The sequence below is a fragment of the Elusimicrobiota bacterium genome (assembly GCA_016180815.1).
Classification (GTDB): domain Bacteria; phylum Elusimicrobiota; class Elusimicrobia; order JACQPE01; family JACQPE01; genus JACPAN01.
Map to the genome: position 1 here is coordinate 1 of JACPAN010000009.1, position 105,504 is coordinate 105,504.

80 protein-coding genes, 2 tRNA genes and 1 other RNA gene are annotated in these 105,504 nt (G+C 55.5%); 58 read left to right on the plus strand and 25 right to left on the minus strand.

The window, feature by feature from the left end:
* Nucleotides 1–427, minus strand: a 427-nt coding sequence (locus HYT79_04580) for a PDZ domain-containing protein (protein MBI2069859.1), incomplete at its 3' end; no start/stop codon positions are given.
* Between HYT79_04580 and HYT79_04585 the strand changes: the two genes are divergently transcribed.
* Both HYT79_04585 and HYT79_04590 read left to right on the plus strand, forming a co-directional pair.
* Nucleotides 402–2,285, plus strand: a complete 1,884-nt coding sequence (locus tag HYT79_04585) for an amino acid permease (protein MBI2069860.1) — start codon at nucleotides 402–404, stop codon at nucleotides 2,283–2,285. The two genes, HYT79_04580 and HYT79_04585, sit on opposite strands and share 26 nt — an antisense overlap.
* A gap of 1 nt (nucleotide 2,286) precedes the next feature.
* Nucleotides 2,287–3,705, plus strand: a complete 1,419-nt coding sequence (locus HYT79_04590; protein MBI2069861.1) for an AAA family ATPase — start codon at nucleotides 2,287–2,289, stop codon at nucleotides 3,703–3,705.
* Nucleotides 3,706–3,710: 5 nt separating this feature from the next.
* Here the strand turns inward: HYT79_04590 and HYT79_04595 are convergent, their stop codons facing one another.
* From HYT79_04595 to HYT79_04620, 6 genes are read right to left on the minus strand one after another with little or no spacing between them, the layout of a single operon-like run.
* Nucleotides 3,711–4,472 (minus strand): ABC transporter permease, encoded by a 762-nt coding sequence (locus tag HYT79_04595; GenBank protein MBI2069862.1) that lies wholly within the window; start codon nucleotides 4,470–4,472, stop codon nucleotides 3,711–3,713.
* On the minus strand, nucleotides 4,469–5,413 hold the full coding sequence (locus HYT79_04600) for an ABC transporter ATP-binding protein (protein ID MBI2069863.1): 945 nt from the start codon (nucleotides 5,411–5,413) through the stop codon (nucleotides 4,469–4,471). Before HYT79_04600 ends, HYT79_04595 begins: the two co-directional genes overlap by 4 nt.
* The gene (locus HYT79_04605) at nucleotides 5,400–5,579 is read right to left on the minus strand and encodes a hypothetical protein (protein ID MBI2069864.1); all 180 of its coding nucleotides are present in this window, start codon (nucleotides 5,577–5,579) and stop codon (nucleotides 5,400–5,402) included. The genes HYT79_04600 and HYT79_04605 overlap by 14 nt, the downstream gene beginning before the upstream one ends.
* A 26-nt stretch (nucleotides 5,580–5,605) precedes the next feature.
* On the minus strand, nucleotides 5,606–5,836 hold the full coding sequence (locus HYT79_04610) for a type II toxin-antitoxin system HicA family toxin (protein MBI2069865.1): 231 nt from the start codon (nucleotides 5,834–5,836) through the stop codon (nucleotides 5,606–5,608).
* Nucleotides 5,833–6,066 carry a type II toxin-antitoxin system HicB family antitoxin gene (locus tag HYT79_04615; GenBank protein MBI2069866.1) on the minus strand — a complete coding sequence of 78 codons (234 nt, stop codon included), beginning with the start codon at nucleotides 6,064–6,066 and terminating at the stop codon, nucleotides 5,833–5,835. The genes HYT79_04610 and HYT79_04615 overlap by 4 nt, the downstream gene beginning before the upstream one ends.
* Before the next feature lie 58 nt (nucleotides 6,067–6,124).
* Nucleotides 6,125–7,528 carry an MBL fold metallo-hydrolase gene (locus tag HYT79_04620; protein ID MBI2069867.1) on the minus strand — a complete coding sequence of 468 codons (1,404 nt, stop codon included), beginning with the start codon at nucleotides 7,526–7,528 and terminating at the stop codon, nucleotides 6,125–6,127.
* A 100-nt stretch (nucleotides 7,529–7,628) separates the two neighbouring features.
* On the opposite strand from HYT79_04620, the gene HYT79_04625 reads away from it, so the two are divergent.
* A complete protein-coding gene (locus tag HYT79_04625) occupies nucleotides 7,629–8,171 on the plus strand; it encodes a DUF502 domain-containing protein (protein ID MBI2069868.1) in 543 nt (180 codons plus the stop codon).
* 23 nt (nucleotides 8,172–8,194) lie between these two features.
* On the opposite strand, the gene pruA is transcribed toward HYT79_04625, so the two are convergent.
* Nucleotides 8,195–9,826 (minus strand): L-glutamate gamma-semialdehyde dehydrogenase, encoded by a 1,632-nt coding sequence (gene pruA, locus HYT79_04630; GenBank protein ID MBI2069869.1) that lies wholly within the window; start codon nucleotides 9,824–9,826, stop codon nucleotides 8,195–8,197.
* Between the two features lie 54 nt (nucleotides 9,827–9,880).
* Between pruA and HYT79_04635 the strand changes: the two genes are divergently transcribed.
* The 4 genes from HYT79_04635 to HYT79_04650 all read left to right on the plus strand — a co-directional run bounded on the left by HYT79_04635 (nucleotide 9,881) and on the right by HYT79_04650 (nucleotide 12,759).
* The gene (locus HYT79_04635; GenBank protein ID MBI2069870.1) at nucleotides 9,881–10,441 is read left to right on the plus strand and encodes a hypothetical protein; all 561 of its coding nucleotides are present in this window, start codon (nucleotides 9,881–9,883) and stop codon (nucleotides 10,439–10,441) included.
* Nucleotides 10,431–11,144 carry a c-type cytochrome gene (locus HYT79_04640; protein MBI2069871.1) on the plus strand — a complete coding sequence of 238 codons (714 nt, stop codon included), beginning with the start codon at nucleotides 10,431–10,433 and terminating at the stop codon, nucleotides 11,142–11,144. The genes HYT79_04635 and HYT79_04640 overlap by 11 nt, the downstream gene beginning before the upstream one ends.
* 112 nt (nucleotides 11,145–11,256) lie before the next feature.
* A complete protein-coding gene (locus HYT79_04645) occupies nucleotides 11,257–11,883 on the plus strand; it encodes a urate hydroxylase PuuD (GenBank protein MBI2069872.1) in 627 nt (208 codons plus the stop codon).
* A 51-nt stretch (nucleotides 11,884–11,934) separates the two neighbouring features.
* Nucleotides 11,935–12,759 carry a hypothetical protein gene (locus HYT79_04650; protein ID MBI2069873.1) on the plus strand — a complete coding sequence of 275 codons (825 nt, stop codon included), beginning with the start codon at nucleotides 11,935–11,937 and terminating at the stop codon, nucleotides 12,757–12,759.
* Between the two features lie 22 nt (nucleotides 12,760–12,781).
* Here HYT79_04650 and HYT79_04655 read toward each other — a convergent pair whose 3' ends face one another.
* The 4 genes from HYT79_04655 to HYT79_04670 all read right to left on the minus strand — a co-directional run bounded on the left by HYT79_04655 (nucleotide 12,782) and on the right by HYT79_04670 (nucleotide 41,328).
* Entirely contained in the window at nucleotides 12,782–14,377 is a 1,596-nt protein-coding gene (locus HYT79_04655; protein MBI2069874.1) for a tetratricopeptide repeat protein, read from the minus strand.
* A 77-nt stretch (nucleotides 14,378–14,454) separates the two neighbouring features.
* Complete coding sequence (locus tag HYT79_04660; GenBank protein ID MBI2069875.1) at nucleotides 14,455–15,450, minus strand: hypothetical protein; 996 nt, start codon at nucleotides 15,448–15,450, stop codon at nucleotides 14,455–14,457.
* On the minus strand, nucleotides 15,368–40,696 hold the full coding sequence (locus tag HYT79_04665) for a hypothetical protein (protein ID MBI2069876.1): 25,329 nt from the start codon (nucleotides 40,694–40,696) through the stop codon (nucleotides 15,368–15,370). The genes HYT79_04660 and HYT79_04665 overlap by 83 nt, the downstream gene beginning before the upstream one ends.
* 134 nt (nucleotides 40,697–40,830) lie before the next feature.
* On the minus strand, nucleotides 40,831–41,328 hold the full coding sequence (locus tag HYT79_04670) for a hypothetical protein (protein MBI2069877.1): 498 nt from the start codon (nucleotides 41,326–41,328) through the stop codon (nucleotides 40,831–40,833).
* Between the two features lie 110 nt (nucleotides 41,329–41,438).
* Here HYT79_04670 and HYT79_04675 point away from each other — a divergent pair, with 110 nt between their 5' ends.
* Nucleotides 41,439–42,242, plus strand: a complete 804-nt coding sequence (locus tag HYT79_04675) for an ABC-2 family transporter protein (GenBank protein ID MBI2069878.1) — start codon at nucleotides 41,439–41,441, stop codon at nucleotides 42,240–42,242.
* A gap of 7 nt (nucleotides 42,243–42,249) precedes the next feature.
* Here the strand turns inward: HYT79_04675 and HYT79_04680 are convergent, their stop codons facing one another.
* Nucleotides 42,250–43,155: an EamA family transporter gene (locus tag HYT79_04680; protein ID MBI2069879.1), complete on the minus strand. Its 906-nt coding sequence runs from the start codon at nucleotides 43,153–43,155 to the stop codon at nucleotides 42,250–42,252.
* Between HYT79_04680 and HYT79_04685 the strand changes: the two genes are divergently transcribed.
* The 4 genes from HYT79_04685 to HYT79_04700 all read left to right on the plus strand — a co-directional run bounded on the left by HYT79_04685 (nucleotide 43,154) and on the right by HYT79_04700 (nucleotide 46,113).
* Nucleotides 43,154–43,951, plus strand: coding sequence for an ABC-2 family transporter protein (locus HYT79_04685; GenBank protein MBI2069880.1), 798 nt, complete (start codon nucleotides 43,154–43,156; stop codon nucleotides 43,949–43,951). The genes HYT79_04680 and HYT79_04685 overlap by 2 nt on opposite strands.
* A 21-nt stretch (nucleotides 43,952–43,972) precedes the next feature.
* On the plus strand, nucleotides 43,973–44,908 hold the full coding sequence (locus HYT79_04690) for a response regulator (protein MBI2069881.1): 936 nt from the start codon (nucleotides 43,973–43,975) through the stop codon (nucleotides 44,906–44,908).
* Between the two features lie 90 nt (nucleotides 44,909–44,998).
* Complete coding sequence (locus HYT79_04695) at nucleotides 44,999–45,697, plus strand: hypothetical protein (GenBank protein MBI2069882.1); 699 nt, start codon at nucleotides 44,999–45,001, stop codon at nucleotides 45,695–45,697.
* Between the two features lie 29 nt (nucleotides 45,698–45,726).
* The gene (locus HYT79_04700; protein MBI2069883.1) at nucleotides 45,727–46,113 is read left to right on the plus strand and encodes a response regulator; all 387 of its coding nucleotides are present in this window, start codon (nucleotides 45,727–45,729) and stop codon (nucleotides 46,111–46,113) included.
* 11 nt (nucleotides 46,114–46,124) lie between these two features.
* Here the strand turns inward: HYT79_04700 and HYT79_04705 are convergent, their stop codons facing one another.
* A complete protein-coding gene (locus tag HYT79_04705) occupies nucleotides 46,125–47,792 on the minus strand; it encodes an FAD-dependent oxidoreductase (GenBank protein MBI2069884.1) in 1,668 nt (555 codons plus the stop codon).
* A 107-nt stretch (nucleotides 47,793–47,899) separates the two neighbouring features.
* On the opposite strand from HYT79_04705, the gene HYT79_04710 reads away from it, so the two are divergent.
* Nucleotides 47,900–48,904 carry a hypothetical protein gene (locus HYT79_04710; protein MBI2069885.1) on the plus strand — a complete coding sequence of 335 codons (1,005 nt, stop codon included), beginning with the start codon at nucleotides 47,900–47,902 and terminating at the stop codon, nucleotides 48,902–48,904.
* Between the two features lie 7 nt (nucleotides 48,905–48,911).
* Here the strand turns inward: HYT79_04710 and HYT79_04715 are convergent, their stop codons facing one another.
* On the minus strand, nucleotides 48,912–50,159 hold the full coding sequence (locus HYT79_04715; protein MBI2069886.1) for a NupC/NupG family nucleoside CNT transporter: 1,248 nt from the start codon (nucleotides 50,157–50,159) through the stop codon (nucleotides 48,912–48,914).
* A gap of 362 nt (nucleotides 50,160–50,521) precedes the next feature.
* Between HYT79_04715 and HYT79_04720 the strand changes: the two genes are divergently transcribed.
* The 12 genes from HYT79_04720 (at nucleotide 50,522) to HYT79_04775 (ending at nucleotide 61,562) form a co-directional block, all read left to right on the plus strand.
* Nucleotides 50,522–52,039: an aldehyde dehydrogenase family protein gene (locus tag HYT79_04720; GenBank protein ID MBI2069887.1), complete on the plus strand. Its 1,518-nt coding sequence runs from the start codon at nucleotides 50,522–50,524 to the stop codon at nucleotides 52,037–52,039.
* 15 nt (nucleotides 52,040–52,054) lie between these two features.
* Complete coding sequence (locus HYT79_04725; protein ID MBI2069888.1) at nucleotides 52,055–52,876, plus strand: phenylacetate-CoA oxygenase subunit PaaI; 822 nt, start codon at nucleotides 52,055–52,057, stop codon at nucleotides 52,874–52,876.
* Nucleotides 52,877–53,040: 164 nt separating this feature from the next.
* Nucleotides 53,041–54,126 (plus strand): 3-hydroxybutyryl-CoA dehydrogenase, encoded by a 1,086-nt coding sequence (locus HYT79_04730; protein ID MBI2069889.1) that lies wholly within the window; start codon nucleotides 53,041–53,043, stop codon nucleotides 54,124–54,126.
* Nucleotides 54,113–54,376 carry a hypothetical protein gene (locus tag HYT79_04735; protein ID MBI2069890.1) on the plus strand — a complete coding sequence of 88 codons (264 nt, stop codon included), beginning with the start codon at nucleotides 54,113–54,115 and terminating at the stop codon, nucleotides 54,374–54,376. Before HYT79_04730 ends, HYT79_04735 begins: the two co-directional genes overlap by 14 nt.
* A 1-nt stretch (nucleotide 54,377) precedes the next feature.
* Complete coding sequence (locus HYT79_04740; GenBank protein ID MBI2069891.1) at nucleotides 54,378–55,577, plus strand: thiolase family protein; 1,200 nt, start codon at nucleotides 54,378–54,380, stop codon at nucleotides 55,575–55,577.
* On the plus strand, nucleotides 55,574–55,972 hold the full coding sequence (locus tag HYT79_04745) for a thioesterase family protein (GenBank protein ID MBI2069892.1): 399 nt from the start codon (nucleotides 55,574–55,576) through the stop codon (nucleotides 55,970–55,972). The genes HYT79_04740 and HYT79_04745 overlap by 4 nt, the downstream gene beginning before the upstream one ends.
* On the plus strand, nucleotides 55,969–56,775 hold the full coding sequence (locus HYT79_04750; protein ID MBI2069893.1) for an enoyl-CoA hydratase/isomerase family protein: 807 nt from the start codon (nucleotides 55,969–55,971) through the stop codon (nucleotides 56,773–56,775). The genes HYT79_04745 and HYT79_04750 overlap by 4 nt, the downstream gene beginning before the upstream one ends.
* Entirely contained in the window at nucleotides 56,772–57,575 is an 804-nt protein-coding gene (locus HYT79_04755; protein ID MBI2069894.1) for an enoyl-CoA hydratase/isomerase family protein, read from the plus strand. Before HYT79_04750 ends, HYT79_04755 begins: the two co-directional genes overlap by 4 nt.
* A 266-nt stretch (nucleotides 57,576–57,841) precedes the next feature.
* Nucleotides 57,842–58,462 carry a lytic transglycosylase domain-containing protein gene (locus HYT79_04760; protein MBI2069895.1) on the plus strand — a complete coding sequence of 207 codons (621 nt, stop codon included), beginning with the start codon at nucleotides 57,842–57,844 and terminating at the stop codon, nucleotides 58,460–58,462.
* A 141-nt stretch (nucleotides 58,463–58,603) separates the two neighbouring features.
* Entirely contained in the window at nucleotides 58,604–60,193 is a 1,590-nt protein-coding gene (locus tag HYT79_04765) for a hypothetical protein (GenBank protein MBI2069896.1), read from the plus strand.
* A 21-nt stretch (nucleotides 60,194–60,214) separates the two neighbouring features.
* Nucleotides 60,215–60,934: a hypothetical protein gene (locus HYT79_04770; protein MBI2069897.1), complete on the plus strand. Its 720-nt coding sequence runs from the start codon at nucleotides 60,215–60,217 to the stop codon at nucleotides 60,932–60,934.
* Between the two features lie 73 nt (nucleotides 60,935–61,007).
* Nucleotides 61,008–61,562 (plus strand): hypothetical protein, encoded by a 555-nt coding sequence (locus HYT79_04775; GenBank protein ID MBI2069898.1) that lies wholly within the window; start codon nucleotides 61,008–61,010, stop codon nucleotides 61,560–61,562.
* Here the strand turns inward: HYT79_04775 and HYT79_04780 are convergent.
* The 3 genes from HYT79_04780 to HYT79_04790 are packed head-to-tail and all read right to left on the minus strand — an operon-like array spanning nucleotide 61,536 to nucleotide 64,764.
* On the minus strand, nucleotides 61,536–62,993 hold the full coding sequence (locus tag HYT79_04780; protein ID MBI2069899.1) for a hypothetical protein: 1,458 nt from the start codon (nucleotides 62,991–62,993) through the stop codon (nucleotides 61,536–61,538). The genes HYT79_04775 and HYT79_04780 overlap by 27 nt on opposite strands.
* On the minus strand, nucleotides 62,990–63,931 hold the full coding sequence (locus HYT79_04785; GenBank protein MBI2069900.1) for a PD-(D/E)XK nuclease family protein: 942 nt from the start codon (nucleotides 63,929–63,931) through the stop codon (nucleotides 62,990–62,992). The genes HYT79_04780 and HYT79_04785 overlap by 4 nt, the downstream gene beginning before the upstream one ends.
* Nucleotides 63,928–64,764 (minus strand): hypothetical protein, encoded by an 837-nt coding sequence (locus HYT79_04790; protein ID MBI2069901.1) that lies wholly within the window; start codon nucleotides 64,762–64,764, stop codon nucleotides 63,928–63,930. Before HYT79_04790 ends, HYT79_04785 begins: the two co-directional genes overlap by 4 nt.
* A 65-nt stretch (nucleotides 64,765–64,829) precedes the next feature.
* Between HYT79_04790 and HYT79_04795 the strand changes: the two genes are divergently transcribed.
* The 3 genes from HYT79_04795 (at nucleotide 64,830) to HYT79_04805 (ending at nucleotide 66,432) form a co-directional block, all read left to right on the plus strand.
* Nucleotides 64,830–64,902, plus strand: a tRNA-Val gene (locus HYT79_04795).
* Entirely contained in the window at nucleotides 64,896–65,372 is a 477-nt protein-coding gene (locus HYT79_04800) for a cyclic nucleotide-binding domain-containing protein (protein ID MBI2069902.1), read from the plus strand. Before HYT79_04795 ends, HYT79_04800 begins: the two co-directional genes overlap by 7 nt.
* Before the next feature lie 16 nt (nucleotides 65,373–65,388).
* Nucleotides 65,389–66,432: a type III polyketide synthase gene (locus HYT79_04805; GenBank protein MBI2069903.1), complete on the plus strand. Its 1,044-nt coding sequence runs from the start codon at nucleotides 65,389–65,391 to the stop codon at nucleotides 66,430–66,432.
* A gap of 13 nt (nucleotides 66,433–66,445) precedes the next feature.
* On the opposite strand, the gene HYT79_04810 is transcribed toward HYT79_04805, so the two are convergent.
* A complete protein-coding gene (locus tag HYT79_04810) occupies nucleotides 66,446–67,309 on the minus strand; it encodes a hypothetical protein (GenBank protein ID MBI2069904.1) in 864 nt (287 codons plus the stop codon).
* An 86-nt stretch (nucleotides 67,310–67,395) separates the two neighbouring features.
* Nucleotides 67,396–67,469: transfer RNA gene (locus HYT79_04815), tRNA-Ile, on the minus strand.
* 43 nt (nucleotides 67,470–67,512) lie between these two features.
* Here HYT79_04815 and HYT79_04820 point away from each other — a divergent pair.
* Nucleotides 67,513–67,674: a DUF1427 family protein gene (locus HYT79_04820; protein ID MBI2069905.1), complete on the plus strand. Its 162-nt coding sequence runs from the start codon at nucleotides 67,513–67,515 to the stop codon at nucleotides 67,672–67,674.
* 37 nt (nucleotides 67,675–67,711) lie between these two features.
* Here HYT79_04820 and HYT79_04825 read toward each other — a convergent pair whose 3' ends face one another.
* Nucleotides 67,712–68,599 carry an alpha/beta hydrolase gene (locus HYT79_04825; GenBank protein ID MBI2069906.1) on the minus strand — a complete coding sequence of 296 codons (888 nt, stop codon included), beginning with the start codon at nucleotides 68,597–68,599 and terminating at the stop codon, nucleotides 67,712–67,714.
* Nucleotides 68,600–68,631: 32 nt separating this feature from the next.
* Between HYT79_04825 and HYT79_04830 the strand changes: the two genes are divergently transcribed.
* The 3 genes from HYT79_04830 to HYT79_04840 are packed head-to-tail and all read left to right on the plus strand — an operon-like array spanning nucleotide 68,632 to nucleotide 70,613.
* Nucleotides 68,632–69,372 (plus strand): nucleotidyltransferase family protein, encoded by a 741-nt coding sequence (locus tag HYT79_04830; GenBank protein ID MBI2069907.1) that lies wholly within the window; start codon nucleotides 68,632–68,634, stop codon nucleotides 69,370–69,372.
* A 13-nt stretch (nucleotides 69,373–69,385) separates the two neighbouring features.
* Complete coding sequence (locus HYT79_04835; GenBank protein ID MBI2069908.1) at nucleotides 69,386–70,168, plus strand: hypothetical protein; 783 nt, start codon at nucleotides 69,386–69,388, stop codon at nucleotides 70,166–70,168.
* Between the two features lie 10 nt (nucleotides 70,169–70,178).
* Complete coding sequence (locus HYT79_04840; protein MBI2069909.1) at nucleotides 70,179–70,613, plus strand: ribonuclease HI family protein; 435 nt, start codon at nucleotides 70,179–70,181, stop codon at nucleotides 70,611–70,613.
* Here the strand turns inward: HYT79_04840 and rnpB are convergent.
* An RNA gene (gene rnpB / locus HYT79_04845) (RNase P RNA component class A) lies at nucleotides 70,608–70,993 on the minus strand. The genes HYT79_04840 and rnpB overlap by 6 nt on opposite strands.
* 51 nt (nucleotides 70,994–71,044) lie before the next feature.
* Between rnpB and rsmH the strand changes: the two genes are divergently transcribed.
* The 5 genes from rsmH (at nucleotide 71,045) to HYT79_04870 (ending at nucleotide 76,417) form a co-directional block, all read left to right on the plus strand.
* Nucleotides 71,045–71,938, plus strand: a complete 894-nt coding sequence (gene rsmH / locus HYT79_04850; protein MBI2069910.1) for a 16S rRNA (cytosine(1402)-N(4))-methyltransferase RsmH — start codon at nucleotides 71,045–71,047, stop codon at nucleotides 71,936–71,938.
* Nucleotides 71,939–71,961: 23 nt separating this feature from the next.
* Nucleotides 71,962–72,213 (plus strand): hypothetical protein, encoded by a 252-nt coding sequence (locus HYT79_04855; GenBank protein ID MBI2069911.1) that lies wholly within the window; start codon nucleotides 71,962–71,964, stop codon nucleotides 72,211–72,213.
* Nucleotides 72,210–73,931, plus strand: a complete 1,722-nt coding sequence (locus HYT79_04860) for a penicillin-binding protein 2 (GenBank protein ID MBI2069912.1) — start codon at nucleotides 72,210–72,212, stop codon at nucleotides 73,929–73,931. Before HYT79_04855 ends, HYT79_04860 begins: the two co-directional genes overlap by 4 nt.
* Nucleotides 73,928–75,469 carry a UDP-N-acetylmuramoyl-L-alanyl-D-glutamate--2,6-diaminopimelate ligase gene (locus HYT79_04865; GenBank protein MBI2069913.1) on the plus strand — a complete coding sequence of 514 codons (1,542 nt, stop codon included), beginning with the start codon at nucleotides 73,928–73,930 and terminating at the stop codon, nucleotides 75,467–75,469. The genes HYT79_04860 and HYT79_04865 overlap by 4 nt, the downstream gene beginning before the upstream one ends.
* A 63-nt stretch (nucleotides 75,470–75,532) precedes the next feature.
* On the plus strand, nucleotides 75,533–76,417 hold the full coding sequence (locus tag HYT79_04870) for a hypothetical protein (protein MBI2069914.1): 885 nt from the start codon (nucleotides 75,533–75,535) through the stop codon (nucleotides 76,415–76,417).
* A 4-nt stretch (nucleotides 76,418–76,421) separates the two neighbouring features.
* Here the strand turns inward: HYT79_04870 and HYT79_04875 are convergent, their stop codons facing one another.
* A complete protein-coding gene (locus HYT79_04875) occupies nucleotides 76,422–78,803 on the minus strand; it encodes an aldehyde dehydrogenase family protein (GenBank protein MBI2069915.1) in 2,382 nt (793 codons plus the stop codon).
* 3 nt (nucleotides 78,804–78,806) lie between these two features.
* The gene (deoC, locus tag HYT79_04880; GenBank protein MBI2069916.1) at nucleotides 78,807–79,760 is read right to left on the minus strand and encodes a deoxyribose-phosphate aldolase; all 954 of its coding nucleotides are present in this window, start codon (nucleotides 79,758–79,760) and stop codon (nucleotides 78,807–78,809) included.
* A 19-nt stretch (nucleotides 79,761–79,779) separates the two neighbouring features.
* Here deoC and HYT79_04885 point away from each other — a divergent pair, with 19 nt between their 5' ends.
* From HYT79_04885 to HYT79_04965, 17 genes are all read left to right on the plus strand, one after another.
* Nucleotides 79,780–81,234: a UDP-N-acetylmuramoyl-tripeptide--D-alanyl-D-alanine ligase gene (locus tag HYT79_04885; GenBank protein ID MBI2069917.1), complete on the plus strand. Its 1,455-nt coding sequence runs from the start codon at nucleotides 79,780–79,782 to the stop codon at nucleotides 81,232–81,234.
* Nucleotides 81,235–81,242: 8 nt separating this feature from the next.
* Nucleotides 81,243–82,340, plus strand: coding sequence for a phospho-N-acetylmuramoyl-pentapeptide-transferase (locus HYT79_04890; protein MBI2069918.1), 1,098 nt, complete (start codon nucleotides 81,243–81,245; stop codon nucleotides 82,338–82,340).
* A 10-nt stretch (nucleotides 82,341–82,350) separates the two neighbouring features.
* Nucleotides 82,351–83,736 carry a UDP-N-acetylmuramoyl-L-alanine--D-glutamate ligase gene (gene murD, locus HYT79_04895; GenBank protein MBI2069919.1) on the plus strand — a complete coding sequence of 462 codons (1,386 nt, stop codon included), beginning with the start codon at nucleotides 82,351–82,353 and terminating at the stop codon, nucleotides 83,734–83,736.
* Entirely contained in the window at nucleotides 83,733–84,845 is a 1,113-nt protein-coding gene (ftsW, locus tag HYT79_04900) for a putative lipid II flippase FtsW (GenBank protein ID MBI2069920.1), read from the plus strand. The genes murD and ftsW overlap by 4 nt, the downstream gene beginning before the upstream one ends.
* 59 nt (nucleotides 84,846–84,904) lie before the next feature.
* Nucleotides 84,905–86,479, plus strand: coding sequence for a YifB family Mg chelatase-like AAA ATPase (locus HYT79_04905; protein MBI2069921.1), 1,575 nt, complete (start codon nucleotides 84,905–84,907; stop codon nucleotides 86,477–86,479).
* A 27-nt stretch (nucleotides 86,480–86,506) separates the two neighbouring features.
* On the plus strand, nucleotides 86,507–87,271 hold the full coding sequence (locus HYT79_04910; GenBank protein MBI2069922.1) for a LysM peptidoglycan-binding domain-containing protein: 765 nt from the start codon (nucleotides 86,507–86,509) through the stop codon (nucleotides 87,269–87,271).
* 11 nt (nucleotides 87,272–87,282) lie between these two features.
* Nucleotides 87,283–87,681 (plus strand): hypothetical protein, encoded by a 399-nt coding sequence (locus HYT79_04915; GenBank protein ID MBI2069923.1) that lies wholly within the window; start codon nucleotides 87,283–87,285, stop codon nucleotides 87,679–87,681.
* 1 nt (nucleotide 87,682) lies between these two features.
* Entirely contained in the window at nucleotides 87,683–88,840 is a 1,158-nt protein-coding gene (gene dprA, locus HYT79_04920) for a DNA-protecting protein DprA (GenBank protein ID MBI2069924.1), read from the plus strand.
* Nucleotides 88,833–91,061, plus strand: coding sequence for a type I DNA topoisomerase (gene topA, locus HYT79_04925; GenBank protein MBI2069925.1), 2,229 nt, complete (start codon nucleotides 88,833–88,835; stop codon nucleotides 91,059–91,061). The genes dprA and topA overlap by 8 nt, the downstream gene beginning before the upstream one ends.
* 15 nt (nucleotides 91,062–91,076) lie before the next feature.
* Nucleotides 91,077–92,024, plus strand: a complete 948-nt coding sequence (locus HYT79_04930; protein ID MBI2069926.1) for a tyrosine-type recombinase/integrase — start codon at nucleotides 91,077–91,079, stop codon at nucleotides 92,022–92,024.
* 12 nt (nucleotides 92,025–92,036) lie between these two features.
* Nucleotides 92,037–93,047: a hypothetical protein gene (locus HYT79_04935; protein MBI2069927.1), complete on the plus strand. Its 1,011-nt coding sequence runs from the start codon at nucleotides 92,037–92,039 to the stop codon at nucleotides 93,045–93,047.
* Nucleotides 93,048–93,127: 80 nt separating this feature from the next.
* A complete protein-coding gene (gene lexA / locus HYT79_04940; protein ID MBI2069928.1) occupies nucleotides 93,128–93,703 on the plus strand; it encodes a transcriptional repressor LexA in 576 nt (191 codons plus the stop codon).
* Nucleotides 93,704–93,705: 2 nt separating this feature from the next.
* Nucleotides 93,706–94,602, plus strand: a complete 897-nt coding sequence (locus tag HYT79_04945) for a hypothetical protein (protein ID MBI2069929.1) — start codon at nucleotides 93,706–93,708, stop codon at nucleotides 94,600–94,602.
* Nucleotides 94,603–94,615: 13 nt separating this feature from the next.
* The gene (locus HYT79_04950) at nucleotides 94,616–96,457 is read left to right on the plus strand and encodes a site-specific DNA-methyltransferase (GenBank protein MBI2069930.1); all 1,842 of its coding nucleotides are present in this window, start codon (nucleotides 94,616–94,618) and stop codon (nucleotides 96,455–96,457) included.
* Nucleotides 96,454–97,044 (plus strand): hypothetical protein, encoded by a 591-nt coding sequence (locus tag HYT79_04955; protein MBI2069931.1) that lies wholly within the window; start codon nucleotides 96,454–96,456, stop codon nucleotides 97,042–97,044. Before HYT79_04950 ends, HYT79_04955 begins: the two co-directional genes overlap by 4 nt.
* Nucleotides 97,034–99,058 carry a DEAD/DEAH box helicase family protein gene (locus tag HYT79_04960; protein MBI2069932.1) on the plus strand — a complete coding sequence of 675 codons (2,025 nt, stop codon included), beginning with the start codon at nucleotides 97,034–97,036 and terminating at the stop codon, nucleotides 99,056–99,058. Before HYT79_04955 ends, HYT79_04960 begins: the two co-directional genes overlap by 11 nt.
* On the plus strand, nucleotides 99,042–99,431 hold the full coding sequence (locus HYT79_04965; GenBank protein ID MBI2069933.1) for a hypothetical protein: 390 nt from the start codon (nucleotides 99,042–99,044) through the stop codon (nucleotides 99,429–99,431). The genes HYT79_04960 and HYT79_04965 overlap by 17 nt, the downstream gene beginning before the upstream one ends.
* Before the next feature lie 63 nt (nucleotides 99,432–99,494).
* On the opposite strand, the gene HYT79_04970 is transcribed toward HYT79_04965, so the two are convergent.
* Nucleotides 99,495–101,618, minus strand: coding sequence for a glycosyltransferase family 39 protein (locus HYT79_04970; GenBank protein MBI2069934.1), 2,124 nt, complete (start codon nucleotides 101,616–101,618; stop codon nucleotides 99,495–99,497).
* A gap of 57 nt (nucleotides 101,619–101,675) precedes the next feature.
* On the opposite strand from HYT79_04970, the gene HYT79_04975 reads away from it, so the two are divergent.
* The 4 genes from HYT79_04975 to HYT79_04990 form a co-directional block, all read left to right on the plus strand.
* Entirely contained in the window at nucleotides 101,676–102,971 is a 1,296-nt protein-coding gene (locus HYT79_04975; protein ID MBI2069935.1) for an adenylosuccinate synthase, read from the plus strand.
* Nucleotides 102,968–104,119, plus strand: coding sequence for a glutamine-hydrolyzing carbamoyl-phosphate synthase small subunit (carA, locus tag HYT79_04980; GenBank protein MBI2069936.1), 1,152 nt, complete (start codon nucleotides 102,968–102,970; stop codon nucleotides 104,117–104,119). Before HYT79_04975 ends, carA begins: the two co-directional genes overlap by 4 nt.
* Complete coding sequence (locus HYT79_04985; protein ID MBI2069937.1) at nucleotides 104,109–104,774, plus strand: hypothetical protein; 666 nt, start codon at nucleotides 104,109–104,111, stop codon at nucleotides 104,772–104,774. The genes carA and HYT79_04985 overlap by 11 nt, the downstream gene beginning before the upstream one ends.
* A 10-nt stretch (nucleotides 104,775–104,784) precedes the next feature.
* The coding region (locus HYT79_04990) for an ATP-grasp domain-containing protein (protein ID MBI2069938.1) at nucleotides 104,785–105,504 on the plus strand (720 nt) is incomplete at its 3' end.

Below are 105,504 nucleotides of genomic sequence, written 5' to 3' on the forward strand. Positions count from 1 at the left end.
CCATTTGCTGGACATATTCGTCACGAAGGCCCAATACTTCTTCCTGCGTCCCGCGCAGCACATCCGGCTCATCGTGCGGTTTAATTTCTCTTATGCGTTCTCTAAGATCGGTCAGCTCATCGCCGGAAATCCCCAGCCGGGGGCCCCGGCCGAATATCTGGATCTCCGGAATCTCGATGTGCGGGACCACCACCTCGGGCACGCGGATGGTGCGGCCCAGGATGCGGGCCTGCCGCTCCTCCAGCGTCACCTCCACCGAGCGGGTCTGGCCGTTCCGGCTCACTTGCAAGCTCACCTTGCGTCCGACCGGGGTCTCGCCCACCAGCCGGCGCAACTGGGCGGCGCTCCGCACGCGCTCGTCGGCAAACCCCAGGATGACGTCGTTCGCCTGCAAGCCGCCCTTGGCCGCCGGGCTGTCTTCCTCCACCTATGGACCGGAAGAAACCTTCAGGATGCTGGGGTCGCACCCTCATCTGGCCGTTATCCTGGCGTTAGCCATGGTCATTACCATTACCGTCATCTCTTATGCTTATTCCCGCATCATCGAACACTTTCCCTTGGGCGGGGGCGGCTATGTGATCGCCACCTCTCTTTTAGGCAGGCACGCGGGGTTGCTTTCCGGCTCTGCCTTGGTGGTGGACTATATTCTGACCATTTCCGTATCCATTGCCGCGGCCACCGACGCTTTTTTCAGCTTCCTGCCCATCGAATACCAGATTTTTAAATTCCCGGTCGGCCTGGTTGCCATCGCGGGTCTGGCTTTGCTTAATTCGCGGGGCGTTAAAGAGTCCATTAAAATCCTTGTGCCTGTTTTTTTGGCGTTTTTGGTCACGCATGCGATTGTCATCGGCGGGGCCATTCTCCTCAATATCGGGCAATTCCCTCAGGTCGGCCGGGAAATTCAATTAGGCTTTAAAAATGATTTAGCGGCCATCGGCTGGGCCGGCATTCTGGCGATTTGCCTGCGCGCCTATGCCTTCGGCTGCGGCACATACACCGGCATCGAGGCGGTTTCCAACGGTTTGGCCATCATGCGGGAGCCCAAAGTGGAAACCGGCAAAAAGACCATGTTCTACATGGCGACTTCCCTGGCGATCACAGCTTCAGGGTTAATCCTGGCTTATCTTTTGCTGAATATTCGCCCGCTGGAGGGGAAAACCATGAATGCGGCGTTAACCCAGGGTTTTGTTGATGCCGTTTTGGGGCCGGGCAGCAATCTGGGTTCGTGGTTTTTGATGGCGACATTAATCGCTGAAGCCGCGCTCCTTGTGGTGGCGGCTCAGGCCGGGTTTATCGACGGTCCTCGCGTGATGGCCAATATGGCCCTGGATTCTTGGCTGCCTCGCCGCTTGGCCAGCCTTTCCGACCGGCTGACCATTCAAGACGGCGTTCTTTTTATGTTTGTGGCTTCGGCCGCAACCATGCTTTATGCCCACGGGCATACGGTAACCCTGGTGATCATGTATTCCATCAATGTGTTCATCACGTTTACGTTGAGCCAAATGTCCATGATCCGGTTTTGGCTCGCGAAACGAAAGCTTTACAAGGACTGGCACCGCAAAATAACGATTCACGTGATTGGTTTTATCATGTGCTTGACCATTTTGGCGATCAACTTATATGAGAAATTTTTCGAGGGCGGATGGGTCACCATCGCGATTACGGCCAGCCTGATTGCCGTCTGCGTGCTGATTAAGCGCCATTACAATGCGGTGCGAAAAAACCTTTCCCGGCTTGACGAGATTCTTACAAATTTGCCCGGCGCTCCCGAGGCAGCCGCGCCGGCCTTAAACCCTAAGGCGCCGACGGCCATCCTTATGGTCGGCGGCTACGGCGGGCTGGGCATGCACTCGCTGTTGACCATCCAGCGGCTGTTCCCCAATTACTTCAAGAATTTTATTTTCGTTTCCATCGGGGTCGTGGATTCCGCCGTTTTCCAAGATGTCGGGGTGGTTGACGAGGTCCGTGAAACAACCAAAGAGTTGCTTGATCGCTACATGGAGACCGCCAAGCGTTTGGGCTTGGCGGCTGATTCCAGGATGGCGGTCAGCACGGATGTTTACGACGAAGCGGAACGCGTTTGCCTGGAGATCGCCAAAGAATACCCAAGGTCCATTGTCTTCAGCGGCAAGTTGATTTTCCAGAAGGAGACTTTTTTCGACAGAATCCTTCATAACGACACGGCCTACGGCCTGCAGCGCCAACTGCAGTTTGCCGGTTTAAATACCATGGTCCTGCCGGTGCGTGTTTTGGCGCCCGCAGCCCCGGCCGCCGCCCCCTCTTAACATGGAAGCCCAAAAAATTTATACCCTGGAGCAGTTGCGCCTGCGCCATCCCAACGCCTATAAGTCCTGGACTCCGGAGGAAGACGCCGAGCTTCTGAAGCAGCGTCAAAATGGGCTGGCCGTAAGAGAACTGGCCGAGCTCTTCGGCAGGAAGCGAGGGGCTATCTCCAGTCGCTTAAAGAAGCTATTGGAAACGCCGGAAGAGTCGCTCGAACAGGAACCTTCCGGCCATCAGCCGGTGGATGAGCGGCCGAAAAAGACAACGGTGATGACCCGTCTAAGTCCGACTCCCATTTTTCTTCTGACCCAGGATCAAGAAAAAGCGCGTGAGGCGATTGACGCCTGGAGGCGGTCCGCTTCAAAACAGGTGCTGACCCTGGGCGGCTATGCCGGCACCGGCAAAACAACGGTGATCGCCGAAACCGTCAAGCGCTGGTCCAAGCGGCCGCGCGTCGCTTTCTGCTGCTACACGGGAAAAGCCGCGGATATTTTACGGGACAAGCTCGTTAAAACCGGCGCGATTAAAACCGGGGATTATTGCGGGACCATTCACGGCTTGATTTATGAAGCGGCGGGCGAGGACGCGGATGAGAAGGGAAAAATCGAGATTTGTTGGGAGAGAAAAGATTCGATTGAGGCCGATCTTCTTGTCGTGGACGAGGCGTCCATGGTATCCCGTGAGATTTGGGAGGACCTGTGTTTCTTCGGCGTGCCGATTTTAGCGGTCGGCGATCATGGTCAATTGCCGCCGATCGGCGGTAAGGGCAATTTGATGGAAAATCCGGACATTCGTCTGGAAACCATTCATCGCCAAGCCAAGGAAAGCCCGATTATCAAACTCTCCATTATGGCCCGGGAAGAGGGGAAGATTCCGATCGGCGAATATGGGCCGTCGATTGTAAAAACCGACGACGATGCCGCTTGTTGGCGTTATCCGTCGTTGGATAAAGTGATGTTTTTATGCGGCAGGAATAAAACCAGGGTGGCTTTAAACGCTCAAATCAGAGAGAGGCTCGGCCTGCATTCCCTCGAACCCGTGGCCGGTGATCGCGTGATTTGCTTGAGGAACGCCCGGCGCTTTAAGGTATTCAACGGCATGCTGGGCATCGTTCAATCAATCAAAGCTTCGGGAGAAAATTTTTACCGGACCAAAATCCGGATGGATTCCGACGTTGTCTTTAAGGGCCGGATTTCCCGCTCTCAATTCGGCCAAGAGCGCACCTTGGAATACACGGAGAACCAGGGCTGCCTTTTTGACTGGGGCTATGCGCTCACCGTGCATAAAGCTCAGGGCAGCGAAGCGGCCCAAGTCGTTCTTTTCGAGGAGCGCTTCTCCCAAATGAGCGAAGATGAATGGCGCCGCTGGCTCTACACGGCCGTGACCCGGGCTTCCCAAGAGCTGGTGATTATCGGGAATTGACTTCGTTACCCGGCGCGGTCGATGGCTTTGACCGCGAATGAAAGGCCGACGAGCGCAAATGCCCCGAAACAGATGAGTTCGATGAGCGCGACGGCCGGAGTTCCGACCCCAAGCAGGCTAAAACGCAGCACATCCACTTGCCAGGTCATGGGATTAATCCGGGCGATGACCTGAAACCAAGCCGGAAGATCCTCGATGGGATAAAACATGGAGGATAAAAACATGAGGATGATATAAGCGGCGCTGGTGAATGTGTTGAACGAGTCCATGCGCGTCATGCGGATGGCCACAATCGCGAAGAGAAAAAACCATCCGGCCGTGGTCAAGGCCACGACGCCCAGCGTTGCCGGCAGCCAGGCCCAGCGCACGTTAATGCCCAAAAAAAGGGCGCCTAATGTGATGGCCGCAAGAGAGCCGATCAAACTTAAGAGAACGTTGAAGCAGATTTTGCCCAAAAGAAATTGCCGCCGGGTGATGGGGTAAGTCAGCAGTTCATAGAAGATGCCGGAATCCTTGTCCATGAAAAAGCCCCATGAGGTGTTCATGGCGATGCCGAACGAGCTCATGGCTAAAACGCCCGCCAAAAAGAAATCCGTGTAGGAGGCGCTGATGCCCCCGATGGCCAAATCGCCGCCCATCATGCGTTCGAATCCCAGGCCGAACAGCGTCAAATAAGCCACGGGAACGAACAGGTCCCAAAATACGAAGCCGATATTGGTTCTTCGGTGCCGGTAATCCCGGTAGAATACGGCCGCGACCGCGCTCATGATTTTTGCTCCCCCACCAAATCCACGAAAATATCCTCCAAACTGGCCCCGCGTACCTCGAAATTTTTGATCGGCGCCTTGCGCGAAACAGCGGCCAGATGATCGAGCAGAGAGGTTTCCTCTTCGCCTTTAAACAGCAAATCCGCGTTTTCGCCTTCAATATTGAGCTCGGCTGGTTTAAGGTTTTGAAGAAGGCCGTTGAGATTTCCGTCCGCTTGGGCGAAGGTAATGCGCACGCGAAAGGTTTGCTTGGATAAGCGGCGCAATTCCCGCAAATTGCCCGAAGCCAGGGTTTTACCCTGATGGATGATCATGATGTGATCGCAAAGCTCCTCGGCTTCGCTTAAAACCTGAGTGGTCAGGAGAACCGTTTTGCCGTTTTTGGCTTCCCGGCGCACGCGTTCTAGAACCCGGCGCCGCATGAAGGGGTCCATGCCGGTCGTGCATTCATCGAGGAAGACGACCGGCGCATCCGTCAGGAAGATTTTGGCCACTTGCAGGCGCCGTTTTGTGCCTTGGCTTAAATCCTGAGCCATTTCCCTGGTCTTATAGCCGAGCTCGAATTCCTCCAGGATGGCGGCGATGCGTTTGCCGGCTTCCTGTTTTGGCAGTCCGTGAAGATAAGCGTAAGTTTTTAGGTTATCTTCAACCGTCAGCATGCCGTCCACTGCAGTTTGCTGTAAAACGACCGCGATATGCCGGCGCACATCGAGCGGCTGCCGGGCAACGTCGAAGCCGTGAACCAGCGCGCGCCCCGAACTCGGCTGAGTGATGGTGGTCAAAATTTTGACCATGGTGCTTTTGCCTGCGCCGTTGGGCCCCAACAGCCCGTAAATTTTCCCCCGGGGAACCGCGAAGGAAATGCCGTCCGCGGCCCGCACCGGTTCTTTTCCGGCTCCTATGTAAACCTTTTGGATATGTTCCGCTTCAATGGCGTTCATGGGGTTCATTATTGAAAATAGCCGGGGGCCCCCGAAGGCCGGAATTGCCGGCTTTCGTTAAAGCCAGGACATCGCGGCGCAGGCGTTCGATCGCTCCTTTTTCAGTGGAGAGATAATCACCTTGGTGGGGTATCCAGCACTTTTTGAGCTCAGTTAAGCTCAACACGGGTCGAGCGTTCTTTAACCCTTTGTCTATAGGAGTTCAATAAATTCCTCCAAGGTGATTTTGGCGCCCTTGAGGATTGCGTGCAATGTTCCCGGTTTGACGGGTCTTGAGCCATGGATGACAACGGTGCAGCGGCGTGATAAATCGTCGGCGTGCCTCATGTTGACATGGGAGCCGCGTTGAACCAGAACAATAAAATGGGCTTTCTTAAGAGCGCGGATGACGCGCTCGCCGGATATTTGAGGGAGCTTGCTCAAGCGCGGGCGACTTCGACTTCTTTGGTGGTTACTTCACGATCACGGGGAATGGGTATTCCGTCTTTTTTCAAACCCTCCAAGTGAACCACGATAGCTTCTTTGATGTTTTCCAGGGCTTCCGTTTCGGATTCTCCCTGGCTGGCGCATCCGGGCAAAGCAGGAACATAGACCGAAAAACCGCCCATTTCAGGGTCCGCTTCTAAGACGACATGGTATCGATTGAGTTCCATATTCATTTAAGATTACCCCTCAAAACCGCTCTTGTCAACGAGAGTCGGGACATTAAAATTATAGATCAAACGCTTCACCGTAGCGTGGTAAACGAACGTTATCGTACCCCTTCTTTTTGAGATCATCGGCCAGGGCTTGGCGGTTTTTTTGATCCCCATGGACTAAAAAAATGTTTTTCGGTTTGGGGTTGATTTGCCGGATGAACCGGAGAAGATCATTCTTATCCGCGTGAGCGGAAAAGGCTTGTATTGACTTGATTTGGGCCACCACCTCGTGCCAGAGCCCGAAAATTCGAACTTTGTGTTGGCCTTCCGACAGGCGCCGGCCGAGCGTTCCTTCGGCCTGGTAGCCGACCATGACGACGACGGTGTTGGGATCGTTGATATTGTTGCGCAGATGGTGGAGGATGCGGCCTCCTTCGCACATGCCGGAAGCCGAGATGATGATATAGGGACCCTCCAATTCGTTCAATTTTTTGGAATCCTCAACGGAGCGGGCGTATCGGACCAATTCGGCCGGGATGGCTTGTTCCGCCGGCCGGGCCGATCCCCAATTAAATTTGATGTCCTTGGCGTAGCGTTTGAAAAGTTCGGTGATATTGATGGCCATAGGGCTGTCCAAGTAAACGGGGATGGAGCCGATGCGGCCCGTGATGCGCAGCTTGGTCAAAACAAAGAGAATTTCCTGAGTGCGTTCCAAAGCGAAGCTGGGGATCAGGACTTTGCTTTTATCCCGGATGGCTTGTTCGATCGTGGCCGCGAACCGGTTTTCGCCCTCGGATAAATCCTCATGGCCGCGTCCGCCGTAAGTGCTTTCGATTAACAGATCATCGACGCGAGCCGGCGGTTTGGGCGGGTGCATGAGTTGGCTTTCCTGACGGCCTAAATCGCCCGTGAACAAAAGAACGCGTTTTTGGGCGCCTAAAGCCGCTGTTAATTTGATCATGGCCGAGCCCAGCACATGCCCGGCATCCAATAATTGGGCCTCAACGCCGTTTCCTGCGGCGAATGTTTCGCCGTATCCGTAAGTTTTAAAAAGCCGCAATGTTTTTTGCGCGTCCTCGATTTCATAGAGGGGGTCGATGCGTTCGCCGTCGTCTTTATGGATTTTATTGAAGAAGCGCGCATCTTCCGTTTGTAAATAGGCGGAATCCTCAAGCATGATTTCGCAAAGATCGCGGGTGGCCGGCGTCGAATAAATGGGGCCCGAGTAACCCAATTTGGCCAAAACCGGCAGGCCGCCGCTGTGATCGATATGCGCGTGGCTTAACAGGACGCGATGAACCGATGAAAGGGGAAAGGGCAATTCCCTGTTTTTGAGCAGCGCTTCTTTGCGATGGCCTTGGAAAAGCCCGCAGTCGAGCAAAATGCCGGCCTGAGGCGTTTCAACGAGGTGGCGCGAACCGGTCACCTCGTCAACACCGCCGAAAAAACTCAGTTTCAGCGCAGGAGGATTGGGCACAACCCCCTTGTTATAGAAATAAAAACAACGGTCCGTCGATTATTCGTCCGACGAATCAGCCGGCGTAACTCGATATTTAATTCATGCTACGATTGAGGGCATGAGAAAATTGGCCGGTTATTTTTTTCAGGGGCTGTTACTAGTCGGTCCTTTTGCGGCGACCGTTTACATTCTTTATGTGACGGTTTCCTTCTTGGACGGTTTATTGCCCGTCGGCTTGCCGGGATTGGGACTGCTGATCATTATCGGCCTGATCACTCTGTTGGGTTATTTGGGTTCTTTGTTTATCGCCAGGCCGTTTATCACCCTTTTTGAAAAAATTGTGGAAAAGACGCCGTTGGTCAAAATTATTTACACCGCGGTCAAGGATTTGATGACCGCTTTTGTGGGTGAAAAAAAGCGTTTCAGCGAACCTGTTTTAGTCACGGTCGGCAAAGACAGCGGTTTGCAAAAACTGGGTTTTATCACGCAAAAGGATTTGTCTGATTTGGGCATCAAGGGCAAAGTCGCGGTTTACCTGCCCCATTCCTATAACTTTTCCGGCAATCTCTTCATTGTGCCCAAGGAGAACGTGATGCCTTTGGATATTTCAGGCGCTGAAATCATGAAATTTATCGTTTCCGGCGGCGTCACCCGGCTCTAGAGCCGGATCGGTCTAGGCCGGGGTTATTTTTCAGCCAGGAAGGGATATCGGTAATCGGTGGGGGGGACGAAGGTTTCTTTGATCGTGCGCGGGGACACCCAGCGCAGGAGATTGAGCGCGCTGCCCGCCTTGTCGTTGGTGCCCGAGGCCCTGGCCCCGCCGAAGGGCTGCTGCCCGACGACCGCGCCGGTTGGTTTGTCGTTGATGTAAAAATTACCGGCGGCATGGGTCAATGTTGCGGCGGCTTTCAAAATGGCTGCCCGGTCCGCCGCGAAAATGGAGCCGGTCAGGGCATAAGGCGAGGTCCGGTCGCAGAGCTTCAGCGCGGCGTCGAATCCGTTATCCGGGTACACATGAATGGTTAGCACCGGGCCGAAAATTTCTTCCACCATGGTTTTAAATTTTGGGTCTTGGGCTTCGATGACCGTGGGTTGGATGAAATAACCGGAGGACTCGTCCGTTTTGCCGCCGTAAATAATTTTGGCGTCTTTTTTGGCGGCACGGACAAAATCAATATAGGCTTTGATGCTGTCGTAAGCGGGTTTGTCGATGACCGCATTGATGAAATTCGTGGAATCTTCAACCGGACCCATTTTCATGCCGGCCAGCTGTCCCAGAAGATTGGATTTTATTTTAGGCCACAAGGATTTGGGGATATAGGCGCGGCTGGCCGCCGAACATTTTTGGCCTTGGTATTCGAAGGCGCCCCTGGCCAGGGCCGTAGCCACGGCTTCGGGCTGGGCGCTCGGATGAACCATGACAAAATCTTTGCCCCCGGTTTCGCCTACGATGCGCGGGTAGCTTCTGTAGTTGCGGATATTGGCGCCGATAGTGGACCACATATCCTGGAAGGTGCCGGTTGAGCCGGTGAAGTGGATGCCGGCCAAATCCGGACTGGCTAAAACCGGGTTGCCGACTTCGCCGCCTGAGCCCGCCACCATGTTGATGACCCCGTCGGGGAGCCCCGCTTCCTTGAGAAGCTGCATGATGAAATGAGCGGTGTACACCGTGGATGAAGCCGGTTTCCAGATTACGGTATTGCCCATGATGGCCGGCGCCGTGGGCAGATTGCCGGCAATGGAGGCGAAGTTAAAAGGCGTCACGGCGAAAATAAAGCCTTCCAACGGCCGTTGCTCCAGGTAATTCCACATCCCGCGCGAGGAAAGAGGCTGCTCTTCGTAGATTTTTTGCGCAAAATGGGCGTTGAAGCGGAAAAAGTCGATCAATTCACAGGCCGCGTCGATTTCCGCTTGAAAAACGTTTTTGGACTGGCAAAGCATAGCCGCTGCGTTGAGCGTCGAGCGCCAGGGTCCGGCCAACAGGTCGGCGGCTTTAAGAAAAATCGCGGCTCGCGCATGGAAAGGCATGGCGGCCCAATCGGATTTGGCGGATTTGGCGGCGTTAATGGCCAGAGCCACTTCCTTGGACCCGGCTTTGTGGAAGCGGCCCAGCAGATGACGGTGATCGTGCGGCGCGCGGCAATCGGCCAATTTTCCGGTTTGGATTTCTTTGTCGCCGATATAAAGGGGGATATCGATTTTTTGCGAACGAAGTTCGGCCAACTTGTTTTTTAAATCTTGGCGTTCGGGGCTTTTGGGCGCATAAGCCAATATCGGCTCATTAACCGGCGGCGGAACGCTGATGCGTGCATTCATGAGAGGAATTATCATAGAAAACTAGGCCCTAGGGTAAAAAGTTATTATCAGGAAATGAGAAAAATTCCGGCTTTGAAAACGGTTCTGTTTTTGTTGTGCTGCGCATCCGTCCGGGCCGAAATCGAGCCGGCGGTCGTTGTGAACATCCCGCAGCCCGTGGGTTTGACCATGGGCGAAAGCTGCCGGGCGGATATTCGTTTTCATATCGCTCCCGGATTCCATATTCAGGCGAATCCTGCCAGCGAAAAATTTTTGATCGCGGCAGAACTGAAAGTCGGCTCAACGACGGGAGTTCAGGCCGTCAAGGTCATTTATCCATCCGGCAAGCCGTATCGTTTAAAAGGCATCAATAAGCCGCTTTCCGTTTATGGAGGGGATTTCAGCGTTGGTTTGATCCTGACGGCCCACCCGTCGGCCAAGCCGGGGGCAAGCGAACTCAAAGGGAGTTTTCGGTTTCAAGCCTGCGATGAAAAAACTTGTCTGTTCCCCGATAAAATTTCCGTGATTGTGCCCGTCCAAGTCTCCAAGGCGTCAAAAGCGCCGCCGGAAAACAAGAAGAATCCTAAACCCTGCGTATCCGCAGCAGCGATCAAACGCGACAGCGATGATCCATAACAACCGGGCAAAAAAATTGTTCGCAGCCGTCGCGGCGGCGTGTTCCCTTTTTCTTCAAGCCTGCCGTCAAAGCGCGCCGCGTACCCCGGAAGAATTGGGCCGGGGCGCTTACTTTAGCTTCAATTGCAATCGTTGCCATCGCATCGGGCATATGGGCAATACGGATGCCCCGGATTTAACCTTTGTGGGCTTCAGGCACACGAAAGAATGGCTGGATTTGTGGATGCGCGATTCAAAATCCTGGAAAAAAGATACGGTCATGCCTGATTTTCATTTGGAACCCGTGACCCGAGAAAATTTGGTGGCTTATATGGCTAGTTTAAAGGGCCAGGGTTTGGAGGGGGAGCGGCCGTGGAATGAAGCGAAATTGCTCAAGGACCCGGTCAAGCGCGGGGCTGTGCTGTACGAGCGTTTAGGCTGTGCTGCCTGCCATGGGCGCAATGGGCAGGGGGGTTACCCCAATAATAATGTGGCCGGCGGCAAAATTCCGGCTGTGATTTATGCGGCGGACGGCTATTCGAGAGAGGAGTTGGCGAATTTAATCCGAAAAGGGCGCCGTCCGGAAAAAGAAAAACCGGATGGCCTCGAACCCATGATCACCATGCCGGCCTGGGGCGATATATTAAGCGACGATGAGATCGGCGCTTTGGCGGGATACCTGTACTCTCTTCGCCCGCCGATGAGCAAGGAAGACCAGTGGTGAGGCTTAAGTTCAGACCTCCTGACATAACCCTCGCGAATTTGTTGCACAAACCATTTTTTAAAATCTAAAATTCTTGTTCTTCCGAATTTAGAACAAGAAGGGGGGATTGAATATGGCGCAAGAAGGTCTTTATCAAAATATGGAGCTGATCCTGCGTTGGCTGCATGTGATTGCGGGCATCACCTGGATCGGGCATCTTTATTTCTTCAATTTGGTCAATGCGGTTTTGCAGGGTATTTTGGATGACCCCACCAAAAAAGCCGTCAACCCTAAGTTGATGCCCAGGGCGTTGTGGTGGTTCCGCTGGGGAGCCATGGTGACGTTCGTGGTCGGCCTTCTTCTCTTCACGATGATTTACATGTACACCCCGGGTTTGGGTTTCGGTCCCAGCGCCGCTTTCTCCACCGGGGACGGGCTCACTCAGCGCGCCGTTTGGATTCTTCTGGGCATGTTATTGGGCACGATCATGTGGTTCAACGTATGGTTTGTGATCTGGCCGGTCCAGAAAAAAATCCTTTCCGGCAAAGCCTCGCCGGAAGAATTGCCCGTCATTAGGAAACGGGCCGGGCTTTTTTCCCGCGTCAATACCTATCTATCTGGCCCCATGCTTGTGGGCATGCTGGCCGCCCAGCATTACGGCGCTTTTAATACGCTCACCCTGATCGTGTTCTCCGGGGTGACCCTGCTGGCGGTCTGGGGCGCGATCAGCTCCTCAAGCAAAGTCGGAACTTCGGTTTAACGCTTCTTTACCCTTATTGACGTACGCGGGTAGAGCCCCTACACTAGTAATGTGGCCCGATCCCGTTGTTACAGTTTATTTTTAACAAGCCTTGTTTTCGTATTGGCCGCAGGCTTGATTCCGGTTGACGCTGCGCCGACCCGCGATGATCCCGTCTGCAGCGATGATTGGCAGGAAAACCAACGCGGCAATTGCGTGTTTGAAACGGATATGTTTTCCGGACAGCAGGAGCGATATTTTGTTCATCGAGGGGGCTGGTTGGTTAAGCCTTCCTGTTTTGAGCGTTTCGGCCGCCGGCAATTCGAAGCGGCGCTGACCGCCGCCTGGAAAAAATTTCATCCGCAATTCGGCTTGTCGCAAGGTGGTTGCCTGGCCCATTTTAATCCGGCTTGGGGGGAGGAGCTTTTAGGGCGCATTTGGCATAAGCGCATCGTTATCACTTGCCAGGAAGCGGACGGCGATGCCTGCGCCCGCCGCCGGCCTCAAGAAGGTTATATCACGGATTTCGAAGGCAACTTGAGGCATATACCCGAACTTTATAATCTCATATCGATCGAAAGCGTTGAAGGCTGCATGATCAAGGGCAGTTCGGGCTTAGCCGGCGTTCTCTTTCACGAAACGTTGCATGCCTTGGGGGAAGATAATCTGCCCAGAGAAAGCCACAATAGGGCCTGGGCGCGGCCTCAATTAGAGTTTGTTCAAGATAGGATTTATGGCGCCGAGGCCGTATGTTTTTTCGGCGTTCGTCCCGAGCTCAGGCGTTTTGTGAACATCAGTCAGTGCCGCAATATCGCCGCGGACGAGCCCGATGATCTTTGCGATGATTTTGACACGTCCTACAGCGATTCCATGCCGCCGGGGTTCTTGAAACACTAAGCGGATGCAGCGCGTTCGGGTTTTATTGTTGTTGGGCCCCGAGAAAATTCTGCAGAAACATCCTGAGCGGTTGATTGTTGGGGTTGATTTGAATCGCTCTCTGCCACATCTCAACGGCTTTGTCTTTGAGACCCAGGGCGAAATAAGAGGAACCCAGGCGTTCGTAAGCCAGGGCATTGTTGGGATCGAGCTTGATCGTATCCTCGCAGGCTTTGGCCGCCAAATCAAAGCGGCCTTGACGGAAATACCGGTCCGCTTCCCCTAATTTGGCGCCCACATTGGCGGCCGGAGAAAGCAAGGGTTTGGACTTCTCTTCTTTCCTGCCGGATTCATCCGCGATCGTGTCATGCACGCGGCGCAAACCTTCGTCCGCGGGATCGATGGAAATCGCCTGACGCAACAACAGAAGCGCTCCTTCCGAATTGGCTTCGACGTAATCGGAAAGGCCGCGCACCGTGTAAACGTATTTTTGCTTGGCGGCTTCGGGCGAGTCCTTGCTCGGGCGTTTTAATTCTTCGCGGGTCAGCCGCAGGTAGGCGATGATATTGGCCAGCCTTTCCTTGCGGGCGATCAACAGAACATCGGTCGGATTAAAGACCAGGGCCTTGTCCATCAGTTTGAAGGCGCGCAGGAATTTGCCTTCGCGGTAAGCTTGCACGGCTTTCTCCATATAAAGCCGGGACAAGTCCTTCCTTTGGCGTCCCCGGTCTTTGCCGAACCAGAAACCCAGGGAGAAGCGGTTTGAATTGCCTAATTCATGCATCAGGATCGCGTAGTCCAATTGAACGTTTTGATAGCGGAAACCGAGCCCGCCGGTTGTCTGCCCGGTGGCGCCCATGCCCAGGCGCAGGGAAGCGGGTCCCAAACCGTATTCCACGCCCGCTTTGATAGCCCCGGTTTGCTGCTCGAATTGTCCGGAAACCTTGAGGGCCCCCTCGAAGAGCCCGTAACTGGCGCCTAAGGCCACATTCAACGGCAATTCGTCATCCGTGCCCGCGGCCGCGAAAAACACATCCCGCATCACCACGCCCACTTCGCCGAATTTGAACGCCCTGTAATCCGCGGCCAAGTCGAAGGACATCAGCGAGGAGGAGGCGCCGGGCAAAGTCCTGGTCAGGTATTTCATATTGCCGCCCAAAGAAAACGAAGACCCGAATTGATTGCCGTAAGACAGGGCAAAGCCGTTGGAGCCGAAGCTGTAATTGCCGACCAAATTGTTGTTTTCGTCCCTTTGTTCCACGCCCCCGATGCCCAGGCGCACGATGTTTAAGCCGATGGTCCCGGCCGCGATGGTGGGATAAGCCCAACCCATGTAATCGTAGGCGCCGCCTTCAAAGAGCCCGGCGTGCAGGAAATTGAAATTCATTCGTCCGACATAGGAAAGCCGAGCCGGGTTCCAGTAGCCGGCCGTGGCGTCGTCGGCGAGTTCCAGGGACGCGTTGGCCAATCCCAGGGAGCGCGCGCCCGCGCCGAATGTCCAGATATCTCCGGCGCTGCCGCCTAATTCCTTGGCGGATAGAGGCATGCAGAATAGGAGGGTTAACGTCAATAAGAGACGGACGGAAATTCCGTCATTGCGAGGGCCCACGTGGCCCGTGGCAATCTCATCGATAGACATTCTCTTAATGAGATTGCTTCGCCCGGGGCTCGCAATGACAGAGCGGGGAAGTTCTAAGAGGCGGATTACTTTAGCCATCAGTGAACCACCCCCAGTTTATAGACCTTGCTAGTGCCCGAAGCCTTGGCTTTGACCCGCAGCAAGTAAACGCCGAACGACACTTTTTTGCCGTCTTCCCTGGAGCCGTCCCATCGGACGGTATTGCCGCCCGCGCGAGCGCCGTCGGAGCCCGATGAGAAATTCAGCGTTTTTACCGGCATGCCGAAGAGATCGTAAATTTGGATTTCGATGTCCGTATCCTGATTCAAGTCGTAATAGATATTGGCCGCGAGTTTGCGTATATCCACGGGATTGGGGTAGGCTTGCACCGATGAGATGACTTCGGTTTTTGTGGCGAGGCCCAGAACGACCCGCGTTTCCTGCGAAGGATCGGACATCACGCCTGATCCGCTTAAAGCTTTGACCCGGTAATGATAAGTGCCGGCCGGTTGCCCGGTCAGCACGATTTGCAGTTGCCCCGCCGTGATGGTCGGGACTGAGTCCGCTTGCGGGCTGTATTGCGCGGGCTCCTGATTGGCGGCGGCCACTGCGTAGACGCTCGCCGCGCCCGCGGCTGAGACCGCGCCCGCGGTGGTGTAATAAACCGCGTGTTTCCATTGAGGCTTATCCGCACGGCGTTCCTCCACGATATAGCGGACAATGCCGGAGATGCCGATGGCCGGTTTATTCCAAGAGATGACGATATCGTTTTTTTCCGCTTGGGCCGCGGGCGGAGCCGCGAACACGGGTTTAACGAAGTCCACCGTGATGCCGTCGGAGATGCCCACCTTGGAAATATTGCCCCATGATGATTTGGCCCGGACATTGACGTAGTAGGTGTTACCGGATTGAAGCGAGAGCCCTAAAACTTCCGTGAATGTCGACGTGGCGACCGCGGTCCAGGTTTTAAGATCCACGGCGCCAGAGGATGACCCGATGGAATATTCGTATTCAGCGATCGAACCCAAATCCACGGTGGAGACCCAGGACGCGTTCAGCTTGGTGACATTGGGCGTATAGGCTCCTTCGTCCATCCGTGCCTGAGGCGATGGCGTAGCCGTCGGCCGCGGTTAGGCCCACGGTCGCGTCAACGGTCGCGGCTGAATCGATATCCACGGCCACGAAATAGGTTTTCGAAGTCACGGCAATGGTCTCGCTTATTGAGAATTGGACGAAGCCGCCGGTGAATGTCGTGGTGGCGATGGCGGTTTCAGCCGAAACCCCGCCGTAAACCCCGTCGCCGTCGTCTCGCAATAGCCTTAGGCGCGGGACGAGAGCCTCCGACAGCGTGCCGGTTTTATCAAAACGCAATGAAGTCAGGCGCGCGTCGTCTTCATTGGTCAGGGCCGTTATTTTAACGACGCCTTGCCCTGAATAACCTTGCCCGATTTCAAGGGCCGCAATGTCTTCGAACATCAGCGTAACTTGATCCGAGAAATCCGTGACGGGCGCCAAGGCCGAATCCGCCGGGAACCCGGCATTGACGACTAAATTGGGCGCGGAAACGATCATGTCCGATACTTGAGCCACGCGCACGCCCACCGTGGAGCCGATCACCGCGGTCCGGGAAATATCGAGCGCGATGAAAATTTGGGATCCCGACGTGTCCACGGTCACGGGCGTGGCCAGAAACAGCGTGGATTTGCCGTCCACGAATTGTTTGATGCCCGCGGTCAGCACGGGTTCGGTCGAGGAATAGATGCCGTTTTTATCCACGTCATGGAGCACGCGGATATTGGTGATATCTTCATCTTTAATGGAACCCAGCTTAGTTACCGTGACGCCGGTCAGGTTTAAGGCATATTGGGTGGTGGCTAAGGCCAGTTTCGACATCACGCGCATGGTGGAGCCTTGAACGATGAAGGGCGGCGCCACGTCTTGCCCGGTCACGTTTAAGGCCGCAATGGTCGGATCCACGCGGGTCAGGGCTGAGTTCAAGGGGAATCCGGAATCAACGACCGTGTTGGGGCTATCAACCGTGATATAGCTGACCGCATTGATGCCCACGCCCACGTTGATGGCTCCGCCTGCGGCCGCTGATCCTGCCATGTCATAGAGAATCAAGAGCGTAGTGGTTGAGACCGAAGCCGTGGGCGCGGGCGAGAGATTGATCAAGGCCGTGCCCCCGCCGAACACATCATTGCCTGAGCTGACCAAGGTATCTCCAAGTCCGAACACCCCATCCCCGTTGTCTTTGAAGATTTTTATTTTGCTGATCGCGCCGTCGGTCGCCCCGCCCGTCAAATTGATGCGAATTCTCTCCATGGCCGCGTTATAGGGCTGATCCGTCCAGAATTTAACTTTCATCATGGGCACTTCGGTCACGCCTTGGAACACGGCCGCCGGCGCCATGGATTCTCCGGCCAGAGAAACTAAGAGCGGAGGCGGCCGGACCGTCACAATGCCCGATTCTCCGGCGAACGTCGAGGAGGAGACGCTGTTGGGCGCGCTGACCGTAAAGTAGTTTTCCGCCGTCCACCTGAATTGGAACGTGTTGCCGGGCACGGCTCCGGTGGAAATATCCGCGCTCGCGAAGAAAACGGTTCCGCCTGAGGACCCGGTGCCGGGCACGATGGTGCGGTTCAACCCGGCCATAATCAGGTTTGGCCCGGCGAATGTTCCGGAAGCGATGACCAAGTCCGAAATTACTTCGAATGCTCCGGAGAGATTGGTGTCCGCGTGCAGATAGACGCGGCTGATGTCTTGGAAAGAATTGCCCTGGAAGTCGATTCTTAATTGATTCCAGGTGACATTGTTTAAATTCGAATAAAGCCGTAATTTTTCCATAGGCACTTTGGACGTGCCGAGCGAGGCGAAAGCGGGCGTGATGGTGGCGGAGGTAAATTGCACGACAACCGTGTTGGGGAATTGCTGGATGGCGGTGGTTTGAATCGAGCCGTTGGGATTGATGGGGAAATAATTGTTCAGGACGAAATCCGCGGAACCCGACAACGTGACATCCGCAGTCGAATTGATCACGGCCGAGAACGTGGAACTTACCAGAGCGTTGGCGCCGATATCAACGGTCACGAAGTAATAGCGGGTGGTTGTGTCGAGCGTTTGGGCCGTCAACCCCATATTGGCCGTGCCGTTGAAAAACGTGTTGGCGCCTTGAGAGACGAGCGTGTCCGAGCCGCTGTTAAACGACAGATCGCCGTTATCCCTCCAGAGTTTGATATTGGTGATATCCGCATCCGGCATGGTGCCGATTTTGACCAGGCGCAGGCCCGTCCAAGAGCCGCCGTTGGAGGCCATGACCGCCCTTAACCGGTACAACGGGAAGTTTTGTGTTCCTTGCTGCACGGAGCCCACGTCCGGGATCACGTCCCCGGCGAAATACAATCCGTCCGAGGTTTCCAAAATCTGCGTGGATGAGGAGGCAAAGGGCAAGGCGGGGTTGGCCACCAGCGTGCTTTGCGCGGTTAAGATTCTCAACGAAGAGTTTGAAACCACGCGCGCGGTCAGCGTGTTATTGGCGATGGCCGTGCCTTCAACGTCATAAACGATGAAATAGGTGCGCGTCGATGTGGTGACCGTTTCTGTGGAGAACGTCAGTATTGCGGTGCCGCCGGTGGAAAACGTGCCTGAGGCGAGGAAGGTGTCCGAGCCCGCCTGAAAATTACCGTCTCCAGTTGCGTCGTGATAAAAGAGCGCGCGCTTGACGTCTGTATTGAATTCGCCTGCTTTTAAGTCCACTTGCAGCCGGTCCCAGCGGCCTGAGGCTTGGTCCGTCCACATTTCAAGTTTGGCCATGGCCACGGTCGCGCCTTGGAATGCGGAACCCGGCGCCATGTTGGAGAGTTTAGCGGTCAAGGTATGCGGCTGCTGGATCAAAGCCAGGCTGGATTGGATGGGGAAATTTGCGGCTGCGGTGGAATCCGAGCCGCCCAGCCAGCGGACATGGGTTTGAACGGGGATGGCGATGCCCGCAGTATTGCCGGCCCCGGCATTGGCCGCGACATCATAGGTGACGAAGAGAATCATGGCGTTGGCCACCGTGGCCGTGCGCGTGGATTGCACGGGGTGCGTGACCGTGTAGGTGGCCGAGCCCAGGCTAAACGTGGCGTTGCCGGCTAACGGCAAGTCGATGTTTTGATCAAAAAGGCCGTTGCCGTTGGCGTCCCGCCAGACGCGAATGCCGGATATGTCCGCGTCCACGATGGTGCCCGTGGCGGTTAAAACGATCTCGGTTAATTCGGCCGTGCCTGCATCCGGCGCCAGGGTGAGTTTGATCATGGCATTGGCCGTCGTGTCCCGGATCAGTTCAATCGGAGCCAGGCTGGCGGGGGTTACGGTTACGGCCGAGGGGCCGTCCGCCACATAAGGCGTTTTGGAGGAGAAGCCCTCCATATTGCCTTTGGTGCGATGCGAGGTGGAGAATTTAAAACTAGCCCCGGCAATGCGCACGCCGATCGTTTGTCCTACGCCGGGCAAGGCGGTGGCTTTGGGTTTGACCACGATATAGAAGGTCTTGGACGTGGCGATGATCTCGGCCTTGCCGCCCTCAACTTGATGGCTGGAGCCGATGGTGATGGTCGAGGCGCTATTGGTGAAGCCCGGCAAGGTATTCTGGCCGATGAGCGTGTCTTGACCGGGATCGAAGCCCGCGCCTGAATTTTCCGCGTAAATGGCCACGCTCTCCACGTCGGCATCGGCCAACGTGCCCAGTTTATCCATCCAGAACCCGGTAAAGTAGGTTGTGGTGCCGGGTTCGGATTGCATGTCGAATTTCAAAATCGAAACCAAGGCATCCTGATTAATGGAGGTGACGTTTTCCGAGGTGACGAGAACATCCACGGACGCGGGCGTCCAATGCGGGCCATAGCAGCCGTTCCAATCGGAGAGATTGCCCAAAGAGTCGCGCCCGCGCAGCCGGACATAGTAGGTGTTGTTGCCCGTCAAGGTCAGGCTAAACGCGGTGGCCGAGGTCCAACCCGATGAGCCGCCTAAAGCCCAAGCCACGTCGCAAGCCGGGCTAGTCGACGCTTCGACCAAAGCATCAGCCGGTGAGGACATGGTGTCGGACGACGCGGCGAAGCTCACGGAGAGCTCCCTGGCTTGCGGGAAAGAGATTCCGGTAACGGGGATGGTTAGCGATAGAACTTCATCGGAGGGCGATGTGTTTTGGCCGCCGGCCGCATAGATTCTGTTGTTCCAGGCCGCTAAGCCGAAAGTGTCTTTGTTGGAGGGCAGGCTGGTCGTGCTTTGCCAGACGTCAAGCGTGCCGTCATGTTTGAAAGAAACTTGCTGGACGGATGTGCCGACACCGCCGCCAAGGAAAAATATTTTGTTGTTCAAAACCAAAGCGCGGGAGCGGGCGTTGGCGACCGCCAATGGCGAATCGGTATCTTCTCGCCAGCGTGAGAGCGAGCCGTCAGGCCTGACGCGGGCATAGTAAGTTTTATTTTCATTGACTCCGGTCCAGCCCCCGGAAACATAAATTGTGTCGTTGAAGACCGTAGCGCCGAATGTGTAAAGAGCCAGGGGTAACGGATAAGCCCTTCGCCATGCGCCCAGGGTGCCGTCTGCATTGACGGGAGCGTAGAAGACGCCGGCTTCGCCGACGCCGGTGTACCCTCCGAGAACGTAAATGTACCCTTTGGCGTAAACGGCTTCGTGAAGAGCGAGAGCCATGGGCAGCGACGTGGTTTGCGTCCACGAAGCAATATCACCGTTGGAGTTGATGCCGCCGAAACGAACAATATCCGTGCGACCGCCGGAATCGCTGCTGTTGCTGCAAGACGTCGCGCCGCCCAACACATAAATTCTGTTGGCCGCCGCGACAATAGCCGCGCTGCAAATAGCCTGGGGCAGGGAAGCGCTGGCCGTGCTCCAGAGTCCGAGCGTACCGTCTTGATTGATGGTGTTGTAGAAAACTTGGGGCTGAGCGCTGACGCCGTTATGCCCGCCGACCGCATAAAGCCGGCCGTTGACCGCGGCCATATTGAAGGACGCCCGGGCCGAGGGTAGGGTCGTTAACGCTGTCCAAGAACCGCCGTAGGCGGTTTCCGTTAATTGCGGCGGCAAAGGCGGCAGATGATCTTGTGGATAAAACGGCCCGTAGCATGAGCCGTTCCATCGTCCGTCATTGCGAGCCAACGCGGTTGGCGAAGCAATCTCATTAAGGGCCGTGTCCCTGGAATTAACCCGCACAAAATAAGCCGTGCTGGTGGACAGCGAATTACCGGTGAAACTCGTGGCCGCCGTCCACCCCGAATCCGCCGCCGGCGTCCCGGAGCAATCTGCTGACGTGGAAATTTCTATTTTATTGTGCCCGCCTGAATGAAGCCCAGAGCCGCCTGAATCAACGGCATCGGCGAGCAGTGAAACCGCCAGTTGCCCATGGGCTGGGCTGGCGACGCCGGGGAAGGACAAATCAGCCATCAAAACGTCGGCCGTATCCACGGTTTCGTTATTGCCGCCCAGGATATAGATTTTATTGTTCCAGGCATTGACCATGTGTTGAATGCGATGTTCCGGCAGAGCATCAGCCAAGCCGACCCAGGAGCTCAACGAGCCGTCCGCGCTGACCGTGGAATAATAAACGTCCCTTCGGGAGCCGGACAAGCCGTCGCCGACTATAAAAATTTTGTTGTTGACGACGATCGCAGGTTCAGAAGAATAGCACGCCCGGTCTGCAAGATCGGCCAAGGAAGCCCACGGGCCAAGCCGGCCTTGGGCATCGATGGGACTAGCCCGGTAAACCTTCAGATTGCAGGCTGAATCTTGCTGGCCGCCCATGACGTAAATATAGTTGCCCGCGGTGACGGCTATGCCGACGCGTTTGTTGACGGGCAGCGGTTGGGTTTCAATCCATGGAGTCAGCGAGCCGTCGGCTAAAACCGTGGTGACGAAAGTTGAAGACGATCCCGTGGTTGCGCCCACATCGCCGCCGATGACATAAATATTGTCTTTCAAGGTTACGACGGCATGCAGCCCTAATGGTTTGGGCAACTTGTTGGCCGTTAAATCGGTGAATGGCCCCAAAGTTCCGTCGCTGTTTAACGGGCCTCTGTAGACGGCATCCGATACTGGATTGAATCCACCGACAACGTAAAGAAATCCTTTTTGATAAGCCAGTGAATGGGACCAGCGCGCGGCCGGCAGCACGTTGGGGTTTTGAGTCCAAGCGCCCAGAGTGCCGTCTTTGTTGACGGCCGCTGAATAGATTTTGTCGGTTGCCACGGAGTTAAAATTTCCGCCGACGACATAAAGCCTCGGCCCTGAAGCCGTGGGCAAAATAATGGAGGAGCCGCGTTCAATGGTTCCCGGCATCGTCGATATTTTGACCCAGCTCGTGGGCTCGGATTGAGTCAAAGTTCCGGGCAATGGCGCGGTGGCATCCACGTTGGCGGTGTAAACCGCATCTCGCCGGTTGCCTGCTTGATCGAAAGCCGAGACCTTGACGCGGTTATTGGAGCCTTCAACAAAGGGACGAGCCGACATTTCACAAATGGAGCTATAAGGAGTCACTGTGCACGAGAGACTTTGCCAGCCGAACGAATCGCTAAAGATACGGGCGCAATTTTCAGCGGTTCCGCCGTCAGGCTCCGCCGGGCCCCATCTGGAGTGGGTTACTGCTGAACCATCCACCCAACGCCATCCGCCGGCGTTTTCAGTTCCGTCGGCTCCCAATGTGGCGCCGTCCGTTAACCCAATGGCAATATACTGCGCATAGCCACTTAACGATCGAATGAAGTCGTCTTCAAATTGACTGTTTATGGACACAAGATCAGCGCCTTGGCTAAGACAGTTGTCGCGCAAAGTTTGCCAACTTCCGGAGCCGGTGTATTTGTAGCACCTATCGCTGATTGGGCTTGCTGCCGGGCCGCGGGCCCAGCCGGAGTGGCAGACGGCTGGAACAGTTTGAGCGGTCAGGGTCTCCAGGATCGTGGAGCCGTCTTGTCCCGTCGTGGCTACCGAACCGGATTGTATGCGGAAGTAATTGGCGCCCGAATCCGTTGAAATCGCCACCTCATGGGTGCGGGCGATGCCACGGCGGTATTCGGCCTCGATTTCCGTCTGGGAGCGGGCGTAGTTCAATATTTTGACTTCGTCTATGGCGCCTTTAAAACCGTTGCCGCTGGCCTGGGTGCCGATGTTAAGGGGATGGGTATTTTTTAAATCAGGAGTGTGGGACGCTGATGTATCCAAGGCCCCGTCTATATAGATTTTTGTGGTGGCGCCATCGTTGGTGGCCACCACAAAATGCCAGCGACCGTCATTAACAAGCGTGTTCCCAATCCGATAACCGGTGGTGCAACTGGCGGCGCTACAGAATCCCAACTTACCGTCCTCACCGGTGGCGAAGCCCCCGACATTGAATATAAAACCGTTGGCGTAGAGATACTTGCTGACAATGCCGTTGGTTACGCCGGTGACTGTTGTTTTTATCCAGGCCTGAACCGTGATGGCCGAAAGGCTATTGAGGGCTGTTATGGTGCTAAAGGCGACGTAGTTACTGCCGGAGAAATCAAGAGCATTGCCGAAGCGGCCGGTGACCCAGGTGGGTCCGCCGGTCAGGGTTCCCGTTACCCCACTGGAAGAAAGGTCTAAAGCAGCGGTTCCCGAACCTTCATCAAAAGGCAGATAAAGGATGGTGCGCGAAGAAACATCATGAGTGGCCAAACCAGAGCCCGTATCCTGAACGTTGAAAATAAAATTGGGATTGAAGACATTGGTCCAGTTGGCGGCTACGCCGGTCATGGTCGAGCCTGAGGCATTGCTGATACGGTCATTGGAAACCGTTGGGCTGGCTACCGCGATATCCACGGTCAAATCCTTGGTTGTGACATTGCCGATGGCGTCCATTACCATCAAGCGTAAACGGTTGTTTGAAGAATGCTCTTGGAAGAACGGCGTCTGGGAGGATAGCAGCACTTCGGATGCCCAGCTTGTCCGCGCTTGGCCGGCGGCTCCCAGCAGGTGATAATTGGGCGGCTGCGTGGAAACAGTAGGCAATGCGCTCCATGTGTTTGAGGAAATGTAGTTTGCCCCGCCGTCTAGAGAATATTGGAACCTTGCGCCGTTGAACTCAAGCGCAACCTCATTCGCGCTAAGGGCTCTTTTGACCATTTTAATTTCGTCTAAATTACCTGTATAAGCCGCTCCGCCGAGTCCCGGCATTTCTCCGATATGGATGCCGTTGTTTGTGATGAAATCGCCGCCTGCCGTCGTCCCTGAACTGATAAATTGGCCGTCGATATAAATTTTTCTGATCGTTCCATCATAAGTCGCTGCAATGTGGTGCCATCGGTTGTCGTTGATATGGTTTCCTGCGGACGACACTGATCCTAAGTTCGGGTCGTTTAATTCGAGAACGCCGGGTCCCGCCGACCACCCCCAGGTTAGGGTAAATCCTTCGGTTCCACTCATGTAATTACCGAAAATCTCCGCCCAGGTTCCCGTGCCGTTTGTTTTAAGCCAAAGCATATAGGAGAATGGCGCTCCGTCAAAGCTGGAATGATGGGGGATAATCAGCTTCCCGCCGGTGAGCGAAAGGCCCGAACCGTTGAAACCGTCGGCCGTTTGAGCGACGGGAGCTACGATTTGACTGGGGTGATTACCATAGCCGGATTTATCTTTGGGCGGCCATTCTTCGAAGTCCAGGTAAAGCACGGTGTCCGAGGAGATGGAAACTGGGGCTGAGGAGATTCTCAGCGGGGCCGGGCCTTGAGCGGCAGCCGTTAGTTGAATATTGGGCGTAATATCGTTGACGGTCATGGTTGGGTCTCCGCAACCGGAGTAGGCATCGCCGTCTTTGGCCTGGCATTGAACGCTCATGGTTGGGGCCGTGTAAGGAATATCCACGGTCACCGTTGATGCGGCTACATTACCCTGCTGGTCGCGGATTAAGAATTGCAGGCGGTTGTTGGTGGCATGGGCGTTCCAGAAGGCGATGGTGCCGGAGGCAAGCTCCACGGAGGTGCTGCCGTTGGTTCCAGAAATGGAAATGGTCTGGATTCCCGCCTGCGCGGGAATGACGGAAGTGGGGGTGGAAGGGTCAATGATCCATGTCGCGCCGCCGTCCCGGCTTAATTTCTTGGCGCCGGAATAATAATTGGCCGCGATTTCTTCGGGGGAAAGTTCGCGATTGACGATGCGTAGTTCGTCTATGGCGCCATCGTACGCACAAGGGCCGAGCCCGATATAAAGGTTTTTAGAATAGTTGGCAGCGGTGCAAGAGCCCAAATTGGCGGTTTCTTTGCCGTTGATGAAAGATTTAGCCCCATTGCTGCCGCAAGTATACGCCACATATTGCCACTGGCCGGTGATGATATGATCCTGTCCGCCGATGAGAGAATCCGGGGCTTGTAGGGCGCCGGGATTATTGCCCGTTAAGCAGGTGCCGGTACCTCTGATCCTCCATTCGGTCGTAGATGTGGACCCTTCCCATCTTACGAGGTGCTTACCGCCGCCGAAACTGTTGGGCTTGATCCACGCTTCCCATGTGATGGCGTTTTGCGAGGCGCTGAGCTGCGGCATTGTGCTAACCCTAACGTTGTCTCCATTTCCTGTAAAATTAACGCCATTTCCGAAACGCCCGCTTGTTAATCCGGCCGTTGTTCCCGAGGTGCTGATCGTTTGTTGATATCCTGATTTATCCCTGGGAGGCCATTCTTCGAAGTCTAAGTAAAGCACCGTGCCTGAGGTGATGCCCAAGGGCTGCTGTCCGATGGCCAGGCCTGACTGCGTGTCTTGCGCGTTCATTCTGACGGTCGGGGTTGTGATATTGATTGCCGCGCAGGTCAGCGGGCTGCCGCTGGCCGTCACCCATGTTGTTTCATCTTTTTGGCGGCAGTCAACATTGGTTAAAACAGGGGGCGCGGCATCGAAATTAAACGGCCCGTAGTCTCGAGTGGAGCCCGGATCATCGCCGGCGCGATAGGCTTGAGTATGGAAATACCAGGAGCCCGAGGCTGTTGCCGTTACCGTGGTTTTGACGACGGTGTTGGGAAAATTAGTCCCGTCGCCGAAGGATACGCCCTCATGCGGGGTCCAGGAATGCGTTAGGTTTTGATCCCATACATAGTGGACATGGTCGATCAAGGGCGGCGCGCCGAAGGTGGAATAGAAGATGAAGTAAGGGTCTCCGTACCAAGTTCCGGTTGTGCGCTGATAAGCGACATCCGGGATCATGGTAATGACGCCGGTCGAGGATCGGATCGCAAAAAGATTCGCGGGCAAAGCCGACATCGTGTCTTGCGCGCCCACAAATTTGAAATTGGCGGTGGTGGAGATTTGAACGCCGGCCGTGTTGCCCAGAGTGGCGGCTCCGGAAATGTCGTAGGAGACGAAGAAATAAACCGTGGAGCCGGAGCGCACCGTGCGCGTAGCTTGATCCACGGCCGTGACCGCGAACGTCGAGGCTCCGGAAACGAAACTTACCGGGCTTCCAAGCTGAATATCGTTGATCGAAGAGAACAAGCCGTCGGCATTGCCGTCTCTCCAAAGACGAACGGCCGTAATATCGCCGTCAACGCCCGTTCCCGTCCTGGCCAACGTAACCGAGGACAATTCAACGGTCCCCGAATCAACGGTGACGCTGAAACCCAAAATCCCGACATTTGCCTGACCGGCGGTGATTTGAGCGGGCACAAGGCTCACAGTTGAAATAATGGAGGCCAAGCTGGGCCCGTCGGTGATTGTCGTCAAGGCGGAGTCGGCGGGGAATGAGGGGCCCCGGACTCGATGATTCGTGTTGAATGAAAAAGCGCTCAGCGCCTCGATTCTTGTGCCGATCGTGGTATTGGGCAGGTTGTTGGCGATGGAGCGCACGGCCACGAAATAGGTTTTGGTGGAGACCGAGAGATCAGCCTGAGGCAGTCCGCCTAAAACCGTAATCGTGGCGCTGCCTAAGGTATAGGGAGCCAGATTGCTGATTTGAGTGTCGGAGCCGTCGCTTTCAAAGGTTCCATTGCCATTATTGTCGTAATAAATGGCGAGGTCCTGGACATCCGCGTCCGGTAAAGTGCCCAGGCGTTTGACGTTTAAGCCGGAAAAATAAGTGGTCGTGCCCTGTTCCGTCCAGAGCCGTATGCGAAGCTGGCCGATACGCGAGCCTTGATTCGTGGAACCCGGCGCAATGTCTTCGATAGTGGCGTAAACCGCCGGTAAAATGAAATAAGGGCCCACGCAAGCGCCCGGCTTGGGGCTTTTCAGGCCCACGGCATCGGAACCCAGCGCGGTTATGTAGTAGCTGGTGTTGCCGGCTAGACGATCGGAGAAGGTGGTGGAGAGCCCGCTGAATCCGCCGGAGTTGACGTATTCCGGTTCGCAATGAGCGTTGGTTGAAACCGAAACCTGATTGGCTCCGGCGACAAGGCCTATATAATCGGAGGTGCCGGCCGCCAAAGCAACGGTCAAATCCCTGGGTTGAGGCGATGTGACGCCGCTGATCGTAGTTGTTGCCCGAATAACACCCGGGCCAACACTGACCGCCCCGCAATCATAGCCGCCCATAATATAGACTTTACCGCCCAAGGCGGTTGTGGCGAATTTACGGCAGAAAGCCGGCTGGCTGACCACATTTGACCAGGCGCCCGGCTCTCCGTTCGCTCCCACGGCGGCGCTGTACATCATGGCGGGAGAATAATCTCCCATGAAATAAATCTTATTGTTCGTGGCCACGGCTTTTCCATTGGCATTGGCCGGTAGATTATTGGGTGATTGTTTCCATGTTCCGATTGTTCCATCCGCGAAAAGAGGGGCATAAAACACCATATTTGTTTCGTCTCCGGCACAAGTCCCTGTCGTATTGCCGCCCATGACAATCGCATTGTTGTTGACCAGAGCCAAACCAAAAGATGATCGTCCGGCAGGCAGACTTGTCTCGTTTCTCCACGAGCCCAAAGAGCCGTCCGTATTAATCGGCGCTGAAATAACGCCGGCCAACGGCGGCGCCGCCGAACATTCGAAGCTGGCGCTCCAGGGCGCTGTTGTGCCGCCCACAATATAAAGCCGGTTGTTGATGGCGAAACTTCCATGGTAAGACCTACCCTGGGGAAGGGGAGTTGTCTGAGCAAAGGCCGAGGAGATGTCGCCATTGGCGCCGATCGGCGCATATTCAACAGAAGTAACGGCGGCTCCCCCGCCGGCAATATAGATTCGACCTTTGTAAATTGTCGCCGAATGGGTATTTCTTGCCGTATTTAAGGTGAATGAGCCTGTGTTCCATCCGCTAATGGTGCCATCGGCGGCTGTAACAGGATTGCTGTAATAGACGGTATTGCTGTTGATGCTGCCGTCATCGGCCCCGGCCGTGAAGTAAATCCTGCCGTTGTAAGAATCCGTGGCGCCGCTGTAGCGCGGCCCGGGCAGGGCCGACGTTGTCGTGAACGTTGTCGGCAGAACTTCTGAAAACGAAGGCGCCAGCGGCGATGAATGATCCTGCGGGTAAAACGGCCCGTAGCAATTGGCCGCCCTCCCATCGTCATTGCGAGGGCGAGAAACGCCCGAAGCAATCTCAAAAAGAGATTCGTTCGACGCCGCATCCCTGGCATTGATGCGCACGAAATAAGCGGTGGAGGTGGACAGCGTCGTGCCCGTGAGGGAGGTTGCCGATGTCCAGCCGGAATCAGCGGTCGGCGTGCCGGAGCAATCCGGTGAAGTGGAGATTTCAATTTTAGTTGGAGTCGCATGGAGTCCCGAACCGCCGGAATCCGCGGGGGCTGTGACAGTGACGGTTAATTGTTGATGCGCGCTGGAGGCGACTCCGTTGATGGGGATGTCCGCCGCGTAAACATTGGGCGTCGCAGCCAGAGCGTCCTTCCACCCGCCGATTGTGTACATTTTATTGCCGTACACGGCCGTGGCGCCGTAGCGCAGCGTGGCCAGACCGCTGCCCACGGATAAAGCCGTATCCGCCGTCCACGCGCCCAGGGTTCCATTGCCGGCGATCGCAGCGTAACGGACCTCGTTAGTGTCAGCGAAACCTCCAAGAATATAGAGTTTATTATTGAAAACAGCGGACATATGGTAACCCCTGGCTGTTGTCAGGGCGGTTTCAGAGCGCCATGGTCCCAAATTACCGGCCGCGTCAATGGGCGTTGCTGAGTAGACGGCGCTTTGATAGCCGACGCCGTTGACATAGCCGCCCATTACATAGATTCTGTTGCCGTAGGCATTGACGCTATGCAGCGTTCGTCTTTCGGGCAAAGGCATGGTGGCCCGCCAAGACCCAAGCGTTCCGTCGGCATTGATCGCGGCTACATACACATGACTTGTGATTTTGGTTTCGTTAAAGCTCGCGTCCCCGCCAAGGGCATAGAGAAATCCGTTTAAAGCCGCGGCCCTAATATAGCGTCCGTTGGCCGTGGGCAGGTAATTGGCTGAATTGTTGGTCCAGGAAGTGATATTGCCCGAAGCGTCGGGTTGCGCATAAATAACCATATTGGTCGGGGAGCAGCCTTCGCAGGGCGCTCCGCCGACAAGATAGATGCGCCCGTTGTGAGCAGCCGCGCCGTGTACGGAATTCATGGCGCTGGGGGAAGTCGGCAGCGCAGCACTGGCCTGTTGCCAGGCGCCCAAAGAACCGTCTTTGGCGATGGCTGCATAGTACGCATTGTTATTGGAATTGCCTCCGATCATGTAAAGGCGATTATTGAGGATTACGGCTGAGTTCGAATAATCAGCAACCGGCGCCGTGGAAACAACGGGCCAGCCGAGCGGGGTCCCTTGCGCGAGCGTGCCGGGCAAAGGCGGCGTCGCATCAACATTGACGGTATATGTTGTTTCGCCTTTATTGCCGCCTTGGTCATAGGCCGAAACCCGAACCCGGTTGACGCTGCCTTCGCCCAAGTTGACCGCCGGCCGCTCGCAGATATAGGTGTACGATGAAGCGCAGCCGCCGTTATCCCGCCAGCCGTAATTGCCCGTGCCCCCGTCGCTTTGATGGACGCAATCGTCGGCGCCGCCCGGATAGCCGCCGACCCATTTGGTGAAAGTGACCGGCGTGCCGTCGGACCAGACGAAAGTGCCCTCGTTGTCGAGGTCGTTTAATCCGACGGCAAAGGCGGTCGTTTCAGCCCCGCCGATGATCTGGTTTTTGACGAAGGAGTATTCCTCGAAGCTGTTCATGGAAACAAGATCGCCGTTGTTCTGGCGGCAGGTTTCCTGAGCCGTAATCCACGGCGCCGCGCCCATGTTCTTGTAACAGTTATTTTGAATCACGCTCCCGTTGGGTCCCTTGGTCCAACCCGAGGGGCAGACGGTGGCAGGAACTCGGGCAGTCAGGGTTTCGAGACTGGTTGAGCCCCCGGCGCCGGTGACTGCGATTGATCCTGGCTGAATGCGGAAATAATTGGCCCCGGAATCCGTTGAAATTGCCACTTCATGCGTGCGGTTGACGCCCCGGCGGTACTCCGCCTCGATTTCCGCCTGGCTGCGGGCGTAGTTGAAAATTTTGAATTCGTCAATTTTGCCGCCCCAAAAACCGGTCGGGGTCTCAAAATAAGTTCCTATTTTAATGGGTTCGCTATTGTTAACAGGCGCGCTTTGGGCGACGCTTCTATCCAAGGCGCCGTCGACATAAAATTTAGACGTAGAGCCGTCATTGGTCCACGTCACCAGGTGCCAGCGTCCATCATTGATTGGGGTCCTGGCATTGACATAGCCGTTTTTAAAGGCATAAAGGACGCCGGGCTGGCCTGCGCTGGATATGTTAGAGTGGGCGCCAAAAATCCACCCTTTGGTTTGATCCCCGCTATTGATTTTTCCGGCGATGGCGCGATAAGTCGCGGTTGAAATTGTGTTGACCCAGGCTTGAACCGTCATGGCGGCAAGGCTATTGGCCGCTGTAATCGTTGTTAGGGCCACGTAATCGCCGCCGGTGTTGAAAGTCAAGGCGTTGCCAAAAATTCCTGCAGTCCAGGCAGCGCCGGTAATGGTGCCCACGGCGCCGTTTGAGGATATATCCATGGCAGTGGTGCCTGAGCCTTCGTCAAAGGGCAGATAAAGAACAGTGGTTGATGATGGTTGATTGCCGATGGTTGATAAGCCCGAGCCCGTGTCTTGGACGTCAAAAATCAGATTTGGGTTGAGAATATTGGTCCAGTTTCCGGTCAGAGTGATTGTTGAGCCCTGGGCGTTTGAAATTTGATCGTTTGAGATGGCAGGATTGGCCGCTGCAATAGCGACGGTCAAATCTTTCATGGCGATATTGCCGATGGCGTCCATGCTCATGATGCGTAGACGGTTGTTCGTGGCGTGCTCCTGAAGGAAAGGCGTCTGGGATGAGGTTAAAACCTCTCCGGCCCAAGATGTCTTGGCTCCCCCGGTGACGCCCAAAAGATGGTAGTTGGGGGGGATGGTGGAAATCGAAGGCAAAGAGGACCAGGTGTTGGAGCTGATGTAATTTGTTCCGCCGTCTAAAGAATATTTGAATCGGGAGCCATTGAACTCCATCCAAATTTCATCATCGCTTAAGGCGCGCTTTATGAATTTGATTTCATCTAAAGTGCCGTTGGTGCAGTTGCTGCCGCCGCCAAAAGGGCAGCCGATGTAAATAGCGCTGGCGGGCTCAAGCTGAAGCGCCGTGTTGCCCATGCTTTGTAAAACGCCGTCCACATAAAGCCTATCCCTGGCCCCTGTGGCGTTAGGATCATAGACGCCTGTAATCATGTGCCAGTTGTTATCATCCACTCGGCTTGTGGCGTTGATGGCGACATTGTTTTGCCAAAAGGCAGGAGGAGAATTAGCACCGATGGCTGTATATAAGACGAAGCCGTCCCCGCCGCCGTTAAATTGAGCGAACGAATATTTATATTCCGCCGCAGCAGGTCCCTTAAACCAGAATGATGCGGTGAAAGCCGAAGGGTTGAAGCTTGGGTTGGCGGGGATAATCAGGTAATCCCCGGTTCCGTCCAAAGCCAAACCGCTGCCCGTATGCCCGCTTCCGGTTTGCTGGGCGTTGCCCAGAATTTGCGTGGGGTGATTGCCGTGACCGGACTTATCCCTGGGCGGCCATTCTTCGAAGTCCAGATAAAGCGCGGTGTCCGAGGAAACAGAAACAGCGGCCGAGGAAATTCTTAAGGCCGCCGGGCCCGCGCTTTGCGCGGTCAATCGAATATTGGGCGTGATATCGTTGCTCGTCACCGTCGGATCGCCGCAGCCGGCAAAGGCGTCCCCGTCGTGCGCCTGGCATTGAACCGAGGAGAACGTGGGCGCGGCATAGGGGATATCAACGGTGGTCGCGGGAGCCGTGGACACATTACCCTGGCGGTCGCGGATTAAATAAACCATTTGATTGCTCGTTGCGTGCGCGTTCCAGAAATTGACGGTTCCGGTCGCGGTCTGGACTGCCGTTGTGCCGTTGGTTCCGGCAACCTGCACCGCGCCGACCGGCGTGTGCGTGGAAGGATCGATAACCCAGGTCGCGCCGCCGTCGCGCGTGAATTTACGGGCGCCGGAGAAATAATTGGCAGCTATTTCTTCCGGCGAAAGAATTCTATTTGACAGGCGCACCTCATCAATACGGCCGCGGAACGTGTTGCCGCCGCCGTTAGAGCTTCCAATGACGATATTGCCAGGCAAAGTGGCCAATTGCGTGGATGTGACGCGCGCTGTTTCTTTGCCGTCAAGATAAATAATGAACAAGTCGGCGTCATTATCGGCTGTTACCACGAAATAATGCCAGGCTGGTAAATTGTTTTTGTACTGATCCCGCCCTGTCGCGAACCCCATCGTGCCGCCATTGCCGTCCAATCTCAATCCCCCGACGCCGTTGTCATCCACGGCCATGCGGAAATTGGTTGCTTCATCCATGACCATCCATTGGAGCGCGGCGTCGGCCACGGTTTGATAGAACCAAAGCTCAGAAGTGATTTTGGTGGCGTTGACGAGAACGCTGATCGTGCTGACCCGCACGTATTGCCCGTCAGCTGATGATTCCATGGCATTGCCGAAGCGCCCGTTGGCGGTTTGCGCCAATCCATTTGGTCCTATGGTGCTGATGACATTGGCATACCCGGATTTATCCACCGGCGGCCATTCTTCGAAGTCCAGATAAAGCACGGTGCCGGAGGAAACACCCAAAGCCTGTTGCCCGATGGCCAAACCGGAATTCGCGTCCTGGACATTCATACGAATGGTGGGCGTTGAAATATCAATGCCTGCGCAGGTATTGCCCGATGCCGCCACCCAGGTTGTTTCGTCTTTTTTGCGGCATTGGATGGAGGATAACGCCGGGCGTGCGCCGTCAAAGTCATAAGGGCCGTAATCCCTGATCGCGCCCACCGATTCTGGCGCTTTATAGCCGACCACGTGCAAATACCACGATCCCGTTGCCGTGGCCGTCATCGTGGCTTTTCCGGCATTCCACAAGATGCCTTCCGTATGCGGGTCCCCGCCCCAGGCATGGGTCGGACTTTGATCCCAGAGATAATGGATGTGGTCGATGCCCTGAGCGCCGAAATTGGCGTTGAAAATGAAATTGGGATCGCCGTACCAGGTGGCGGTGGAGCGCTGTCCGGTCACATCCGGGATCGCGACTTTGATGGTCGTCAGCGCGGAGGCCGCAGGGATGGTGGCCGAAGCCGCGGTGGCGTCGTACGCTCCCTTCCAGCGCAGATAAATCGTGCTTGAGATTTCAACGCCGACGGTATTGTCGTTGGCCGCGGAACCCGAGATGTCCAGGGCGATGAAAAAGTCCACGTTCTGTCCCTGGCGCACCGTGCGCGTGCCCTGATCGATGGACGTGACCGTATACGTCGTCCAATCCGAGGAGAAGCTCTGCGCTCCTCCTAAAACCGTGTCTTCGCTCAAGTTGAACGCCCCGTTGCCGTTGTCGCGATACACGCGCACCGCGGACACGTCGCCGTCGACCCCGGTGCCCAGCCTCCTGACCGTGACCGAAGAAATTTCCGCGGTGCCCGAATCCACGGAGACCCGGAATTTAAGCATGGCCAATCCGGTTTGCCCGGAAAAGGCTTCAAAGGGCGCGAGCGTGCTTGTGGACGTGACGCTGACGCTGCTGGGCCCGTCCGCGACCGAGGCCTGGCCGGAATCCAGAGGGAACGACGTGCCGAACGCCCGTGCTCTGGCCGGCGCCGTAAAGGCCAAGGCATTGACATCCGCAACGCGAAGCCCGACGGTGGTGAAGGGCAGGGCCGAAACTTTGGGCCGGACCGTGACGAAATAAGTTTTGGTTGAGACGCTTAAATTGGCCTGCGGCTGGCCGCCCGCGATGGTGACGGTCGAGGAGCCTTGGCTGAACGATGCCAAGTCCCCGATCCTGATGTCCGAGGCCGAGGACCATTGCCCGTTGCCGTCGTTGTCGTACCAGATCGAAACTTCCTGGATGTCCGCGTCCGGCAAATCGCCTAATTTCAAAACGTTCAAGCCTGAAAAATACGCGGTTTGATTGAGCTCGGTCCAGAGGCGCACTTTTAGCGTCGTGGTCGTGGCGTCTTGCTGGACGGCCGTTTGAGCCATGTCCGTCACCTCGGCGTAAACCGCGATCGGCACGAAGTAGGGTCCGAAACAGCCGTTCCAATCGGATTCATTGAGTTGAGCGTCCCGGGCCTTAACCCGGGTGTAATAGGATGTTCCGCCTTCGATGGAGTCTGAATAGCCCAGGGATGTCGAGGCCATCCAGCCGGAACTGCGATAAGTCCAGGAACAGTCGGGCTTTGACGAAACTTCGACGAAATACGGATTGGCGGGCAGCGCGATATTGTCGACGGCCGGGCTAAAGGAGATGTTCAAATCACGCGGCAGGGGGATGGTGATGCCGGAAACCGGAACAGAGGCTGAATAAACCGTGCTTTGAGACGTAGCACCGTTGCGTCCTCCGATGAATAAAAGGGTGTTATTGGCCGCCAGCAGCAAGGCGTAGTCTCTAGGCAAGGGCAGCAGATTGGAACCCGCGGTCCAAGCGCTCATTAATCCGTCTTTATTAATGGATGTGAAATATGGGGTTCGGGCTATTGTTCCACCTTGGTAATTGCCGATGCGATAAAGCCTGTTGTTTAAGACGACCATGTCGTCTGTGTATCCAGGCTGTGGATGATCATTGCCGGTTTGTGTCCAGGGACCGATGCTGCCGTCGCCCAACGCTTGGGCGAAAACAGCGTCGCCGCCCGCGCAGCATCCTTGGTAACCCCGGCCCACGGCATAAGCTTTACCGTTGAAATAAACGCTGCCGCGTTGACTGCTGTCCGCTTGATACATCGGATGGATTTTTCTCCAGGAGTCTAAAGTTCCATCGGCGTTGATTTTTGCGGAAAACGACCCGGCGTCGGGGCCCAGGGCGTAAAGATAACCGTTGGCCGCAAACACATTGGGTTCGTTGAGCGTCGTCGGCAGACTCGGGGCTGAGTTCCATGATCCCAAAGTGCCGTCAGGGTTGACCGTGGCGTAAACAACGGTGGGCGTGGCGTATCCACTGACCACATACATCCGGCCGTTATAGACGACAACCCCGGGAGCGCTGCGCGCTGTGGCCAAGGCATTGCCGGATAATTCGCTCCAGCTTGAGATGGTGCCGGTTGAATTGATCGTGCCCATGTAAATCGTGTTTAAGTAGGTGGGTATCGTGCTGTCATAACCGCCTACGACATAAACGCGGCCGTTGTAAACAACCCCGCCGGGGCTATAAATGGGTCTGGGCAGGGCCGCGGCCGTCGACCAAGCGACGGGTTCCCCGGTGGATGTAAAGCTCGGCGGCAGGGGAGGCGTTTTATCTTCCGTGTAAAACGGCCCGAAGCAGCCGTTCGCTTGCTCGTTTAGGGCCGCGTCGCGGCTTTTGGCTTGGATGAAATAGGCGGTCGCCGTGGAAAGCCCGGTCGCGGAAAACGGCCCGTTGCCCGTGGTCCATCCGGAATCATAAATCGGGGTCCCGCTGCAATCAGTAGTGCTGGTCACGATCACGCGATGAGGCGTGGCATGAAGCCCGGAGCCCCCGGATTTGTCGGCTGCCCCGGCTGAAAAAGAGACGTCGAGTTGCCCATGAACGGTCGAGGTAACTCCGGGGAAGGAAAATTCGCCGGCTAAAACCGAGGTTTGATAAGTACCGCTGTAAGGATTGCCGCCGAAAACATACACCTTATTGCCGTAAGGGACCACTTTGCTTGAGGAGCGGCCCGTGGACAAGCTGACTGAGAAATTGCTCCAGGAGCCCGGACTGCCGTCGCTGTTTAAGGCCGTATAGGAAACAGTCGTTTGATTGGCGGCGCTATTGCCGCCGGATTTAAACAGGCGGTTGTTAAACAGGGCGTATCCTGAGCCTTCCGCCAGCGGGTTGACCGTGTTTTGCAGCCAAGTCCAGGTGGAGAGCCTTCCTTCCGCGTCCGTGACTTTGGCGTGCCAGAGATCGTCCGCTCCGGAGTTGGAGCCGTTGATGCCATAAAGCGTGTCCCGGAATCCGATGAACTGCCATGCGTCGTTTCCGCCTGCCGTGAATTCGGGCATGGAAAACGGATTGAGTTTCCAGGAGCTTAAATTGCCGTCGCTATTGATTTTAGCGACCCAGACCGAGGTGCTGGTGCTATAGGTGTAATCCGTGCGGTAATAAATAAAGCCGTTCATTTGCGCGGCAACCGCTGCGTTGTTTTCGCCGAAGCGGTTGCTCGGTAAATAATTGGCGGATGAATCCACCCAAGCCCCTAAAGAACCGTTGCTGTTGATGGGTGCGTGCCAGAGAGTATTTTGGCGCACGCCACCGGCATTTAAGCCTCCTAAAACGTAAATACGTCCATTGTGGGCGAAGGCCCCATGAGCATAGCGCACCGCGGGCATGGACGTGTCCGCGACCCAGGTCCCGATTTGTCCGTCCGCGTTGACGGGCGCGCGATAAACGCCGGCTTGGGCATTGGCGGCCGAACAGTCGGAATTGATGATTCCGCCCAGCAGGTAAAAGTTTCCGCTGGCGGCGACGACTTGATAAAAGCAGCTCAAATTAGCCGGCACCGTTGAAATTTGCGGCCAACCCAGGGGTTCGTTCATGGCGAAGGTGGGCGGCAGGGGAGCCGTGAAATCAACGTTGGCGGTGTAGGCCGTTTCAGTTTTATTGCCGCCTTGATCGTAGGCGGAAACTCGGACCCGGTTGCTTGAGCCTTCTTTGAAGGTGACAGCCGGCATTTCGCACAAATCGCGCATGCTGAAAGCAGTCGCGCAACCGATGGGGCGCCAAAAAAGCCAAGTGCCGGCGCCCGGGTTGCCTGTATCCACATAAGCGCAGCTTTCCGTGCCGCTTGGCCAAGCTTGCCAGCGGTTATAGGTCACGCCGCTGCCGTCCGCCCAATAATCGCTGCCCTGCGTGCCCTCGATGCCGAAGGCGGCTCCATTGCTGGCGCCGATGGCCGTGTGATTGGGAGCTAGATAGCCGCTGCTGAGCAATCGATGGAGAATGAATTCCCATTCGTCGGCGGTATTGATGGAGACCAGATCGGCTCCCATGTTGCGGCAGGCGTCGCGAGCCCGGGTCCAGTCGACATTGACGCTGCCTAAACGATAGCAGGACTGGGCGAAGGAGGAACCTGCCGGCCCGCGCGTCCACCCCGCGGGGCAGACTGCAGGCGCCATATTGGCCGTCAGCAATTCCAGGCTGTTGGAACCGTCCACGCCGGAAACCGCCACGGACGCGGGCTGGATGTTGAAATAGTTGGAACCGGAATTCGTTGAAATCGCCACTTCGTGCGTGCGCGCGATACCCCGGCGGTATTCGGCCTGGATTTCGGCTTGGGGCCGCGCATAGTTCAATATTTTCACTTCATCGACAGCGCCCACCAGGGAGCCCCACCCGAAGAGAGGCTCTCTGCCGATTTTGATGGTGCCCGTGCTGTTGATGTTGAGAGCATGAGCAATCGTCGTGTCCAGCGCGCCGTCGATATATATTTTTGTGGTTGAGCCGTTATTGGTGGCAACGAGGAAATGCCAACGCCCGTCATTGACGGGAGTCTTGGCGTTGTCATAGCCGTTGGTTAATAAAAAAGTAGGCGCGCCGGTTATGCCGCCGCTTCCACCCAGGAGAAAAGTGAAGTACGGTGTAACGCCGGGACTTTGTTTGCTCAAGATGGTTCGCAACGAGCCGGAGTTTATTTTTAGCCATGCTTGAACCGTGATGGCAGTTAAGCTGTTGGCGGCCGCTATCGTGCTCATTTCAACGTAATCCGAGCCGTCAATATACAAGCCGTTGCCCAAAACCCCGGGAACCCAACTGGGGCTGTCGAAGAAAGTGCCGACGGCGCCATTGGAGGATAAATCAAGAGTCGTCGTTCCCGATCCTTCGTCAAAAGGCAGATAAAGAACAGTGCGGCTGGATACATCATGCGTGGCCAAACCCGCGCCCGTATCTTGAATATCCGTGATGATATTAGGGTTGAAGATATTCGTCCAGTTAGACGCGATGCCGGATAGCGATGTGCCGAATGAATTGGTGATGCGGTCGTTGGAAATGGCGGGATTGGCGGCGGGTATGGCTACAGTCAACTCTTTTGTCACGATATTGCCGATCGCGTCTTGGGCATAGTAACGGATTTTGTTGTTGCTCGCGTGTTCTTGAAAAAACGGCGTTTGCGTGGACATCATGACCTCGGCTTCCCAGGATAGGCGTGCGCCCTCTTGTAATTGAGCGAAATTGCGAAGGATATGGTAATTGACCGGAGCGGAGTCGATGGCCGGGACGCCGGCCCAAGTGTTGGAGGAAATCCAAGTGGTTCCGCCGTCCGTTGAAAAGCGAAAGCGCGTGCCGTTGTAGTCGGACCAGATTTCATCCTCGGTCATGGCGCGCTTGACGACTTTGATTTCATCCGCGGTGCCGTTGACGCATAAACTGCCGGATTGTCCGCAGCCGATATAAACGGCGGCCACCGGGTCATAATTTGCGGCCACGTCATTGCTGTTGTTCAACACGCCGTCGATATAGAGTTTGCGCCGGGCGCCCGAGGCATTGGGATCATACACGCCCGCGATTAAATGCCATTTATTGTCATTAAGCAGCATGCCGATGGAGCCGACGGCATTTTGATCGCTGGCAAAAAACTGGGGGCCGCCGACACCGCTCGATGCGTCCAGCACGAATCCCCCGTCCGTGGATCCGGCGTATTGAGAAAAAAGCCTTTGTTGAGCCGGATTAGTAAATTTCACCCAGGCCATGACCGTGGCCGCGGTTTGGCTGTCCGTGGGAAACCCAGCGCCTGCGGGCATGGCCAAATAATCCCCGGTTCCGTCAAGCAGCAATCCTTTGCCGATACGGCCCGAGGTGGTTTGCTGGGCATTGCCGTAGATTTGAGTCGGATGATTTCCGTACCCTGATTTATCCCTAGGCGGCCATTCTTCAAAGTCCAGGTAAAGCACGGTGTCCGAAGAGATGGAAACAGGGGCCGTTGAAATGCGCAAGGGCGCCGGGGCATTGGCCTGAACCGTAATGCGCAAGTTGGTTGTGATATCGTTGGCGGTCGCTGTCGGGTCCCCGCAGGTGATGTAGGCGGCGCCGTCTGAAGTTTGACACTTTTCATTTGTGAACGAGGGCGCGGTGTAGGGAATTTCCATGGTGGTGACCGGACCGGTGGACACATTGCCGGCTTGATCGCGGATCAAATACACCATTTGATTGTTCGTGGTATGAGCGTTCCAGAAATTAGCCGTTCCCGTGGCTTTTCTGACAATCGTGTCTCCGGTCGTGCCTGCGATCTCGACCGCGCCTGTGGCCAGGTGAGTCGAGGGATCGATGACCCAGTTCGCGCCCCCGTCACGCGTGAATTTCCTGGCGCCGGAAAAATAATTAGTCGCGATTTCTTCGGGGGAGAGCGCGCGTTTTGAAATACGGAGTTCATCGATTTTTCCCTGGAAATTTCTGCCGCCGACGGCTACGGCGTCGCAGCCGATGTCAAGATTTCTGTTGAAAGTCGGGGCCGCAACTCCGCTTTGCCGGCCTAATTCCTTGCCGTCAAGATAAAGAACATTTTCCGTGGCCGCGTTGTTCCAGGTGGCGGCCAGATAGTGCCACTCGGCTTTGTTGGAGTCGAATTGATCCTGTTTTGTTGCCGGAATTCCGCCGCCTCCATTTGATATCAAAATTATGCCCGGCGCCGCCGAGTCCAACGCCAGCTTTAAACCCCCGTCGCCTCCGCCTGAGGCGTCGCAAAAACCGGAGGCAGGCTGATTAGTGAAAGAGAGCAGGCCCATGCTATCGCCGTCATAAGGAATTTTGTTGAACCAGAGTTCTATGGTAATTTCCGCGGTGCCGACGAGGGCGGTCATGGTATCGACTTTGACGAATTGATCGTCCGACGTTTTATCCATGGCCGAGCCGAAGCGCCCGCTGCCGGTTTGAGCCAGGCCGTCGACGCCGCCGGTGGACACGGTATGATTGTATCCGGATTTATCTTTGGGCGGCCATTCCTCGAAGTCCAAATAAAGCACGGTCCCTGAAGCGATGCCCAATTTTTGCTGGCCGATCACGATCCCGGAAAGGCTGTCCTGGACATCGGCGCGCACAGCCGGAGTGGAGATATTAATGGCGGAACAGGTATCTCCCGTCGCGTCGACCCAGGTCGCTTCATCTTTTTGACGGCAATCCACGTTGGCGATGGCGGGGGGGATATTGTCGAACTTAAACGGCCCAAGGTCTTGCCGGGACAGGATATTGCTCGATGCGTCCCGGAAGCGGACGTGGAAATACCAGTCCCCGGTGGCCGTGGCCGTGCGCGTTGAGTTGGCGGATGAAGTGACGGTGGCGTCAGGCGAGGTCCCGTCCCAGGCCGCCGAATTTTGATCCCATTTGTATTGATAGTTATCCGCAATCGTGTCGCCGAAGAAATAGGGCTTGAAATAAAACCGGCTGTCCGATTGCCAAGTCCCCGTCGTTGTCCCGACGCCCAAGGCCATGCCCGGCTTGGTGATCATTTTGAAAGGGGGCGTGCCGCCGAAAACCGTGGTATCCGCCCCCGCGCCATCATCGGCTGAAGCCGCTGTCAAATAGTAGGTCGTTCCCGGAATCAGTCCGGTGGTAAGTTTTTCGAATTCAAAGCCGCCGGTATCTTGAAGGTACGCAAGGCCGTCACCGAGCGTTCCGTCGGTTTGCACGTATTTTGTGGCGTCGATTCCATCGAGCGTGTAAGTGGACTGGATGGCGTAGAAACAGGCGTCTTCCGTGTTCCCCGTGATGTCCACGCTGATCGTGACGGTCGAGGTCCATAGCCCGGTGGTGAATTGGACAAACGGCGTGGCGCCGCCGGTAACGCCGCACCCGGCATAAGCATCGGGGACGTAGCTTAGTTGTTTAGTTATTACGAACAGAAATAGCGAGAGAAACCACCGTCTCCATTTTCGTCTTTTCATGAGATTGCTTCGCTTCGCTCGCAATGACGGGAATGCGAATTCAGCGCGATTTTCGATGGAAAGCGTTCGGCATATTTTTTGTTCTGCTTCGGTTCTGGTTTGGAGGGATTTGGGGAAGGCGGGGATCGGCGTTTTCATCGCGACCACCTGTCCGGCGGAGCCCGTCCGCGAGCCGCATTAGATTCGAGCGTTTGGGTTTTGGGCTCGGCGGCCGGTACGGTCGCTTGGGTTGCGGTTTGAGGGGGCGAAAGGGCCGAACTCTGTCGGCTCAGCATAAAGTAGAGATTGCCTGGTTGCTCGCTGGAAAGCCAATAAACGGCATGATCATCGGTTAATAGCAAGGCCTGGCCGGCCGCGGTTTCAAAATATGGGATAGTAATTCCCTCAATTCTGTCATTGCGAGGAGGCGCTGCCTCCGAAGCAATCTCATCAAAAGTATTTATTTTCATGACGGCATATTGCACCGCCGGTTTGACGGTTTCAGCGCTTTCCATCGAGGCAGCTTCGGACGGAGCCCCGCTTAGAAAAAGAAAAATAGCGGCAAAGGGAATCAGGTAAAGGAGGGCGGGCATTAAAAATAATGTGCCCGAAACAATCGAAATAGCAGGAATGACTCCCTCAAGCAGTCCCATATCAATTATTAACCCAAACGCTCTATTCTTTTAATACCCCCTGGTTTGGGCGTTGTCAAGGCCGGTTTTACGGCTTTTTCGGGGGGTTGAAAACGCTTTAATACGGGTTCATGCGCAAGTATCTACGCGTTTTTTTGTTAAACCTGACGGAGGCCCTGTCCAGGCGCGCTTCCTTTATGATGGAGCGGGTGCGCAGCCTGTCCCTTGTGTTGTCCCTTTATTTTCTATGGTCGGCTTTGATCGGGACAGGGCAGGGTGGGGATCAATTCCTCGGTTACACTCGCTCCCAAATGTTGACTTATGTCCTGGGCTTAAGCTTATTGCGCGCCTTGGTTTTATCCAGCCGGGCCTTTGAGTTGACCTGGGAAATCGCCAGAGGGCGCCTCTCCGCGCATTTGATGCGTCCGGTGAATATGTTCGGGTATCAGTTCGCGCTCGATTGTTCGGATAAAATCATTCGCCTGGCCGCGGCGGTTGTTGAGGTCGGGATGTTGACTTTTCTTTTAAAGGCCGATCTCTATTGGCCGGATTCTTGGGCGAATTTAGCTTGGGCTTTGGCTTGCGTGGGCCTGGCTCTCATTCTTTATTATTTGATCAGCCTGTCCTTGGCCTCTTCGGGTTTTTGGAGCGCGGAATCCATCGGGTTTTTGTGGGCGGCGTCGTTGGTGATGGAATTCTGCTCGGGCGCGTTTTTTCCGCTGGATGTGCTGCCGGCCGCGGCGCGTGAATTTTTATTAATGCTGCCGTTTCCCTACCTTGTCTATTTTCCCCTTAACGTTTATCTCGAGCGCTTAAATCCACAGGAGATCGCCGCCGGCATCGGCATTCTTTTGGGCTGGATCGGCTGTTTTTATTTTATCGTCCGTTCATTATGGCGCCGGGGGTTGCAATCCTACCAAGCCGAGGGCGGATAAGCCTGGTTTATGGCTTGAGGATCATCAGCCCCAGGCCCCCTAGAATGGCCAGCCAAGCCGCGACGCGCTTAAACCCCAGCTCTTCCCCGAAGAAAATTTTGCCGTAAATGCCGGCAGCCACCAGGCCCAATCGTTTAATCGCCAGCGGATAAGCGGCATGGGTCAACAACTGAGCCTTGATTTGAATAATGCCGGCGACGGCGGAGAGCTGGCCGATCAAAGCCAGGCTGGCGATGCCGGACAATGTGCCCAGGCGCGAGAGTTCGCCCGGCCGGCGCAGAAAAATAAGCGCCAGAATGCCCGAGGCCGTGATGGAATCGCGGACGATCAGGAAAAACGCAGGCGATGAATGAACCGTGCCCAGTTTGTCCAAGTTGGCGGCCACGGACCACATCAGCGCGCAGGACAGGGCATAACGGTGGGATTTGTCCGTGAATTTCAGCGGCTCGGTCCAGGGCATTCCGGGCTTCAATCCTAAAAGGTAGACGCCGAGGCAGACCAGGGGCAGACCGGTCAAGCCGCCTAAGCCGGCGTGATCGCCCAAGAGAATCGGATTGGTCAACAGCATAAAAGCCGGTGAAAGCGCGATCAAGGGGAAAACCGCGCCTAACTCTCCAACGCTGATGGCTTTCATGTAAAGAAAGATGGAAACGAGATTGATGGCGGCGCTTCCCAAAGCCGCGGGCCAGAACGCCGGGCCTAAAACGGGTACTTCCGAACTCAGCAGCGCGGCGAAATAAACGGGCACGGCGAAAAGGAATAAAGCCAGGGACATGATACCGCTGGAAAAACCGCGCCTGGAGAGATGTTTGCACCAGGCCCCTTCCGTGGCGTGAAGCAGAGCTGCGGAAAGACCCATGAGAATCCACATTGCTATGATTCTGTCATTGCGAGCGAAGCGAAGCAATCTCATGAAAACCCTGCGCCGCTATGGCCGCATCTGGTTTCGTCTGGCGCAGATGAGTTTCGCCGAGGTTTGGGCCACGAGGATCAATTCCCTGGGCTGGCTATTGGGCAAGCTGGTGCGGCTTATTTTTTTCTTTATGTTCATCGTGGCGATTTTCCGGCATACGAATTCTCTGCGCGGTTACACGTTGCCCGAAGCCGCTTTGTTCTTTTTGACGTTCAATCTCGTGGATTTGATGGCCCAGCTTTTTTTCCGGGGCATTTACGGCATCCGCCGCATCGTCGTGGAGGGCGAGCTCGATTATTACCTTCTTCATCCCGCGAACCCGCTCTTTCGCATCGCTTGCCAAACCGTGGATATCCTTGATTTTTTGACGGCCGTGCCCGTGATTGTTCTGACGTTCTGGGCCATGGGGCATTTGCCTGCCGAAGCCTTGGGCGCGGATCGCTTGGCGCTGTATTTACTGTTGGTCGCGGGCGGCGTGGCTATTGCCTTCGCCATTCATGTGTGCGTGGCCGCCGTCGCGGTCGCCACGCAGCAATTGGAGAACACGATTTGGCTGTACCGGGACCTGATGATTTTAGGGCGCTTTCCTTCGGATATTTACACCGAGGGCATGCGGTTTTTTCTGACGTTCGTGATCCCCGTGGCCGTGATGACGAGTTTCCCGGCCAAGGCGTTGCTGGGCTTATTAAGCTGGCCTTGGGTGGTTTTTGCCGTGTTTCTGGCCGCGGGTTCCGTGGCCGCGTCCTTGCGGTTGTGGCAATTTTGCTTGGCGCGCTATACATCCGTTTCCAGTTGACGTATTATTGAGGACAAATTTATGGCCAGAATCCTGGTTGTCGATGATGAGCCGGATCTCAGGCGTTTGGTGGTCAGCCACTTAAAAACCCAGGCCCATGAGGTCGTGGAAGCCGTCGACGGCCTGGAGGCCTTGAAATTCGCTTTGGGCAATCCTCCGGATTTGATTATCCTGGACGTTCAAATGCCCAATCTTTCCGGATTTGAAGTCTGCAAGGAACTGCGCCAGAATTTGCGCACGCGCTATGTGCCCATTCTTTTTTTGACGGCCCGCCGGCAAATCCCGGATAAAATTCAGGGTTTGGCTTTGGGCGCGGACGATTATTTGGCCAAGCCGTTTCACGCCGGGGAATTGGACGCGCGCATCAACGGTATTTTGCGCAGAAGCTCCCAGCAATTAGGCGCCAATCCTTTGACGCGCTTGCCCGGCGGCCCGGCGATCGAGGAGGAGGCTCTGCGGCGCTTAAGATCCGGGCAGCTCTTCGCCTTCACGTATATCGACATCGATCATTTCAAAGCCTATAACGATTTTTATGGGTACAAGAAAGGCGATGAAGTCATCAAAGCCTTGGCCCAAGTCATCATCGAAACAACGGATGCCAAGGGCGACCCGGATGACTTCGTGGGCCATATCGGCGGCGATGATTTCATCACTCTCGGCCGCATTGAAGGCGCCGCGGCCCGGGCGCAAATCATCGCCGAACGTTTCGACCGGCAATCGCCCATGTTCTACGCCGACAAGGAGCGCGAGCGCGGCTTTATCGTGACCAGGGGTCGAAGGGGTCAGGAGCAGGAATTTCCGCTGATGACCCTCTCCATCGCCGTCGTGGACACGGAATCAAAGACCATCGAGCATTACGCGCGCTTGGCCCAATTGGCGTCCGAGCTGAAAACGTACGCCAAGTCTTCGGGCGATCGGAAGGTTTCGCTGGTGGTGACGGATCGCCGCAAAGAATGACGGATTGGGCGAATCTTGAAAAAGATCGTGCAACTTGCCAGAATCCAAGTGTCCAGTTTTAATTTCCAATCAATCAGGAGGTTTCACGCGATGAATCGGCGAACAATCAACAGCGCGTCAATTTTTATTTTCGGGGCTTTAGTGACAGGCTTTTTATTGGGAACGTCTTATGCGGCCGACGCGAAGGGTAAAACCAAGGCCAAAAAAGAAGAGGGGTCTTCTTTCGAAGCGGAAAAAGCCAAGGCTTTAGCTCAGCCTTATGCCAATGACATGACGTGGATGACGGCCGATGAGCGCAATCAATTCGTCAAGGATTATGAGGAGAAACACCTCAAGGCTTATCCGGACGTTCACAAGAAGGCGTTTGCTGCGATGAAACTTAAATGCGCCAAGTGTCACGAAGTCGTGCGTCCGCTCAATTCCCAGTTTTTTGAGCCCGATGGCAAAGATGTCGCGGAGCGCAATAAGAAAGTGGCGGATCTTAAAAAAAGCCAGCCGGCTCTTTTCCAGGATAAAAACGTTTTGCAGCCCGAGGGCGACATCTGGCAGCGCTATGTCAAGCGCATGATGGCCAAGCCCGGCTGCGAGATCAGCAAGGATGAAGGCAAGCAGATTTGGAATTTCCTGGTCTATGATTCCGTGCAAAGAAAAATCGGCGCCAAGAAAGACGAATGGCAGGCGCATCGAAAGGGGCTATTGGCGAAGTTTAAAGAGAAACACCCGGCCCGTTTTAGCGAGCTTTACGGCGGAGCCCACGATAAAGAAAAAGCCTCCAAAGGCGGCAAGTAAAAGCCTTTTGATCGGCGCAGGAAGCATTTATGGCGAAAATTCTTGTCATTGACGATGAGCCGGAGATGCTGGATTTAATCCGCATCATCCTGGAAGGCGCCGGTCACCGGGTGGCGACTTGCGACACCGGGCGAAGGGCATGGGAAGCTATTGTGGAAACCAGGCCCGACCTTTTGGTCTTGGATGTGATGCTGCCCGGCGTGGACGGTTATTCGCTTCAGACTAAAATGGCCCAGGAAAAAGCCACGCAAAATATCCCTATTTTGATTTTGACCGCTCTTGAACCGGCCAAAACGCTGTTCGAGAAGGCGGGTAATGTCGCCGGTTTTCTGGCTAAGCCGTTTCGGTCCGAAGATTTGTTGTCTAAAGTGAAAGCGACTCTCGGGGCGGAAGTAACAAAAGGGGACGTAGCTTAGTCCCCTTCTTCTTACATTCGCGTATATCTTGGGCCGCTTCCGCCTTCTCGAGGGGACCATCTGGGAGCGACGACGTCGGTGGCTTTGCAATCAATGCAATTGGGCGGATTAATCCGGAGCGAGCCCTCCACAACCTCATAAACCCCAGCCGGGCAGACGCTCGCGTAAAACTCCGCTAAAGCCGGGTTAATCTCTTTCGAAGCCAAGAGATGAGACGGGATATTGTCTCGCGTTGAGTTGCCTGCTTGGTTCACCATATCCAATTTAGAGAAGGTGAGTTTGCCGTCGGGGGAAAATTTCGTTTTTTCCGTTCCATTGCGGATCGCGCGGCTGTCGGGTTCCGCAGGGACGCGGCCGCCGAAAAGAGCGCCGCCCGTGATCAAAGAGAGGCCGGCTTTAATAGACCCCAGCCAGAAACCTTCTTTAAAGGCCAGCCGCATATTCCGGCGTCGATAAAGATCCTGATGGATAAAGCTGTCGCGCACTTTTTGATCATAAGCGGCCAGGGATTGATCGGAAAAGTTTTTCGATTTCAGCGCCTCGAATAAGGTTTCAGCCGCCAGGATGCCGGAGGCCATGGCATAGTGAACGCCCTTGAGGGAGGCGACCTCCACCAGGCCGGCTGAATCGCCGACAATAAGGACGCCCGAACCGGATAAGCGTGAAGGGAGAGACCAATAACCGCCTTCCGGAATCGTTTTGGCTCCGGACTCCACGATTTGTCCGCCTTCCAAATACTTGCGGAAGAAGGGATGTTGTTTGAGCTGTTGAAGAAGATAATGCACATCCAAAGAGGCATCGCCATAATCTAAGCCGACCACCAACCCCAGGGCCACGTGATTATCTTTTAAGGGGTAAAAGAAACTGCCGCCGAAGGTGCGGGTATTGAGCGGCCAGCCCATGGTATGCACAACCGCATCGTGCGCTTTGGGGACTTTCCATACTTCTTTGACGCCCAGGGCGTAGATTTGGGGATTAGGAGATTGAATGTTTTGCCACTTGAGGAAGGCTTGGGTCAGATAACCCCTGGTCCCTTCTCCTAGCACCACGGTTTTAGCCGTGATATCGGTCCCCGGTTGAAAATTCGATAAAGGTTCGCCTTGACGGCCCCGGCCGGAATCCGTCGTGCGCACGCCGACCGTTTTATCACCCTGAACCAAAAGCGTGCTGACCGGAAAACCGGTTAAAATATCCACCCCGGCTTCCTGAGCTTTTTCGGCCAGCCAGCGCACAACCTTGCAGAGGGAAGCGACGTAAAAGCCTTGATTATGCATGGTGGGAGGAGTGGGCAGGCGAAACGCTTGCTTAGGCGTCAGGAAATAGACGGCGTCTTGTTTGACCGGACCCTCAAAAGGAAGTTCCGAGAGCGGAATTGCCGGGAAAAGTTCGTTGAAGGCTCGAGGGTTGATCACCGCTCCCGAAAGAATGTGATGCCCGACCTCCGCGGATTTTTCAAGGACCCCGATGGTCACTTGGCCGAAGGCCCCGTTCGTCCGATCGTTTTCTTCTTTAACAAGCTGCGAAAGTTTGATCGCGCCGGCCAGGCTAGCCGGCCCGGCCCCCACGAAAAGAACATCGAAAGAAACGGCATCCGCCGACGGGGATTCTGTCCGGATGATGTCATTGACGGGAAGTTCAAGCTGATAGTCTGATGGGCGGAAGGCTTTTGTCGCATTCATCTTAAAATTCTCCTTATCATCGTATTGGTTGAGTCTATTGAAAATATTATTTTAGAAATTAGGGCTGTCCTTGCGCTTGGTGGTTGCTCGGTGTATCCTCAGCAGTAATGGGCCGTTTACTCCATAAGGCGGTGTTGTCCACGGCGGCTGCCGTATTGCTGGCGGCGTCCGGCCTTCATGCTCAGAAACCACCGGACTCCCAAGGCGGTTCCAAATCCAAGCGACCGTATTTGGGCCGGCCTTGTGAATTTTCCGACCGGGCGCCTCTTTACGCCGGGGTCGAGCGGCTGTTGATTTTGAGTTACGACGGCCGCATCATCAACAGGGGCAATCTTAATCTCATTACGGATTCCGTCCATAAAAAATTTATTCAGGAGATCGTTTGCCTGATGGCCAGCTCCAGGGTCAATCCTTTGGGAGAAATGGTCCAGCGCCTTGACGAGCCTGTAACCGTTGAATTCGGCCATACCTGCGAAGGGGGGCATTATGATTTTACTCGACGTCGTATTGCGGTGCTGTTTATGCCCGGAACTTGCACCGGCGACGACCCGTTCCGGGTTTTTTATCATGAGCTGGGTCATGCCGTATTCTCCGACCAGGTGATCAGAAATTCATCGCGAAAAGCCTATCAGCTTCTGGCGGAGTCCCTGGGCTCTTGCCACGATGAATCGATTTTTGACCGTGCCGACGGCAGCCTGCTGCTGGCGATGGACGCCCGGACCAGCCCTTTCCACGCCCTGGATGAAGGATTGGCTGACGGCATGGCCATAGCCCTGACCCGGGGACCGTTTGCATCGGTTATGGCTGTTAGCCGCGGCAGCGGTAATGATCCGATTCAAAATCTCATCGTGGAAGTCGGATCGCCGGCCTGGATCGAGAAGCCTTGGCTTGAGCAGCAGGCGAATGAGTGGTTTGTGGTTTTGCTGATTTGGAAATATTTGGGCGCTTCCGAGCGTGAAATCATTGCCGGTTTGAATCGGCTCACGCGTGTTCGCGGCGGCCCGATGAATATGGAGGAGTTTTTGACGGGTTTGGCTCAAGTCGATCCCGGCGGCAAAGAAAAGATTAACGGTCTTCTGGATGAGCTAAATGCCGGTTGGCGGATTCCTTAGCCGGCTGTTAAATCAAAAGCCCGGCGATGGTGGCTGTGGTGAATGAGGCGAGCGCGCCCACGATCATGGCCCTTAACCCCAGCTTGGCTAAATCATGGCGCCTAGTCGGCGCAATGCCGGAAATGCCGCCGATTTGAATGGCGATGGAAGAAAAATTGGCGAATCCCGACAGCGCGTAGGTCGCGATCACGACCGAGCGATACGATAAGGGCGTTCCGGTTTTGAGCATGTCGGCTAATTGCAGATAAGCCACGAATTCATTAACCACGGTTTTCACGCCCAAGAGCTGCCCGACGGTAAAACAATCCTGGCTTGGAACGCCCATAATCCAGGCCAGGGGCCAGCCAACCCAGCCGAAGACTTGTTGCAGGGAAAGGTTGGGCCATCCGATCAAATTCCCGGCTTGGCCCAACAGCGCATTGGCCATGGCGATTAAGGCGATAAAAGCCAGCAGCATGGCCGCCACGTTAAAAGCCAGATGCAGCCCTTCCGTGGCTCCCCGGCTGGCGGCGTCGATGGCGTTGGCGTCGATTTTTTTGACTTCGACATGCATTTTGCTGCGGGTTTCAGGCTCTTTGGTTTCCGGAAACGCCAGTTTGGCGCAGACCAAAGCCGCGGGCGCGCTCATCACGGATTGAGCGATCATGTGCCCCGCCACATCCGGAAAGAAATCCCTGAGCATGCCCACATAAGCGGCCAGCACCCCGCCTGCGGTGTTGGCGAAGCCGCCCACCATAATGGCCATCAATTCGCTTTGCGTCATTTTTTCGATATAGGGCTTGACGACCAGGGGCGCTTCGGTCTGCCCGACGAAAATATTGGCGGCATTGGAGAGGGTTTCGGCGCCGGAAGTTTTCATGGTTTTATACATGGCCACCGCAAAGAGACGCACCACCCATTGCATGACGCCCACATGATAGAGCACGGTCATAAACGAGGAGAAGAAGATGATGGTGGGCAGCACTTGAAAGGTGAAATTGACGAAGGAGCTGTCCACCTGCCCGGTGACGAAGGATCGAAACAGGAAAGCGGAACCTTCTTGAGTGAAACCCAGCAGCGCGTTCATGCCGTCGTTTAATTTATCGAACAGCCAAAGGCCGGGACCGGTTTTCAAAACGAAAATGCCGAATAGAAGCTGAAGGCCCATGCCCCAGCCCACGACGCGCCAGGGGATGATTTTTTTATTCGGGGAAAAAAGCCAGCAAAGAGCCAGGATGACGAAAATGCCCAAGAACGAAATAGCCCGTTGGCGCATGTCTAAGGGCGTTTGCTCGGCTTTGATTTGTTTGATATGGGAAGCGATGGCATTGGCCGAGGAGGGGGCTTCGTTGCCGGCCGTCACCGGTTCGGTGGATTCCTGCGCTTGAGCCGCGTTGCCCCGCAGGGCCCAGGAGAGAAAACCTCCTTGGGCCGCGCCGATGACGCCGCAGATGAGGAAAATGACCCAGATGCGGACTGATTTAGGATTCACCAGCATGGGAATAGCGAAGATAGCATATCTTGTAGAATTTGAAGGGCTGTCAGCCCATGAAAACAGCGATTAATACGATCAGGAGGTCTGCAGGGGTCCCGCCTCAGGCGGGCCAGCGTCCTCCGGAGCTCTGCACAGGAGGATTCATGTCCGCAACCGTTGCCCTTGAGATTCATGCTTCGGTGCGCGCGTTTTTATCCAAAGGACCCAAGAAAATGCTCATCGGCGGGCAATGGGTAGACGCTGTTGCAGGCAAAACGTTCGATGCTTTAAACCCGGCGACCGCGGAGGTTTTGGCGCGCGTGGCCGAAGGCGGCCAAGAAGACATCAACCGGGCCGTGGCCGCGGCCCGCAAAGCTTTTGAGCAGGGGCCTTGGCCGAAAATGACCGCGTCCGAGCGCAGCCGCTTGTTGAACAAAATCGCGGATGTGATCGAGGCGCATGCGGATGAATTGGCCCAATTGGAAACTTTAAACAACGGCAAAACCATCCGCGAAAGCCGCAAAGGCGATATGCCGCTGGTTGTGGATTTACTGCGCTATTGGGCGGGCTGGCCGACCAAAATTCACGGAGAGACCATTCCGATCAGCGTGCCTTACGCGCCGGGCGCTAAATTTTTCAATTACACGGTGCGAGAGCCCGTCGGGGTCATCGGCGCCATTATTCCGTGGAATTTTCCCTTGCTCATGGCCATTGAGCGTATTGCCCCGGCCTTGGCCTGCGGCAATACTTTGGTTTTAAAACCGGCGGAGCAAACGCCGTTGACGGCCTTAAGGCTGGGCGAATTATTGCTTGAAGCCGGGGTTCCGGAAGGCGTGGTGAATATCGTGCCCGGGTTCGGGCCGACGGCCGGCGCCGCCTTGGCGAGTCATCACGACGTGGACAAGGTGACGTTTACCGGTTCCACTGAAGTCGGCCGGGAAATCGTCAAAGCCTCGGCGGGGAATCTAAAACGTTTGTCGTTGGAATTAGGCGGCAAGTCCCCCAATATCGTTTTTGCGGACGCGGATTTGGAGGCTGCGGCCAAGGGCATGTTCATGGGCATTTTTTACAATCAGGGCCAATGCTGTTCCGCGGGTTCCAGGATTTTTATCGAAAAATCAAAATACGAAGCCTTGCTGGAAACCTTGGTGGCCAAGGCGAAGACCATACGCCAAGGGCCGGGCCTGGACCCTAATACGCATATGGGTCCGTTGGTTTCCGAGGAGCAGCTAAAACGGGTGATGAGTTATGTGGAATCCGGCAAAAAAGAAGGCGCCAAGGTTCTCGCCGGAGGCGAGCGAAGCGACGGGCCTTTATCGAAAGGCTATTTCGTCAAGCCAACGGTGTTTACCGGCGTCAAAGACGATATGAAAATCGCCCAAGAGGAGATTTTCGGGCCCGTGGCGGCCGTGATCCCGTTTGAAAGCGTTGATGAAGTGATCGCGCGCTCCAACGCCACGGTGTACGGTTTGGTGGCCGGGGTTTGGACTAAAGACGTCAAAAAGGCGTTCAACGTGGCCCATGCCTTGAAGGCCGGCACGGTATGGATCAACTGCTATCACTTCGTGGATTCCGCCTCGCCTTGGGGCGGCTATAAGCAATCAGGGTACGGCCGTGAAAAAGGCCGATACGCCATTGATTTGTACACGCAAATTAAAAGCGTTTGGGTTGATTTGAATTAAGAGGGGGACGCATCAATGATGTCCGAAAATGCAAAAGAGCAGAGTTTGGCCGAGAAATTGTCCAAAGGCGAGCGTATTGCCTCGCTCGATGAGATGACTCAGGAATACCGCGAGCATTTGACCAATTTGATGATGATGCAGGCGGATTCCGAGTTGGCCGGGGCGTTCGGCTATGTGCCCTGGATTATGAAATCACCCAGCATCCAGGAAACCCTTACCGTGGCTCAAATCGTCAAAGACGAGGTGCGCCACGCGCGCGTCATGTACCGGTTGTTGGAATCCATGGGCGTTGAAGTCCAGGGTTATTACGAGAGTCATAATTTCAGCTTAAGGGTCAGCGAGCAGGAATTGGGCACCCGGCGCGTGGCTGAAGATAAGCGGGTCAATATTTTTTATTACCCCATCGAAACCTGGTATGACTTCATCATGTTCAATTTCTGCATGGACCGGGGCGCGGGCCATCAGCTTGAGGACGCCAAGGAGTGCTCTTATCAGCCCTGGTGCGATGTCATGGAAGGCATTTTCAAGGAAGAAGCCATGCACATGGCGCACGGGGATTATTGGGTCAAGCGTTTGGCCGCTGATGAGCGCACGCGCGAGAAAACCCAAGATGCGTTAAACCGATGGTACCCGCGCACCATGAATATTTTCGGCCGCGGCAATTCCCCGAAAAATAAAATTTATCGAAAGCTGGGCTTGAAAAAACGCGACAACGAGCAAGTCCGGCAAGCCTTCGCGGATGAGGTTAAGGCCAGATGCGGGGAATTCGGGCTGGCTGTACCCGAGTGGAAGCCCGAAGAAGCGAAAATGCTCGAGGAACCCTTCATCCCGGGATGATTCCTTCCTGTCATTGCGAGGAGCGAAGCGACGAAGCAATCTCATAAATGTTTGAAAAACAGTTTTATGTTTATTTTTTGATTAGCAATTCGAATCCAGAATGGAAGGATTTGTACGAACTTTTATGAGATTGCTTCGCTGCGCTCGCAATGACGGAGATAGGCATGGCCATTAAAAAACTCGGCGTTGTCGGCGCCGGGACCATGGGCCGCGGCATCGTCCAGGTGGCGGCCGAAGCCGGATACGAGACCGTTGTTTACGATTTGTCGCGGGATATTTTAGACCGGGCCCTATCGGAAATTCACCGCCGCCTCCTGAGGCTCGAAGAAAAGGGAAAGCTAAAACAGGGGGATGCCGTCAAAGCCCTTGGGCGCATCCACCCGACTTCCGACTGGGCCGATTTTAAAAATTGCGATTTTGTCGTTGAAGCCGTGGCCGAGGAACTGGGCGCCAAACAAGGCGTTTTCCGGAACCTTGAAGCCGCGGTTTCTGCATCCGCGGTTTTAGCCAGCAACACATCCTCCATTTCCATCGACGCCATCGCCTCCGCCTGTAAAAATCCCGATCGCGTCGTCGGCATGCACTATTTCAATCCTGTTCCGGTCATGAAACTCATCGAAATCATTAAGGGCCGGGCGACGTCCGACTTGGCGCTGGAGACGGCCCGAACCCTGGCCCGCTCCTTGCGCAAAACCATCGTTGAGGCCAAGGACGCGCCCGGCTTCATCGTCAATCGTATTCTGCGGCCGTATTTTATCGAGCCGCTGCGCTTGATCGAGCAGGGTTTGGCGGACATTGAGTCCGTTGACGCGGCTTTGCGCTCCATGGGTTATCCCATGGGGCCTTTTCAATTGGCGGATTTCATCGGTTTGGATGTCAATCTGGCGATTACTAAGGTTGTTTATGACGCCCTTGGCAAGCCGGAACGATTGAAGCCCAGCGCGGTGCAAGAAACTTTGGTCAAAGAAGGCTGTTTAGGCAGAAAAAACGGCCGGGGCTATTACCTTTATGACGGCCAGCAAGTGATCGGCCCCAACCCGAGATTGTCCGATGTTTGCCCTTCGCCATCGGGCCGATCAAGCAGGGAAGAGACGGCTTGGCGGGTGTTAAAAGCGCAAATCGCGGAAGCCGAAATTTTGATTAACGACGGCATCGCCACGGCCGAGCATATTGATTTAGCCATGCGCCTGGGCACCAATTCCCCGCGCGGCCCATTTGAGTGGAAGGCGGAGCTTCATGCTAAAGCGTAAAGAGAAAAAGAGCCCCAGGCCAAAAAACGGTTTAAGCAAAAAGACAGTGGGGGAACTCTTAAAAAAACACCCCAAAACGTTAGGTGTTTTCGACCATCACGGCGTTCATTTTTGCGCCGGGTGCTTCATCACGCTTTTTTCTCCGCTCAAAAAAGCCGCGGCTTACCATGCGGTTGAAAATTTCGACGTTTTTCTTCAAGACGTCCGCCGGGCGCTCCGCGGCCGCGTTGCCGGCCCCAATCATCATTAACGTGCCCGAAGCCCTGCTCATCAACGCCGTCCGAAGCCCGATGGGAAAATTAGGGGGCGCTTTATCAGGCGTGCGCCCGGATGATCTGGCTGCTTTCGTGATCGCCGAGCTCATCAACCGATCGGGCATCCCTGCCGATCAAATCGACGATGTGATGTTCGGCTGCGCCAATCAGGCGGGAGAAGACAATCGCAATGTGGCGCGCATGGCCGCTTTGTTGGCGGGCTTGCCGCAGCAAGTGCCCGGGGTCACCGTCAATCGCCTTTGCGCGTCGGGCCTGGAAGCCGTCAATCAGGCGGCCAGGGCCGTGATCGCGGGGGAAGGGGACATGTTCATCGCCGGAGGCGTTGAGTCCATGAGCCGCGCCCCCTGGGCCATCCCCAAGCCGGAAACCGGATTTCCCTACGGCAATATCACGGCCTATGACACGGCCTTGGGGTGGCGGTTCCCCAATCCTAAATTGGCCGCAAAATTTCCCTTGGAATCCATGGGAGAAACCGCGGAGAATGTTTATGACAAGAGCAAAATTTCCCGTGAAGATCAGGACCGTTTCGCTTTAGCCAGCCATCAGAAGGCTTGGGCCGCGACGCAATCCGGCCGCTTCAAGGAAGAAATTGTTCCGGTGGCCATTGCTTCCAAGAAGGGCTCGACCATCGTGAGCATCGATGAAACGATACGTCCGGAAACCGACCTCAACAAGCTGGCCGCCTTAAAACCCGCGTTTCGCGCCAATGGCACGGTGACCGCCGGCAATTCTTCGTCGTTAAACGACGGCGCCGCGGCTGTTTTGGTATTAAGCGAGAAAAAAACAAAGGCTTTGGGGCTAAAGCCCATGGCCAAATGGCTGGGATCGGCTGCAGCCGGCGTCGACCCAAGATACATGGGCTTGGGCCCGGTTCCGGCGGTCAAAAAACTTTTGGCGCGCACCGGAATCAAATTGGAACAAATCGATTTGATCGAATTAAACGAAGCTTTTGCCGTGCAATCCTTGGCCGTGATCCGCGAATTGGGCTTGGACGAGGCTAAAGTCAATGTCAACGGCGGGGCCATTGCTTTAGGTCACCCCCTGGGTTGTTCAGGCGCAAGGATTTTGACGGCCTTGCTTTACGAGATGAAAAGAAGAAAGGCGCGTTACGGTTTGGCGACTTTATGCATCGGCGTGGGCCAAGGCGTGGCCACGCTGATCGAACAAACGCCATGAAGCCGGGAATTAGCAAGGCTAAAAAAGCCGTATTCGTGGATAAAGCCAAGCCCTGGATGAGGCCTTACATGCCCGGGTATGTGAATCACCCCGTGTATTCCACCTGGGCCATGATCCGGGCCATGGAATGCGCGGCGCGCAAGCTGCTTCAGCCGTATCTTGAAGAGGGCGAGGATGCCGTGGGCTGCGAAGTGAAAGCGCAGCATTTGGCGCCGGCGGCTCTGGGGGAAACCATCCGGGTGACGGCCAAGTTCAAGGGAGTCAAAGGTCCGGTGATCACCTGCCGTTTGGAAGCTCATTGCGGAAAAAGCAAAATAGGGGAAGGCGAACACAAGCAGTTTGTTTTCAGCAGGGATCGGTACCGAAAATTTTTAAAACATGCAAACAATCGATGAACACAAAAGCTAAGCCGGTTGAACCCAAAGCGCAGGGCAGCCCCGTTGAGCTTGTCCGCAAGCCGCCTATCGCCGTTTGTTTTTTAAACAGGCCGGAGGCCTTGAACGCTTTATCCGACGCCGTGATCGAAGAATTGGCGGTCCGCCTCGAAGAGTTGGACCGCGACGAATCCATCGGCGCCATTGTTTTGGCCGGGCGCGGACGGGCGTTTGCCGCAGGGGCGGATATCAAAGGCATGGTTGAAGCAACGGAAGAGGAAATGTCCAAATCGGACCGGTTGGCCAAGTGGCTGAGGGTTTGGAAGACAAAAAAACCCTTGATTGCGGCCGTGCATGGATTTGCTTTAGGCGGAGGCTGCGAACTGGTCATGGGCTGCGATCTGATCGTGGCGGCCGAAGACGCGGAATTCGGCCAGCCTGAAATTTTAATCGGGATTATGCCCGGCGCCGGCGGGACCCAGCGCCTGACTCGCGCCGTTGGAGCAAACCGGGCCATGGAATTGGTATTGACCGGGCGGCGTTTCAGCGCCCAAGAAGCGCATTCTTGGGGCTTGGTCAATAAAGTCGTGCCCAAGGAATTGCTGTTGCCTGAAACCGAAGCCCTGGCCTTGGAAATCGCCAAACGTCCTCGCGTGGCCGCGATGCGCGCCAAAGAAGCCGTTCTGAAGGCCGGCGATGTTCCTTTGCATGAAGGGTTGAGGTTTGAGCGCCAGCTTTTTTACAGCTTGTTCTCTACCGAGGACCAAAAGGAGGGCATGCGGGCCTTTTTGCAAAAGAGGGAGCCTAAATTCAAAAACAAATGAGCGCCGATAGCCAAGAAATTCTTATTGAGCGCCAGGGCGTCGTTCTAACAATAACGCTTAACCGGCCGCAGGCCATGAATGCCTTAACCGCAGGCATGCTGGCCGCGCTTAAAAAAACCCTCAGGGAGGCCTCGGGCGACGTAACGCTTAAGGCCGTTGTTTTGACGGGGATGGGCCGGGGTTTTTGCGTGGGCGCTGATTTGTCGGATTTTAAAAAACGGGTGGACGCCGGACAAATGCTGGGTTTCCGCAAGGAATTGGACGACAATTTTCATCCCGTGGCCAAAATGATCAGAAGCATGCCTCAGATTGTGATCGGCCGCATTAACGGCACTTGCGCCGGAGCGGGATTGGCTTTGGCCTTAGTCTGTGATATTAAATTTGCGCCGCTGGGGACCGGCTTTGTCGGGGCTTTTGCCAAGGTGGGGTTGGCGCCGGATACCGGCTCAAGCTATCTGGTTACCCACGCCATGGGCTATTCGAAGGCTATGGAGTTCTTTTTGACCAAGGGCCGGGCTACAGCCGAGGATTTAGCGGCCTGCGGCTTAATCAACAAGGCGGTTTCTCCCGAGGCGTTGGACCAGGAAGTTGAGGCCGCTATTAAGGAGTTATCGGAATTGCCCGCCCAGGCCATTGTTTTGACCAAGCGCGCTCTCCAGTTTGCCTCCCAAGCCCGGTATTTTGACGAAGCCCTGGCTTATGAAGCCGCGGCCCAGGAGTATTTGGGCCGGACGGCTGATCATGCCGAGGGCTTGGCCGCATTCTTGGAAAAAAGAAAGCCGGTCTATACAGGGAAATAGACTTTAGTCCCATCTTAGATTAGGTCTTTAGTCCCTCTAAAAATAGGTTTTCTTCCTGGCTGTTTATGGGCCCTATGACCCTAGGAGCCGGATAGAGGCGGGTCTATACTTTAAACAGTCGGAGTTGGGGTGGCCAAACCCCTTCACCCGAAGCCATGAGTAGGGAAAACAAATCGATCCTTTACCCGGCCTTTAAAGCAAGGCAAAGACGCCTTCGCAGCTTGATTGTCGCCTCCGGGACCTTTATTATTCTAACGGGCGTGTTTATGGCTTTCTATATATTGCCCTTGATCACCTCAAACGGGCGGCAGGTTGAGGCCGCTGTTTCAAGATGGCAGTTATCAATCCCTCCTCAACAGCAAGCTTGGATCGGGCATCTGGTCATGAGCGAGGGCTTTTATAAACATGATTCTTTGATCTGGGATTCCGCGATTAAGCATGAGTTGGACCCTAATTTGTGGAAGGCCGTGGTCATGGTTGAGTCAGCCGGCAAAGAAAATTCAAGATCCCGGGTCGGCGCCGTGGGCTTGTCTCAGTTAATGCCCCGGACGGCTGAGGCGATGGGGATTCATAAGGATGATCATTACAACCCCGCCGCCAACCTGCGCGCGGGCGCCGGCTATTTAAGCCTTCTTCTGAAGCGTTACAATGGCCGCACGGATTTGGCTTTGGCCGCTTATAATGCCGGCCCCGGCGCCGTGCGCCGTCATCAAGGAATCCCCGCTTTCAAGGAAACCCAAAAATTCGTCAATGCCGTTTTTTTGCTGAAACATTGGATCGAAGACAACCCGGAAACCTGGGCGATGACCGCGCCCGCGGGCGTGGCTGTTGCTGAAGACGCCGGGGTTCCTATCAAGCTTTTGAAATTTCAAGCCGCTACTCTCTAACCCATTATCTAAAGTCCCGCATTACCCTAGGGCTTAAGCTCCTACCCTCCTAACCCCGAAGGACCCTGGCTTAGCGCCTCCATTGAGTGTTTAATTATTTTTGTTCGCAACATCCCCAGAAACTTTGACGGTGGAGGAACGATGAAGAAGGTCGCGGCTTGTTCGTTGGTTTTTTTGTTTTCATTCCAACCCTATCCGGCCTTGGCTCAGGATATTCCCAATATCGAAGGCATCGGCTTGGCGCAATCCCGTTTTGACGGCGCCGAGCGCTCGGGAGCCGCTTCCGGAGGAAGCGCTACGTTGACCCCGATTCAGCTTTTTGAAGACGGCACGGCTTTGATGGAAGAGCGAACGGAATCGTTGGGGCGCACCAGGCATGACCCTTGGTGCCGCTGCGGCGTCGATTGGCATGGCGGCGAGGTCCGGGAATCCCATCGCATCACGCGCCGCTACCGAATCGTCAATCCCGAGCTTTATTCCCAAACCAGAGCCGAAGAAGCGGCCCGTGGCGCGGGCGACGGCGCCGCGGCCAGGGTCGGCCTTCTCTCCGGTTTGGGCGTGGGCGCGGCTTCGTTCGGGGTAACGGCCGGAGGACTTCATCTTTTGCGTCGAGGGCGATTCGGCGCAATGCCCGCGGCCGTGCCGTGGGTGGTCGGCGGCGCGGTGGCCTTGGCTGCAGGCATCGGTTCCGGCGTTCATTTCGGCGACCGGGCTTATCAGCGTTCTTATGGGGAGGCGTATGAGCCGGCTTATCGCAGGGCTAGGCAAAAGGCCGATTTAGAGCCCGAGTGGGATTCGGCGAGCACCGTGGGGCCGCGCGTCGTCGAGACGTTCGACAACCGAGCTCCCGCTGATTCACCTTGCCATTCTTCATATACGCGCCAGCCGGGACAGACGCCTGTTTTCAGTGGGGATTGCCGGCCTACGGTATCGTTGAGTTTTGACAGCGGGGCGGTTCCGGGCTCCTTGAGCGCGGTTGTCCGCATGGAGAGCGATTTGTTTACAGCTGTCGAACGCATGCGCGGGTATGCGGCGTTGACCTTCAGCGTGGGCGATGCCTGGGGGCAGGAATGGACTTCATTGAGCGGCTTAAGCGAGTCCTCCATGATCGCGGCCGTGGGCAGTTTTCATTTGTCCGAGGCCGCTGTTTGTCCGCGTCCCTCAAGTCAACCTTACCGGCGCTATCTCAAAGCCGCGGTGTCGGTCAAGGATCGTTTTACGGGAGGCCGGCTGTCGGGGTTTGCCGATTACGAGGCGCATGCCGAGTATCTTTGTCCGGCGACCCAACCGGCTTCGCCGCCGGCGCCATCGCGATGGCTGGGCGTTCAATATGGGTTCAGCAGCGACGGCATTCAGGTATCGGCGAGCGTGCGCATCGTCAATGAGGGTGAGTTTTACCGGATGAGGGCGGACGGCGGCTACGTGGAGTTAAGGTTTTATGCCGGCGATCGCAGCGGGCAAGAGCGCAGGCTTTTATCCAACCGGAGTTTCAGCATGACCACGCCGCGCGCTTCTTTCACTTTTCCCTTGAACAGCGTTTGCAACCGGGCGAGCTACGAATCGTACGAGAGGTTTTTAAAAGTCCGGGCCTTCCCAAGGGATGTGAATGGGCGTGCCGACGCTCATTACGGCGAATTCAAAGGCGCGCGCATGCGCGTTGTCTGCGCCGGCAGCGAGTGGGAGAATTACGAATTTCTGGAAGAGCTTGAAGAAAGCATCAATATTGATTAGTTAAGGAGGCAGATAGCAATCATGAGATACAGCGCAAAGTCATGGACAGCGTTTCTTGCTTTGGGTTTGGTGATGCCTGCGTTCGGCGAGCCGACCCCGAGAGCTGAATTAAAAATCGACCCCATGGTGAGCACGCTTCGCCTGGGCGTGATGATGGATGCGACGCCTGAGTCGCCCGTTCGCCGCGACGGCACGCAATTGGTCCGCACGGAGCGGGGCCAGCCGACGGAGCGAATTATCTCCGGTCGGTGCAATTGCCTTGAGTACGGCGTCGTCGGCACGGATCGCGACGGCAATGAGATCCGGCAATGCGTCCGGTCGAATTGGCAGCCCGGTTCCGTTAACCGGGAAGTTGAAGTCCGCCGTTATCACCGTATCGTCAATCCTGAGCTTTACGCCAACAGCCGGGCTTCTTCAGCCGGAACGACAACCGGCATTTTAACCGGTTTGGGGTTTGGCGCAGCCGCGGCTTTGGTAACCGGTTTGGGGTTGAAGTTTTTGGCTAAAACTAGAACACCGGTGGCCGGCGCCTCAGCCGCCATTGCCGGCGTTGTGACCGCCGTCGGCGCGGGCATGTTCTTTGGCTCAAGGGCCAAAGGCCCGGCCTATGACGAGGCGCTTCACCGCGCGCGCACGAATCCGGATTTGGAGCCGGAGCGCAATGTGGAGAGCACTCCGATCAGGGCCATTGATACTCAGCCGCCCTTGACCGGTTCCGATTGTTCGCTGTTTAGACCGTAAGGATTGAACTTTAGGCGGCCGGCGGGGTTTACCCCGCCGGCCGCCTTATCTTTAAACGCGCAAGGGAGGGGGAATGAAATTCCTTGTCGCCGTCTTGACCGTCATGATCTCGGCCGGCCATCAGCCTCTGGCCGGCGAAGGACCCGTTGACGCGACGTTTATTGAAATTCACGAAGGAGGGCGATGGCGCCCTCATCAAAATCTTCGTTTCGACATCGAGCGATTCGCCGTTTACGAGCAACGCCGTTACAGCGGCGCTGCTAAACCCACTGGCCAGCTTGGGGCGCAAATTTCGGGACATTGGGGGCGCGCCTCCGAGGCTTCGGGCAAGGCGGAAATCCGCGTCGTCCGTCTTGAAATCCGTCCCAACGGCGCCGGTTCCCCCAGGCGTTGGGGCATCGTTGAAATCGTCGAAGGCTCCCCTGTGCCGCGCCCGCCCGGGCGTATTGCGCTTGAGCCCGGTTTGTCGCAACGGGTTTTATACCAAGCCCGGCCGGCCCCGGGCGCAGCGGCCCTTAAGCCCGCTTTAACCGAAGGAGCCGCGATTTCAGCCAGGCTGATTATTCGTATCGGCAACCGGATGGGCCGGGTTGTTCTCCCCTTAACCCGGCTTGTCGTCGCTTATTAAAGCCAGAAGAGCCGCTTCGGCGCGAGCGCGGTAACAGGCCGCTTCTTCGCGAAGAGAAGGCGCCGGGACAACCGGCTTCCCCAAGCGGATCGAACATTTCGCCTGCGGCCAAGCGGCCAGGCATGCTCCCAACGCCGTTAAGTCGGGGTTTTCAGCCGGGCGAACCGGCAAATCAAGATATTCGGCCAGAATATTCAAAAGCCCGGAACTCTTGGAAAGCCCGCCGGAAGCCGTCAACTTGTTGGGATAAAAGGGCGTTCCTGCAAGCGGTTTTAAAATTTCCCAAAACAGATGCGTCAGCCCCAGAAGAAAAGCCAGGACAATGTCCTCGCGCGTATTGCCTTGATGCAGGCCGTTGACGGCCACTTTGACGTCGCCGCGCCAAAAAGGGGCGGATAATCCTCCGAATCCTCCGGAAACAACGGGCAGGAGCCCCCATTGCCCTTTTTTCGGCGGCCGGAATCGATCCGTGTCTTTTAAAAGCCCGGCATTTTTAAGCCAGAGCAGCGCGCCTTGAATGCTGGTCACCGTTCCTTCAAGGCAGTAAAGAATCCGGCCGTTTTCTTTCCTTAAGATTCCGGAGAGCAAACCCTTGGCGCGCGCCGGTTTGCGGCCCGTGGGCAGCAATAAAAAACCGCCCGTGCCCAAATTAATCAGAGCCGGTTGATCGTTCGCGCAGGATTCGAGCGCCCAATAAGCCCCCTGTTGATCGCCGATCATGCCGCTTAAACGCGCGGTTCGGGAGGGCAAATCGATGGTCCCGTAATCATCCGAGGTCTCCCTGAGTTCGGGCAAAAACGGTTTGGGCACGCCAAAAGCCGAACACAGCGCCAAATCCCAGTCGCCGGAGTCGATATTCAGCAGCAATGTTCGTTGAGCATGGGTCGGATCGACGAGCAGCCGGTCGCTTTTGGTCAGGCGCGCCGCCAGGTAGGACGACAGGGGAGCCAATCGGATTGTTCCTTGGCGCGCTTCTTCGCCGAAATTGTATTTTTCAAAAAGCCAAATGATTTTGCTCAGCATGTAGTAGGGAGTCAGGTAAAGCCCGGTTCTCTCGTAAACAAGCGGCGCTTTGTCTTGGAGCGCGTTCAAGAGTTCCAACCCGCGCGTATCCTGCCAGGAAATGACCGGCGTCAGCGCTTCGAGGGTTCCCGCGCGGACGAAAAGAAAACTGGAGCGCTGGCAGGCCAGGCCGACGCTGAGGCGCCGGCGGGCCGGGGCCCGGGCGGCCAATCGTTTCAGCACGCGCCGGACGCTATGGAGGATATCTTCCGGGTCGTGTTCGACGAATTGCCGGTTGCCTTCGGCCCGGCGCCGGGTTTTAATACCGGCGCGTTCGGAGGCGAGAATTTTTTTGTTTTTCGGGTCGTAGAGGATGCCCTTGGTGGAGCTTGATCCCTGATCAAGCCCGATCAGGAGAGGCTTGGTCACCTTTTAACGGCCGGGTCCGCGATGAGCAGCCGAAGGCGGGTGATTTCTCCTTGGAGCTCTTGAACTTTTTGCTCAAGCTGCCCAACCCGGTTTTCCAAAGCCGCCTGCGGACTCATCGGGGGCGCGGTTGTCGGGGGATTCGATTCGGCCGGCATTGCGGGCGAAGCCGAAAGCGCCGCCTGCGCCGTCGTTTTCATCGTCATGGTTTTGGGCCGGTCATTGTTGCCCCACGCCGGGCAAATCGGGCGATAGTCGCAGCGCAGGCATTTTCTTTCTTCGGGTTTTGGATCGAATATTTTTTTATCGATCGACGATTTAACCTGGATGATTTCTTTCCTTAGTCCGCGCACCAGAGTGTCGGGATGCCGCTCCACGCTGATGGGGTTTAAGGTCGGCAGATGATAAAGGGTCAGCCGGGCCACCGGCAGGCCGAACGCCGCTTCCGTGGCCAGTTGATAGAGCGTCAATTGTTCATCCTGGCGGGGCCGCCAATAGGCGAAGGATTTGCCGGTCTTATAATCCATGACATGGAGCTCGCCGGTCGGCAGCTTGTCGATGCGGTCGATTTTACCCGTGACCTCGACGCCGTCGAAATGATGGTTGAACGAATACTCGGTGGCGAACGCAGGCTGCCAATCCGCGATATGTTTGGCGTAGAAGGCGCGCACGATGCGAGAGCCCTCGGCGAATTGGAGCTTTTCTTCTTTTTCCGACGCATAGCCTCCCCTGACCCAGTTCGTTTCAAAGTAATGAAGGATTTCTTCCAGCGAGGGAGCCATGAGCTGGGAACGGTAGAGGAACTCCAGCGCCTTGTGCACGGACTGTCCGAAAGAAAAATAGGATTTGGGCGCTTCCTTGATGCCGTCGACGTAGCGGAATTTAAAACGCTGGGGGCATTCTTTGTAGAGATTAATCGAAGAGAAGGAGAGGGCCCTCATTTTTTTGTTATGCCTGATCTTGCCAGAAGTTCGCTGTGCGGCTCTTTGCGTTCGCCGGCGCCGATTCGCTGGCGGACGCGTCCGACGCCCAGGCAGTAAGTATCGTAAATTCTCGGTTTTTCCGAAAGGTCCCCGCCTTCGAGCTCCTCCATGACCTCGATGCATTGCCCGAACGTGCCTGCGGCCACGCTCGCCGTTGCGTGCTTCTCGATGATGGTCCGGCGCACGGATTTGCCGTTTCTGATCGTCCTCCACCAGGAACCCGGCTCGTAAGGAAAACGCAGCAAGAGCGTCGCGCCATCCGTGGGCGCGCCGGCCACGCGCTCCCAAAGCAGCCCCGGTTCTTGGGCGTAGATGTAGATGGTTTCATGCACCAGGCGCTTGCTGTTGATGCCCGCGTAAATTTTGCGCCGGACGACGAAAGAACCCGGCTGTTTCTGCGTTTCGCTGGCGGCCCACATGTTGCGTCCTTTGGTGGCGGAGTCCACGTCTTCCCACCGGTCCCCGCCGTCGAGGGGAAAATAGTTTTCGCAGCCGAGCATGGCGTTTTGAGCCTGCCGTGCTTGCGGGCCCATGGGGTCGCCGGAAGCGACCCGCTCCAGGTATTCGAAACTCTTATCGCATTGATTCAAGCGCGCCCAGCTTCGCGCCAGGGCCATGGCCGCCGCGGACTCGGCTTGCGGCGTTTTCGCTTTGGCCAAGTATTTTTCATAGTAGCGGATGGCCTCGGGGTAAACGCCGCGCTCAAAATAATAGTCGCCCGATTTTTTGAGATGATCCGGCGAACAGCCGCTCATCAACAGAGTCAAAGCGAAATAAAATTTTATTCTCAAATCGTTATCCTCCCCTTATTATTCCAGATTGGCTAGAATCTTGATTGACGGATTTTCCGTTCAATGGGCACGTAGCTCAGCGGTTAGAGTGTCCGCCTCACACGCGGAAGGTCGAAGGTTCAAATCCTTCCGTGCCCACGCGAATACCCATGAAACTGGAAAAAATAGCGATCGGCCGCGACGAACAATCCTGGTTGAATAGGGCCCTTTCGGGCTTCAAGTTTTTCGGCGGCCTGACCGTCAAAGAGCTCGATAATGTGATGGCTTGCGTGGATCTTTTTCATTACCCGGCGTCCACGGCGGTTTTTTGCGAAGGTCGGCCCGGCGACTCCATGTTCGTTATTTATCAGGGGCGGGTGGCCGTCAGAAAAAATAAATTTTTTATCCTGTCCCGCGAAGTAGCCCGGCTCGGCCCCGGGGAAATTTTCGGGGAGATGGCCCTTCTCCACGCGGCGCCGCGCAATGCCACGCTCAAAACGCTTGAAGACAGCAAGCTGTTTGTTTTGCTGGCCGAAGATTTTCGCATGTTGCTGGATAAAAGCCCGGATATGGCCCGTCGCATGCGCCATTTGGCCGACGGCCGGGCTTGGATCGAGCGCCAACGGTAGGACCCGATTCCGTAGAATGGCTTTTATTCGAGCTGTTGCCGTCTGCTCTCCGGAGCACCGCTACCCCCAGGAAGAATTGGCTGAAGCGGTAGGCGCTTGTTTCGGTTCGGGCGCGGGCGCGCGTCGTATTTTTCAGAACGCCGGAATTCGTTCGCGGCGTTTGGCGCAGCCGATTCAATGGCATTTAAAACCCAAAAGTTTCCAAGAAAAAAACGATGACGCCGTCGTAAAAGCCTGCGAATTGTCCAACGGGGCTCTGTCGGCCTTGGCCGCTCAAGCCGGGTTCAGCCTTGATGATTTGGACCATCTGGTGACCGTCAATTCAACGGCCTTGGCGACCCCGACGCTCGACGCGCTGCTGATTCATCGAATGGGCCTTCGTCCGACCATCGGGCGCACGCCCTTGTTCGGCTTGGGTTGTTTGGGCGGGGCGGCCGGGCTTTCACTGGCGGCCCGCTTGGCCGACGCGCGTCCCCAAGAGCGCGTGGCGCTCGTGTGCGTGGAACTGTGCGGTCATACGTTTAATCCTGCGGACCAAAGCGCTAAAAACGTGGTGGCGGCCGGGCTTTTCGCCGACGGCGCGGCCGCTGTTCTTTTATCAGGCCGCCAAGGGCCCGGAGCGCGCCTTGAGATTATTCGCTCCGGGTCCATGACGTTTCCGGATTCCATCGGGGTCATGGGCTGGCATTTTTCCGAGCTGGGCTTGGGCCTGGTTTTAGCTCGCGATCTTCCCGACGTGGTGCGGCGGCATTTGGCGCCGGCCTTGAGTTCGTTCTTAACGGGCGCCGGAGTCCGCTTTGATGAAATCAAACATTTCATCGTCCATCCCGGCGGGCCCAAGGTCATTGACGCGGTGCGGGATTCTCTTCATTTGAGCGAAGAACATCTTCGCGCCAGCCGCCGGCATCTTGAGGAATGCGGCAATTTATCCTCGGCCAGCGTGCTGTTTGTTTTGCGCGATGTCCTTGAGCAAACGGCCGTCCGGCCCGGGGAATTGGGTCTTCTCTTCGCGTTAGGTCCGGGATTTTCGGCGGAGTTTTTACTGCTGAAGTTTTTGTAAGCCGTTAGGGCCCTTATTCCAAGAACGATTCCAGCTGCTTCAAGCGCCTGATGAGCTCGGCGGAGCGCACATTGTCGCCGTCGAGCTTGACCGCATCATCCGCGTACTCTTTTGCTTTGGCGTAGTATTGCTTGGCTTCGATGCGGTCCAAGACCTGAATCGCCTCGCTGGTGCGCATGGCGTAAACCGCGGCTAAATGCGAAAGGCATAAAGAAAGGGCTTGGTTTTGGGTCATATTGGGCAAATGTTTGGGTTTGTTGCGGCTGATTAAATCCTTGGCCTGGACAAATTCCCGTTCCGCCGCGTCCAAGAGCCCCTGGCTCATGTAGAGAATCCCAAGATTAAGCCTCGCTTCTCCCAGGGTATTGTCTTTTTTGATGGCCAGCCCGAATTCCTCCTCCGCCTTGCTCAGGCGCTGCTGCCCCGCAAAAATCACGCCCCGGCGGAAATGTTTGCCGGCCGAGTAAAAATTGGGCAAGGCATTGGTCCCAACCACCAGAAGCGACATCACCACTCCGAGCAAGAATCCCTGCCATTTTCTGGTCTTGAGCAGATAAACGGGAAAAACCAGAAACCATAAAGCCAAGGTGCCCAAGGTCCACGGCCATCGGGGCATATTCCATTTCGGCGAGTCCATGAACACCCAAACTGTGCTGGCCGCGACCGCGATGTAGGCGACGGCCGCCACTTCCAGCATGGGGTGAAAGTACACGCCTAAGATGCCGACGGCGAACAACCCGGTTACGCCCAATGTGTTCATCCAGGGCGCCCCAGCGCCGGACGCAGCCGCTTTAGAAGCGCCTTTGGCCGATCGGCCGCAGGTCATGCAATAAGCGGCGTGATCCGGATTTTTTTGTCCGCAAGAAAGGCAAAACATTTTTCCCTCCCTGCAAGTCTAGCTGGGGCCGAAGACCTTTGCAATGGCTGGTTAAGAATTTCGTACTTTTCGTAAAGAAGAAATTCTGGGCCCGGCTGGACTTGAACCAGCGACCAACCCGTTATGAGCGGGGCGCTCTAACCGACTGAGCTACGGGCCCGTATGGACGCTATTATTGCTAAAGTTGCTAAGCAATGTCCGTTTTGCGCGACCTGATGTTGAGTTTTTTAACCGGATTGGCGGTCGGGGGTTTGTTCCGTGCCATTAATCTTCCCGTGCCTGCGCCCAACACCTTGGCCGGAGTTTTAGGAGTGGCCGGACTCTTCGCCGGGTTTCTTTTAGTCGAGCGTTTTTTCAAGCGTTAGTGGACGCAGACTGTCAAAGGAATTATCGCTGCGTCCACTAACTTAAAAAGTCAAGGATCGCTTTGTTGACGGGCTCCGATTTTTCTTCATGCAGCCAATGCCCGCCGTCCGATAAGAAGTGAACCCTCAGCAAGCCCCCGAAATAGCGGTCCATGCGCTCGGCGATGGCCCGCTGGTAAAAGCGGTCCTTCTGGCCCCATAACAGCATGGTGTCCGAGCGGATCAGGGGCGCGCGCTTGATTTGCCAAAACTGATGGCGCCAGACCGAGCGGTACCAGTTAAGCCCCGCGCTGACGCTGCCGGGTTTGGTGAGGGCTTGGCGCAGGTAATCGATGTCTTTATGCGTGAACGTCCCGGGAGGCAGCGCCGGATCCTTGAACGCATAGTCGAGGAGCGGTTTGCAGGCGTCTTTCGACAGCAGTAATTCAGGCAGGCGGGGTATTTGGAAAAAGAAAAACGGCCAGGTCTTGAAAATTTGAGTCGGGCTCATGATGAGTTCGCGGCGCCAGGCCCGAATATGCGGGCTGTTGATCAACACCAGCTTGCGCACGAACTTGGGGTGTTCGGCCGCCACGCGCTGAGCCACGATGCCGCCCCAATCGTGCCCGACCAAAGAGGCTTGACCCTGGCCCAAAGTGCGGATGGCTCCGGCCACGTCTTTGGCCAATTCTTCGAGGCGATAGTTTTTGATCAAGGGCATGCTGTCCGAGTCGTTGACGCCGCGAAGATCGATGGCCACGGCCCGGAAGCGTTCACCGAGCACGGGCAATTGCCGGCGCCAGGTGTACCAGCAGCTTGGGAATCCATGAATCAAAAGCACAAGCTCGCCGCGTCCGCATTCCGCGTAATGCAGGCGGATATTATTGGTGCGGACATAACCGTATTTGAGGTTGCTAACCGGCGCGTCGCCCGGGTGAGAAGTCATCGTTTCATTTTATGTTTTCTTAAAATAAGCGCATGATCCCCAAGGCCATGCCTCAAGAAGCGGTGCTGCTGATCGGCGGGTTGGGCACGCGTTTGGGCGAATTGACCAAGAATACCCCGAAGCCCATGCTGCCGTTAAACGGGCGGCCGTTCCTCGAATACCTGTTGCTGCGTTTGAACAAGCAAGGCTGCCGCCGTTTTATTTTGGCCGTCGCTTATCACGCCGAAGAGGTCCGGCGTTATTTCGGGGACGGAAAAAAGTGGGGCGTTGACATCGTTTATTCCGATCCCGATGGGCGCCAACTGGGCACCGGAGGCTCCATTAAGGAAGCCGAGGAATTGATTAAAGGCGGGCATTTTTTCGTCTTAAACGGCGACGTTTATTTTGACGCTCCTTTGAGGGAGCTTTGGGCATTCCACGCGCAACAGGCCGCGTCCGTGACCTTGGGTTTAGCCGGCGTGCCTGACGGCGGCCGCTACGGACGGGTGGCGCTGGAGCCTGATGGGCATATCTCGGCTTTTTTGGAGAAAGACCCCGGCTCCGGGGGTCCGGCTACGATCAACGGCGGCCTTTACGTTTTCGATAAAAAGGTCTTGGGCGCTATTCCTTGCGGCGCCGATTTTTCATTGGAACGGGAGTTGTTCCCGAAGCTGACCGGACGGGGCCTTTACGGCCGTTGTTTCCCCAAGGCTTTTTTTATCGATATCGGCACTCCCGAAGACTACCGGCGCGCCGGGCAATTGCGGCGTTTCGGAGGGGCGATAGGGGAATGATATACTAAAATTTATGACGGAAGAACCTTCCGCGCCCTCTTCGGAAACTTCGGCCCAGGCTCCGGTTCAACCGGAACTTTCCTATCGAGAGATTTTGAAACGTCTGATCGCGCTGCAGGTCAAAGACAGCGAATTGATCGGGCTTCGCGCCCAAATCGAGGAAATCAACGCGACGATTCTTGCGGCTCAAGAGGCCCTTAAACAAGAAGAAGCTGATTTGCAGAAATCCAAGGAAGCGCAGAAGCAACTGACCTTGGACCACAAGAACTGCGAACTGGAAATCGGCAAATTCGACGCTGAAATCGCCAAACGCGCGGGTAGCCTTCAACAGGTCAAAACCAACGAAGCTTATCAGGCGCTTTTAGCCGAGATGGGCGCGCTTAAAAAGAAAAAGGATGACGCCGAGACAAAAATCCTTGAAATTTTGGAAACAATGGACGTGGATAAAAAAGCCGAGACGGAAAACCGCCGCGCCTTTGAGACCACGAAACGGCAGCGGGAGTCCGAGATCAAAGAAATCGAAATCCGCCGTTCGGGCCTTGAGCAGGAAGCAAAGAACCGCCAAGGCGAGCGCGATGCCTTGGTCGGTGATTTGCCGCCTTCGGTCTATACCCGCTACGAGCGCCTGAGGGCCAGAAGAGAAGGAGTGGCGCTCGTGCCCATTCTTGAGGGTTCCTCTTGCGGCGGCTGTCAAATGCACGCCACCCAACAGGTCATCAACGATTTGCTTAAAGGCAAGGATTTTCTTTCCTGCGAACGCTGCCAGAGAATTCTCTACATTCCGGAAAAGACTTAACCCGCATCGAGTGAAATTAACCATCTATATCGACGGAGCTTGCCGCTTTAATCCGGGCCCGGCCGGCATCGGCGTTTGGATTATCGGCGATGAGGGCCGGACCATCGCCGAAATTTCGGAATATATCGGTGAGGCGACCAACAATGTGGCGGAGTGGGGCGCTTATTTGCGGGCGCTGAAAGAGGCTTTGGCTCTGGGCGCCGGCGAAGCCGTGATTTTTACGGATTCAAAATTATTGGCCGAGCAGGTGCGGGGGACATTTAAAGTGCGCGATCCTCGCCTGCAGGGTTTCTGGCGCGAGGCGAAGCGCCTTGAGCCGAAATTCACCCGCATGACGCTCACTCATATCCCGAGGGAAAATAACAAACGGGCGGATGCCTTGTCCAAAAAGGCCGTCGAGGGCAGGCCTCGCCAAAGCGAAAAGCCCGCAGCGGAAGCGCCGTAATCAAGGTCCTGTACCCCGAATTCTGTTCCCCCTTAACATCAGGGGGCGAGAGCCATGTCTCTATGCGGCTCGGGGGCGCGTTATACGAACATTCCGAGCCAGAACCGATCGTATCGCGCCGTTTGCCTTGCTCCGGGTGGGGTTTTCCAGCCTCGGGCATTGCTGCCCAAGGTCGTGAGCCCTTACCTCACGGTTTCACTTTTCGCCATCCCCCGGGGTTCTCCCGGGGCATTCGGCGACCTGTTCTCTGTGGAACTGATCCATGCGCCGGCGATTGTTCACCGGCACCCCGCCTGTTAGACGGCACCCTGCTCTGCGGAGTTCGGAATTTCCTCTGGGCCGTCCCTTTCGAGACGGACAGCGGCTCTCCGGACCCGATTCGCTTTCAACCCGCTGCGAGCTTAACAATATAATACCACGTAGGCCCAATCATGCCACATCAACCCGACGTCAACGAACCGACCGTCCATACGCCTGTTCTGCTTGAGGAAGCGATCCGTTTTTTAGTCGGCGATGAGCGCGGGTTTTACGTGGATTTAACCTTGGGCATGGGCGGGCATACCCAGGCGCTGCTGGAGCGTTTTCCGCAGGCGCGTTGTTTGGGCTTGGATCGCGATCCGCAAAGCCTGGAGTTGGCGCGGGAGCGATTGCAAAAATGGGGCGACCGGGTTACGCTCAAAGCGGCCAATTTCGCCCAGGTGGACCATGTGCTGGCTGGGATCAATCAAGAAAAAGTCAGCGGGATGCTCTTTGATCTGGGGCTTTCCACCGTTCAGATTTTAAACAGCGGCCTTGGTTTGAGCTATCAAAAGGACGAGCCTCTCGACATGCGTTTGGATCGGACGCCGCAGACGCCGTCCGCCGCCGAATTGCTTGCCGGATTATCGGCGCCCCAACTCGAGCGCCTGTTGACCGATTACGGTGAACTACCCAGGCCCCTGGCCAGGAAAATAGCCCGTTGTCTGTCGTCAGGGCCAATTAAAACCACGGGCCGGCTCATCGAATGTCTGCAAACCGTGACCGCCAATCGAGGCTTATGGGCTCGCGTGTTTCAGGCGTTGAGGATCGCGGTCAACCGGGAGATGGAGAATCTTGAGCGGATGCTCGAAACTGCGCCCCGCCGTCTTGCCGCGGGCGGGCGCTTGGTCGGTATTTCTTTTCATTCCCTGGAAGACCGTTTGGTGAAGCGCGCGTTTCGCCGTTTGGCCGCCGAGGAGTCGGCGCGCCTGCTGACGCGTTCCCCGGTCGTTGCCGGGCCTGATGAAGTCCGGAACAATCCCAAATCACGCTCGGCCAAGCTGCGGGCATTGGAAATGACCCGATGACCGGCGGAGCTTCCCGAAAAAAGATGTTGGTCGCGGCCATCATGACCATGGCGGTTTTCTTTTTAGTGGTGTGGGTGCGGACTCAGGTGATTCGAAGCGGGTACCGTTTGACGGAGTTGAAAGAAGCGTTCAGAAAGGCGGATTTGGATTTGGCTGAAACGGAAATCCGTCTGACCAAGCTTAAGGCGCGGCCGAGCGCCGCCAAAAAAGCCAGAGACCAGGGTTACCGGCTTCCGGGCGAGTACGCTCCGGAAAAAATTAAATATTTACGATGAGCCGTCTCTGGATCGTGTTGGCGCTGCTCTTCGGCGTGTACGCGGCCGTGGCCGTGCGCCTGGCCCAATTGCAGCTGATCCTGCACAGGTCGTTGGCGGAAAAGAGCCGGTCCGAGGTCGCGCAAAAACAACGCGTGCGCCCTTTGCGCGGAAGAATCCTGGACGCCCACGGCCGCGTTCTGGCCGTGACCGTGGAGCGCCCCTCTATTTCCATTTCGCTCAAGGAATTGGATGTTTCGCGTCAGGGGGCGGCTAAAAAATTGAGCGCCGTATTGACGGATGTGCCGGCAAGAGAAATCGCGGCCAAGCTCAATCCCGGCGCCAAATTCGTCTGGGTCAAGCGCCTGGCTTCCCCTGAGGAAGGCCGGGCCGCGGCCGCTCTCGGGATCAAGGGCGTGGGCGTGACGATGGAATCCAAGCGTTTTTATCCGTACGGTGAAATGGGCCGGGGTCTCTTGGGCGCCGTGGGCATCGACGGCGACGGCACGGGCGGTCTTGAAGCCAAGCTGGATCCTTTGCTTCAGGGACGCGAAGAAGTGAAAGTTGTCTTAAGAGACGCCTTGGGCAAGATTTTTGCCGAGAGCTCCGGCGGTTTATCTTCCGGTTTCTTCCGCGGCGGTCAAGACGCCTCCGGCCCGTTCGATGTTTATTTGACCTTGGACGCCAGGCTTCAAGCCGGCGTTGAGCAGAGACTCGAAGAAACGGTTCTTCGCCACGACGCGGTCGCGGGCATGGTGATCGTGGAGGATATACCCACGGGCGCTATTTTGGCCATGGCCAGTTCGCGCCGCGGCGATTCCTCGGGCGCCATGGGGCTGGATCCTAATTTAGCCGCGAGTTTGACGTTTGAGCCCGGCAGCGTGGTGAAGCCGTTCGTGCTGGCCGCGGCGTTGGCCAACGGCGCGATCGAGGGGTCGGAGACCATCGATTGCGAGGGAGGCCGTTTTCGCCCAGTTCCCGGCCTGACGGTGCAGGATCATGAGCCGAAAAATATGCTTCATGTGGGCGAGGTGCTGGCGCATTCGTCCAATGTCGGCTTTGCTAAAATCGGCCTTAAAGTCGGAGCGCCGGGTTTATACCATGTTTACCGGGCGTTCGGCTTCGGTTCCAAGACCGCTTTGCCCGTTACCGGGGAAGCGGTCGGCATCGTGCGTCCGGCGGAGGATTGGGGACCTTTCAGCGTGCCCATGGTTTCATTCGGTTACGAGATCGGGGTGACCGCCCTTCAATTGACCCAAGCTTACGCGGCTTTGGGTTTGCAAGGAACATTGCTGGAGCCTCAAATTGTTTCCATGGTGACGCCGCATCGTTTGGAGCGCGCTTTATTTACGATGTCGCCGCGGCGCATCCGTGATGCGTTGGACCCGAAAATCGCGCGCCGCACTTTGGGTTTCATGGAAGAGGTTGTGCTCTATGGAACCGGGATCAAGGCCGCCATGGCCGGGTATGCCGTGGCCGGGAAAACAGGGACCGCTCAAAAAATCAATCCTCAAACCAGGAAGCATACTCAACATCATGTGGTGGTGTCTTTTTGCGGCGTGATGCCGATGCCGGACCCCAAACTGGCCATTTGCGCTATTCTTGATGATCCGAGAAAACCCAAAGTCGCTTGGGGCAGCGATTTGGCCGCTCCGCTTTTTAAATCAACGGCCGAGGAAGCCGTCGCGATTTTAGGCATACAACCAGCAACCGATTCTTCAGCGCGGGCTCCCCAATGAAAGGCGATCGCACGCTGGGCGATTTAATGCGGCGTTTCCGCGGGCGTTTGAAGGCCGTGACGGGCGTCGCCGAAAGCGCGGCCGTGACGGGCGTCGCCTCTGATTCGCGGCGGGCGGCTCCGGGCGTTGTTTTTTGCGCTTTATCCGGTCAGAAGACGCATGGACTGCGTTTCGCCCATGATGTCGTTGGCGCCGGATGCCGTGTCATTTTGATGGAGCCTCCCTGGCCTCGAGCAATGACCGGGGCGTTGAAGGCGTCGGCTAAAAAAAACGGCGTTTCGTTGTTCACCGCCGTCAAATTGCGTTTATGGCTGGGCGAACTGGCCAATTGGGTTTACCGGGACCCATCGTCGCGTTTGAACGTCGTGGCGGTGACCGCCACCAGCGGCAAGACAACCACGTGTTATTTTCTCGAAGCCATCGCCCAGGCGGCCGGACAGAAAGTCGGGGTTTTGGGCACGGTCAATTATCGGGTCGACGGACGCCCGGCGCCGGCGTCCTTGACCACGCCTCAGCCCGATGAGGCCATCGGCTTGATGGCTCAAATGGCCGATGCCGGGTGCCGTTTTTGTTTTATGGAAGCCACCTCCCAGGCCCTGGACATGGGCCGGCTTGACGCGATCCGTTTCAAGGGCGCCGTATTCGGCAATTTAAGCCGCGATCATTTGGATTACCACAAAACCATGGGACGGTATTTTCAGGCGAAAGCCCGGCTTTTTACGGATTTATTGCGGCGTTCGGATCAAACCGGACGCTTCGCCGCGATTAATGCCGATGACGAATGGGGCCGGAAATTGATCAAACGGCTCGGCTCGACACGCGGCTTGAAAAAATATTCCTTCGGCCGCGCGGTGGATGCCGATGTCGGGGCCGAACGCATCGAGTTGACTCTTGACGCCACGCGTTTTCATCTGCGCCTGGGCCGGATCGTCAAGCCCGTGGCCTTGAAATTGGTCGGGGCTCATAACGTCGCCAATGCCTTAGCCTCGGCGTCGGCGGCCTGGGCGCTGGGCTTTTCCATCCGGCAAATCGTGGATGGCCTGCAATCGTTGTCCGTTGTCCCCGGCCGGTTGGAGCGAATCACCGAGGCCAAGGAGTTCCTTTTATTGGTGGATTACGCCCATAAGCCCGATGCATTGGAAAATGTTTTAACTACGCTGCGCGCCATCCGGAGTTTAAAAAGGTTGATCGTTGTTTTTGGCTGCGGCGGAGACCGGGACGCGGGCAAGCGTCCCTTGATGGGTGAAATCGCTACGCGATTGGCGGATTTCGCGGTTTTAACATCCGATAACCCTAGAACCGAAGACCCGGAAAAAATTATCGATGCCATTGAAGAGGGGGCCAAAACCCAGGGCCGCGCGAATTACCGGCGACTTGTCGACCGCGCCGAAGCCATCCGCTGGGCCATCCGCGAGGCGAAGCCGGGCGATTGCGTGATTGTGGCGGGCAAGGGCCATGAAACGTATCAGATTTTCAAGGACCGGACCGTTCATTTCGATGACCGCGAAGTCTGCCGCGACATCTTAAAAAGTCTCTAAAGCTCCCCAATTTTTTTCGTTCACTGTTCTGGTGCTTTCCCGCCGGTTGCGCCACACTAAAGTGTGCGCGTTTGTTTTTATTTGTTGATTGCGGGCCTTGCGTTCCATGGTTCCGCCTTTGCCTTGGAGGGGTTAACCGTTCAGGGGACCGAACTGGCCGATGATATTGATGAGTTGTCGCGTCAAAGCGTTTTCCTTGTGGCCATGGCCGGAGCCTTGGCTCAAGAGAGCGGGGGCGTGGATGTGCGCTATCAAAATCCGCCATCGAACAGGGGCAGGAAAAAAATCGTGGCCGTGGGCGAGCATGTCCCTGAAGAAAACCGGGTCGCCATTCTTCCTTTGATCGGCCGCGTCGGCGATGCGGGCATCCGGCGGGCCTTGTTGTTGCGCACGCTCCAACATGAGCTTTGGCATGCCTATGCCCGACGATTAAATTTGGAAGCCAGTTATACCGAAGAAGCCGCGGCCATGATTATCGGCGCCGACGCCGTGGTCAAGGCTTCTTTGCACGCGGGTCTTCCCTGCGGCGAGAGCGAGCGCCGGCGCTGGCTTAACGGCCTTGCGGAATTGAGCGCGGCTCAGAAAAGCACGCTCGGGGATATTATCATGGACACTTGCAACGACGCGGACTGGATCGGCGGCGGGCAGTGGGCGAGTTTTTACGAAATCAATCGCGAGGCGTATGCCCTGGCCGGTTTTTCAGGAGAAGAGAGGTTTCCCGGGGGCAATGCCATGCTTCTGCGCACGTTCGGCATGAATCCTTCACACTTGACGACCCTTGAATCTCAAGACGCCCGGCGCGCGGCCAAGGTTCGCTGCTTGTTCGGATTAAAACAGATTATCGAGCATCGGGATCCCAGGGACAATCTGTATTGTTCCCTCGAGTTGTTTGCCGAGGCTCATGAGTTCCCGCAGGGATGCGAGTCCGCAGCTTCGCCGTTTGAATGATCGGCTAATAGCCGGACGTGATCCAGACGGTTTTAAATTCCAGGTAGCGGCGAATCCAGGCCCGGCCTTGGGCCGTTGGTCCCAACCAATCGAAGCCGGGATCGGTGTCCGCGTGAACGCGTTTTAAATTGGCGGCGGATAATTCCTCGACTTTTTTGCCCATATCCGGCAATCCCGTGAAATCAATGAGCCCGACGTTGCGGTGTTCGGCCAAGATAGGAACAAGCTCATTGTGGAAACCAGTGACGATATTAACCACGCCGGAGGGAACGTCCGAGCTGTCGAGAATCTCGATGAAATCCGTGGCTGAAAGCGGGTATGTTTGCGAGGGCACGATTACCGAGGCGTTGCCTGAGGCAAAGGCCGGAGCCAGCTTGGAGATCAAACCGGCTAAAGGAAAATCCTGCGGCGCGATTAAGGCTGCAATGCCCACGGCTTCGGGATAAGTGATGTTGAAATCCGTTTGCGTCACCGGATTGACGCTGCCCGTGTATTTATCCGCCCAGCCCGCGTAATAGAGGAGGCGATCAAGCGAAATTTGAACTTCAGCCCGGGCTTCGTCCGCCGAACAGTCGGTTTGAAGGCTGATTTTTTGGGCGAATTCATCGAAACGCGAAGAGAGCATCTCCGCCATGCGATAGAGAATTTGTCCTCGGTTGTAAGCCGTTGTTTTATTCCATGATCCTAATGCGCCGGCCGCCGCTTCAACCGCGTCGCGAATGTCTTTCCTTGAGCCTTGATTGACGTTGGCCAATAGTTTTTTACCCGATGGATCGTAAACTTTGTAATAGCGGCCGGATTCGGTTCGGACCTGTTTGCCGCCGATGAGCATTTTTGGGGTTTTCCAGACAATCGATAATGGGGGCTGATTGGTTGAGGCAGGCAGGTTGTGATTCTCCTGGAGTTTTTCCGCTGCGGCGCGGGCGATGTCCGTCGTCTTGACATATTCCCAAAGCCCTTGAACCCCGCCTTCGCGTCCGAATCCGGATTCTTTGTACCCGCCGAATTCCGCGGCCGCGTCGAATTTATTGGTTCCATTACCCCAAACCGTTCCGGCTTTAAGGCTGCGGGCCACGGCGATCATTTTGGCCACGTCTTTAGTCCAAACCGAGGCGGCCAAACCGAAGGGCGTGTTATTGGCCAATTCAATGGCTTCCCCGACTGTTCGAAACGTCATGACGGCCAATACCGGCCCGAAAATTTCTTCGCAGGCGATGGTGTGGCTGGGTTTGACCTTGGTGAAAATCGTGGGCGGGAAGAAAAAGCCTTCGCTGGGACAGCTTGAGGCCGGCTGCCAGCACTCGGCGCCCTCTTGGCGGCCCACATCCACATAGCGGCGGATTTTATTGAGCTGGTCGAGTGAATTGACGGCCCCCATGTCCGTATTTTTGTCCATGGGATCGCCGACCCGCAGTTTGCCCATCCGTTCTTTAAGCAGAGTAATGAATTTTTCCGCGATGTTTTCTTCGATGAACAAGCGGCTGCCCGCGCAGCAAACTTGGCCTTGATTGAAGAAAATCGAGTCCATAATTCCTTCCACGGCCTGATAGAGGGGAGCATCCTCGAAAACAATGGTCGGGGATTTGCCGCCCAATTCAAGGGAAAGTTTTTTTGAGGTTCCGGCCGCGGCTTTGCGGATGATTTTGCCCACTTCCGTGGAGCCCGTGAACGCAATTTTTTTGATTCCGGGATGGCCCACGATAAAGCCCCCGGTGTCGCCGAATCCGGTGGCGACATTGACGACGCCGGCCGGCAGCCCGATGTCCTGGCAAATTTCAGCGAAGAGCAAAGCGGTCAAGGGCGTGGTTTCCGAGGGTTTTAAGACGACGGTGTTGCCGCAGGCTAACGCCGGAGCCACTTTCCACGCCAGCATCAGCAAGGGAAAATTCCAGGGAATGATTTGCCCGATGACTCCCAACGGCTCGGTTTTGACTCCGGGGAACGCCTCATCGATTTTATCCGCCCATCCCGCGTGATAAAAGAAGTGCCGCGCGACCAAAGGGATATCGATGTCGCGGGTTTCACGGATGGGTTTTCCGTTATTGAGCGTTTCGGCAATGGACAGTTCCCGTCCTCGCTCTTGAACGACCCTGGCCAGTGCGAACAAATGGCGGCTGCGTTGGGCGGGGGATAGGGCTTGCCATTGGATCAGCCCTTCCTGAGCCGCTTCAACGGCCCGGTCCACATCCTCTTGTCCGGCCCAGGCGATTTTAGCCAGGGGTTTGGCCGTGGCCGGGTTGATGGTGTCGTAGTATTTGCCGGATCGCGGGGCGGCCCATTCGCCCCCGATGAATAATTCATATTGCGGTTTGAATTCGACCTTGACGGTTTCCGGATTGGGTCCGTAGTCGAAGAGTTTCTTTTTGAGTTCCGAGAATAATTTCATGAATTATCCTTTAGGGATATAGTCGTAACTTTCGTATTGCCCGGTTTCCAGGTGATGCAGTTGCCGCACCGCGTCATCTAAGAGGCTGGAGGCGCCGATGCGAAAGAGCGCGGGATCCAGCCATCCGTCGCCCAGTGTTTCCTTAACCAGGGCGAGCCATTGCAGCGCCTGCTTGGAGGTGCGTATGCCTCCGGCAGGCTTCATCCCAACCTTGTAATGTTTGCGCCGATAAAAATGATCGATGGCGTGGAACATGACCAAGCCCACATCCGGCGTGGCCGCGGGCTGGATTTTTCCGGTCGACGTTTTGATGAAATCCGCGCCCGCCTGCATCGCGATTTCCGAGGCGATCCAAACGTTTTGGAGGCTCCCTAATTCGCCGGTTTCCAGGATAACTTTTAAATGCACGTCGCCGCAGGCCTCTCTGACCTCGGCGATCTCCTCGTAAACCCGGTAATAGTCCCCGCTAAGAAAAGCGTTTCTGTTGACGACCATGTCGATCTCATCCGCGCCTTGGGCCGCCAATTGTTTGGTTTCCTCGATTTTGACGGCCAGCGGCGTTTGCCCGTGGGGGAACGCGGTGGACACCACGGCCGTTTTGACGCCGGTTCCTTCCAGAAGTTTTTTAGCCGTGGCCGTTAAATTGCCGTACACGCAAACCGCGGCCACGCGGACTTCGGGATCATCGGGAACCGGCCGCACGGCCTTGGCGCAAAGGCGCTCCACGCGGCCCGGCGTGTCCGCACCTTCCAGCGTGGTCAAATCCATCATGCTGATCGCGGCCTTGATCCAGGCGGCTTGATGATCTTTTTTCGGGGTGCGGGCCTTGGCGGTTTTTTCCACGCGCGCGGCCACGCCCGTGGCGTCGATATGAAGCGAACCGAGGATCGAGGGGTCGAAGCTGTGGATGGGGTTGCGGTCTAAAAGGGAAACGACGCTTTTTTCCGAGACGGCCATTTGGTGAAATTATACCATCGTGGACCTTTCTAAGCATTGGACGCTGGGTAAAATCGCCGAAGCCTGCAACGGCCGTTTAATCGACGCCGATGCCCGGCGTCCGGTCAAGTCCTTAAGCATCGATTCCCGTCGAATCAAAAAAGGCGAGCTGTTTTGGGTGATCGAAGGCGCCAGCAAGGACGGCAATGATTTCGTGGCCGAGGCAGCAAAGCGAGGGGCCATGGCCGCAGTGGTCAGCCGGGATGTTTTTCCCGGTTTGCCGGACCCTTATCCTCTCATCCGCGTGTCCAATGGGTTGAAGGCACTGGGCCGTTTGGCTGAAGAGCATCGCCTGTTGTTCCCGAAAGCCGGCGTGATCGCCATCACCGGCTCCAACGGCAAGACAAGCACCAAAGAGATGGTGGCCCGGGTTTTATCCGAAGCCGGGAGCGTGACGTTGTCGCCGGGCAATTACAACAACGAGGTGGGCTGTCCGCTTTCCGTTCTTGAACTGGGTTCCCATCATGCGTTCGCGGTCTGGGAAATGGCGGCCCGCAAAAAAGGGGACATCGCCTATCTTTCGCTGATCGCCCATCCTAATGTTGTAATTTTGACCAATATCGGCACCGCGCACCTGGAGACATTCGGCAGCGAACAGGTTATTTTTGAGACCAAATTCGAGATTTTGCGCGGCTTAATGCCAAAGGGAACGGTCGTCTACTGGGCGGAGGATCCTTGGCTGACCGAGCTTCCCAAGCGCCGCCCTCAGAATAAATATTTGACCTTCGGGTTGGGCCCGACCGCGGACGTGTTCGGCCAGGTCGAAGAGCAGTCGCCGGATGGAACCTTGGTCGATATTTTTTACGAGGGCAAGAAGCAGGGGTCGGTGCTGTTGAAGGTGTTAGGCGGGGGTCAAGTGAGGAACGCGTTGGCGGCTTTCGCTTGCGGGATCGCCTTAGGGGTTCCGGTCAGAAAAATTTTAAAGGCGTTGGAAGGTTTTGAGCCCGCTCCGATGCGCGGCGAGCGCTTGACTCTGGGCGGCAAGCTTTTCGCCGACCGCTATGTGCTGATCAACGACGCCTACAACGCCAATCCGGCCTCCATGACGGACAGCGCGCTGGCCTTCATGAGGGCTTATCAAGGCTGGACTAAAATTTTGGTTTTAGGCGAAATGAGGGAGTTGGGCCAACGCTCCGGCGAACTCCACGGGCAAGTCGGCGCCGCGATCGCCGAGGCCGCTCAGGCGGAGGGGTTGCTTGACGATCGGACGTATTTTCTCATCATCGGCACGCCGTTAACTTTGCCGTTGGCTGAGGCCTTGAAAAAGTGCCACAAAAAGGACGGGCCTCAGGTGATGTTCGTGCCCCGCGACGAAGCGCTTGATGTTTTGCGCCGGCCGCTGTTTACGCAGAAGCCCCCGTGCGCTTTGTTTTTCAAGGCCTCGCGCGGCGAAGCCCTTGAGAAATTGATAGAAGACCTCAAGAAAGAATTTTAGGACACCCAATGCTTTATCATTTAGCCCAATTGCGCGACGTTTATTTCGGCTTCAACGTTTTCGCTTATATCACGTTTCGCGCGGGCGCGGCTGCGGTGACCGCGTTCGCGCTGTCTTTGCTCTTGGGCCCGATGGTGATCCGCCGTTTGATCAAGGCCGGTTTGGTCAACAAGCCCAAGGTTTGGGGACCCGAGTCGCATCAGGGCAAAACCGGCGTGGCCGTGGGCGGAGGCTTCCTCATCATCGGCGTTATGTTGGCGACGATTTTTTTGTGGGCCCGGCCCGACAACCGCTTTGTGCTGATCGCTTTGGCGCTGTTGGTCATTTTTGGAGCGCTTGGATTCTGGGATGACTGGGTCAAAATTCGAGGGCCGCGCGTGGAAGGCAAAGCCGAGGGCATCAGCTCCCGGATCAAATTCATCCTTCAGGTCGGGTTCGCCGCGTTTTTTGCGTTTTACCTGGCCTTGTACCCGCCCAATCACGAATTCGCGCTTCATGTCAATGTTCCGTTCATTAAAGAGACGTACCTCAACCTCCATGTTTTTTATTTCGTATTGGTCATGCTGTTGTTCGTGGGGTTCGCCAACAGCGTGAATTTAACCGACGGCATGGACGGCTTGGCCATCGGCAATTTGATCATTGCCGCGACCGCCATGCTGGTTTTCGTGTATGTGGCCGGGCATGTCCGTTTTTCCCAGTACTTGAGGATCATTTCCGTGGCCGAAGCCGGGGAATTAACCATCGTGTTGTCGGCTTTAGTCGGCGCCGGTTTGGGTTTTCTTTGGTTCAATTGCTACCCGGCCCAAGTGTTCATGGGGGATACCGGCTCTTTGCCCTTGGGAGCCCTTCTCGTTTACGTTTCGATCGTCGCCAAACAGGAGTTGCTTCTGCCGTTGATCGGCGGCGTTTTTATCGCCGAGGCGGCCTCGGTGATCATGCAAATCACCTATTTCAAATTAAGCAGGGGCAAGCGGATTTTCAGGATGTCCCCTTTCCATCATCATTTCGAGCTCACCGGCGTGGCGGAGCCGAAAGTCGTTGTGCGTTTTTGGGTGGCGGGCATTATTTTGGCGTTATTGGCGCTATCGAGTTTAAAAGTTCGTTAGGGCAGCCACCATGTTTGATTACGCTGTTTTAGGTTTGGGCAAAACCGGCTGCGCGGCGCTCGAGTATTTGGTCCGCCGGGAACCGGCGGCGCGCATTCTGGCCAGCGATGCCAAAGCCGATCCCGCGTTGGAGGAGCAGCTCAAGCGGCAGTTTCCCGGCGTCGCTTTCGAATTCGGGGGGCATACCGAGAGAGTCGCCCAGGCCCGCCAGATCATCAAAAGTCCGGGACTAAAATCCCAGCATCCGATATTAAAGCGCGCGCGCGAGGCGGGCGCCATCGTGATGAGCGAAATCGAATTCGCCTTCCGGCGTTTTCCGGCCCAGCCTCGTTTTATCGTCGGGGTCACGGGCACCAACGGCAAAACCACCACGACCCATTTATCGGGGCGCCTCTTTGAGGCGGGAGGCTTTCAGACGTTGGTCGCCGGCAATATCGGCGCGCCGTTGATCGGTTCGCTGGGCTCGATTCATCCCGACACGGTATTAGTTCTTGAGCTTTCCAGCTACCAATTGGAGGACTCCCGGGAATTGGCGCTTGACGCCGGCCTCGTGATGAATATCACCCCGGATCATTTGGAGCATCATGGCGACTGGGCCGCTTACCTGGCGGCCAAAGAGAAGATTTTTCGTTTTGTGAAACCCGGCGGCTGGGAAATCGTTAATGCCGATGATGCGGCCGTCAGAAATCTTGCGCCCGGCCCCGCGGGCATCCGGCTGTCGTTTAGCTCAAAACAAGCGTTGGAGGAAGGCGCTTGGTTGTCCGGAGGGAAACTTCAGTTCGCCGTCGGGCATTCGAAGGTCAATATTCGCTGCTCGGCGGCCCCTTGCCCCAATTTAATCGGCGTTCACAATTTGGAAAATCAGATGGCGGCGATTTTGTCCGCTTTGATCGGCGGCGTCCGCCCGGCGGCCGTCGAACAAGCGCTGACGATGTATGCGCCGCCGCCTCATCGGTTGGAAAAAGTCACGGAGATCGGCGGCATTTTATTCATCAACGATTCCAAGGCGACCAATATCGATTCAACGGTCGTGGCCTTGCGCGCCATCGGCCCGTTGGCCGCGGCGCGGCGCGGAAAAATTCATCTGTTGCTCGGAGGCCAGGACAAGGGTTCCCCCTACGCCCCCATCGCTGATTTTGCTCCGGCGATTAAAAAAATTTACGCCTACGGTGAGGCCAGGGGAAAGATTGTGGAGGAGTTGAAGGCCCTGCCCGGCGAAGCCTATCCTGATTTGCCCGCCGCCGTTCGCGACGCCGTGACCCAGATCGGAACGGGCGATATTGTTTTATTGTCGCCGGCCTGCGCTTCTTTCGATCAATTCAAGAATTTCGAGCATCGCGGCGAACGGTTTCGGGAGATTGTCGCGCGCCTGCTTGGGCCGCGTTCAGGCCGGTGAAAAGGCGGCGCCTGCCCCCCGGCGACCCGGTCCTCGCCTTTGCGATCGGCATCCTGATCATGCTCGGCTGCGTGATGGTTTTTTCATCCAGCGCGATTTTGGCGAACAATCGCTTCGGCGACCCCTATGTGTATATTCGCCGGCACATGAGTTTTTTATTCGTCGGGCTTGGCCTGCTCTATTTGTCCTCCCGCATGAAGACGGAAATCTGGCGCAAATCCTGGCTGATTCTTTATTTGGCGACCCTGGCGGGCTTGGCCGCGACTTTTATGATGGGCAAGTCGTTGAGCGGAGCGCGGCGCTGGCTTTATTTGGGGCCGATCGGCTTTCAGGTTTCGGAATTGGCCAAATTGGTTTTGGTCGTGGCCTTGGCGCGTTATTTGGACCGATACCATTCGCGCCTGACTCGATGGCGCTGGGCGCTCGTTTACCCGACCTTGATGTTCGGGCTTTTGATCGTCCCCATCGCGCTTCAGCCCGATTTCGGCAATCCCTTCGTGATGATGCTGGGATTTTTTTCCATGCTGTTGATCGCCGGAATTTCTTGGAAGCATTTGGCCGTTTATCCGTTGATGGCCTTGCCCGCAATGGCCGCTCTGATCGTCAAAAGCCCCTATCGGATCAAGCGGTTTTTGAGTTTTTTTTCTCTTTGGAAGGCCGATGACATCGCCGTGCAGCACGGCGCGGCTTATCAGGCGAGCCAGGCGCTTCTGGCTTTAGGCTCCGGCGGTTTGTTCGGTAAGGGCCTAGGCGACTCCGATCTGAAACTTCATTACTTGCCCCAGCCGCATACGGATTTCGTTTTTCCCGTGATCGGAGAAGAATTGGGCTTTGCCGGAAGCATGGCTGTTGTGATTCTTTTCAGCTTGATCGCCATCCGGGGCATCAAGGCCGCGATCAACGCGGAACGCGCCTTCGACCGGTCCCTGGCCGCGGGGTTGACGTTGATGCTCGTTTTTCAGGCCGGCATTCACATGGCCGTGACCACGGCCTTGGCGCCGACGAAAGGCATCACGCTTCCTTTCATTTCCTACGGCGGCTCGTCGTTGTTGATGAGCTGCCTGATGGCGGGCATCCTCCTGAGAATTTCGCGTTCGCGCAACGCTTGATCGTCCGCCGTTCTTACGCGTCATTTGCTTTGTCGACCCCTTCCTTTTATAATCCGGCCGTGGCGACTTCCAAAATTTTTTCCGCTTGCCCCTTCGGCATCGAAGCGCGTTTGGTCACGGTCGAGGTTGATTTGCGCCGCCGCGGCCTGCCGGCTTTCATCATTGTGGGTTTGCCGGATCAGGCCACGCGGGAAGCCCGCGAGCGCGTGGCCAGCGCGATCCGAAATGGCGGCTTGGAATTTCCCTCGGCCAAGATCACCGTGAATTTGGCGCCGGCTCACTTTAAAAAGGAAGGGACCGAACTCGACCTGCCTATTGCCTGCGGCATTTTGGCGCAATCCGAACCGGTCAATGCCGAGCGCTGGGAGAATATTTTTTCCCGTTTTTTATTCGTCGGCGAATTGAGTTTGGACGGCGCCTTGCGGGGCGTTCGCGGCACGTTGGCCATGGCTTCGGCGGCCCGTTCCGGCGGGTTTCAAGGTTTGATTTGTCCTTGGGTTAATCGCGAAGAGGCGGCTTTGGTGGAGGGAATCGAAGTGTTGCCGTGCCGGAATTTGAACGAAGTGTCGGACTGGGCCGCCGGCCGAGGCGAATTAGAACCCTATCGTTTAGCGGATGATTATTGGCAGCGCCGTCTCCAGGAGGAAGCGCCCCAGCAAGGCGCGGCCGTGGATTTTGCCGAGATTCAAGGGAATGCCTTGGCTAAAAAGGCCCTTGAGGTTGCGGCCGCCGGCGGCCATCATGCTTTATTGATCGGGCCGCCGGGCGTGGGCAAAACGCTGCTGGCGCGCGCCACCCAAGCTCTGTTGCCGCCGTTGACGCCCGAAGAATCGTCCGAATTAACGCGTATTTACTCGATCGGCGCTTATACGGGAACATTTGCGGTCGTTGGGAGGCGCCCGTTTCGCAACCCGCATCATACGGCGTCCGATATCGCTTTAATCGGCGGCGGGCCGCAGGCCGTCCCGGGGGAAATTACCTTGGCGCATCGCGGCGTTTTGTTTTTGGACGAAATGGGGGAATTCAGCCGTCCGGTGCTCGAAGCCCTTCGCCAGCCGCTTGAAGACGGGCAGGTGACCGTTTCCCGCGCCGCGGCTAAATTTCGTTACCCGGCGCGCTTTCTGTTGATCGGCGCCGCGAACCCTTGCCCTTGCGGTTATTTTGGTTCCGGCGAAAAAGAGTGCCGCTGTCCGCCGGGGCAAGTGCTGCGCTACCGGCAAAAATTTTCCGGACCTATTATGGATCGCATGGACGTTCAGGTTCAGGTTTCCGCGCAGGAATTCAGAAAAGGCGTCGCGGCCGCCACGGCGCCGCCGCAAGCCGAAGCCACCGCCCTAATCCGCGAGCGGGTTTGGTCGGCCCGGGCCGCTCAACAGCGGCGTTTGAGCGGACGCTTGAATTCCGAGATGACCCTTCAGGAAATAAAAACGTATTGCAAAATGGCGAAATCTGAGGAAGACTTCTTACGGAGGGTCATGGAGCACCATCGTTTGTCACCCCGGGCTTACCACAAGATATTAAAGGTGGCCCGGACCCTGGCGGATCTGGCCGGACGCGAAATGATCTCGGCCTCGGATCTGAGCCTGGCCGTTGAGATGAGATGCCTTGAGCGCGCTCTGGCCGCGGCGGTATAGTTTTCGGGAGAGTTGGAGGAGGGACATATGAAGCGATTAACGATTGAGCGATGCGTTGCCGCGGGAATGACGGCGGCGGTGGCGGCCGTTTGCCTCGGCGCCCCCAAGTCGGCGCGGGCCGCCCAAGAGCCCCCGGAGCGTTATGTCGTCATCAAGGGCGATACGCTTTGGGATATCGCGGAGCTTTTCTATGACAGCGGTTTTGCCTGGCAAAAAATCCATGAGCTCAACACCGATCTCATTAAAAATCCGGACCTGATCTATCCTCAACAGTCGATTCTGTTGCCGGGAGGATTGGCGAAAAAACCGCCGAAAACCGAGGTTCAAGTGGCCACTAAAGAAGCGCCGGCCGAACCCGCGCAAGAAACAATGCCGGAAGTTGAGGTCGCTGTCGCCAAGCCGCCGGAACCCACGGCGACGCCGGTTGCCGCTGTTGCCGCACCGAGTGTCCAGCAAGCCGCCGAATTTAAGGATTACGACGGCAAAATCATCGCCAGCCGCAACGTCAATCAGGTCATGTTCGCGCAGGGCGACGACGTCTTCGTCAATTTGGGCGCCAAGCACGGTTTGGTTACCGGCGATGAGCTTCAAATCGTGCGCAAACAAAAGCGGGCTTATGACCCCAAGGCTAAAAAAAAGTATTGGATCGTGCAGGTGATGGGTAAACTGCGCGTGAGCAAAGAACTTTATGATGATCGCTCCGAATGCCGCATTTTGTTCGCGCACGAGCCTGTTTCCATCGGCGACGGAGTGGTCCGCTTGGCGGGCGGCTTGGTTGATGGAACTCAGTGAGGCATTGCTGAATGCTCAAATGGGCGTTGATTTTCCTTGTCGTGATTTATGGGGGAGACAAGGCCTATGAATGGTTTTGTTCGCCGCGTTACGTTGAATTTATCGAGAGTCATAAAGCCGATTCTTGGGTCCCATCGCTTTGCTTAAAGAGCGGGATTTATTGGACGTTTTTTGCGGATTGGAACAAGGCTTTGATTTTTTTTGAGCGTTGTTCCAAAGAAGACATGAAAAAAGCTCCCGAACGCTCGATGTGCCTGTACTACAGGGCTTGGTCCCATGACGAGGCGCGCCATCGCAACGAAGCCATCGATGCCTACGGGCTTTTTTTGGAGGAGTTCCCGAAGCATCGCAAGACCGCTGTGGCCAGGCGCCGCCTGGATGTTTTAAAGGCAGGGTGGTCCGCACTTTAAGATGATGGAATTGCTCAAGAGCGTGAACGAGCGCAGGGCTCAATTTTGGCTTCATCAGAGCGGGCTTTCCGCCGGGGCCGCGCGGCGAATCATTGAATTGTCCGGTAGCGCCGAAGCGGTTTTATCCAAGAGTCCGCTTTCTTTTTCCGGTTTGGGTTTAGCCGGGGCTGATTCGGCCGCCTTGGTCGATTTTTTTTCCGGCGAGCGCAAACGCCGCGAGTGGGACAAAGTTTATGAGGCGGCCATCCGCGGCGGTTGGCGTTTTTTATGCGGCGACGAATTAACGGCGGCTTTTCCCGGGATCGATGAGCGCGACCGGCCGCTCGGGTGCTGGGTTCGCGGAACCATCAATTTTCCGTTCGACCGTCCGGCCGCGGCTTTGGTGGGTGCGCGTCAAGCCACGCCTTACGGCTTGGCCGTCGCTGAGAAGCTGGCGGATTTTCTGGCGCGCCGGGGCGTTATTGTCGTCAGCGGCTTGGCCTACGGCATTGACGCCGCCGCTCATCGCGCTGCGATCGCCGGCGGCGGCGTGACCGCGGCTTTTTTGGGCACGGGCCCGGATATTTTTTATCCGCAGAGCAACCGTGCGCTTCAGAACCGGGATATCCCCCAAAGCGGCTTGGTCTGCTCGGAATACCCTTGGGGAACCGGGCCCCAGCGTGGGCACTTTCCGCGCCGCAACAGGCTGATTGCCGGGTGCTCTTCGGTTGTGGTGGTGATCGAAGGCGACGAGGATTCCGGAGCCTTGATTACCGCGCGCTGGGCCGCGGTGATGGGCAAGGATGTGTTCGCCGTCCCTGGAAGCATTTTTTCGCGCATGAGCCGCGGTCCCAACCGGCTGATTAAGGAAGGAGCCGTCCCATTGACTGATTTCGAGAATTTGATTAACGAAGCGTCCGGGCTTGAGGCTGCCGTGGTCTTGAGATCGCCGGCGCAATCGTCCTCGGAGGCTCCCCGTGCCGCCAGGCTAACGGCGGCGGCATCCGCGCTGCTCGGCCAATTGCGCCCGGATGGGACCGGTTTGGATGTTTTATTGGCGGGGACCGGCCTGGCCATCGAAGAAGCCATGCCTGCTTTGCTTGAGTTGGAGATGAAGGGCTTGGTGCGTTCGGGCCCCGGCGGGTATGTGCCCGTCGATGACGGGAGGGCCCGTGGCTAAGACTTTGCTCATCGTCGAGTCGCCCACGAAGGAAAAGAAAATCGGTTCGTTTTTGGGCAAGGATTTTGTCGTTAAAAGCTGCATGGGACATGTCCGCGACTTGCCCCAAAAAGAACTAGGCGTCGATGAAAAGGATTTCACGCCGCGCTATGAAATCATTGAGAAAAAGGCGAAGTCGCTGGCCGCGTTAAAATCGTTGGCCAAGGACGTGAGCCGGGTGATTCTGGCGACCGACTATGACCGCGAAGGAGAAGCGATCGCCTGGCATTTGGTGGAAATTTTAAAGCCACCGAAAACAAAAGTCGCCCGCGTGGTTTTTCATGAAATCACCAAAGAAGCGATCCATGAGGCGTTGAAATCCCCGCGCAGCCTGGACATGGATTTAATTTCGGCCCAACAGGCCCGGCGCGTGCTGGATCGGCTTGTGGGCTACAAGCTCTCCCCCTTGCTATGGAAGAAGGTGCGCCGGGGTCTTTCCGCCGGGCGCGTGCAATCCGTGGCCGTGCGCTTGATCACGGAGCGGGAGCTGGAAATCAAGGCGTTCGGAGCCGAGGATTATTGGACCATCCACGCGCTTTTTGAAAAAGGCGGACAAGCATTTTCGGCCGAGCTGATCGAATATGAAAACCGCGATATTTGGGTTGTTGAAACGCATCAATTGTTCGCCCAGACCTACCGGATTCAAAAAACGTCGTTCAAATCGGCCCAGCAGGCTAAATCCGCCGTCGAATCGTTGGCTGGGCGGCCCTTTGAAGTGGAGAAGGCCGAGGGCGCGGAGCGCCGGCGCTCCGCGGCGCCTCCTTTTATTACCTCCACCATGACCCAGGCCGCTTCCCAGGCCCTGAGTTTTTCCGCTCAGCGGACCATGCAGGTGGCCCAAGGGCTTTACGAGAACGGCTTTATCACCTATATGCGCACGGATTCCGTTCATGTGGCCGAGGCGGCGCAGGTCCAGGCCCGCGCTTATGTCAAGAAGCTTTACGGCGCTCAATTTTTGCCTGCGGCGGCGCCCATTTACAAAACCAAGGTCAAGGGCGCCCAGGAAGCCCATGAGGCCATCCGTCCGACATCCGTCGAACGCACGCCCGAGACGTTGACCGATAAGCTTGATCAGGGTCAAGCCGCGCTTTATGATTTGATTTGGCGGCGGTTTTTGGCCAGCCAAATGACCGACGCCCTTTATCATGTCATGACCGTCGATATTCGCGCCGCCGGATCCGGGCCCTCCGCCCTGTTTCGCGCCACCGGCCGCCGCTTGGTGTTCGAAGGGTTCCTCAAACTTTACCGCGACGCCATGGAGTCCGAAGAAGAGGGGGCGTTGCTGCCGGAGGTCAAAGCAAAAGAAACGCTTTCTTTGGCCAAGGACCCCAAGGCCATCGACGCCAAGGCGCATCAGACATCGCCGCCGCCGCGCTACAACGAAGCGAGCTTGATCCGGGCTTTGGAAGAACACGGCATCGGACGTCCATCGACGTACGCGCCGATTATTGGGACCATCCTTGAGCGCCGTTACGTTTATTTGCAGGAGCGGCGGTTCTATCCGACGGAGACAGGGGCGTTGGTCAGCGAGCTGCTGAAGAAACATTTTCCGGAAGTCGTGGATTTGTCGTTTACCGCCCAGATGGAGGGGGACCTTGACCATGTGGCCGAGGGCAAGCGCGTTTGGCGCGATGTGGTCAAGGCGTTCTACACGCCCTTCGCCAAAGACCTGTCCAAAGCCGAGGCTAAAATGGAGCGGGTTAAAATCGAGCCCAAGGATTCGGGCAAAAAATGCGCTTTGTGCGGCAGCCGCATGCTGATCAAGGAGAGCCGTTTCGGCCAATATCTGGCCTGCGAAAATAACCCCAAGACATGCACCGGCAAATTGGCGTTGGACGCCCAGGGCGTGCCCATCGTCCCCGAGGCAACCGAGGAAAAATGCCCCAAATGCGCCAAGCCCATGCTTAAGAAACGCGGTTTTCGCGGACGGTTTTACCTGGCGTGCCAGGATTACCCCAAGTGCAAGACCTCCTTTTCCCTCGACAAGCAGGGCAATAAAATCATCAGGCCTCCGGCTGAACCCACCGATTTTAAATGCGATCGCTGCCAAAATCAGCTCTTGAAGCGCTGGGGCCCCCGCGGGCCGTTTTTAGCCTGTTCGAAATTTCCCAAGTGCCGGTTCACCAAATCGCTCCCCAAGGAAGAGGGCGGCCAGGGTGAAAAAGTTGAAAAGACAAAGTAATACGCGGCCTTCGTTGTGACCGCGCTTGAGCGCTCCATCCACGATTACCTTCAATTTTTAAGAACCCGCCGCCGGTTGGCGGCGAATACTCAGGAAGCCTACCGAAGCGATTTGACGGATTTCGCCCGCTATGCCGCGGGCCGCGGCGTCAATGCCCCGCGCCAAATCACCCGGATTCTGTTGCGCGGCTACTTGGCTTGGGTCAAAGAAGAGGAGCGCGTGAAAGCCGCGGCTACGCTGGCGCGCCGCGTCTCCTCGTTGAGGGGATGGCTGCGCTTTTCGGCGTCCGTCGAGGGCGCGGAGGCTTCGGTCCCTTCGGGCCTGCTGGCCTTCGGCAGGAATATCAAGAGAACCCATTTTCTGCCCAAAGCCTTGTCGCGCGAAGAGGCGGAAAAACTCATCGAGTTCGCCCGCCGGTCGATCGCCAAAGCCAAAGGACGCCGTTCGCGGCTGGCCGCTATTAGGGATTGGGCCGCCCTTGAAATCCTTTATTCATCGGGCTTAAGGATCAGCGAACTGGCCGCGCTCTCTTCATTCAGCGTCAACACAGAGGCCGGAACCTTGCGCATTCTAGGCAAGGGCGGCAAAGAACGCTTGGTGCCGATCGGCGAAAACGCGTTGGAGGCGTTGGACGCTTACCGCCGTGAAAAAGAAAAAATACCGTCTCCCTCGAAAAATTTGTCAACGAGCCCTTATCTTTTCTCTAATGCTCAAGGAACGCCGTTGACGCGTGTTCTTTTTGAGGAGCGCATCCGCCGCTTGGGTTACGCTGCGCTCGGCCGGCGCGTCACGCCGCATCAATTGCGGCATTCTTTCGCGACGCATTTATTGGTGGCGGGTTTGGATTTAAGAAGTTTGCAGGAGATGTTGGGGCACAAATCGTTGGAAGCCACCCAGGTGTACACGGCCTTGACGACCGCCAACTTGGAGCAGGTGTATAAAAAAACGCATCCGCGCGCGTAGAGCTGAATAACGATGAGAGACAAAATCGAATTATTGATTGAGGAGACCGGAGCTCCGCATCAGGAGGCGGAGCTGGCGCTGGGTTTGGCTGGTTTCGATATGGAACAAGCCTTAAAAATCCTTCACGGACGCATGAAAGACGTGTTCGTGGTTAAAGCCAAATTTCTTTGCCAGCACCCTCAAATGTACGGATTGATGCTCTTGATGGCCCATGTTCCCAACGTGAGCTCCGGCCCGACGTTCAGGCTGCGCTTTGTGTTCAGCGGAAACCCGCACCTTTATGAAACCGATTTAGGCCTCGACTGGTATGATTTTGAAAAGGCCATTTACCGGGCGCGGCTTTCCGAATGGTGCTACGTCGCCGTCAGTCAGGCCGTGGAAAAGGAATGGGAGGATAAAATCACGGCCGAAGCCATGAGGTTGAATACTCTTAAGGAATCGCTGCTGGCCGGTCGCCAGGACGCTCTGGTCATTTGGCTGGAAGGGTTGGTCGCGGCTTCCCATTGCTGGCGCATCCCGCCTAAATTCGTTCACGAGACCGCGATTCTTTCCTTAAGCGAGTACCGGCAGGGCCCGATGCCGGCCGTTGATTCGACGCGCATCCTTTGGTCGCGCATTGAGGCCGCGGAACGATTGAGGGAGGGCGAAATTTTTTTGAATCTGCGCATCGCTTTGCTGTCGGCCCTTCCGCCGCGCCCACCGATGGTTTTAGGCAGCGCGCGGCCCGTGATCGTGTCCGCGGGCGAGCTTCGCGCCGGCGATGTGGTCCAGGTGTATGTGCTGGAAACCCGGGAAAGCGGGTTGTACCTGGCCGAGATTTTCGGCGGTTATTCTGAGCACGGGCTTGCGCCCATCGAAGCCCCCATCGAGTCCGTTTGGCAGGAAGGCGATTTAATCGGCATCCGCGTGCGCTTCGGCTACGCCGTGGTCGGGGAGGGCACTTTTCCGTCCGACTTGCGCGTTTTAGCCATACGCCGCAAAGTCGCCAAACCCTCTTTGTTTAAAAGAATTTTAAACTGGTAGATATCCGGCCGCCTTTCCTGTGAGAAGTTAAGCGAAGAAATTTTCTTGACTCATACTTAGTACGTTTGTACGATAAGCCGATGTTGACTCAAAAACAGCAAACCGTTCTAAAATTCATTAGCCGCTGTATTGAGGGAAGAGGCTATTCGCCCACTCTGAGAGAAATTGCCGCTGAACTTAAACTTTCCGTCGCTACTGTCCAGTGGCACCTAAAAAAACTTAAGGAGAAAGGTTATCTGGATCACCAGCCAGGGGCGGCGCGATCCCTAATTCCATCCCAAAAGGCTAAAGGCATTCCTATTGCCGGCCGCATTGCCGCTGGTGGGCCCACGCTGGCTTTCGAGGATATTCAGGGCTATTTGCCGGCTTCGGAATACTCCGGCAACGTCAACAACCTTTTTGCCTTACGGGTTAAGGGGGATTCCATGACAGGAGCAGGTATTTTGGACGGCGATATCGTTGTTTTACGAAAACAAGCAACGGCGCAAGATGGCGAGATCGTCGCCGCTCTGCTGGAAGACGAAGCCACGCTAAAGCGCCTCAAAAAATCAAAAAATGGCTATTTCTTAAAACCAGAAAATCCAAAATATCAGCCTATCGCTAATAAAGATTTTCAAATTTTGGGTAGAGTCATAAAAGTTATTAGGGCATACTGAGCATGAGCAAGCCTTGTCCTTTATGCAACAAAGAAGTGGACGCGCATTCTCTGCCCAATGGGGGCAGTGGCTATATTTTTGATTGCCCTACTTGCGGTCGTTACCAAATTACACGAATCGCGATGGATTGTGCGCCCAACTGGCCCCAAGAAACAATGGCTAAACTTCGATTAGCAACACGAAGGGCATCGGACAACAAAAATCCGCTAACAATTGATAGCAGGAATTATGAAGACATTGCGGGGTCGGTACCCCAATTGGGCGTTCAAGAGAAAATTGAACTTCTCCTCGCGGAATATGCCAAGCGGTCGAATCATCCTGGGTTTGTATTCAAAATTGAAAATGGTGAATCCATTTATCCTCTGTGTGGGGCAATGAATATTAAGGAGTGGGCCTATTATCACCAAGCCCTAACTGATCGGCGTTTCATTGTTGCAAGCCTCAAAGGAGAGCATTGGCTAACACCAGAAGGGTGGGAGAAGTATGAAAAAATTAAAGCTGGCAATATAGCAAGCCGCACCTGTTTCGTGGCGATGTCCTTTGATCCATCATTGGATAAAAATTACAAAGATGGAATTCATCCGGCGATCAAAGAATTAAAATTTGAGCCGCTAAGGATTGACCGTAAAGAACATAACAATAGGATCGACGATGAAATTATAGCTGGAATCCGTCAATGCCGTTTTATGGTGGCAGACTTTACGGGCCAAAGGGGCGGCGTCTATTTTGAAGCTGGATTTGCAGAGGGTTTAGGCAGGCAGGTTATTAGGTGTTGCCAAAGCGATGAAAAGGACAATTTGCATTTTGACGTAAACCATTACAGTTTTATTTTTTGGGATTCTTCCCAAGATTTGAAGGAAAAGTTAAAGAATAGAATAGCGGCAACCGTGGTTAATTAGGAGGAAGGAATTTGTGCCGGTAATACAATTCAAAGGAAAAACGGCGGTGGAAACGTACCACCATACGGTGGCGCATCATACGTTGGATTTTAGCGTCAAGCTTTCGGTGTTGGACAAGGGCGAAAAGCCGAATTTGGAGGGCAATCTCATCATCGAGGGCGACAACCTGCTGGCCTTGAAGGCACTCTTGCCCACTCACGCCGGAAAAATAAAATGCATTTATATTGATCCACCGTATAACACGGGCGATGAGGGTTGGGTTTACAATGACAATCTAACCCAGCCGCAGTTTAAGGAGTGGATCGGGCAAACCGTGGGCAAGGAGGGCGAGGACGCCACGCGTCATGATAAATGGTGCTGCATGATGTATCCGCGCCTTCAGCTTCTCAAAGAGCTGTTGAGCGATGCGGGTGCCATTGTCATTCATATTGACGAGAATGAAATAGCTAATTTAGAAAAACTTTTAGATGAGATTTTTGGAGAAGAAAATTTTTTAGGCACAATTATTTGGGATAAACGTAACCCTAAAGGTGATGCTCAAGGCGTTGCCTCCCAGCATGAGTCTATTCTGGTGGTCGCAAAAAATAAAGAGGCATTTTTTGCTTCGCCTGCGTTATCGCGCAGTAAAAGGAATGCCAAAGCTATCTTAAACAAAGCGAAAGAATTATTTGGGCAAATAGGAAAAAAAGGGCTTCCTTGCGATCTCCAGGAACTAAATAGAAAATATAAATTTCCGTCAGAATTAGTTCAAAAGTATTCAAAAACAAAAACATTGGAGGACATAAATGAAGAATTTACCGCTTGGCTAAAAAAACAAGAGTTTTCTGGTGGAGAAATGGCTTATGACCAAATTGATGGTGATGGAGATGTGTATCAGTCCGTGTCTATGGCTTGGCCGAACAAAAAAGAAGCGCCCGCAGAATATTTTAGGCCCCTGATACATCCCCGAACTAAGAAACCATGCCCCGTTCCCAGGCGAGGCTGGCGCAGTCCTCCGGTCACTATGAATAAGTTATTGGAAAATGGAGAAATTCTTTTTGGTTCGGACGAATCAACGCAGCCAAGACGTAAATATTTACTCAAAAATAACACGACGGAAAACGTCCCATCTTTATTGTACTTCGGAGGCAGTGACGATGATTTGCTGGAAGCAATGGGAATTTCTTTTGATAATCCAAAACCAATAGAAGTAGCGAAGGAATTAATCAGGAGCATTGCCTCCCCCAAACAGGACATTGTTTTGGATTCGTGCGCCGGTTCCGGCACCGCTGCTCAAGCAGTTTTGGAATTAAATAAAGAAGACGGTGGGAATCGAAAATTTATTTTGGTGCAGCAGGCGTACGATACCAAGGAAAATGAGAAGGAAAAATTTAACATCTGTGAGAAAATCACAGCCGAGCGGGTTCGGCGTGTAATTCACGGCTACAGCTACACGACTGCGGTTGGAAAAAAAGAAAAGGTTGAGGGACTGGGCGGCTCCTTCACTTATGCCCACGTAGGCAAACCGCTTTTTGGGGAATACCACAATTTCGGTAAAGAACTACCCTCCTACGAGGATCTCGCCAAATACGTTTTTTATACCGAAACCAGCCAGGAGTTTGATCGCAAAGCTTTAGACGAAAAGACCGGCAAAATTGGCGAGCGCGGGGGCGTGAGCTATTACCTGCTTTATTCGCCCAACGGGAGCAAGGGACGGGCGTTGGATATGGATTGGCTGGGCAGCCTGAAGGATAAAAATAAAAATTTGGTGGTTTACTGCGAAAAGCTCTGGGCGCACAGAAGCGATTTGGCCGAATATGAGCGCAAAGCTGGCCGCAATGTCCGGGTCATGACGGTGCCGATGCAATTAAAATGACGGTGGTTATTGCGAGTGTGGTGGATATGGTTAAAGCCAAAAAAATAAGAACGGCTGTTTGGGATGATTTAATCCGCGCTAATGCCAGCCGCATGATGTGGGACAATGTCAAAAATGGGGATATTAAGTTTTTGAGAGTCTATTCCGTAGTCGGGGCTATTCTGCCTTTAGCTTTTTTTTGCGACGCTGCTTTGGCCCTCTCCCGTGTTTATGATCTTGATAATCGTGATGGCACTGCATCATTAAAAAAGTTAGTGGAGTGTGTGCCTCGTGCTCAATTGGTAAATTTTGGTACCCATCTAAAAACCATACGCGCACATAACAAAGTCTTGGGTATTCTCCGAAATAAATATTTAGCGCACCGAGACGTATCTAGTTGGAAGACACGCGTCAGTTCTGACAATATGTTGCGCCTAATAAAAGATGCTGAAGATATATATGCGGATGCGGCTCGTCAGCTGTGGCCCACGGAGCATTGGGTCAGCGTTACAGAAGCTATAGGCCTTGATCATATTGGATATTTTGCGGAGTATCTTAAAAAATGGGATTACACTCCTATAAAAGAGCGGCGGTGGAATGGAGCTTAAAAAGTACCAAGAGCGAGTTATCCGGGAAATAAAGACTTTTCTGGAGACGCTGGCTCAAGAGCAGGCCAAGGGTAATAAACACGCCGCCTATGACGCCTGCAAAGAGTTAAAGTTTTCCTGGCTTTATCATCAACGTGAAAACGGCCTTGGCAAGGATTTGCCTACTTTCTGCATTAAAGTGCCTACTGGCGGAGGTAAAACTCTTTTAGCCACCCAAATTTTGGGGTTGGCTTATCAAACCATTCTCAAAAGTCGCAATGGCTGCGGCTTGGTCCTCTGGGTAACGCCCAGCGATCAGATTTATAAAGATACGCTCAAGGCGCTCAAAGACCGTTCGCATTTTTACCGGCAATCTTTGGAAATTTGGCTCTCCCGCCGAATCGAGATTTGGGAGAAAACGGATGTTCATCGCTTAACGCCTTCCCAACTACAAAGCAACCTTAACATCTTCCTTTTGCAATTGGCCAGCACAAACAGGGAAAGCCGGGAGCAGCTTAAATTTTTTAGAGATTCAGGCGGGAATATCGTCCAACACTTTCCGCCGGAGGACGAAGCGGAGGCGCATGAGAAACTTAAAGAAAAAATTACCAACCTGGACATGCTCTCGGATGAATTGGTTAAAACTTCACTCGGCAATTTGGTGCGCCTCTGCGAACCTCCTGTGATTTTAGATGAGGGGCATAAGGCCACAAGCGATTTGGCCAGAAAAACCATCGAGGGTTTTAATGCCTCTATTGTCGTTGAGCTTTCGGCCACCCCGCCTAAAGAAACCAATGTTTTGGTTCGAGTTTCGGGCAAAGAGCTTTTAGACGAAGAGATGATCAAGCTTCCCATGAATATTTCAAACTCCAATCAGAATTCTTGGGAAGCTTGCTTGGGACAAGCGCGTGATAAGCGGGAGGAATTGGCCAGGATTGCCCAAAAATATTTTCAGGAAACAGGCCAATACATTCGCCCTATGGTTTTAGTCCAGGTGGAGCGCACGGGAAAAGAGCAGGAAGGTAAGGGATTTTTGCATTCCGAGCAAATCAAAGATCATCTTATCCAGAAGCTGGGAATTCCAGAGGCCGCCATAAAAATTAAAACTTCAGAGAAGGATGACATTGAAGGTATTGAATTGTTGGATGAGGAATGTCCCGTGGAATGGATTATCACTAAGGCCGCGCTCAAAGAGGGGTGGGACTGCCCATTCGCTTACATTCTGGTTTCGCTCAACAATACGGGAAGCCAGTTAAGCATGACTCAGATTGTCGGGCGGGTCCTGCGACAACCCTACGCAAAAAGGACACCGCATCCAGAACTTAATGAAAGTTATGTTTTTTGTTTAAGGCGCAGAGCCGCGGACATTGCCTTGCAGGTTAAAAAAGCTTTGGAAGACGAGGGCTATGAAGGTGACTTAGCCAGCGTCGTGGATAGAAGCGAGGAGGGTGGCAAACCGCAGATTCGGGAAACGCGTATCCGAGAAGAATATCGTCCTCTCTATAAAAAATTCGAGGGCAAGGTTTATTTGCCTCGATTCTGTGTTAAAGAAGGCGATCAATATAAGCCCTTGGATTATTTCAGGCACCTAATCAGTCAGGTAGACGTTTCAAAGTTCAACTATGCCGGCGTAGACTGGGATATTGCGGATGATTTAGCCGCTGCCAGAGAATCCTTCTACCGGATGACCTTGGGTCAAGACGAGTTGGAAAGATTGGAAGAAAAGGAGTCCTTGATTTTAGAAACGGATGAAAAAGTTTTGGCATGGATGACGGCCAATTTGCCTTTTGAATATTTTGGGCAGAGGGAAATTGGGGAGATTGCGGAAAGAATCTATGAACGGCTGTGCGCGGTTAACAAAGATTTGAAAGGGCGGTTGGGGTTAGTGAAATTCGCTATTAAAGAAAGGGCGGTTGGATTTATCCAGAGAGAAACCGATTTGCAAACGCAGAAGGCGTTTGAGGAGCTGTTTGATAAGAAGCGCCTTCAGTTTTATCTGGAGTGCAAGGAATGCCGGTTTGAAATTCTTGGATAAGCAGCCGCAGGTTCTCTGGTGGTATCGGAATCTAGTAGGAACGGATAAATTCTCGATTCAGGGCTACAGGCAAAACAGAATATACCCGGATTTCATTATTCAGCAGGGCAAAAGCAGAAAGCCCGTCGCCTCGGTACTGGTTTTGGAAAGCAAAGGCCGGCACCTAGCGGACAATGCGGATACCAAATATAAAAAGAATATCGCCGCCTACTTCAACAAAGTGGGCCATAAAGTGCCCTGGCAGAAATTGGCCAAGGATTTTCAAGACAATCAATTTCGGTTTCAGGTGTTGGACGAGGGGGAATACGGGGACCGTGATTGGCGTCGTGAATTGAAGAATCTGCTCGAAGGAGGGAGCGTCGTGGGAAATTAAAAACCGTCCCCCTCGCTCCGAGGAATGAGGGGATGCGCATAGATTTTTTTTGGCGGAGCGGTTTTAGCGTTCGTTGTTCCTGAAAAATTTTAGAAGGGGGTTTTGGGGAACGGGTTTTGAGGCGGCTTCTTTCTGATTGAGCACTTCATAAAGCAACAGCAGGGCATGTCCGGAGAAAAAATTTTCAGGGATAGGCGTAGCTTTGATGAGCCGGACATGAGCGTTCCAAAATTCATCGAAAGCCGCCCGGGCGTAACCCGGCCAATCAAAAATTCCATAACCGGCCAGGCGTTTGGCCTCGGCCATATTAACGAGTATATGCGTGACGCCTTCCTGGCTTACGCGCCGGTATAAGACTTCTCCATCGCCGGAAGAATCGCTCCAGCGAACAGGCAGGGGAATGTCAAACGCCCCGGCCACGCGATAAGGAACAAAACAGGTTGATGTTTTTTCATCGCCTAAAATCAGCAGACGGCCGTCCTGAGGCATAACGGTTTTGGCGAAAGCGTACATGGCCGTGGCCGGAAAGGGCAAAAGACCGGGGCGGCTATAGGATTGATAGTCCTGCCTGGATTCATGGCCCGATAGAACGCGCCAGGGTTGATAGTTTTTACGGATTACGCCGGCGCCGATGATGATATTGATGGTGATCATGGCCATGAGCCCGGCGCTGAGAATCGTTTGGAACGCCCGGTTTTTTGTGCGCCAAAGAGCGGACCAGGCGCACCCGGCCGTCAACAACAGAGGAGCGAGAAACGGCAGAGAGTATCTTGTGAGGCGGTTAAATAGCAGCATCACGACAAGTCCGGTGAGCGCCGTTGACGCGGTCCATCTCATTGATTTAGATAAGCGGCCGGTGAAAATGACAAAGAGGGCGCCGGGAATCAAGGCCAGAGGCATGGGGCCGAGGAAAGAAAGACCGGCGCTGTTGTTGAACGTCAGATGCCAGGGCAAAACCAAAATTTCAAGTAAATTGCGGGGAGTCCATCCTTTATTTTCCGCCCAAAAACGGGCAACGCGCTGAGCCTCGTAACCTTCCCCGCCCAGCCATGATCCGAGAAAGGGGTAAACAGGATTCCCTGCGTGAACCCAGTTTTTTAGGAGCCAGGGGAGGCTGACGAGCAAAACGATCGAGCCCAAAACCATGGCATCGCTAATGGCCTGCTTCCATCGCCGGTTTTGAGCAACGACATGGATTGAATGCATTATTATTAAGACGGCAGCAGTGAGAACGCCTGTGTATTTTGTCGCGCAGGCGGCTCCGGCGAAGAAGCCGGCCAGAATCAGCCGATGTCTGTTACCTTGCTGGAAATGACTAACCCAACACCAACAGGCAATCAGCGTCAAAGCCGATAGGGCGATATCCGCCCCAGCCGTCCACCAGTTGAACATGGACATGGGCATGAGCAAGAACGCCGCGGCTCCCATGAGGCCGCCTTGAGGCTCGCCCTCTTCTTTGCCCCAAGCCATGGCGCATAAAGCCAGGAGAACACCGAATACCCAATGAAACAGTTTGGCCGCTGTTTCACCGGAGAGTCCTAAGCCCCAGGTGTAGAGCAGGGACATCAATGGAGGAAATTTGGCGTGCATCAGCGTCATGTCGTTGATGCCGCCTTCATGCAAGTACCAACGCGGCACGCCCAAATGATAGAGCCATGAGTCATAGGAAGTTTCCGGAACAAAGGCCATGATGAATGCGATCAGCATAGCCAGCCCCACGGTGCCTGAGAGCCAAAGCGGAGCGGCTGAAACGATTGTTCTTATTTCCGAAGCGGCATCGCCAAAAAGCGGCTCTAAGCGGACGGGCCAATCGATAACGAATAGAAGAAGTAAAAAAATCAACAGCGACCAGAAGAACATGGGGCGATAGAGGCCGAATACGCCCAGGAGAAAAATCGCATTGGCGGTGAGCGTCAGACCGACGGCCGATCCCAGGCACAGCCGGCTTAAACCCGCGCCGACCTTGAGGCGCATGATGACGCGACAACCAAGGGTCAGCGATCCTAAAAACGCCCCTATCCATATCGCCAGGGAGCGGGCATGATGCAGGAGCGCCTCAAGAGTCGGCGTCAAGGGTTCCGGCATTAGGCCGATGATTACGGAAAAATCAATGGACGGCTCAAGGATCAAATAAACGAGCGTCACGAATATCGCCCACAGCAGCGCGATCCAGGCCGCAATTTTCATATTTTCGCTGTATACAAAATCCGGCGTCAAGGGATTGCGAAAAGCTAGAATCCCATCGTGCCGGCATTAGTTGCGGTTGGTCTTCAGTGGGGCGATGAGGGCAAGGGCCGCATTGTTCACACTTTTGCCCGGCAAGCCCATGCTGTGGCGCGCTATCAAGGCGGCAATAACGCGGGCCATACCTTGGTGCTTGGCGAAGGCGATATTTTGGCCCTCCACCTGATTCCATCGGGCATCGTTTATCCCAAGGTCGAGTGTTTTATCGGCAACGGCGTTGTCGTCGATCCCAAAGCTCTTCGGGAGGAAGTGACCGTGTTGGAGAAACGCGGCATTAAGGTGCGCGGCCGGCTTTGGATCAGCCCGCTTTGCCACGCGATTCTTCCCTATCATCTTGTTTTTGAAAAATATTTGGGCGAAGGCTCGCGCTTGGGAACAACGCAGCGGGGCATCGGCCCGGCGTACGCGGATAAAATCGCGCGCGTAGGCTTGCGTCTGGGCGATTATTTGGACGCGGAACGCATGCGCGAAATCGTGCGCCAAAATATCCGCGTCAAACTGGCGCCTTTTGCCCGGCCTGCTGAAATCCGCAGCCTTGAGAATCAGATTTTCAGCGAACACCAGGAAATCGTCGCGTTTTTAAAGCCTTTGGTGAGGGATGTTTCTTTGGGGCTGTATCATTTGCTTCAAAAAGGGAAAAAAATAATTCTGGAATCCGCGCAAGGCACGTTTTTGGACGTTGATTTCGGCACTTATCCCTATGTCACGAGCTCCAACCCCATCGCGAGTTTCGCTCCTTGCGGGGTGGGCTTGGGGCCTAAGTCCGTGGACGCTGTGCTGGGCGTGGCCAAGTTGTTCACCACGCGCGTGGGCGAAGGGCCGTTTCCCACGGAAATCAAAACAGAGCTGGCCGGGCAAATAAGGGAAACCGGACAGGAATATGGGGCCACCACCGGCCGCCCGCGCAGAATCGGGTATTTGGATTTGCCGATGCTCAAAAAAGCTTGCCGCATCAACGGCGTGGACCGTTTGGCGCTCACCAAGCTCGACACCTTGACGGGTTTTACTCCGCTTAAAATTTGCGTCGGGTATCGCTGGCAGGGCAAGGTGTTTAAGGAAATGCCCGACGGCAACGGGATTCTTGAAAAAGCCCATCCCGTTTACCGAGAAATGCCCGGCTTTCATGATGATTTGGCGTCCGTGTCGCGCTATAACCAGCTATCCCGGCCGGCCAAGCGTTTCCTCGATGCCGTGATCGAATTTATCGGGGTGGACGCGGCCATGATTTCTTTGGGCCGCAGCCCTAAAAACCAGATTATTCTTGACCGCAAGTTTTTGAAATCTTGGGTGACATGACAACAACGGCCGGTCTTTTGGTTTTGGAAGACGCCGGCGTTTTTCAAGGGACTCTCTTCGGAGCCCCGGGCGCAGGTGTTGCCGCCGGAGAGGTCGTGTTCAACACGGCCATGTGCGGGTACGAAGAGGTGCTGACTGATCCGTCTTATCGCGGGCAAATCGTGGTTATGACCTCCCCGCATCAGGGCAATTACGGCATTACCTTGGAGGATGCGGAATCCTCGCGCCCGCATTTAGCCGGCTTTGTGGTTGGGGAATTGTCCGAATTCCCGTCCAATTGGCGCGCAAAAATTTCACTGAACGATTATTTAAAGCAAAATAAAATCGCGGGTTTGTCCGGCGTGGACACCAGGGCGTTGACGTTGACAATCAGGTCTTCGGGAGCGCTTAGGGGCGCGATTATCCGCGCGCCCAAGACGGGATTATCCAGGGCCATCGAACGTGCGGTGGCCGCCATTAAAGCGCATCCGGCCATGGAGGGTTTGGGGTTGGCTCAGGAGGTTTCCGTCGGCCAAGCCTCGCTGTGGAACGACAATGCGTTAAAACCGTTTGATGGCCATGCTTCAGGCCGTCCCCGCGCCGCAGTTTGGGACTTTGGGGTTAAATGGAGTATTTTGCGTTCTCTTGAAGCGCGCGGATTCGACGCGCTCGTTTTTCCATATCAAAGCACGGCCCGGGAAATTTTGGACGCCAAGCCGCAGGGCATCGTCTTATCCAACGGCCCGGGCGATCCGGCCGCGCTCGGCCATGCGATCGGGGAAATCCGCCGAATCATCGATGAGCCTCGCCATCCGCCGGTGCTGGGCATTTGCTTGGGGCATCAATTGCTGGGCTTGGCCTGCGGGGGAAGAACCTACAAAATGAAATTCGGGCATCACGGCGTCAATCATCCGGTCCGGGATGCTTCCACCGGCCGCGTTTGGATCAGTTCCCATAATCATGGGTTTACCGTGGACAGCCAAAGCTTGCCTAACGACGTCAAGGTCACACATCTAAGCCTTAACGATCGCACCGTCGAGGGCTTGGCCTGCGAGGATCGGGGGTTTATTTCCGTGCAATTTCATCCGGAATCCGCTCCCGGCCCCTGGGAAGCGCGCGGCGTGTTCGGGCAATTCAAGCAAATGGCGGAGGCCGCAAGTGGGCGCTGAAGCCCTGCTTTTATCCACGTCGGCCTGGGTGGCTTTTCTTCATGCCTTGGCCCCGGATCATTGGCTACCCTTTGTGGCCTTGGCCAGAGCTAACCGCTGGTCGAGGAACAAGCTCGTGGGCGTGACGTTTTTAGCGGGCTTAGGTCATGTGAGCACCTCGCTAGTCATCGGTTTGCTCGGGTTGATGCTGGGCCAAGAGCTGACCCGCATTCAAGGTTTGGAAGCCAGCCGAGGCAATATTTCCGTTTTGCTGTTGATCGGCTTCGGCGCGGCGTACATGGCTTGGGGCATTCATCACGCGCGTCATGGCCATGAGCATCAACATTTAGGCGTGGATAATATCGGTGGAGCGGCTAAAACGGTTTTCATCACGCGCTTTTGGATTCTTTTCGCGGTCATGGTGTTTGGTCCATGCGAACCGATGATCCCTCTTATTTTTCTCGCATGGTCCAAAGGCCCGGCGCTGCTGGCCGGCGTCATCGGTATTTTCTCTCTGATCACGATCGCCATGGTCATCACTCAGTCCCTGGCCGCGTTCGAGGGGTTGCGTTTTGCCTGGACCCGCTACGAAGAGCGCTTGGCCCGCCATTCCCATACCATTGCCGGCGCCACGATTTTAGCCGTGGGTTTAATCGTTATTTTATTCGGAATATGAGACTTTAATTATGCCGCCGCGCAGAGACATTAAAAAAATTTTAATCGTGGGCTCGGGCCCCATCGTCGTGGGTCAGGCCTGCGAATTCGACTATTCGGGCACCCAGGCCATCAAGGCGTTGAAGAAACTCGGCTATGAAGTGGTGTTGGTTAATTCCAATCCGGCCACGATCATGACCGATCCGGAATTGGCCGACCGGACCTATATCGAGCCGTTGACCGTCGCTTTTGTGGAGAAAGTGATCGAGCGCGAACGGCCTCAGGTGATGCTGGCTACCCTGGGCGGTCAAACCGCTTTGAACCTGGCTTGCGCGCTTGAGTCCGAGGGCGTTTTATCCAAATACGGCGTGGAGTTGATCGGCGCATCCGCCCAAGCCATTAAAAAAGCCGAAGACCGGCAGCTCTTTAAAGACGCCATGGCTCAGGTGGGCCTTAAAACCGCGAAAAGCGTTTACATCGATGATGTGACCAAGGGCGCGGAAGCCGCGACGTCAAGCATCGGGTTTCCTTTGGTGCTGAGGCCGTCCTTTACGTTGGGCGGCTTGGGCTCCTCTATTGTTTTCTCCAAGGATGATTTGGCGATGGAAATCGAGCGCGCCTTGGAGCTTTCGCCGGTGCGCCGCGTTTTGATGGAGGAATACCTGGGCCATTGGAAGGAATTCGAGCTGGAGCTGATGCGCGATCACGCGGGCAATCAATCCGTGGTCGCCGCCATCGAAAATTTTGATCCC

What these genes read in the sequence shown, in the direction of transcription:
- HYT79_04955 (MBI2069931.1), top strand. Translation starts at nt 96,454, where the DNA reads ATGACGGTGGTTATTGCGAGTGTGGTGGATATGGTTAAAGCCAAAAAA.
- HYT79_04915 (MBI2069923.1), top strand. Translation starts at nt 87,283, where the DNA reads ATGCTCAAATGGGCGTTGATTTTCCTTGTCGTGATTTATGGGGGAGAC.
- HYT79_04710 (MBI2069885.1), top strand. Translation starts at nt 47,900, where the DNA reads ATGGGCCGTTTACTCCATAAGGCGGTGTTGTCCACGGCGGCTGCCGTA.
- HYT79_04875 (MBI2069915.1), bottom strand. Translation starts at nt 78,803, where the DNA reads ATGAAATTATTCTCGGAACTCAAAAAGAAACTCTTCGACTACGGACCC.
- HYT79_04725 (MBI2069888.1), top strand. Translation starts at nt 52,055, where the DNA reads ATGATGTCCGAAAATGCAAAAGAGCAGAGTTTGGCCGAGAAATTGTCC.
- deoC (MBI2069916.1), bottom strand. Translation starts at nt 79,760, where the DNA reads ATGGCCGTCTCGGAAAAAAGCGTCGTTTCCCTTTTAGACCGCAACCCC.
- murD (MBI2069919.1), top strand. Translation starts at nt 82,351, where the DNA reads ATGTTTGATTACGCTGTTTTAGGTTTGGGCAAAACCGGCTGCGCGGCG.
- HYT79_04760 (MBI2069895.1), top strand. Translation starts at nt 57,842, where the DNA reads ATGGCTTTCTATATATTGCCCTTGATCACCTCAAACGGGCGGCAGGTT.
- HYT79_04700 (MBI2069883.1), top strand. Translation starts at nt 45,727, where the DNA reads ATGGCGAAAATTCTTGTCATTGACGATGAGCCGGAGATGCTGGATTTA.
- lexA (MBI2069928.1), top strand. Translation starts at nt 93,128, where the DNA reads ATGTTGACTCAAAAACAGCAAACCGTTCTAAAATTCATTAGCCGCTGT.
- HYT79_04945 (MBI2069929.1), top strand. Translation starts at nt 93,706, where the DNA reads ATGAGCAAGCCTTGTCCTTTATGCAACAAAGAAGTGGACGCGCATTCT.
- HYT79_04835 (MBI2069908.1), top strand. Translation starts at nt 69,386, where the DNA reads ATGACGGAAGAACCTTCCGCGCCCTCTTCGGAAACTTCGGCCCAGGCT.
- HYT79_04935 (MBI2069927.1), top strand. Translation starts at nt 92,037, where the DNA reads ATGAGAGACAAAATCGAATTATTGATTGAGGAGACCGGAGCTCCGCAT.
- HYT79_04825 (MBI2069906.1), bottom strand. Translation starts at nt 68,599, where the DNA reads ATGACTTCTCACCCGGGCGACGCGCCGGTTAGCAACCTCAAATACGGT.
- HYT79_04635 (MBI2069870.1), top strand. Translation starts at nt 9,881, where the DNA reads ATGAGAAAAATTCCGGCTTTGAAAACGGTTCTGTTTTTGTTGTGCTGC.
- HYT79_04590 (MBI2069861.1), top strand. Translation starts at nt 2,287, where the DNA reads ATGGAAGCCCAAAAAATTTATACCCTGGAGCAGTTGCGCCTGCGCCAT.
- HYT79_04695 (MBI2069882.1), top strand. Translation starts at nt 44,999, where the DNA reads ATGAATCGGCGAACAATCAACAGCGCGTCAATTTTTATTTTCGGGGCT.
- HYT79_04675 (MBI2069878.1), top strand. Translation starts at nt 41,439, where the DNA reads ATGCGCAAGTATCTACGCGTTTTTTTGTTAAACCTGACGGAGGCCCTG.
- HYT79_04640 (MBI2069871.1), top strand. Translation starts at nt 10,431, where the DNA reads ATGATCCATAACAACCGGGCAAAAAAATTGTTCGCAGCCGTCGCGGCG.
- HYT79_04830 (MBI2069907.1), top strand. Translation starts at nt 68,632, where the DNA reads ATGATCCCCAAGGCCATGCCTCAAGAAGCGGTGCTGCTGATCGGCGGG.
- HYT79_04690 (MBI2069881.1), top strand. Translation starts at nt 43,973, where the DNA reads ATGGCCAGAATCCTGGTTGTCGATGATGAGCCGGATCTCAGGCGTTTG.
- HYT79_04685 (MBI2069880.1), top strand. Translation starts at nt 43,154, where the DNA reads ATGAAAACCCTGCGCCGCTATGGCCGCATCTGGTTTCGTCTGGCGCAG.
- HYT79_04705 (MBI2069884.1), bottom strand. Translation starts at nt 47,792, where the DNA reads ATGAATGCGACAAAAGCCTTCCGCCCATCAGACTATCAGCTTGAACTT.
- HYT79_04750 (MBI2069893.1), top strand. Translation starts at nt 55,969, where the DNA reads ATGAACACAAAAGCTAAGCCGGTTGAACCCAAAGCGCAGGGCAGCCCC.
- HYT79_04645 (MBI2069872.1), top strand. Translation starts at nt 11,257, where the DNA reads ATGGCGCAAGAAGGTCTTTATCAAAATATGGAGCTGATCCTGCGTTGG.
- HYT79_04785 (MBI2069900.1), bottom strand. Translation starts at nt 63,931, where the DNA reads ATGAGGGCCCTCTCCTTCTCTTCGATTAATCTCTACAAAGAATGCCCC.
- HYT79_04745 (MBI2069892.1), top strand. Translation starts at nt 55,574, where the DNA reads ATGAAGCCGGGAATTAGCAAGGCTAAAAAAGCCGTATTCGTGGATAAA.
- HYT79_04655 (MBI2069874.1), bottom strand. Translation starts at nt 14,377, where the DNA reads ATGTCTATCGATGAGATTGCCACGGGCCACGTGGGCCCTCGCAATGAC.
- HYT79_04770 (MBI2069897.1), top strand. Translation starts at nt 60,215, where the DNA reads ATGAGATACAGCGCAAAGTCATGGACAGCGTTTCTTGCTTTGGGTTTG.
- HYT79_04890 (MBI2069918.1), top strand. Translation starts at nt 81,243, where the DNA reads ATGCTTTATCATTTAGCCCAATTGCGCGACGTTTATTTCGGCTTCAAC.
- HYT79_04595 (MBI2069862.1), bottom strand. Translation starts at nt 4,472, where the DNA reads ATGAGCGCGGTCGCGGCCGTATTCTACCGGGATTACCGGCACCGAAGA.
- HYT79_04720 (MBI2069887.1), top strand. Translation starts at nt 50,522, where the DNA reads ATGTCCGCAACCGTTGCCCTTGAGATTCATGCTTCGGTGCGCGCGTTT.
- pruA (MBI2069869.1), bottom strand. Translation starts at nt 9,826, where the DNA reads ATGAATGCACGCATCAGCGTTCCGCCGCCGGTTAATGAGCCGATATTG.
- HYT79_04805 (MBI2069903.1), top strand. Translation starts at nt 65,389, where the DNA reads ATGGCTTTTATTCGAGCTGTTGCCGTCTGCTCTCCGGAGCACCGCTAC.
- dprA (MBI2069924.1), top strand. Translation starts at nt 87,683, where the DNA reads ATGATGGAATTGCTCAAGAGCGTGAACGAGCGCAGGGCTCAATTTTGG.
- HYT79_04810 (MBI2069904.1), bottom strand. Translation starts at nt 67,309, where the DNA reads ATGTTTTGCCTTTCTTGCGGACAAAAAAATCCGGATCACGCCGCTTAT.
- HYT79_04865 (MBI2069913.1), top strand. Translation starts at nt 73,928, where the DNA reads ATGAAAGGCGATCGCACGCTGGGCGATTTAATGCGGCGTTTCCGCGGG.
- HYT79_04670 (MBI2069877.1), bottom strand. Translation starts at nt 41,328, where the DNA reads ATGGGACTGCTTGAGGGAGTCATTCCTGCTATTTCGATTGTTTCGGGC.
- HYT79_04660 (MBI2069875.1), bottom strand. Translation starts at nt 15,450, where the DNA reads ATGGACGAAGGAGCCTATACGCCCAATGTCACCAAGCTGAACGCGTCC.
- HYT79_04860 (MBI2069912.1), top strand. Translation starts at nt 72,210, where the DNA reads ATGAGCCGTCTCTGGATCGTGTTGGCGCTGCTCTTCGGCGTGTACGCG.
- HYT79_04735 (MBI2069890.1), top strand. Translation starts at nt 54,113, where the DNA reads ATGCTAAAGCGTAAAGAGAAAAAGAGCCCCAGGCCAAAAAACGGTTTA.
- HYT79_04600 (MBI2069863.1), bottom strand. Translation starts at nt 5,413, where the DNA reads ATGAACGCCATTGAAGCGGAACATATCCAAAAGGTTTACATAGGAGCC.
- HYT79_04730 (MBI2069889.1), top strand. Translation starts at nt 53,041, where the DNA reads ATGGCCATTAAAAAACTCGGCGTTGTCGGCGCCGGGACCATGGGCCGC.
- HYT79_04775 (MBI2069898.1), top strand. Translation starts at nt 61,008, where the DNA reads ATGAAATTCCTTGTCGCCGTCTTGACCGTCATGATCTCGGCCGGCCAT.
- HYT79_04765 (MBI2069896.1), top strand. Translation starts at nt 58,604, where the DNA reads ATGAAGAAGGTCGCGGCTTGTTCGTTGGTTTTTTTGTTTTCATTCCAA.
- HYT79_04970 (MBI2069934.1), bottom strand. Translation starts at nt 101,618, where the DNA reads ATGAAAATTGCGGCCTGGATCGCGCTGCTGTGGGCGATATTCGTGACG.
- HYT79_04910 (MBI2069922.1), top strand. Translation starts at nt 86,507, where the DNA reads ATGAAGCGATTAACGATTGAGCGATGCGTTGCCGCGGGAATGACGGCG.
- rsmH (MBI2069910.1), top strand. Translation starts at nt 71,045, where the DNA reads ATGCCACATCAACCCGACGTCAACGAACCGACCGTCCATACGCCTGTT.
- HYT79_04680 (MBI2069879.1), bottom strand. Translation starts at nt 43,155, where the DNA reads ATGAGATTGCTTCGCTTCGCTCGCAATGACAGAATCATAGCAATGTGG.
- HYT79_04665 (MBI2069876.1), bottom strand. Translation starts at nt 40,696, where the DNA reads ATGAAAAGACGAAAATGGAGACGGTGGTTTCTCTCGCTATTTCTGTTC.
- HYT79_04755 (MBI2069894.1), top strand. Translation starts at nt 56,772, where the DNA reads ATGAGCGCCGATAGCCAAGAAATTCTTATTGAGCGCCAGGGCGTCGTT.
- HYT79_04615 (MBI2069866.1), bottom strand. Translation starts at nt 6,066, where the DNA reads ATGGAACTCAATCGATACCATGTCGTCTTAGAAGCGGACCCTGAAATG.
- HYT79_04960 (MBI2069932.1), top strand. Translation starts at nt 97,034, where the DNA reads ATGGAGCTTAAAAAGTACCAAGAGCGAGTTATCCGGGAAATAAAGACT.
- HYT79_04855 (MBI2069911.1), top strand. Translation starts at nt 71,962, where the DNA reads ATGTTGGTCGCGGCCATCATGACCATGGCGGTTTTCTTTTTAGTGGTG.
- HYT79_04625 (MBI2069868.1), top strand. Translation starts at nt 7,629, where the DNA reads ATGAGAAAATTGGCCGGTTATTTTTTTCAGGGGCTGTTACTAGTCGGT.
- HYT79_04715 (MBI2069886.1), bottom strand. Translation starts at nt 50,159, where the DNA reads ATGCGCCAACGGGCTATTTCGTTCTTGGGCATTTTCGTCATCCTGGCT.
- carA (MBI2069936.1), top strand. Translation starts at nt 102,968, where the DNA reads ATGACAACAACGGCCGGTCTTTTGGTTTTGGAAGACGCCGGCGTTTTT.